A 110,265-nucleotide genomic window follows, 5' to 3' on the forward strand; every position below is an offset into this window, starting at 1 on the left:
CCCATGGAATACGTTCGCGTTTGCGACGCTTTCGGCACTGGCTACTTCTACATCCCGGGCACCGAAACCTGCCTCAAGATCGGCGGCTTCATCCGCTTCCAGACCGACTTCGGTCGTGACGCCGTTAACAAGCGTCAGGGTTGGGGCGATGCTGGCACGTCCGACTGGGATGCCTTCTCGCGCGCTTACATCTCGTTCGACGCCAAGAGCGACACCGAGTACGGCACGCTCACCGGCTTCTTCGCTGCTGAATTCAACGCTGACAACGACTCTGACGAAGGCGACAGCCTGATCGACGTCGATGAAGCCTACATCCAGCTCGGCGGCCTCAAGGCAGGCTTCTTCTACAACTGGTGGGATAAGGGCCTGAACGGCGAAACCGACTCGCTCGGCAACAACACCGAGTTCAACTCGATCGCCTACCTCTATGACGGCGGTTCGTTCCAGGCTGGTATCTCGATCGACGAACTCGAAGGCACCGAAACCACGAAGAAGAACGGCGTCGGTGTTTCCGGTATCGTTTCGGCTTCGCTCGGCGGCGTTTCCTTCGACCTGCTCGGCGGCTACGACTCTGAGTTCGAAGAAGGCGCAATCCGCGCTCTGCTCTCGGCTGACCTCGGCCCGGGCGTCTTCCAGCTCGCTGGTATCTGGGCTTCGAACCCGAACGCTTACTGGGCAAAGTCTGAGTGGACCGTTGCAGCTTCGTACCGCTTCAACGCCACCGATAAGCTCGCCATCACCCCCGGCGTTCAGTACTTCGACAACCTGAGCCGCGGTTCGCTTACCGACTTCGGCGGCGACGATGCATGGCGCGCTGGCGTCACGCTCGACTACAAGATCACCGAAGGTCTCGCGACCCGCGTCTCGGTTCAGTACGAAGACGAAGACAACGGCGACGATCAGGTATTCGGCTTCGTCCGCCTGCAGCGCGACTTCTAATATCGTCTGACCTTGGTCAGAAGAGAGAAACCCGGCTTTCGAGCCGGGTTTTTTCGTTTTGGTATAATGCCAGGAATTTGGCCTGCACTTACACATCATGCTTGAGGGATCAGGGAATAAGGACAGCGTCGGGCGCGGCTTCCATGGGTCAGCGCGAGCGCGCGATGTCGTTTAGAAATGCGGTGATCGCCTCGCGCGGGCCGTCGAGATGAAGCAGTGGTGCATGTCCCTGGCCGGGAGCAGTGAAGTCCGCCATCCGGGCGTGCCTCCGGCGCATTTCGCGTACCGTCTTTTCCGAGAGAAGCCGCGAATGCTCTCCCCTGATGGCCATCAAAGGGACCTGACTCATGGCATCAAAGGGGATCCAGAGGTCGGGCAATGGTGTTTCGGGTGCCAATCCGCGTAGGGACAGCGCGATGGCCGGATCGAAATCGGGAACCGGCATGCCGTCTTCGTCGCGATAAATCGCTTTGGCCATGTCCGACCAGTCGCCGTCGCCTAAGGCAGGAAAGTCGGCTCCGTGCAACGTCCTTAGATAGGGGGCTGCTGTCGCCCAGTTCGTCGGAGCATCGCTCGAGTTGAGATAATCCCGGATCGCAAGCAATCCACCAATTTCGATCACAGGCCCGATGTCGTTGAGCACTGCGGCTGCAATCAACGAAGGGGCACGATCGATGAGGTTGTGGAGGATCAGGCCACCACGCGATGTGCAGATAAAGATTGCCCGTTCGACAGCGAAGTGCGCGCAGGCCGTTATCACATCGCCCGTTTCGACGGCCACCGTGTAGTGGCTCTTGTCGCTGTCGCGTTCCGAGTTGCCGCGACCTCGGTAGTCCAGTGCGATGACGGGAAAGTCGCCTGACGTCGAAAGAAAGCTTGCGAGTTGGTGAAAGTCCCGGCTGTTGCGGGTAAGGCCCGGCAGGCAGATGATCGGTATTGCCGCGGATGGCGAGGGGGGAGGGCCGTAGCTTCGCGCGTAAAGGAGAAGCCCGTCGGAACTGCGGAAGAAATGCTCCTGGAATACACCTTGACCCATGCTGCTCCCTCTCGGCCAGGCGAAATCCTATCCGTTTGAAGGGGAAGGGCAAGTTGCTCGGGCCGACATAACTCTTCGGCGGCCCGAGCTTGGCTGGCGAGGACCAACTTTGCGTCTTTCTGTTGCGGCTCTTCTGTGCGCTTCGGTCGTCTGCTCGGTTACTCCCTAGGTCAATAGGGTGAGCTGCATTGGCGCCGAGGGCCACCATAGGGCTGATAGCTGTTGTCCGAGGCTCTATAGGAGCGGTAGCGGGCATAGCACCAGCGCTGATGCGCGTTGCCGCTGACGGCTCTTGGTCCGTTGTAGTATCTCGGGCTGTTGTAATATCGCGGTTGGCTCAGTAATCCGCCGATGATCGCGCCTGCGGCCAGGCCGCCGATCACCGCCCCGACGTCGTTGTCGTCATGGTCATAGTGGCGGCGATATCGATCCCGGTAATATCTGTCGCGGTAATACCCGCTGCGATTATAGTCGCGGTAGTCGCGATCCCGATCGCGATAGCCATGTCGGGCGCGAAGTTCGCAATAGGGAACGGCGCAACTGGATCGGCTCTTGCGTTCTTCGCCGCGCTCGTAAGAGAACTGAACCTGTTGAACGTTGGACGTTCCGGCGACGATCGGCGGAGCGCTTGGGAACGCGCCGGCGGTCGGCACACTGCTCAAGGTGGTCGCCAGCGAAAGGGCGACGATTGTCAAGGTCTTCATAACGTTCACCATTTCCTTCGGAATAGACTGGCCTTAGGAAGGAAATGGTTGAGCGCACGGTTTGTGCCGCCGGCGCTCATCACAATTACTTGATCGCTGCTAGACCGGCTATTGCCGGCCCATTCGCAGGTCTTCGACGATATCTGCCGTTTGCCCGAGCCTCGATTTGTAGACCTGATAGTTCTCCATCACCCGCTGGACGTAGTTGCGGGTTTCCTGGAACGGAATGCGTTCGATCCAATCGACGACTTCATCGATCGGTTTTCCGCGCGGGTCGCCGTAGCGGTCGAGCCATTCCGGGACGCGGCGCGGGCCGGCATTGTAGGCGATGAAAGTGAGGATGTAGGAGCCGCCAAAACTGCTGATCTGTTCGCCGAGATAATGCGCGCCAAGCGTGGCGTTGTAGCCCGCGTCGCTCGTCAGGCGATCCTGCGAGTAGGCAAGGCCGTATCGGCTGGCAACGCCCTTGGCCGTTCCCGGCATCAGCTGCAGCAGGCCGCGAGCGTTTGCGGTGGATATGGCGCCCGGGTTGAAGGCGCTTTCCTGACGCGCAATCGCATAGGCGAGCGCCTTGCCGGAGCCGTCGATATCGGCGCTCGATGGGATCACGCCGACGGGAAACGCGAGCGCTGCGACATCGATCCCGCGCCCAAAGGCGATCTTGCCGACTTGGAGCGACAGCTGGTGATTGCCGGTTTTTTCCGCGCGGGCCGAAAGCAGTGCCAGCTCGCCTGGGCTCGTCAATTCGTCGGCAAGCGCCCGGTAGATGCTGTCGGCGCGCCAGGTGTGGCCAGTGCCTTCGAGCCGCGTGATGGCGCGCACCGCCTCGCGGTTTTCGAACCGTGATCGGTCCTCTGCCGTCGGGGCCGGATAGGCGACGTTCAGCGTCTTGCGACCCAGCCGGGCGGCTGCGAGTTGCCCGTAGAACGTCCCGGGATAGCGGGCCGCATTTGCAAAATATTCGTTGGCGTCACCCGGTCCGCCCGCCTCGGCCGAGCGCCCAAGCCAGTACCATGCGCGCGAAGCGGAGAGGGGCCGGCTCGACACATCGAGAATGCGGCGGAAGTGACGTGCAGCGGTCGCCGGGTCCTCCATGCCGCGCAGGGCATACCATCCGGCATGAAACTCGGCGTCGATGATATCGGTCGCCTCGGTCGTGAGATGGCTGGCGGCGATCCGGTAGGCGCCTCGAAAGTCGCCATTGTCGAGCAGCCCTCGGCTGACGACACGTTGCTCGACCCACCATTCGCCGGGGTTCACCAAAGCGCCCTTGTCCTTGGGCATTCGCGCAAGGAGCTTCGCCGCTTCTTCGTATTTCTTCTGTTTGCGCAGGTACTCGACCTGAATGAAGAGATAGGCCGGGTCCTTGCGCCAGGCGGGGTCGACCGCTGCAATGAGGGCCGTCGCCTTGTCGCTGCCGCGGCTGACTGCCGCCCAGGCGCGATATAGCGATTGTGCCTTTCCAAGGTCGCCGAACCGTTCGGCCTGCTCGACGCGGTTGCGATAGAGAAGCATCACCATGCGGCGCTGATGATTGTCCGCGGTCAGGAGGCCGGAGAACTCGTTGAGAATATTAGTTTCGATGTCCTTGTCGAGCGTGTCGCGCTGCCAGATTGCACGCAGGTTCTTGGCTGCCGTATCGGCTTTTCCGGTGGCGACGAGCGCGCGGGCAAGAATGAGGGAGCCTTCGGTCGTTTCCGGCTGCGTGTTGCCGAAGGCTGCGAGCACGTCGGCCGCTGGCGGGTTCTCTCGATAAAGCGCTCGTTCGGAGTTGGCGCGCAGGGATTTCAGCCCTGGCCATCCCTGCAGTTCCCGTTGGGCGTCGGCAATTTCGAAGGAAGGCACGCCTCGCTGGCCGGAAACCGCGATCGCCCAAGTCAAGATGTGCCGATCGAGCGTGCCTTCGGCCATGGCGTCGCGCACGGCAATCGCCGCGGCCGGCTGCTTGTTGGAAAGAGCATCGAGCCCTGCCTTGAGATCGCTGCTGACCGATCCGGCCGTTGTCGCGACGGCATTCGTGGTTTCGTTGGTGGCAATGGGGATCGCCTTGTCCGAAAGCACGGGCTTGCGTGTCGGAACCGGTACGCGATCGAGGGTTTCTGCGCTGCCTGCCGACGCTGCCAGAAGCGCCGCGCCGATGATGGCGGCGGCAGGCAGATATATTGACCCGCGCATCAAGAACCCCGTGTTCCCCGTGTCCAACTTCGTCCGCCGCCAAATTGCCCGATGAAAAGGCGGGCGGCCAGTGTCGATCACAACAATCGCGCCAAACCCGCTCTCGCCCTGGTTGGGCGGTCGTGATTATGCGTGCCAAACATCAAGCTTTTGCATGAAAACCGGCGTGAAATGCCGTGTTACAACGCTTGCCGCAGCCACGTCACATGATTATGGTGCGGCAGTTTTTTAACCGTCGATTACGGCCAAAGCATGAGTGCAGACTTCGCTTTTACGCCGTCAGGAGTTGTGCATGTTCAAGGGTTCCATTCCCGCTCTCGTAACACCGTTCACCGCCACCGGCGCGGTGGATGCGGATGGTTTCGTCGCGCATGTGGAATGGCAGATAAAAGAAGGCAGCCACGGCCTGGTGCCGGTCGGCACCACCGGCGAGTCTCCGACCCTTTCGCATGACGAGCACAAGAAGGTCGTCGAACTCTGCATCGAGGCCGCCGCCAAGCGCGTGCCGGTTATTGCCGGTGCAGGCTCCAACAACACGACGGAAGCGATCGAGCTTGCGCAGCACGCTGAAAAGGCCGGTGCCGATGCGATCCTCGTCGTCACGCCCTACTACAACAAGCCGACGCAAAAGGGTCTCTTCGCGCACTATGCGGCAATCGCCGAAAGCGTGAAGGTGCCGATCGTCATCTACAACATCCCTGGCCGCTCGGTCGTGGATATGAGCGTCGAGACAATGGCGGCGCTCAGCAAGGCTTACGCCAACATCATCGGCGTCAAGGATGCCACCGGCAAGATCGAGCGTGTCTCCGAGCAGCGCATGGCCTGCGGTCCGGAGTTCGTCCAGCTTTCGGGCGAAGATGCAACCGCGCTCGGCTTCAACGCCCATGGCGGCGTCGGCTGCATTTCGGTTACGGCAAACGTCGCGCCGCGTCTTTGCGCCGAGTTCCAGCAGGCGACGCTCGCCGGCGATTATGCCAAGGCGCTCGCCTATCAGGACAAGCTGATGCCGCTGCACAAGGCGATCTTCATGGAGCCGGGCCTCTGCGGCGCCAAGTATGCGCTGAACCGCCTCGGCCGCATGAGCCGCGCCGTGCGCTCGCCGCTGTTGCCGACGCTCGAGCCGGCAACCGAGGCTGCGATCGATGCAGCGCTCAGACACGCAGGATTGATGAACTGATGGCACCCAAAGGAAGCCAGCGCACGGTCAACAAGGTTGTGGCGGAAAACCGCAAGGCCCGCTTCAACTACGAGATCGTCGACACCTACGAGGCCGGTCTGGTTTTGACCGGCACCGAGGTCAAGTCGTTGCGCGAAGGCAAGGCCAACATTGCCGAGTCCTATGCGACGGACGAGGGTGGCGAGATCTGGCTGATCAATTCCTATCTGCCGGAATATCTGCAGGCGAACCGCTTCAACCATGAAACGCGGCGGCGGCGGAAACTGCTTCTGTCGAAGCGCGAGGTCAACCGGTTACAGGGTGCTGTCAACCGCGAAGGCATGTCGCTGATCCCGTTGAAGATCTACTTCAACGATCGCGGCCGCGCCAAGCTGGAACTGGCGCTGGGCAAGGGCAAGAAGCTGCACGACAAGCGCGAGACGTCGAAGGAACGCGACTGGAACCGCCAGAAGAACCGCCTTCTGAAGGACCGCGGCTAAGAGAAATCCCTTTGCGTTGCATCCGCCAAAGACGGCCGGTGCAACGCGACAGGTCGCCCACCGCGCGCTGAAAAACCTGCCGGCAATTTTTGAGATTTTTGAGAGAACTTCAACGATCGACGTCGTTGATGCGGGGCGTTTCGAATGGCGCTCGCGCAATCGCACGCCTTGCGTTCGGATGAACGCTTCAGATCTCGACCGGATCGGCCACCGGCTCGGTGTTGTGGCGCGGGGTGCGCTCGGACGGTTCGCGGCCGATTTCGGCACGCAGCGTTGCAAGATCGATAAAGTGGTCGGCCTGACGGCGCAGGTCGTCGGCGATCATCGGCGGCTGCGTCGACATCGTCGAAACGACGGAAACCTTGCGCCCCTTGCGTTGAAGCGCTTCCACCAGCGTGGTGAAATCGCCGTCGCCGGAGAAGATGACGAGGTGATCGACGGTTTCGGACTGCTCCATGGCATCGATCGCCAGCTCGATATCCATATTGCCCTTGATCTTGCGGCGGCCGAGCGAGTCGGTGAACTCCTTGGCCGGCTTCGTCACGACCTTGTAACCGTTATAGTCTAGCCAATCGATGAGCGGGCGGATTGAAGAGTATTCCTGATCCTCGATGAGGGCCGTGTAGTAGTAGGCGCGCAACAGATAGCCGCGCTTCTGAAATGCTTTCAGGAGCTTACGGTAGTCGATGTCGAAGCCGAGGCTTTTCGATGCCGCGTAAAGATTCGCGCCGTCGATAAAGAGTGCGATTTTTTCGCGGGGGTCGAACATCGTCTTTCCTTTTTCAATAGCGGCGCATCAAAGGCCGCCTGCCGGCGGGTGCGCAAAAGTAAGTCGATTACATTAATAATTGCTGATATGGCAAATAATGTAGCTTATGTATTGCATTATTCCAGCCGCGCGCTCGCGAATATAGCTAGTTTTAGCAGTTGCTATAGATCGTCCACATCTCTGGGTCGCCTTTTCCATCAGGGGCTTCATTCCTGACCCGGCGATGCAACCTAAATGTGTGAGCGACGTTTCCAGCTCATTCGCATCGCATTTTATCACGAAGTGTGACGTTACGTGAGCGTCCCTTGAAGGAAAAACTTGAACTTGCCTTGTTTTGATAGTATCCGGGCGCTTAATTCCAGAAATCGGACCCGATGAGGCGCCGTCAGGCGACTGCTCCGGTTTCGTGTTGTCAATCCGTGCAGCGGCGATGCCGCCGCGCTTCGAGCCCAAAAGGACAGGCAATGGCCCGCGTCACCGTCGAAGATTGCATCGACAAGGTCGATAACCGTTTCGAACTCGTTCTGCTTGCCAGCCACCGCGCGCGCCTGATTTCTCAGGGCGCCGCCATCACCATCGACCGCGACAACGACAAGAACCCCGTCGTCGCGCTCCGCGAGATCGCAGATGAGACCCTGTCTCCTGGCGACCTCAAGGAAGACCTGATCCATTCGCTGCAGAAGCACGTTGAAGTGGACGAGCCCGAGCCCGATCCGGCTTCGCTGCTTCAGACCGATGCCGAGACGACCTTTACCGAAGTCGCCGAGGACGAAGATCAGCCGGAAGCCATTACCTTCGACCGCATGTCGGAAGAAGAACTGCTTGCCGGCATCGAAGGTCTCGTGCCGCCGGAAAAGAGCGACGACTACTGAGATCCGTCGCGGAACGCCCGTTCCCACGTGTTTTCAAAGCAGTGCGCCACTCGTATGATTGGCGCACTTTTTTATTGATTTCTTCTAGAGCGGGAAATGGAAAGTGATTGCGGTTTTCCGCCTGCACCCCGCTCTAAATTAGGAGAACGATCACGTTTATGATTTTAGGTCGGTGGGACCTGAAATCATCATGATCTAGAGGATCGCCAGCGAATGATGCGCCAATACGAGCTCGTTGAGCGCGTGCAGAAATACAAGCCCGACGTCAATGAGGCCTTGCTCAACAAGGCCTACGTCTATGCGATGCAGAAGCATGGCCAGCAGAAGCGGGCAAGCGGCGATCCCTATATATCCCACCCCCTGGAGGTGGCGGCGATCTTGACGGAGATGCGTCTCGACGAGTCGACCATTGCCGTTGCTCTTCTGCACGACACGATCGAGGACACGACGGCCACGCGGCAGGAGATCGACGATCTCTTCGGCGAGGATATCGGCGCGCTCGTCGAGGGGCTGACGAAGATCAAGAAGCTCGATCTCGTTACCAAGAAGGCCAAGCAGGCGGAAAACCTGCGCAAGCTGTTGCTCGCCATTTCGGACGATGTGCGGGTTTTGCTCGTCAAGCTCGCCGACCGGCTGCACAACATGCGCACGCTCGACCACATGTCGGCGGAAAAGCGCGCCCGCATCTCCGAAGAGACCATGGATATCTACGCGCCGCTCGCCGGCCGCATGGGTATGCAGGACATGCGCGAGGAACTCGAAAACCTTTCGTTCCGCCATATCAACCCCGAGGCGTTCGAAACGGTCACCCGGCGGCTGGAGGAATTGTCCGAGCGCAACGAGGGCCTGATCAAGAAGATCGAAGACGAGCTCCGCGAACTGCTTCAGGCGGAGGGCCTGAAAGCGGCACAGGTCAAGGGCCGGCAGAAGAAGCCCTATTCGGTCTTCCGCAAGATGCAGTCGAAGTCTCTGTCCTTCGAACAACTGTCCGACGTCTGGGGCTTCCGCATTATCGTCGATGATATCCCGGCCTGTTACCGCGCGCTCGGCATCGTCCATACGCGCTGGCGCGTCGTTCCCGGCCGCTTCAAGGACTACATCTCCACCCCGAAACAGAACGATTACCAGTCGATCCACACGACCATCGTCGGCCCGTCCCGCCAGCGCATCGAGCTGCAGATCCGCACGCGCCGCATGAACGACATCGCCGAATACGGTATCGCGGCCCATTCGCTCTACAAGGACGGGGAGGGGAAAGAGGGTGCGTCGGCAGATGCGGCCCTGTCGCCGACGTCGAATGCCTACTCCTGGCTCCGGCGCACGATCGAATCGCTCGCGGAGGGCGACAATCCGGAAGAGTTCCTGGAGCACACCAAGCTCGAACTGTTCCAGGACCAGGTGTTCTGCTTCACGCCCAAGGGCCAGTTGATCGCGCTGCCGCGCGGCGCGACGCCGATCGACTTTGCCTATGCCGTCCACACCAATATCGGCGATACCTGCGTCGGCGCCAAGATCAACGGCCGTATCATGCCGCTGGTCACCCGCCTCAACAATGGCGACGAAGTGGAGATCATCCGCTCGGGCATCCAGGTGCCGCCGCCCGCCTGGGAAGAAATCGTCGTTACCGGCAAGGCCCGCTCGGCGATCCGCCGCGCGACGCGTGCGGCCATCCGCAAGCAATATGCCGGCCTCGGCTATCGCATTCTGGAGCGCACCTTCGAGCGCGCCGGCAAGACCTTTTCGCGCGAGGCGCTGAAGCCGGCGCTGCATCGGCTCGGCCAGAAGGAGGTCGAGGACGCCATCGCCTCCGTCGGTCGCGGCGAGCTTTCTTCGCTCGACGTGCTGCGCGCAGTGTTCCCGGATCATCAGGACGAGCGGGTCACGGTGAAGCCCAGCGCCGACGACGGCTGGTTCAACATGCGCAGTGCCGCCGGCATGGTGTTCAAGTTGCCGGGCCGTGGCAAGGATGCGAACGGCGTTGCCCAGGCCGAAGGGCCGGAGGCTCTGCCGATCCGTGGTCTCTCCGGCAATGCCGAAGTGCATTTCAGCCCGGCCGGGGCCATTCCCGGGGACCGCATCGTCGGTATCATGGAGAAGGACAAGGGTATCACCATCTACCCGATCCAGTCGCCGATCCTGCAGAAGTTCGATGACGAACCGGAGCGCTGGATCGATGTGCGCTGGGATCTGGACGAGGCCAACAGCAGCCGCTTTATCGCCCGCATCGCGATCAGCGCCCTGAACGAGCCGGGGACGCTTGCCGAGGTGGCCCAGGCGATCGCCACCAGCGACGTCAATATCCGGACTTTGTCGATGGGGCGCGTGGCTGCCGACTTCAGCGAACTGCAGTTCGACCTTGAAGTCTGGGACCTGCGTCAGCTCAATCACCTGATCACGCAGCTCAAGGAATTGCCGAGCGTGTCCATGGTGAAGCGCCTGTTTGAATAAGGTGACTGGCTGCGCCCTGCGCAATTGCCTGCAAAACAGGCAGGCTGCGCATGACGAAACGGCAAGCCATGCTATTGGCGCATGGCTGCCGCCATTTCCTGTATCTGGTGGAACAGGGACCTCTAAACTATCTTCTCGGTCGGGAGGTAAACAAAGAGGTTTGCCATGTTTAATCAGTTGAAGAAGATCACCCGCGCTCTGCGCGTCCCCACTCAGGAAGAGCGCGAGCTCGCCTATCTCAATAGCTCGGTCGACCGTATCGACCTCGAGTACCGCCAGCGCCAGATCGATCGCGGCCTGTTCCGTAACTACTAAGCCCGCTGCGTCCCGTCTTCTGGCGGGATGCTGAGCCATGCGTTCGCCGGATGGCTCGCCTGCGACATGCGCGCGGCGCCTGGGCGGGTTGCAAGCGACAGGCAGGACGCCTATCTTGCGGCCAGCAAACAGGCGGACGCGCGGTCTTGTGCCGGCTGACGGCTTAAAGACGCGGTCATGACGGCATAATGTTATTCAGGCGCAGAAAACCGGTTACGATTTCCGAAAGGCTGCGGTCCATTCTTTGGCCGCGCAAAGGGTTTGCGCGCGGCCTGCGTTATGTGACGCTGCGCGTGTTGCGCCTTTCATCGACACCGCATTCGATCGCAGTCGGCGTGGCGGCGGGTGCCGCTTCGTCCTTCACGCCATTTTTCGGCCTGCACATCATTATCGCCGTTGCGCTCGCTTTCCTGTTCTCGGGTAATCTCGTCGCAGCGGCGATCACGACAGCGCTCGCCAATCCCGTGACGATCCCGATGATCCTGACGGCGTCCTACGAACTTGGGACGGCGATCCTCGGTGTCGAGAGCGCTCACGCCGCAAGCTCGGCCGACGTCATGCGCATGGTCGAGCACCTCGACCTTCCGGCTCTTTGGGGTCCGGTGTTCAAGCCGATGCTGGTGGGCTCGTTGCCGCTCGCGGCAGGCGGCGCCCTTCTTTCCTACATTGCGGCTTACCAGGCGGCCCGGCTCTTTCAGAAGCGCCGCCGGGCACGCACCAAAGAGCTTGGATCCTCTTCATGATCATAGGCATAGGCAGCGATCTGATCGATATCAGACGGATCGAAAACTCGCTTTCCCGCTTCGGCGAACGCTTCGTTCAGCGCTGTTTCACCGAGATCGAGATCGCCAAGTCCGAAGGGCGGAAGAACCGCGCGGCATCTTACGCCAAGCGCTTCGCCGCCAAGGAAGCCTGTTCGAAGGCGCTCGGCACGGGCCTCGCGCAAGGCGTCTTCTGGAAAGACATGGGCGTCATCAATTTGCCGGGCGGCAAGCCGACGATGAACCTGACCGGAGGTGCCGCAGCGCGTCTGGAGCAGATGCTGCCGCCGCATCATCGCGCGGCCATCCATCTGACGATTACCGACGATTTCCCCCTGGCCCAGGCCTTCGTGATTATCGAGGCGCTGCCCGTTGCCCCGATTGAGGGAACGGTTTAGAGCATTCCGCTGGAAAAACCGGCCCTGACCAATTGAAGGGGCGGCGGTTTGCAGCATATGAGACCGGGATTGCGCGCAGTCCAAAGCCGGACCGAGAGTCCGGGCAAAAGTTGAGAGCAGGCCCCGCGCGGGCGTTGCGATGATAAAGGAACACAGTAGCGTGGCAGAAAAGACAGAAGCGAAGCAGAGCGGCCTCTGGGAGAACGTGAAGGTCGTCATCCAGGCGTTGCTCCTGGCTTTGGTCATCCGTACGGTTCTCTTTCAGCCCTTCACCATTCCGTCCGGCTCGATGATGCCGACGCTGCTGGTTGGCGACTACATCTTCGTCAACAAGTTCGCCTACGGCTTCTCCAAGTATTCGCTGCCGCTTTCGCCCGACCTGTTCTCCGGCCGCATCTTCGCAAGTGAGCCGAAGCGTGGCGATATCGTCGTCTTCCGCTTCCCGCCGAACCCGGATATCGACTACATCAAGCGCCTCGTCGGCCTTCCGGGCGACCGCATCCAGGTGCGCAACAGCATTCTCTACATCAATGACAAGCCGGTCGAGCGCACGCCGGATGGCGGTTTCCGCGCCGACGACCAATACGACACCGGCGCCGACGTTCCGGTTTTCCGCGAAACGATGGACAATGGCGTCTCCTATGACACGCTTGACCAGTTCCCGGATGCACGCGGCGACAACACCCGCGAGTTCATCGTGCCCGCCGGCCATTACTTCATGATGGGCGACAACCGCGACAACTCGGCCGACAGCCGCTTCGACGTCGGCTTCGTGCCTGCCGAAAACCTCGTCGGCCGCGCCAGTATGATCTTCTTCTCGCTGGGTCACGACACGTCGTTCCGCGAAGTGTGGAAGTGGCCGACGAACCTGCGCTACGACCGTCTGTTCAAGGCGGTCGAATGATGAAGTCGCGGTCGCTGGGCGCGGAGGATCGGGTAAAGCTTGAGGCCGTGATCGGTTATCAGTTCGCGGAGAAGGAGCGCCTTGACCGGGCGCTCACCCATTCCAGCGCGCGAAGCGCCAAGGGTTCGAACTATCAGCGCCTCGAATTCCTGGGCGACCGGGTACTCGGGCTTTGCGTGGCGGAGCTTCTGTTCCAGACCTTTCGCGATGCCAATGAGGGCGAGCTTTCGGTCCGGCTGAACCAGCTCGTCAGCGCCGAAAGCTGCGCCAAGGTCGCTGACGACCTGGAACTGCACCAATTCATCCGCACCGGCTCGGACGTCAAGAAGATAACCGGCAAGGCGATGATGAATGTGCGGGCGGATGTGGTAGAGTCGCTGATCGCTGCCATCTATCTCGATGGCGGTCTTGAAGCTGCCCGCGGCTTCGTGCTGCGCCACTGGAAGGATCGCGCAGTGCGCGCCGATGGGGCTCGCCGCGATGCAAAGACCGAATTGCAGGAATGGGCGCATGCCAAGTTCGGCATCGCGCCAGCCTACCGGACGGATGAGCGTTCCGGCCCTGACCACGACCCCCGCTTCACGGTAACCGTCGAAGTCACGGGTGTCGCGCCGGAGACCGGAACGGACAGATCCAAGCGCGGAGCCGAACAGGTAGCCGCGACGAAATTGTTGGAACGCGAAGGCGTGTGGCGGAAGAGTTCTGCCGGAAATTGACGGAAAACATGACGGACATGGAAAAAGATACGGCCGCCGAAGGCGCGCCGACCCACTCGGGCTTCGTGGCGATGATCGGCGCGACCAACGCCGGCAAATCGACCCTGGTCAACCGCCTCGTCGGCGCCAAGGTTTCGATCGTCAGCCACAAGGTGCAGACGACGCGCGCGATCGTGCGTGGCATCGCCATTCATGACAACGCCCAGATCGTTTTCATGGACACGCCCGGCATCTTCAAGCCACGCCGCCGGCTCGACCGCGCCATGGTCACGACCGCCTGGGGCGGCGCCAAGGATGCGGACGTGATCATGTTCCTGATCGACAGCGAACGCGGCCTGAAGGGCGATGCGGAAGCGATCCTCGAGGGCCTCAAGGAAGTGCACCAGCCCAAGATCCTGGTGCTGAACAAGATCGACCAGGTGCGTCCCGAAGACCTCTTGAAGCTGGCGGCTGCCGCCAACGAGACGATCAAGTTCGAGCGCACCTTCATGATCTCGGCGCTGAACGGCTCGGGCTGCAAGGATCTGATGGATTACCTGGCCGAGACGCTGCCGGAAGGCCCATGGTACTATCCGGAAGACCAGATCTCCGATCTGCCGATGCGTCAGCTCGCCGCTGAAATCACCCGCGAAAAGCTCTTTCTGCGTCTGCACCAGGAGCTTCCCTACGCCTCGCATGTCGAGACCGAGAAGTGGGAAGAGCGCAAGGACGGCTCGGTGCGCATCGAGCAGGTGATCTATGTCGAGCGCGAGAGCCAGAAGAAGATTGCGCTTGGCAAGGGCGGTGACGCGATCAAGGCGATCTCGACCGCATCGCGCAAGGAGATCTCCGAGATCCTCGAGCAGCCGGTGCACCTGTTCCTGTTCGTCAAGGTGCGCGAGAACTGGGGCGACGACCCCGAGCGCTTCCGCGAAATGGGCCTGGAATTCCCGCGATAAGGCCGCGCGCACACCGTCTGGTGTGATGTTTTTCGGCACCCGTTGAAACGGGTGCCGTGCCGCTCACCGCCCAGGTGGGCTCAAGCGCCTGAAATGCGCTTTCCATTCGCATCGAGAACCGGTTCGCCGTCCTCCTTCGAGAGCGGGCCCTTGTGCGTGTCGGGCAGAATGTCGAGCACCCGTTCGGACGGGCGGCAGAGCCGCGTGCCGATCGGGGTGACGACGAAGGGGCGGTTGATAAGGATCGGGTGCGCCATCATCGCTTCGAGCAGCCGTTCGTCGCTGACCGTGGGGTCGCCGAGCCCAAGCTCCGCATAGGGAGTGCCTTTCTCGCGAAGAGCGTCACGCACCGTCAGGCCGGCATCGGCAATCATCTTTTCCAGCGCCTGCCGAGACGGCGGCGCCTGCAGATACTCGATCACCGTCGGCTCGATACCGGCGTTTCGGATCATCGCCAGCGTGTTGCGCGAGGTGCCGCAGGTGGGGTTGTGATAGATCGTGACGTTCATGTGCTTGCCTTCCGCGGGATTGAGACCGCCGTTGCGGCCAGCGTCGACGGTTGCTCAAAGCCATAGGGTCGAAGCTCGCCGCAGGCAAGCCGGCCGCCCGTGTCAGTTCGTACCGGCGTCGGCGACCTGCCGCTTTGCAAGTGCCGGGCCGATCATCTCGATCCGGTTGGTCCAGATGTAGCCGGAGAACCCTGGCGGTACCATTTCCAGATCCTGCATCGTGTCGATGCCGGTGGTGGAGTCGTCACCGTCAAAGGGGCCGAGCAGGATGATCTCGCTTCCGGCCGCCTTCATCCGTGCGGCGAAGCGGTCAGGCCAGCCCCAGAGAAACGGCGCATAGTTTCCCGGTACGGCGACGAGGGTGTTCTTGCACGCGTCCGGGACGATGCCGGCCCAACCGTAGCCGAAGTAGTGCATCAGGCATGCCTTCGTCGACGTCCGGTCGTAACCGCGCATGCCCTCCAGGCGTTTCAGCGTCTCGCGGGTCGGCTCTTCGCCGCCATAGACGCCGAAAACGGCCTCCCGCCATTGCGGTTGCGCCTCGACGCGCGTTGCGAGTTCTGCGCCTTCTTCGGCGCGCCGGCTCTTGAAGTTGATCAGGAACTTGCGGTCGGGCAGGGCGGCCAGCACCTCCTCGAGCGTCGGCATCTGGCCGACGCCCTTGCCGCGGAAAGGGAAGGTCTTGCCGCCATCGGCCGTATAGCCGTAGCCGATGTCGAGGGACTTCAGCGTCGCCATCAGCGTTTCCTCGGTCACGCCCTTTGCCTCTGTCCGGCAATCGAGCGTCCAGTCGTGGAAGACGGCGAACTGTCTGTCGGGCGTCAGATGCACGTCGAGTTCGACGACATCGGCGCCGGCCTCGAAGGCCGCCTGCATCGAGGCAATCGTGTTTTCGAGATAGGGATGCTCCGGCGTCCTGATGATCGTTGCCGTACACGTGTCCCTGCCGACATTCTCCTTCGGATAGGTTTGATGCATGCCCCGGTGGGCAAGCAGCTTTGCGGCACCCGCCGGCGGCGCGATGAACAACGATGTGTTCATCAACCACACGACCGCGACAAACAGCACGAAAATGGCAAGCGCTTTCTTCATCCTGATTCTCCTCTGGGAATCGGGATTGCCCGACATTGTGGCGCGACGATGTTGCTTTGCACGTATCGCGTGCGTGCATGTCGCGGATTGCGAACAATGTGTCACCCGTGCGCGCGATTGACCGTGAGCCGGGCCCCGTGAGAGGTAGCCGTCACTGACGTGCGATCCAGGAGAAGTGAGATGCCGCAACTCGTCGAAGGAAAATGGGTCAAGGGCGACGTTGCGGCGAGCGAGATGAAGGGCGGCGCGTTCCACCGCGAGCCGACGCGGTTTCACCGCTGGATCACGCCCGATGGCAGGCCGGGCCCGCAGGGCCAGGAAGCCTTGCCGGCCGAGGCCGGGCGCTACCGCCTGTTTGTTTCCTATCTTTGCCCCTGGGCCTCGCGCACGATCGCCTTCCGCAATCTCAAGGGCTTGCAGGACATTGTCGGCCTGACGGTTTCCAATCCGGAACTCGGCGAAGACGGCTGGGTCTATGACGAACCGGTCGATGCCGGTGCACGCGTCGGCAAGATCCGCTTCCATCACGAACTCTATGTGGCGAGCGACCCGACCTACACCGGGAAGGTCTCTGTTCCCGTGCTCTGGGACATGCGCGAAGGGCGGATCGTCAACAACGAGTCCGCCGATATCATCCGCATCCTGAATTCCGCCTTCGACGGGCTCACCGGCAACCGGCTCGACTTCTACCCCGAGGCCCTGCGCGCCGAGATCGAGCGCTGGAACGGCCCGATCTACGAGCGTGTCAACAATGGCGTCTATCGCTCCGGCTTCGCCAAAACACAAGGCGCCTATGACGAGGCGGTGGCAAGCCTGTTCGGCATGCTCGACGAACTGGAGGCTCACCTTGCGGACAACCGCTATCTTGCCGGCGAGCACCTGACCGAGGCCGACATCCGCCTCTTCGTCACCCTGGTTCGCTTCGACGCGGCCTATCACGGGGCGTTCAAATGCAACATCCGCCGGATCGAGGACTATCCGGCGCTGTCGAACTATCTGCGCGAAATCTACCAGTGGCCAGGCATCCGCGAGAGCGTGCGCATCGACCACATCAAGCGCGGCTACTACGGCATCGCCCACATCAACCCGACGCGCATCGTGCCTGCAGGCCCGCTGCTCGACTTCGACCGACCCCATGACCGCGCGCGTCTGCCCGGTCTAGGCGTCGCTGAAATCTAGGTTTGTTTCTCAGCATTTGCTAAGGAAACAAATTTATGAGGGGCCATAAAGAACCCATTGCCAATCGATCGAAGCTTCCTACCTTAATTTGAGTTCTGATGGATAAGAGCCCGATGGCGGCGGCCTGACGAATTCTCGGCGCGGCACCCAAGAGGAGCCAGATGTGTCCCGCCGGATACCCGTGAGGCCACGCCCGTGCCGGTTCTCGCCGCTTCCGGACGCGCTGGCGCCTGAAGCCCCGAAAGAGCCGACCCTTCGCATCTCTCATGCACCAGGACACGTTCGGTAGGTCTGGTAGGGGTGGGATATGAATGCAGCATTGTTGACATTGCTTCGCCGTCTGGTGCGCAACGGTAACCTGACGGTCGTATTTTCTTCCGGTGAAGAAGTGATCCTGGGTGACGGCAGTGGAAAGCCGGCATCAATCCGCATCATCGATGCGGAGGCGGAGGCAGCGATCGTTCGCGATCCCGCTCTTCGCTTCGGTGAAATGTACATGGACGGGCGTGTCGTCATTGAGAAGGGCGATATCTTTGACGTGCTCTCGATCGTGAAGAGGAACGGGCTCGAGAACGCCGCAACGGCGACCAATACGTTGGCTGCCCTCTGGCATGTGTTGCGCCAGCAGATGCTTAGCCGCATGCCGGTCAACCGCAACCGGCACAACGTCGCCCATCACTACGATCTCGATCGCAAGCTCTTCAACCTGTTCCTCGACGAGGACTGGCAATATTCCTGCGCCTATTTTCAACCGCGCGGAATATCGCTCGATGCGGCTCAACTCGCCAAGAAACGGCACATCGCGGCAAAGCTCCTGCTGGAGCCCGGCCAGAAGGTGCTGGAGGTCGGCTCCGGCTGGGGCGGCATGGCCATGTATCTGGCCGAATCCTCGGGCGTTGAGGTTACCGGCATCACGCTCAGCGAAGAGCAGCTGAAGGTCTCGCGCGACCGCGCCGCCAGGCGCGGGCTCTCCGATCGGGTCCGCTTCGAACTGCAGGACTATCGCACCCTGCAAGGGCGGCAGTTCGACCGCATTGTGTCCGTCGGGATGTTCGAGCATGTCGGCATCGGCAACTACGGCAACTTCTTCGAGAAGATGAACGCGCTGTTGAAGCCTGACGGCGTCATGCTGCTGCATTCGATCGGCCAGATCTACAAGCCTTGGGCCACCAATCCGTGGATCGAGAAGTACATCTTTCCCGGCGGCTATATCCCGGCGATTTCGGAGGTTTTGCCTTCCGTCGAGCGCACGCGGCTCTTGGTGAAGGATGTCGAAATCCTGCCGATGCACTACGCCTGGACATTGAAAGCCTGGCGCGAGCGCTTCGTCGCCCGGCGCGAGGAGGCGATCAAGCTCTACGACGAGCGGTTCTTCCGCATGTGGGAGTTCTATCTGGCTGCGTCGGAGACGGCCTTCCTCTACGACAAGCACTTCATCTTCCAGCTGCAGATCTCGCCGTCTCTCAGTGCGGTTCCGGCCTCGCGCGGCTATATCGAGGAGAGGGAGCGGCAACTGATCGAGTTCGAAAAGCGCCGCCCACCGCTCGAACCTGTCAACACCTGGGATGCCGTGCCTGAGCAGGAGCATGTCGAGCCTGCCGCTATGGCGTGCTGAACCATCGGCCGTCCCGCCTGAAAGCGGGGCGGCCGGTCCATCTTCTGTGGAGTTCCGGTTTTCCGCCGAAGGCCTTCACTTGGCCTTCAAGGTCTGCGCCTTTATGGTCGCCGACCAAACAGCAAAGACGGAATTTCCATATGGCCAGCCCTGCAAAACCCATCGCCGCCATTATCGCCAGCGAAATCAAGGCAACACCGTCGCAGGTCGTTGCAGCGGTCGAGCTGCTCGACGAGGGCGCCACGGTGCCGTTCATCGCACGTTACCGCAAGGAAGTGACGGGCGGGCTCGACGATACGCAGTTGCGTACGCTTGCGGAACGGCTGACCTATCTGCGCGAACTCGAGGCGCGTCGGGCATCGATCCTCGAATCGATCCGCGGCCAGGACAAGCTGACCGCCGAACTCGAAGCCAAGATCGCCGCCGTCGAAACCAAGGCCGAACTCGAAGACATTTATCTGCCCTATAAGCCGAAGCGCCGGACCAAGGCCGAGATCGCCCGCGAGCGTGGCCTCGGGCCTCTGGCAGAGGCGATCCTTGCCGATCGCTCGGTGGCACCTGCCGACCGCGCCGCGACCTTCCTGACTGCCGAGGTGGCCGACGTGAAGACGGCGCTCGACGGTGCGCGCGACATCATCGCCGAAGGCATGACGGAGAATGCCGATCTGCTCGGCCGCCTGCGCAACCACATGAAGGGCGCCGCCTTCCTGCGCGCCAAGGTCGTCGACGGCAAGCAGGAGGCGGGCGCCAAGTTCTCCGACTATTTCGATCATTCCGAGCGCTGGGCGACGACGCCGGGCCACCGGGCGCTGGCCATGCTGCGCGGCTGGAACGAAGAGGTGCTGTCCGTCGACATCGTCGTCGACCAGGACGACACCTCGCCGGTCAAGCCGGTCGAGCGCATGATCGCCGCCGCCTACAATGTTGGCGGTCACCTGCCGGGCGACAAGTGGCTTGCCGAGATGATCGGCTGGACCTGGCGCGTGAAGCTTTCCATGTCGCTGTCGCTCGACCTCATGCGCGAACTGCGCGAGCGGGCCGAGGAAGAAGCGATCCACGTTTTTGCCCGCAACCTCAAGGATCTGCTGCTGGCAGCACCTGCGGGATCGCGGGCGACGATGGGGCTCGACCCGGGCATCCGCACTGGCGTCAAGGTCGCCATCGTCGATGGCACCGGCAAGTTGCTGGAAACGACGACCGTCTACCCGTTCCCACCGAAGAACGACGTCCGCGGCACCCAGGCCGAACTCGCTTCGCTGATCCGCAAGCACAAGGTGGAGCTGATCGCCATCGGCAACGGCACCGGCAGCCGCGAAACCGAAAAGCTCGTGGCCGATATGCTCTCGCAGCTTCCGGCGCCGAAGCCGACAAAGGTCATCGTCTCCGAGGCAGGCGCCTCGGTTTATTCGGCGTCCGAAACCGCCGCCCTGGAATTCCCCGGCCTCGACGTTTCGCTGCGCGGTGCCGTCTCGATCGCCCGTCGCCTGCAGGATCCGCTGGCCGAACTCGTGAAGATCGAGCCGAAGTCGATCGGTGTTGGCCAGTACCAGCACGACGTCGACCAGTCGAAGCTCAGCCGCTCGCTGGATGCGGTGGTGGAAGATGCTGTGAATGCCGTCGGCGTCGACGTCAACACCGCTTCTGCGCCGCTGCTGGCACGCGTTTCGGGCCTCGGCAAATCCTCGGCCGAGGCGATTGTCGCCCATCGCGACGCGACCGGCCCCTTTGCGAGCCGCAAGGAACTGTTGAACGTGCCGCGTCTTGGCGCCCGCACCTTCGAACAGTGCGCGGGCTTCCTGCGCATTCCGAACGGCAAGGAGCCGCTCGACGCCTCCTCGGTCCATCCGGAGGCCTATGGTGTCGCCAAGAAGATCGTTGCGGCCTGTGGTCGCGACGTTCGGGCGCTGATGGGCGACAGCGCCGCGCTGAAGAGTCTCGATCCGAAGGTCTTCGTCGACGAGCGCTTCGGCTTGCCGACGGTCAAGGACATCCTTGCGGAACTGGAAAAGCCCGGCCGCGACCCGCGCCCGAGCTTCAAGACCGCGACCTTCGCCGACGGTATCGACGACATCAAGGATTTGAAGGTCGGCATGCAGCTCGAGGGCACCGTGACCAATGTCGCCGCCTTCGGCGCCTTCGTCGATATCGGCGTGCACCAGGACGGTCTCGTGCACGTGTCTCAACTCGCGGATCGCTTCGTCAAGGATCCGCATGAGGTGGTAAAGGCCGGGGATGTCGTGACCGTTCGTGTCACTGAGGTCGATGTTCCGCGCAAGCGGATCGGTCTCACCATGCGCAAGGATGGTGGCGCCGAGACGGGCCGCGAGCCGCGGTCAGGCGCACCGGGCGGCAACAAAAATCGTGGCCCGGCCCCGCGCCAGCAGAAGCCGCAGCAACCGGCTCAGGGCGCCTTCGGTGCGGCGCTGATGGAAGCGATGAAGCGCAAATAGGGCAGGCCTTCGCCGCGGGCGCATCCGGCGCCCCCCGGCTGCTTGCTCTATAAATTAGCTAATTGTAATAATCCGGCCTTTCCACCATACTGGCTGCAGGGCGGCGCGGGCCTACCGTGCCCATGCCGCAGCCGGCCGGCGACGGAAAGGTCAACGCAAACTCCTTCGCCGCGCGTCCGGTGAAAGGAGTTCGGTGATGGTGGGCAGTGCGATCCGCGGCCTGGCATTGGCCGCCCTCTTGGCGGCGGGCGTGGTGGCGCGTCCGGTTCCCGCGATCTCCCAGGCTCCGGTCAATTGTGCCGACCGGTCCGAAGTGATCGGGTTTCTGACGCGACAATATCAGGAGAAGCCGGCGGCAACCGCGCTGATCAACCAGCAGGCGATCATGGAAATATACGCTGCCGACAATGGCAGCTGGACGCTGATCGTCACCGACGTCAACGGGCGCAGCTGCGTCATCCTCGCCGGCAAGAGCTGGGAAACCCTGCCGCCCTTGCCGATACCGAAGGCCTAGCCTCTGGGGGAGTGGGCTCAGCCGCTCCCGTCAGAGCGACCGGCCGACGCTCGAATAGCTGAAGCCGTGCTTCACCACCTCGTCCTGGCGGTAGATGTTCCTGAGGTCGACGAGAATGGGCGTCTTCATCACTGTCTTGAGCCGGCGGAAGTCGAGTGCCCGGAACTCGTTCCATTCGGTAACGATCACCAGTGCATCGGCTTCGTTGGCGGCCTCGTAGGGGTCGCTGGCATAGTCGATCCCGTCGATCAGCTTCTTCGCGTTTTCCATGCCTTCCGGATCATAGCCAATGACATGGGCGCCGGCATCCTGCAGCGTCTGCACGACCACGATCGCCGGGCTGTCGCGCATGTCGTCCGTGTTCGGCTTGAAGGTGAGGCCGAGGATTGCGATCTTGCGGCCGCGCACGTCGCCACCGGCGGCAGCGATGACCTTGCGGCCCATGGCCCGCTTGCGGTTGTCGTTGACGGCCACCGTCGTCTCGACCAGCCGTACCGGGCTGTCATAGTCCTGCGCGGTCTTGACCAGCGCCAGGGTGTCCTTCGGGAAGCACGATCCGCCGTAACCGGGGCCGGCATGCAGGAATTTCGAGCCGATACGGCCATCGAGGCCGATGCCGCGGGCAACGTCCTGAACATTGGCGCCGACCCGCTCGCAGAGATCCGCCATCTCGTTGATGAAGGTGATCTTCATCGCGAGGAAGGCATTGCCTGCGTATTTGATCAGCTCGGACGTGCGGCGCGAGGTGAAGACCAGCGGCGACTGGTTGAGATAGAGCGGACGGTAGACTTCGGTCATCACATCCCGTGCTCGCACATCGTCGCCTGAAAGGCCGATGACGATGCGGTCCGGCCGCTTGAAGTCTTCGATCGCTGCACCCTCGCGCAGGAATTCCGGGTTGGAAACGACGGCGAAATCGGCGTCCGGATTGGTTTCGCGGATGATGCGCTCGACCTCGTCACCGGTGCCGACCGGAACGGTCGATTTCGTCACGATCACGGTGAACCCCTTGAGGTTCTGGGCAATCTCGCGGGCAGCGGCATGCACATAGGAAAGGTCGGCGTGGCCGTCACCGCGCCGCGACGGGGTGCCGACCGCAATGAAGATGACGTCACTGTCGGCGACGGCGGCAACGAGATCGGTCGTGAAGGTGAGGCGGCCCGAAGCGACGTTGCTTGCCACCAGCTGGTCGAGACCGGGTTCGAAGATCGGAATGCGCCCCTGCATCAAGGCGTCGATCTTGCTCTCATCCTTGTCGAGACAAACGACGTCGTGACCGAAGTCCGCAAAACACACGCCGGAAACAAGGCCAACATAGCCGGCGCCGATCATCGTGATTTTCATAGGCTCTTTCCCTTGTTGTGTTCCACAGCGAGCTCAGTTCATAGAACGTGCAATTGCGTATTTTTGCAATTGCTTATGCGCTCAGGTTCACACCCATTTATGCTCGATTGCGCGTAAAGCAAGCCGTCCCGCCAACAGAATAATCCGCGGGGATTAGCTGGCGAGCGGCTTACCGGTTCGCGTTGTAGTAATCCTTGTACCAGGCAGCGAAGCGCGCCACGCCCTCTTCGACAGGGAGCGAGGGCTTGAAATCGGTCAGCGCTTCGAGAAGGTCGGGGGAGGCGTAGGTGCGCGGCACGTCGCCCTGCTGCATCGGCAGCATGTTGCGCACCGCCGGCTTGCCGACCGCCTTTTCGACCGTTTCGACGAAGGTCATCAGTTCGACCGGCTGGCCGCCGCCGATATTGACCACGCGGAAGGGCCCCTGGCGCGACAGCGTGTCCTCGGCCTTTTCCTCAGGCACGCGGTTTTCTTCCGCCGGCGCCACATGGGAAAGCCGGAGAATGCCTTCGACGAGATCGTCGATATAGGTGAAGTCGCGGCTCATGCGGCCTTCGCCGTAGATGTCGATCGGCTGCCCCTTGTGGATGGCATCGACGAACTTGAACAGCGCCATATCGGGCCGCCCCCAAGGGCCGTAGACCGTGAAGAAGCGGAAGGCCGTGGTCGGCACCTTGTAGAGATGGGCGTAGCTGTGCGCCATCAGCTCCATCGACTTCTTGGTGGCAGCATAGAGCGTCATCGGCTCGTCGGCCCGGTCGGTTTCGGCAAACGGGATTTTCTCGTTGGCGCCGTAGATCGAGGACGTCGACGCCAGCATCAGGTGCTTCGGGTTAAGCTCCCGCGCCAGTTCCAGAATGTTCCAGGAGCCGACCAGGTTGGAATCCACATATGCCTTCGGATTTTCGAGGCTGTAGCGCACGCCCGCCTGGGCGGCGAGGTGGATGATGACCTCGGGTTCGGCAAGCTCAGCGGCCCGGCGCAGCGCGTCCCTGTCCTCAAGCATGCCGACGACGGGCTTGAAGCCGTTCGAACGGGCGAGGATCGCATGCCGGTTCTCTTTCAGCGTCACGTCGTAATAGGGGGTCATGCCATCGAAGCCGACCACGAAATGCCCTTCGTCGATCAGCCGCTTGGCGAGGTGAAAGCCGATGAAGCCTGCGGTGCCGGTGATGAGGTAGCGCACGACGATGTCCCCAATTTACGTATCGGCCGTTCATACGAAGAAAGGCGATCGATTGAAAGCCGAAACCATCGGTCTGGTTACCGGTCGAGATCCTGCTGCAGGGCAGACAGCACCGACATCGCATGGCCGGCATACTGGCTGATCCAGCGATCATGGATCGCCTGGATCGGCAATGCGTTCAAATGGTTCCAGCGTTCACGCCCCTCGCGACGAACGAGCACGAGCTCGGCCTGCTCAAGGACTTTGAGGTGTTGCATGACCGTGCAGCGGTCGAGATTGCTGAAGCGCTCGCACAGCATGCCGGTGGTCTGCGGCTCCTGCCGCATGGCGTCGAGCATCTGCCGGCGCAGCCCGTTGGCGAGCGCCTTGAACACCAGGTCGTCTTTCGAATCGGTTGACATGTTGTATTTCTATAACATAATCTCGTTGGTATCGACAGGAGGAATACGCCATGCCCTTTGAATTTCGCGTGAACGGACGGATCGGCCGCCCTGTCGCCCAGGTTTTCGACGCGGTCGTCAATCCGGACCAGCTCAGTCGCTACTTCGTGACGCTCGGTGGTATCAGCGGGCCGCTGGTCGCCGGTGCAACCGTGACCTGGTGGGGCGAAGTGCCGGTCCAGGTGGAGGTGGTCGAGCCTAACGAGCGAATCGTCTTTTGCTGGGGTGCCATGGTCGCCGCAGGCGAGGATGCCTACCAGACCCGTGTGGAGATGCGCTTCCAGTCGCTGGAGGATGGCGCAACGATGGTGACCATCGCCGAAACGGGCTGGCGCGAGAACGGGCAGGGGCAGAAGAGCTCCTACGTCAACTGCGAGGGCTGGTCGCAGATGCTCGCCTGCATGAAAGCCTGGCTCGAATACGGCATCAATCTGCGCGACGGCTATTACCTCAGCGAACTCTCAGGCAAGCCGGCGCTCGAGCCGCAGGCCTAGAAACCCGCCTGGAGCGGTAACGCCGCGAGCGGAAGGACATCTCGAGGCAGCACCGGGAGCGCCCGTCGCACGTTCGTGCAAGCGGGCGGCGCTTTCGCTCGCTTGCGGCAATTCTTCGTGGGCTTTGACAGATCAACATCGCAGCCGCGCCCAGACGGGTCGGCGGCCAACAGGAGCGTGCGTCATGACGAAAATTACCGGTGGTATCAACATCGCAATGAAGGTCCCCTCGCATCAATATGAAGCGGTGGTCGCCTTCTATCGCGACAAAGTTGGCCTCGAACCCATCCCGGAAAAGTTGCCTGCCGTCGGCTTCAAGCTTGGGCCGAACCAGCTGTGGATCGACGAGGCTGCGAATTTCAGCCAGGCGGAAGTCTGGCTCGAACTCTTCACCGATGACCATGCTGGTGCCCTTGGGCAGCTCGCCGCCAAGGGGGTCGTACGCTGCGACGCGGTCGAGGATCTGGGCGAGGGCTTTCGTGGCGGCTGGATCATGAACCCGGCCAATATCGTACACATGGTCAGGGCGCCGGACGCCTGGTAAAGCACCCGGCCGCCGCTTTCACCTGTCCTCAGTACATCGGAGGGAGGCCGCCATTGTTGGCGCTCGCCATCGGGATGCCGCCGGTCGGCTCGGTCATCGGCGGTTCGGCCTGCAGCACGACGACGCGTGAATCGAGCGGCACGCGGCTGTAGAGGTCGATGATATCGGGGTTGAAGAGGCGGATGCAGCCGCTCGAAACGGCCTTGCCGATCGACCAGGCCTCGGTCGTGCCGTGGATGCGGAACAGCGTGTCGCGGTTGCCCTGGAAGAGATAGAGCGCGCGCGGTCCGAGAGGATTGCGCACGCCCGGCTCCATGCCGCCAGCAAGCGGGCCGTAGCGTTCCGGCTCGCGCTCGACCATGCTTTGCGTCGGCGTCCAGCGCGGCCATTCGGCCTTGCGCGCGATGCGTGCTTCGCCTTCGAATTCGAGACCGGCCTTGCCGACGCCGATGCCGTAGCGCATCGCCATGCCGCCATCTTGCACAAGGTACAGGAAGCGGTTCTGGGTATCGATGACAATCGTGCCCGGCGGCTCATGCGTCTGATAGGCGACCTGCTGGCGCAGGTAGCGCTTATCGACCTTGCTGATGTCGATGGCATCCAGCGGGAACTTTTCGTTCGGCAGCGGGCCGTACATCGCCACGTAGTATGGATCCGGTCCCTTCGGCTTGGCAGGCCCCGACGTGGTGACGCAGCTTGCGAGCGTCGAGGTGGCGAGAAGAAGGGCGAAGAGCTGCGCCAGGCGGCCGGCGCTGTTCCGGGACACACACATAATTTGAATATTGATCCTGCTGATTGTCATTTTCGGGCGGGAGGCACGGCTTTTGCCGCTCTTCCGTTCTAATGTCAAAGACGGCGTCGGGGCGGCGACAGCATGTCGCAAATGAGGCAACCGATGAGTGTGGCCGAATGGCGACAGTCGGCAATGGTGCTTTGCGCTCGCAACATAGCTTGATCCCCTTTCGACCACGGGTGTATGCCATAGCCATGCAATGGAGCGATCAGGCCATCATTCTCGGGATCCGGCGGCACGGCGAAAGCTCTGCTATCGTCGAGGTCATGAGCGCCATCCACGGCCGGCATCTCGGCATGGTGCGCTCCGGCCGCTCGCGCTCGATGCAGCCGGTGCTGCAGCCGGGCAACTCGGTGGAGGTCACCTGGCGCGCCCGGCTCGACGAGCATATGGGCGAGTTCCGGATCGAGCCGGTTGAGTTGCGCGCCGCCCGGCTAATGGAGACGGCGACCTCGGTCTACGGCATCCAGGCGCTGGGCGCGCTTCTGCGCCTGCTTCCCGAGCGTGACCCGCATCCGCATCTCTACGAGGCGCTGACCGTCATCGTCGATCATCTGGCCGATCCCGCCGATGCCGGAGAATTGTTCGTGCGCTTCGAACTCGCAGTCCTCAACGACCTCGGCTTCGGCCTCGATCTGACCGAATGCGTCGCAACCGGTACCCGCACCGAACTCGTCTACGTCTCGCCGAAATCGGGCAGGGCGGTTTGCCGGGAGGCGGGAGAGCGTTATGCCGATCGCATGCTGGCGCTGCCGGATTTCCTTTCTGCCGAAGCGCGAAGGGCTGCGGACCACGACAGCCTTGCCGCCGCCTTCCGGCTGACGGCCTTCTTCCTTCACCGCCATGTCTATGAACCACGCGGCCTCGATGTTTCTTCCGCCCGCGACGGCTTCGTCCATGCGGCGCTGAAGGCGCTGAAAGCGCAATCCTCGGCCGCCTGACCCCAGGAGTTATCGATGCACCAGGAACTTTACCCCGGCATGGCCGTGTCCGGCATCGGCGTGTTGTCGCTTGACCGTGTCGCCCGCGACGGCGGCCTGAAGGCAATGCGGGACCTTTTGAGCGGCGACCTGCCGGCCCCGCCGATGTCGAAGACGCTGAAGTTCGGGCTAAGCGAAGTGGAAGAGGGGCGGGTGGTCTTCAGGGGATTGCCGACCGAAGAACACCTCAATCCGCTCGGCACGGTTCACGGCGGATGGACCGCAACGATCATGGATTCGGCCCTCGGCTGCGCGGTCTTCACCACCGTCAAACCGGGGGAGGCCTATACGACGGTCGAGTTCAAGGTGAACCTCGTGCGCCCGCTGCTGCCCGATATGGGCGAGGTTTTCTGCGAGGGACGCATCGTACATCGCGGCCGCACCATCGCGACCTCCGAGGCGTGGCTTCGCGACCGCAACGGCAAGCTGCTCGCCCACGGCACCGAAACCTGCGCCATCTTCCCGATCGACAATCTCAGGCGTTAAGCAATTCCAGGAAAAGTGCGCAGCGGTTTTCCGTCCGGAATTGCGAAGCGGGAAAGCCAATTCCAGGAAAAGTGCGCAGCGGTTTTCCGTCCGGAATTGCGAAGCGGGAAAGCCAATTCCAGCAAAAGTGCGCAGCGGTTTTCGGTCCGGAATTCCGTCGCTGCAAACGACCTTGGAAACAAGAAACGCCGCACAGAACTGCGCGGCGTCCCTACTTGCAATCGCAGTCCTGATCAGCCGATGCGGCCGCCGCCCTGCTTGGTCACGGCAACGACGGCCGGGCGTACCGGCATGTCGTCCTTGAAGTCCGGCCAACGGGTGGCCGGGGTCTCGTAGGTGGCAAGGCCGGCGTCGCCCGGATGCTGGACCGCCAGGAAGAAGGTGTCCGACGTCGGGTTGAAGCAGGGGCCGCACATTTCGGCGCCGACCGGCACGCGGAAGAAGAGCTTCGACGTGCCGCGGGCGGTACCGTCCGTGTCGATTGCCCAGATACCGTCGGTACGGCCGGTGTCCTTCTCGTTGTTGCCGTCGGTCGAAACCCAGAGGCGGCCATCGGTGTCGATGGCGCAATTATCGGGCATGCCGAACCAGCCGTTCTTGGTGGTCGCGGTCGAGAACGAAGCGCCGACATCGGCCACGCTCGGATCGCCACACTTCAGGAGCACGTCCCAGCGGCTCTTCAGTGAGGCGAAGTCGCCATCGGTCTCGGTGATTTCGACGATATGACCGAAGGCGTTCTTGGCGCGCGGGTTGGCGGCGTCGACTTCGTCGGCCTTGCGCTTGGTGTTGTTGGTCAGCATCACGTAGACCTTGCCCGTCTTCGGGTTCGGCTGAACGTCTTCCGGACGGTCCATCTTGGTGGCGCCGAGCGCGTCGGAGGCAAGGCGGGTGTTGATCAGTACGTCAGCCTGCGAGGCAAAACCATTGGCTTCGGTCAGCGGGCCTTCGCCGTGCGTCAGCGGCATCCAGGTGACGGTGCCGTCTTCGTCGAACTTGGCGACGTAGAGCGTGCCCTCGTCGAAGAGATCCATGTTGGCGGCGCGGTCGTCAGGGTTGAAGACGCCCTTGGTCACGAACTTGTAGACATAGTCGTAGCGTTCGTCGTCGCCGGAATAGAGCACGACGCGGCCGTCCTTGTTGACGATCGATTCGCAGCCTTCGTGCTTGAAGCGGCCGAGAGCCGTGCGCTTCTTCGGCACCGAGGTCGGGTCCAGCGCATCGACCTCGACGATCCAGCCGAAGCGATTGGCTTCGTTCGGCTCCTTGGAGACGTCGAAACGGTCGTAGAAGGACGCCCATTCATACTGGCCGCCCGGCGCGCCGAGCCGCTTCAGCTGCTTGTATTCCGGATGGTCCTCGGCGATCTCGCCGCCGAAATAGCCGTTGAAGTTTTCTTCGGCCATCATATAGGTGCCCCAGGCGGTGACGCCGCCGGCGCAGTTGTTGAGCGTGCCGAACACCTTTTTACCGGTCGGGTCGGATGGCGTCTTCAGGCGGTCGTGGCCGGCGGCAGGACCGGTGATCTGCATCTCGGTGTTGACGGTGATGCGACGGTTGTTCTTGCCATCGAGAACCGGTTGCCACTTACCGTCGACCTTGCGGATCTCGATGATCGTGCCGCCATGGGCAGCCATCTCGATGTCGACCAGTTCCTTGGTGTACTCGCCGAGAACGACCTTCTCTTCCTCGACTTCCTTCCCGTCCTTCGTCACCTTTTCCTTCACGATGCTGGCGAAGGCCGGGAACATCAACTCGGCGTTGGTGTATTCGTGGTTGACGACGAGCAGGCCGTGGTCGGCGCTGCCGTCGAGCGGGATGAAGCCGACATAGTCGTTGTTGTAGCCGAACAACCTTTCCTGGGCGGCGGCCGTCTGGTTCTTCGGGTCGAACTCCGGGCTGTCGGCGAAGATCTTGTCGCCCCAGCGCAGCAGGATATCGGCATCATAGCCTTCGGCGACATGGTGCTTCTCGTCGACGCCGGCTTCGATCTCGGTGAAGTCGAACAGCGAGCCGTCCTCGGCGCGTGCCTCTTCAGCGGTCAGGAGAGCGAGCGGGCTGACGGTGGTCGAGATCGCGGCGACGGCCAGCGAGCCGCCGATGAACGAGCGGCGCGAGAAGCGGCGATGGATGATGTCGCCCATCGTCGGATTGGCGGAACAGTTGTGGCCGACATCTTCCAGCTCTTCCCTGCGTTCCGTCAGCGTCTTGAATTCGGTCTCTTCCGTCTGGGCGAGATGCTTGTCCATGATCGGGTCTCCTGGTTGAACGATGGAAACCACCGCGCGAGAGGCAGCGGTGTTCATCCGCCTGTACCAGCTGCCCAATGACAGTTCTGCGACATTTCCGTGAAGAGATTACAGCGCTCGGCCGTCTATAGATTTGGCGCTTGCACAAAAGTCTGTATGGTTGCGCGCGCCGGCGATTGCGACTGCCAGGGGAAAGTATGTTCGAACTTATTGCTTTAGCTGCCTTTATTCTGGCCCTGTCCGCCTATCTCGGCAACCGCAGGACGACCGAGCGCCTTGGTGCCGAACTGGCCGCCCTTAAGGCGGAGGTTGTGGCGCTGAAGGCTGCGCCGGGCGATCGCGCTCCGGCCGAAGGAGCGACCGAGGCGCTTACTGCTGCGGACGAATTGCCGGCTGCGCCGGAGACGCTGGGGCCAGAGACGCTGGAGCCGGAGACGCTGGACGATGCTGCTGCCGCCATGTCGGCCAGTGCGCGCGAAGGCGCCCGGATTTTTGGCGATGCAGGAGGAGCCGCGGCCGAAATCGAGGGCGAGGAGACGATCGCTGCCAGCACGGAAGCACCGCAGCTGGTCGCAACGGCACCCCGTCAGACCGAGAGCCTCGAGAGCCGCCTCGGCGCCCGGTGGGCCGTCTGGGTTGGCGGCATCGCGCTGGCGCTCGGTGGCGTCTTCATGGTCAAGTACTCGATCGACGCCGGCCTACTGAGCCCGGCGGTTCGCCTGACGCTTGCCGCTTTGTTCGGCCTCCTGCTGATGGCGGCTGGCGAGGTCATCCGTCGGCGCGCCGTACCCGTGATCGCCAACGAATTCCAGAATGCCATGATCCCCGGCATCCTGACGGCCGCCGGTGCCGTCACCCTCTTCGGGGTCGCCTATGCCGCCTATGGCATCTACGACTATATCGGCACGGGCACGGCCTTCGTTCTCTTGGCGGCGATTTCGCTTGCGACCGTCGGCCTATCGCTGCTGCACGGGCAGGCGCTCGCTGGCCTCGGCCTGCTTGCCTCGCTCGCAACGCCGCTGCTCGTCTCGAGCAATGAACCGCGCCCCTGGGTGCTCTTCAGCTTCCTCTCGATCGTGTGGCTCGCGACCTTGCTTGCGTCGCGCCTGCGCAACTGGACCGTCGTTCCGACCTTGGCCAATGCGGGCGTCGGGCTTTGGGGCCTGGCCTACATCACCGCTGTCGCGCCATTCGAACCGCGGCCGGTCGCCTTTGCGCTGCTGGTGATGATCGTTGGCGTCGGCCTCATCTGGCCGGGCGCCACGGAAGCGGCGCCTGCGCCCGAAGCGCCAGAAGGGGCCGAGCGACGCGGCGCCGTTGCCGGTCCCTGGGAGCGGCTGTTCATCCCGCCGCATGCGGCCATCTCCATTTCGGCTGCCGTCGCCGCCACCGTGCTTGCGCTCCTTCTCATCAGCCCGGCGGTGGCCGCGGTCAAATATCCGGTGACGGAGTTTGCCGTCGTCATTGCGGCGCTGGCAGCCCTGGGGGCCTGGCGGCCGACGGCCGTGTACCCCGCCGCGCTTTCGGCGGTCGGCGCTGTCGCTGGCGTCTGGAGCCTGACGGCGCTGAGCGGCGTGCTCGCCTATCTCGATCCTTCGCTGGCCGATGCCCTTCCGGCTGTCGTGCTGCCCGGGCGCACCGCCATGTTCACCGCTATGCTGCTTGCTGCGCTGTTTATCGGCCTCGGTGGTTTCGTGTTGTCACGCCGGCTCCTCGCCCATCCGCAATATTCGACGCTCTGGGCGGGCATTGCCGCGGTCGTTCCGATCGCGCTTGTCGCCATGTCGTTCCTGATGACCGGCAGCTATTCCTTCGACCTGCCGCACGGCCTGTTCTCGTTCGTCGCTGGGGCGACGCTGCTGGCGCTTGCGGACTGGCTCTACCGTCGTGACGGCGCGGCAGAGGCGCGTGATACGGCGGCCGGCTTGCTGGTGGCCGGCTCCTTCGCCCTCTTCGTGCTTGCCCTCCACGCCTGGACGGACGGGCTGGTCACGACGCTTGCGATCGCCGTGCTCGGCACCGCCTACACACTCGCGACCCGCGTCCGCACCTGGCCGATCCTGCCGTGGATGACCGGCGCGGCGGCCATCGTCGTTCTGGGGCGCATCGCCTGGGAACCGACGATCGTCGGTGCCGGCAATCTTGGCACGACGCCTGTCTTCAATGCCTTGCTGCCGGGTTATGGCATTCCCGCCGTGCTGCTTGCAGGCTCCGCCTATTTCCTGAGATCCTGGCCCGGCATCCGCGTGCGCAACCTTTTACAGGCGCTCGCCAGCCTCTTCGTGTTGCTGACGCTCGCGATCCTGGTACGCCATGCGATGAACGGCGGCGTGCTCGACAGCGCTGTGCCGACGCTCGGCGAGCAGTCGATCTACACGCTGTTGGCAATCGGCGCCTCGGCGATCTTCATGAGCCTCGACATGAAGTCGCCGAGCCCGGTCTTCCGCTATGGCGGTATGGGCCTCGGCGTGCTTTCGATGCTGTCGGTGCTTTCGGCGCATCTCCTCGGCCTTAACCCCTATTTCAGCGGCGAACTGCTGGGACGTATTCCGTTCTTCGATCTGCTGTTGATCGGCTATCTGCTGCCGGGGCTCGGCTATGCCGGCCTTGCCTGGTATGCGCGCGACAAGCGGCCTCTGCCCTATGTCATGGCGCTTGCCGTCAGCGGCGCGGTGCTTGCCTTTGCCTGGGCGAGCCTCACGGTCCGCCGTGTCTGGCAGGGGGAAAACATCGCCGAATGGAAGGGCTTCCTGCAGGGCGAGACCTACACCTACTCGGTCGTCTGGCTGCTGCTCGGCGTGCTGCTGCTGGTGCTGGGCTCGCGCTTCAATGCCAAGAGCATCCGCATTGCCTCGGCCGTTCTGGTCTTCGTTGCTGTGCTGAAGGTGTTCCTGATCGACATGTCCAACCTCGAAGGTTTCCTCAGGGCTCTGTCCTTCATCGGCCTTGGCGGGGTATTGATCGGAATAGGGCTCTTCTACCAGAAGATCCTGTCCGGCGTTGTCGCTGCACCGACGGCGCCGGCAAAGCCTGCCGAACAGCAATAGGACAGCATGACAGAGATTTCGAAACTCGCGGCCGCCTTCGCGCCGCACGAGGAGCTTGCTGTAGCGCTGCTGCCGCATGCCTTTGCCGCCGATGACGGCTCGCACGATGCCGCTCATCTGATCCGGGTCTGGAAGAATGCCGCCCGCATCCAGGCGGAGGAGGGCGGCAACGCGCGTTTGCTCGCCGCCGCGGTGCTGCTGCATGATTGCGTCTCGGTCGAGAAGAATTCGCCCTTGCGCACCCAGGCATCGCGACTGGCGGCTGAGAAGGCGGCGGGCATTCTGAAAGATCTCGGTTGGGGCGCGGATGAGATTGCCGCGGTGGCGCATGCCATCCTGACGCACAGCTTCTCGGCCAACATCCCGCCGGAAACGCTGGAGGCGGAGATCCTTCAGGATGCCGATCGGCTGGATGCGATCGGTATGGTCGGCGCTGCGCGCAGTTTCTATATCGCAGGACGCATGGGCAGCGGCCTCTACGACCCGCTCGATCCATTGGCCGAGGCCAGGGCGCTCGACGACAAGGCCTTCGCCATCGATCATTTCGAGACCAAGCTCTTCCGGCTGGCCGACGGCTTCAAGACCAAGGCCGGGCGCGGGCTCGCCACGGAACGCGAGCAGCGGCTGCGTGACGTGCTTGCCATGATGCTCGATGAAATCTAGTTGCCCGGAAGGGCGCGTCGCGCTTCTTTGTGCGGGTGTGTAGATTGCACCGGAACATTTCTCCGTTTCCATCAATCCGAGAAATGATCTAGTCCTTTCAAGACATTGTGCGGCGCTGATGAATCAGATCGTCAGGCACGTGAATCAGTTTCTGAAGACGAGGGAAGTGCCCATGAAGGTGACCGGTCTCAACATTCATCCGCTAAAGAGCGGTCGCGCGATTGTCCGCGAGTCGGTCTCGGTCAATCTCGACGGCGTCGAGGGCGATCGGCGCTTCATGTTGGTGGAGCCGGACGGGCGCTTTATCACCCAGCGCGAATTGCAACTGCTGGCGCAGGTCGAGGCCAGCCACATCGATGGCGGCGTGTACCTGAAGATGGGCGAGCGGGAGATCTCGGTTCGCTTCGATCCCGACCGCCGGCTGAACGTCGTCGTCTGGGGCAGCGAAGTCGATGCCGCCGTGTCGGACGAAACGACGGACGAGGTCCTCTCCTCATGGTTCGGTCGCCCGGTCAGGCTCGCCCATATGGATGCCTCGGCCGAGCGCCATGTCGGCGCCGAATGGGCGGGTACCGCCGCGCCCGTCGGCTTTGCCGATGGCTTTCCGGTGCTGATTACGACGACAGGCTCGCTCGCCGATCTCAACCGGACGCTTGCCGAAAAGGGACAGGAGCCCGTCGGCATGGATCGTTTCCGCACCAATATCCTCGTCGATTGCGATGACGCCTGGGATGAAGACTTCTGGGAAAGCGTCGAGATCGGTGGCATCCGCTTCGATCTCGTCAAACCCTGCGCCCGTTGCATCATGACCACGCAGGACCAGGTGACCGGCGAGCGCATCGGCGGCAACCCGATCCAGGGGCTCGCGGAAAAGCGCATGTCCTCTGACCGGCGTGTGCCCGGCGTGCTCTTCGGCTGGAACGCGGTGCCGCGCAGCGAAGGCACCGTGAAGGTCGGCGACGCGGTCAAGATCATCGGCCGACGCGGCGAGCGCTGGCCGATGAAGGTGCGCGCTTCGGCTTAGTTCAGAAGCATTCAGAACGGAAAACCGCTACACACTTTTCCCGGATGGGCTTGGCTCTCACGCCCAGGGCGTGATGCCGAGAAGTTTGGCGCCGAGATCTGAGAGGCTGGCGGGGGAAGCGTTGTGCTTTTCCCATTCGCGCGGATCGCCGGGGAAGGCGTCGCGCTTCGGATGATCGAGTTCGCGCCACAGCCGCACCCGCTCCTCGCGCTCGGCGACATTCTCCCATTCCGCCGGGTGCATCGAGATATATTGCGCCATGCGCACGCGGCCGTCGGAGTGGTTGGGCCGCACGCCATGGGCGAGCAGGCTGTTGAAGATCATCAGGTCGCCGGCCTCCATCTCGATGTTGACCGTTGAAAGACCGGTCATGTCGGGGTGCATCGGGTCGCGGTCGGTGCTTTGTGTCTTTTCCCAGCTTTCGAAGTTTTCGAACAGTTCCGGCACGCACTGGAAGCCGCCGACGTCGCCGTCCTGCTTTTTCAGGCTGAGCACGCCCTGGACGCCGATCGGCAGCGGCCGGATCGACGTGTCGACGTCCCAGTGAATGAAGCCGTTGGGATTGCCCTTCACCTTCTTCGGCGGGTTGAGGTTGGCGCGGTCGATCGTCACCCACAGGTCTTCGCGGTCCCATATGTCGACGAAGGAGCCGTAGATGCGCGGCTCCTGGCGATTATCCCAGAGATACTGGTGATTGTAGATCTCCAGCATGCCGGTGTTGTTGAGTTCCTTCATCTTGTGCTCGCGTCGCTGCGGCGCGTACCAGGTCGAGGGATCGTTCGGATCCTTCTCGTCGAAGCGCCAGAGCAGATCGACGAGGCGCTCGACATTGGCCGGCGCTACCGCCTGGCGGACGATGACATAGCCCTTGGTGACCCAGTGCTGCCAGTCCGCTTCCGACAACACGCGCAAAGGCAGCCGCTTCTTGATGTCCTTCAGTTGAATGTCGAGATGGGCCGCGGTCGGGTGGCTGTCTCTGAGTGGCTGCATGGGTATCTCCTCGCCTCAAAATGCCGTGTTGGTGATGGAGAAAACCTAGACCTTTCAAGGATACCGCTGTTGCACGCAGCCTGCCAAAATTGATACTATTCTGGCTTCCAGGGGGGGAGTGGCGCAACATGAAGGCTGTTTTGCAGAAGATATCGAGGCCGACCAATGCCTCATCCATCCTGCTCGACCGTCGGCTCGACGATGCCATCCCGTTCCAATGGCACCATCATCCCGAGTTCGAACTGACACTGACGCTCAACTCGCGTGGCCAGCGCTTCATCGGCGACCATATCGGCGCCTATGACGACGGCGACCTCGTGCTCGTCGGCTCAAACCTGCCGCACACCTGGCATTCCGCCGGCAAGGTCGAGGAGGCGGAGCCGCACGTGGCGCTGGTGCTCTGGTTTCATCCGGAATGGGTGGAGCGCCTGGAGGAGGGCTTCGTCGAACTCGCCGGCGTCAAGGCGATGTTCGAGCGTTCGGCCCCGGGGCTGCAATTCTCAGCGGACGTGGCCGCCCGTGTCAGGCCGCTGTTTGAAGGCTTGCGCCGGTTGGCGCCCGAGGAGCGGCTGCCGGACGTCCTGTCGATGCTGACGATCCTGGCGCGCGAGCAGGTGGTCACGCCGCTGTCGAGCCGGGTCGTCACGCCGTCGGGCCGATCGGTCGACCGCGGCCGCCTTGACCGGGTGCTCGACCATATTCACCTGCATTACGCTGAAAACCCGTCGATGGACGAACTCGCCGATCTGGCAGCACTCAGCCTCTCCGGCCTGCACCGGCTGTTCCTGCGCCACCTCAACATGCCGGTCTCGGAATATCTGATGCGGCTTAGGATCGGCGAGGCCTGCGCGCTGCTCAGTGGTTCGACGCGCTCGATCGCCCATATCGCCGATGCCGTCGGCTATCGTTCGCTTGCCAACTTCAATCGTCAGTTCAAGGCGGCCAAGGGCATGACGCCGAGAGCGTTTCGCGACCGGTTTCGCAGTGCCGCTTGATCAAGGCATCAATTCCGGTGATTGCGGCGTCAATTTAATTGGCTTTTATCTGTTTTAGCAGCCGCCTAGGATCGCGCTCCATCAATCGGAGAGATTCCATGTCCGCTGTTTCCGGAGCATCCGCGCCGTCCAGTGCCCGTCAGGAGATGCCCTGGCTGATCATTGCGGCCGGCTCGGTCGTCGCGATGCTCACCTTCGGCCCGCGCTCGGCGATGGGCTTTTTCCAGCTGCCGATGCTCGCAGATACCGGCTGGGACCGGACGACCTTCGGCCTTGCCATGGCGCTGCAGAACCTCTGCTGGGGCCTGAGCCAGCCGTTTTTCGGTGCGATCGCGGACAAGTTCGGTACGTGGCGGGTGCTTGCCATGTCGGGCCTTCTCTACGCAGCAGGCCTGTTCATCATGGCCTTCGCCGATGCGCCGATCTGGCTGCACATCGGCGGCGGCGTGCTCGTCGGCATGGCGGTGGGCTCCGGCTCCTTCGGCATTCTGCTTTCTGCCTTTGCCCGCAACGTCACGCCGCATCAGCGCTCGCTTGCCTTCGGCATCTGCACGGCGGCGGGTTCGGCCGGCATGTTCCTGTTCGCGCCTCTCAGCCAGGGCCTGATCTCGGCCTATGGCTGGTCGGACAGCCTGGTTTATCTCGGCGTCCTGATGCTGCTGGTGCCGTTCTTCGCGATCCCGCTGCGCGGCAACGCGTCCTCCGGCCGCCAGAGCGAGGCTCAGTACAAGCAGTCGATCGGCGAGGCGCTGAAGGAAGCGCTTGGCCACAAGAGCTACCTGCTGCTCGTCTCCGGCTTCTTCGTCTGCGGTTACCAGGTTGCCTTCATCACCGCGCACTTCCCGGCCTATATCGGCGATATCGGCATCGACGCGCGTTATGCGGTGATCGCGCTGGCGCTGATCGGTTTCTTCAACATCATCGGCTCGCTGTCGGCAGGCTTCATCGCCCAGCGCTACTCGAAGCCCTATTTCCTGGCGCTGATCTATATCGCACGCTCGGTGGCGGTGACGGCCTTCCTGCTTTTGCCGCAGACGCCGACCTCGGTGATCGTCTTTGCCATCGTCATGGGCTTGCTCTGGCTTTCGACGGTGCCGCCGACCAATGCGCTGGTCGCGATCATGTTCGGCACCCGGCACCTCGGCCTGCTCGGCGGCATCGTCTTCCTGTCGCACCAGGTCGGCTCGTTCCTGGGCGTGTGGATGGGTGGCTACCTCTACGACCACTTCGGGTCCTACGATCCGGTGTGGTGGCTCGGCGTGGCGCTCGGCATCTTCGCGGCAATCGTCCATTGGCCGATCGAGGAGAAGGGCGTGGCACGCCCCGCCATGGCCTGAACGAAAACGAAAATCAGAGGCGCTGCGAAAAGCGGCGCTTCTATTCTTGAATTCTGTCACAAAACTTTCTAAATCAACCCATGCGGCCTTGCCGCTTTTGTTTTGGTTCAATTATGCTCAGATTGAGCATAATTGAAGAGCCGCCCAGGAAGAGGGGCGGAGAGGAGATGTCGATGACGCGCCTTGCACCCCGCACCGCGACCGTGGCGAAACCGGTTTTTGTCAGCGCCGCCGAGCGCTTCGGTATCATCGAAAGACCCGAGCTTGCCTTTACGCCGGCGATCGCGCGCGAAACCGAGCATCTCTACGAGAAGGTCAAGGATTTCATTCCGGCGATCGAGTGGCCGGTCTATGCGCCCTATGTGCACGCTATCAACCGGCTGAAGAAGGAGCGCAACGCCGTCATCCTCGCGCATAATTACCAGACGCCGGATATCTTCCACTGCGTCGCCGATATCGTCGGCGACTCGCTCCAGCTGGCGCGCGATGCCGCCAAGGTCGATGCCGAGATCATCATCCAGTGCGGCGTGCACTTCATGGCCGAAACGTCGAAACTGCTGAGCCCGGAAAAGACGGTGCTGATTCCCGACGCCAAGGCTGGTTGCTCGCTATCGGAATCGATCACCGGCGCCGATGTCCGCCTGTTGAAGCAGCGCTACCCCGGCGTTCCCGTCGTCACCTATGTCAACACGTCTGCCGACGTGAAGGCCGAGACCGACATCTGCTGCACCTCGTCGAACGTGCTGGATGTCGTCGAGAGCCTGGAATCCGACACGGTGCTCTGCATTCCCGACGAATACCTGGCGATGAACGTGGCCCGCCAGACCAACAAGAAGATCCTGACGTGGAAGGGCCACTGCGAGGTGCACGAGCGCTTCACCGCCGCCGAACTGCTCGCCTACAAGGAAGCCAATCCGGGCATCGAGATCATCGGCCATCCGGAATGCCACCCGGATGTAATCGCTGTCTGCGACTTCGCCGGCTCGACGTCGGGCATGATCAACTACGTTAAGGACAACCGCCCGTCGAAGGTGCTGCTCGTCACCGAATGCTCGATGGCGTCGAACATCCAGGCGGAGATCGAAGGCGTCGAGTTCGTCAAGCCGTGCAATCTCTGTCCGCATATGAAGCGCATCACGCTGCCGAAGATCCTCGACAGCCTGCTGACCATGACGGAAGAGGTTCTCGTCGATCCCGCGATTGCCGATCGCGCCCGCCTTGCGGTCGAGCGCATGGTGAACCTCAAGCAGTAACAATTTCAACCGGCTTACACCGGATGCAGGCATGCGCATTGGAGGAGAATGAATCATGCTGACCGACCATTTCCGCCCGCAATCCTTCAACGGGATTGACGACATCGTCATCGTCGGCGGCGGCCTGGCCGGCCTCTTCTGCGCGCTGAAGCTGAGCCCGAGGCCGGTGACGATCCTTGCCGCAGCCCCGATCGGCCATGGCGCCTCGTCGGCCTGGGCGCAAGGGGGGATTGCCGCCGCCATGAGCCCCGGCGACACCTTCGAAAAACACGTCGCCGATACGCTTGCCGCCGGTGCCGGCATCGTCGACGAGAAGATGACGCGCATGATGGTGGCCGAAGGCCCGGCGCGCATCCATGACCTGCTCGACTATGGCGTGCCCTTCGATCGCGACCTCGAAGGCAAGCTGCTCTTGTCGCGCGAGGCGGCGCATTCCGAGCGCCGCATCGTCCGCGTTAAGGGCGACATGGCCGGCAAGGCGATCATGGAAGCGCTGATTGCCGCCGTCCGCCGGACGCCGTCGATCCGCGTGATCGAAGGCTATGTGGTCGAGGAGTTGGTGCGCGAAGGCCGCTTCATCTCGGGCGTCATCGCGCGCCCGGATGCCGGACAGTCGAAGAAGCGCGTGGCTTTTCCGGCCCGCGCCGTTGTGCTCTGCTCCGGTGGCGTTGGCCACCTCTATGCGGTCACCACCAACCCGTGGGAAGCCTGCGGGCAGGGGCTCGGCATGGCCGCCCGCGCCGGCGCGATCATCGCCGATCCGGAATTCGTGCAGTTCCACCCGACCGCCATCAACATCGGCAAGGACCCGGCGCCACTCGCGACCGAGGCGCTGCGCGGTGACGGCGCCCAGCTTCTGAACGCTGCCGGCCATCGGTTCATGCTCGATATCCACCCGGATGGCGAGCTTGCGCCGCGCGATATCGTTTCGCGCGGGGTCTTCGCCGAAGTCCAGGCGGGACGCGGCGCTTTCCTCGATTGCACCAAGGCGGTCGGCAAGCATTTCCCCGAGATGTTCCCGACCGTTTATGCCTCCTGCATAGCGGCCGGCATCGATCCGGTGACGCAGCCGATCCCGGTCGTGCCGGCGGTTCACTATCACATGGGCGGCGTGCTCACCGATGCCGAAGGTCGCACCTCGATCGATGGCCTCTGGGCAGCCGGCGAGGTGACCTCGACCGGCGTGCACGGCGCAAACCGTCTTGCCTCCAACTCGCTTCTCGAAGCCGTGGTCTTTGCCGCGCGCATTGCCGAAAACATCAAGGGCACGCTGCCGACGCCGCAGTTGACCGAATGGGGCGACAATGCCGGCGAGAACGACGATCCGGTGACGGTCGAAGACAGCCCGCAGCTGACGATCCTGCGCAAGGTCATGAGCGACTGCGTCGGTGTGATCCGCACGCGCGAAAGCCTGGTGCGGGCGATCCGCGAGATCGAGCAGCTCGAGCGCGACAACACTCGAATGCGCTTCACCAACATCATCACGACCGCCAAGCTGATCGCCGTCGGCGCGCTGCGGCGCACCGAAAGCCGCGGCGGTCACTTCCGCGCGGACTGCCCGCAGGAACGCCCGGAATGGCGTCGCCGCACCTATCTGACGCTCGCTGAGGCCAATCGCCTGGCGCGTGAACTGGCAGAGACGGAAGCAGCATGAGGGCAGCCTGGTCGGCCGCTTTCGAATTGAACCTTTGGAATGAGTGACACGATGACAGCAGCCCTCCGCCCCGAACTGCCCGCACTGATGATCGAGGATCAGGTGCGCGCGGCACTGCTTGAGGATCTCGGCCGCGCCGGCGATATCACGACGCTTTCGACGATCGGGCCGGACCTGACGGCAACGGCCGGTATGAATGTGCGGGATGCCGGCGTCATTGCAGGGCTGGAGCTCGCGCGTGCAGCCTTCCGTCTGGTCGACCCGTCGATCCGCTTCGAAGCCCTGGTGGCGGACGGCGACCGGGTCGAACCGGGCACGGCGATCGCCCGGATCTCCGGCCGCGCTCGCGGCCTGCTGTCGGCCGAACGCGTCGGCTTGAACTTCCTCATGCATCTCTCGGGCATCGCCACCTACACGGCGAAATTCGCCGACGAGATCGCCCACACGCGTGCGAAGGTCTGCTGCACCCGCAAGACCATTCCGGGCCTGCGGGCGCTGGAGAAATACGCTGTGCGTCTGGGTGGCGGCTCCAATCACCGCTACGGGCTGGATGACGCGGTGCTGATCAAGGACAACCACATCGCCGTTTCCGGCGGCGTCGCCAGCGCCGTCGACGCGGCGCGCGCCTATTGTGGCCATCTCGTCAAGATCGAGATCGAGGTCGATGGCCTCGACCAGATGCGCGAGGCGCTGACGGCCCAACCCGACGTCATCCTGCTCGACAACATGGGGCCTGATTTGCTCCGTGAGGCCGTTGCGATCAACCGGGCGCACTGGCAGCTCTCCACCGACGCCTATGCGGTCGATGCCCGCCGGACGCGGTTAGAGGCTTCAGGCAACGTCAATATCGATACGGTGCGGGCAATCGCCGAGAGCGGCATCGACTATATCTCGACCTCGAAGATCACGATGGCCGCCCCGACGCTCGACATCGGTCTCGACATCGCCATCAAGAAATAGTCGAAGACACGATCAACGCTGCATGATGAAGGGGCAGGAGAAGCGCTCGCCGACGGTGATCTGCGTGCCGCAATCATAACGGCAGGTCTTGAACTGTCCGTTCGTGTCCTGACTGTTGAGATTGCAGATGGTCGTCTGCGGTTGCATGCCGCCGCCCTGCTGGTTCTTGAAGTAGTCGGGCATCTTCGGCTTCTCGTCGGTTCCCGATTGCGGCGAGGTGCCGAGCAGCGACGTCAAAAAGGCCAGTGCGAGCAGCATGGTTGTCACCTCGGTCGTAGATATCGGGTCGCTCGGCGGCAGGTGGCGACTCTTCGGCCTCGTCCCGCAGCACCGATCATAGCATCATCCCTCCTATGTAGGGCGTGCCGCCGGATGTTTTTAGGTGCCGGTCCCGCTCAGGGATTGGTGGCTGCGGTCATCGCCCGCCGACTTTGAGCCCTGGGGCAGGACGCTCGTCGAGGATCTGGCGACGGAAGCGGAAGAGGGCAGCCGGCCGTCCTCCGGTGGAAGAGAGCGTCATGCCCGTCGGCTCGACCAACTCGGCCCCTTCGACCAGGCGCCGGAAATTTTGCTTGTGCAGGTGGCGCCCGGAGATCGCCTCGACGGTTGCCTGCAGATCGGTCAGGGTGAATTCCGGCGGCATCAGCTCGAAGACGACCGGCCGATACTTGATCTTGCCGCGCAGCCTCGCCATTGCGGTGGCGACGATGCGGCGATGGTCGTGGCGCATCGCCAGCCCGACGGTCAGAATGTCGCTGCCGTTGCCGCGGCCGTCGATGGCCGCCTCGGGAACGAGCCCCGCCTCGTAGAGCAGCTCATAGCGTTCCAGCACGCGCTCTTCGTCCCAGGGGAAATCGCCGAGGCCGAAGGCCAGGCGAATGCGCGCCCGGCGCCCGGCAATCCGTGCGGCCTGCTCCTCGCCGGACACGCCGGTCTCCCAGCGGGCAAGCGCCGGCAGGATGGCCTGGTCGAGCACCGCCGGGCGTCCCTGCCGCCAGTCTTCCCAGGGCAGGTAACCGTACCAGTCACGCCAGTGCGCGCCGGCTTCGGCCAGCCGTTCGGTATTCTCGGCATCGGTTCTGGTCAGCGCCAGATAACCGACAGAGACCATGTGCTTGCCTTCTTCACCCGGCAGCCGCTGGCGGCCACGATCGCCGAAGGTGTAGAGCTGCTCGATATAGCCGAGCTTCAACGCCGTGCGTTTTTCGACGCGATCGCGCAGGCTCGTCTCAAAGGTCCGGTGGAGCGCCGGATCGAAGGGGCCGAAGGGCAGGCTGTCGCGCGCGTCGCCGTCGCTTTCGCTGACTGCGAGGATGCGCGGGCTGCGGTTGACCACGGCGACGATCGCAGCGTTGAGGCCGATCTCGACCGTTGTCGGCTGTGTCTCAATCGGCAACGGCTGCTCCTTCGGAAGCAAGCGGCAGAAGGAACGGTGCGTTGCCGTCGGCATCCGCACCGCGACCGATCGCGCGAACGGCTGCGATGAGCCGGCCGTTGCGCTCGAGTACGGCGTCACCGATCTCGACAAGCCGGCTGTTGGGGGTCGCAAAGGGCGAGGCTCGACGCAGCCCTAGCACCAGTTGCGTGTCGTCCTGGTTCGGCTCGGCCGCAAGCGCGGCGATGAGGGCGGCTGCGGGCGAGCGGGAGACGCCCATCCAGCAATGAACGAGGAGCGGCCGTGCGCGGTCCCATTCGCGCGCAAAGGCGACGATCTGCCGGACATGGTCTTCCTGCGGCGCGATGAGGTCGCCGGTGCCGGCAAAGGTGATGTCGTTCATGCCGAGCGTGAGATGCCGCGCCTTGGCGATGACGCCGGGGCGATGAAAGTCCTGGCCCTTGGCAACGAGGCTGATCATCTCTGTGCAGCCATGGCGGACGGCCATTTCGGCGATGCGGGAAAGCGGTGAAACGATGATGTCCGGCATGTCAGATTTCCGCGCGTGCAGGCAGGCGCTGCGCTTCCAGCGCCAGGAACCGCTCGGTGAACAACCGCTGCGCCTCGACCGCCGGCACGGGATCGATCAGCAGCGTCTCGCGGGTGATGCCGCGTGGCAGGCCGAAGAATTTTCGCGCCTCTTCGACCGAGAAGCCGGCAAGCACGGTCGCTTCGAAATAGGCGGCGACATGGTCGGCCTTCTTGATCTTGTCCTTCAATTCCTTGGAGCAATGCGGCGGCAGGCCGAAACGGAGATGGATGGCGCTTTCCAGCCGCTTCTCGACCGATTTGTAGCCACCGCCGACCACCGCCTTGAACGGCGAGATCATGTCGCCGATCACGTATTCCGGCGCGTCGTGCAAAAGCGCCAACAGGCAATCGTCGGTGCTGCATTTGTTGCTGCGGCGAAAAATGTCCTCGACCATCAGGCTGTGCTGGGCGACCGAGAAGGCATGGTCGCCGGCGGTCTGGCCGTTCCAGCGGGCGACCCGCGCGAGACCGTGGGCGATATCGCCGATCTCGACGTCGAGCGGCGACGGGTCGAGCAGGTCCAGTCTTCGGCCGGAGAGCATGCGCTGCCAGGCGCGGGCCGTCGTCACGCGCTCGCCTCGTCGGCAGAGGTCGGGAAGGTGAGCCCGGCCCATTCGGGCAGGACCAATGTCACCGGAACGTCGCCGGCCAGCAGCGGGATGCCGTTCGCCATCGCTTCGCCGGCCTTGTCGATGCGCACTATCGCGAGTGCCGACTTGCCCTGTACCGTGCCGAGCGTGCCGATCGACTTGTCGCTCGCGGTGATCGTCGTTCCCGTCGGGGGAAGGGCGGCGTCGGCAGAAACGATCACCACCCGGCGGCGCGGCGTGCTGCGGTGCTGCATGCGCGACACCACTTCCTGGCCGACATAACAGCCCTTCTTGAAGGAAAGGCCGCCGTTCCTGTCCATGAGCACATCATGGGGGAAGGCGTCCTGCACCGCATAATCGGCGCCGGCATTGGCAATGCCCGCCGCGATCCGCAGCCGTTCGAGGTCCTCTGCGCCGGCCGTGTCGCCGGTGGCTTCCCCATAGGCGCGAAAGAGCGCAATGCCCGCCTTCTCGAAACGGTGGTCGCGATAGGCACCCGTGGGTGCTGCTTCGTCGAATATCACGGTGACGGCGTCGGATGTCTTGATCGAAAGCTCGACTGCCGAGCGAAGCTTGTACATCGTCAGGCGCTTCAGCAGCGCTTCGGCCTGGTCATGTGCCGTTTCCAGTCGTAGGCCGTCGCCGTCGCGGGAGATCAGGAACTCGAACAGGATCTTGCCCTGTGGCGTCAACAGAGCGCCGGGACGCGCCTCGTCGGGCGCAAGCGCGTCGAGATCGGTGGTGATCAGTCCCTGGAGAAGATCTTCGGCGTCCTTGCCGGAAATGGCGACGATCGCGCGATCGTCGAGGCGAACTCTGGGCATCGTTCGAATCCTGTTCGACGGGAGGGGAGAATCCCGCGCTAACCTAGCAAACGATCACCTGGATGGCCGCGGCCGACTCGGGCCCCGGTCCCACCGGCGATCTCTTGGCGAAGAGGTAGGATGTTCGGCTGTCATCGGCAAGCAGGTCGCCGGCGCTCAGTCGCCGGCGATGAAGAATTTCCACTTGCCATCCGGCATGATGCCGACCCGATAGAAGTTGTAGCTGCCGAATTCTTCCATGTCGGCAAAGTCGCCGGCGGTGACCAGGCGGAACAGGTCGACCTTTTCCGGTGCGGTCAGCGTCGAAAGCTTCTTTTCCGCGAAATAGGGCCAGACATAGGCCTCTTGCGGCGTACCCTTGTCCACCAGCACGAAGCCGGTTGACAGCACGTCGAGCAGGATCGCGAGGATTTCGACGCCTTCCTGGTCGCCCGAAAGGCTCTTCAGGATCGAGACCGGGTCTTCGTCGCCGGTGACGCCGGTGACCTGGGTCTGGTTCGGGCCCTTGCCGAGCAGCGAGCGCAGCCGCTCGATATCGCCGGAAGCTGCTGCCTCGACGATCAGCTCACGCATGCGGGCGACCGGCGCTGGGATCTTGGAGACATCAGTCAGCACTTCGACAGGCCCGGTCGGCTCCGGCTCTTCGGCTTCGGGAGCGTCTTCCTTGGTGGCTGTCGCCGACTTGTTGATCAGCGGATCGGGCATCGGGATTTCGAGCGGAAGCTTCTCTTCCTCATCCGGCTCTTCGGCAACGGGTTCGGCTACGGGCGGCGTCGCCTTCTGGTCACCCGCGGCAGGCTGTTGCTCGGCCGGGACGGGTTGCGGCGCGCCCTGCAATTCGCTGAGAGCGAAGGCGGGAGAAACCGCTGCCGGGGTGGTCAAGGCGACACCGGCCAACAGCAGTGTAGCGAGGCGAACCGGAAGGGTCCGGTTTGCGAGATTCCGATGCATCGGGCAGTCCTGATATTACTGAATCGTGCGCTGGGGCGAGAACTCGCCAGCGAGCACGCGCTCGCGAAGCGAATTGAGCATTGCTTCGGCGCCGTCTTCGCCATGAAGCCGAACGGTTTCCCGCATGGCAAGGGCAATGGCTGCATCGGCGATGATTTCCGGCTCGATACCGTCGGCCATTCCGTCCGCCCAGGCCTCGCTCTGGTGTTCCAGCGCGGCCTGCATTTTCTCGTGGACGATCATGTCATCGATGTCGGTCAGGCTTGGTTCCATCATTCGTTCCATGCGACTTCCATTGTGCAAGCGGTTCATTTTATGGCCGTTCGGCTGAACTCCGACTGAACGGCCGTGACGGACTCGCCACTTCTTACCACTCTCTTAACGAACTTAGCAGCCTTTTCCCGAAACGACACGGGGTCGTGAGAAAAGAGGTTAATTTATTGCTAATTTCCAAAGCGGGCGACGATTTCTGACGCAAGTGTTGCCCCTTCGGCACGATATCGCTGTTCGGCGACGATCGCGGGCCCCGTGCAGCTCGTATAGACGGACGCGAAGGTGCGATACCCGCGGTTGAAGGCGGCTGTCATCCGCTCGCGCCGTTTGACTTCGGTGGCGGTTTCCTTGTCGATCAGTTCCTGCATCGAGCGGCGCCAGACATCTTCCGGTTCCTTGACGCAGAGATTGCGGAGGTAGTGCACGGAGCCGAGGATCTCGGAGAGCCGAACCAGCCGCTGGTCATAGGGCGTCGGCTTTTCCTCCACGGCGGCCGGGGCAGGGGCTGCGGTCTCGGTCTTGGCCGGCTCTTTCGTCGGTGACTTTTGCGCTGCCGCGCCAGTGGCGACTGTCAAGGCGATGCCGGCGAGCGTAAGTCTTGCGAGGATCGGGACAGGGATCATGATTTCACCAAGCCCGAATTGGCGGCGGTTTCAAGGCCGTCGCCTGATGTCGCGGCGTTCGCTCCGGCGCCGGAGAGCCTTTCCACACATTCGCGCACGCTGTCCGGAATCGGCAGGGCGAAGATCTCTTCAGCTGTGAACCAGCCGAGCCCTGCGGCGTCGTCGCTGGCGACGGCAACTGCGTCGGCATCGGCCTCAGCCCTGAAGACCGACAGCAGGAAGTGTCGCCCCTCGGACTCCTTGCCCGGCAGATCGTAGACTTCGAACAGCACCGGATCGCGCGCCTTGATGCCGGTTTCCTCGAGCAATTCGCGAAGTGCTGTCTCCGCCGGCGTCTCGCCGGCTTCCGCCCGGCCGCCCGGAAAGGCGTACATGTCGGCCGACGGCGGGTTGGCCCGGCGGACGAGCAGATAGCGGCCGTCGCGTTCGAGAATGACGGAGGAGGCAAGTTCGGGCTTGGTCGGCATCGGGAATCAAATCGTCTCGGTAGCGTTGACCCATCCTACGTGAAGTGCCACATCGATGTCATGTGCGGACGTTTTGCGCTGACGGCGACCCCCGACGAAATGATGGAATTGTTCAGCCTGCTGGAAAGCGACGACTTTCCGGCGCGCTTCAATATAGCGCCAACCCAGCCGATCATGGTTGTCGTGGCCGGCGAGCGTGCGGCACCAGGCAGCAACCTGCCGGAGCGCCAGGCGCTGCTCGTGCGCTGGGGCTTCATGCCGGGCTGGGTCAAGGACCCACGCGACTTTCCACTGTTGATCAATGCGCGGGTCGAATCGGCAATCGAAAAGGCGTCGTTCCGTGCGGCCATGCGGCACCGGCGGGTCCTTGTGCCGGCCTCCGGCTTCTACGAATGGCGCCGGCCGCCGAAGGGCAGCCGCGAGCCGTCGCAGGCCTATTGGGTGCGCCCGAGGAAGGGCGGCATCGTCGCGTTCGCCGGTTTGATGGAAACCTGGTCCTCAGCCGACGGCTCCGAGGTCGACACCGCGGCCATCCTGACGACGGCCGCCAACGCCTCGATCCGGCAGATCCATGACCGCATGCCGGTCGTCATCCAGCCCGAGGATTTCGCCCGCTGGCTGGACTGCAAGACGCAGGAGCCGCGTGAGGTTGCCGATCTTTTCGGCCCGGTCGCGGAGGACTACTTCGAGGCAATCCCGGTTTCGGACAAGGTCAACAAGGTCGTCAACACCGGGCCCGAAATCCAGGACGCCGTCACACCCAGGCCGGTCGCAGATGCCCAGCTAAAAGGCAAGAGCAAACCGGCCGAGCCCGATGGCGGGCAGATGTCTCTCTTTTAAGGAAAAGAGCGTTGGAAGCGTCAGGCCGGCCGCTTTGTCAGCTTGCCAGCCGGCTTCGCCTTCACCTGCAGCGCTGCGGCAAGTACGGCCTTCAGGCCGAGCGGGCGATACTGTTCGACGAGATTGGCGGATTTGGCGATGTCTTTGGTCTTTGCGGCTTTCACTTGCACTCACTCCTTGATGCTTTCCCGAACCGGATACACTGCCGCTTTCGCACGTCTTCACGAAAGCGACGCTCCTCCTTGCTCTCCGGAGACAGGATTTCGTGGTGCGTTACCAACTACACCGCGAATCTGTTTTCCGCATGGCGATCTCAGATAAGCCTAATCATGACAAATCCATGACCGCGGAATCCTTTCGATAGTCGGCTGTGCTTGCATGCGGCTGACCTCTTGACCGAAATCGGGTGACGCGCGATAAGTGAGGCCATGAAAACGGTTATCTGCATTATCTGCCGGAACATTATTCGCTAGCGCTCCGCTGGCCTGGCCGTTTTCGTCTCCTAAAATCCAAGATGACAAACGCGCGGGCCTCCCGGGCGCGGTATTTTACGGTCGTATGCATCTTGGAGAATGGCAATGGGCGGAACGCCGACACTGAAGCTGTACAACACGCTGACGCGGGAGAAGGTCGAGTTCAAGCCGATCGACCCCGACAACGTTCGCATGTATGTCTGCGGCCCGACGGTCTATGACTATGCCCATATCGGCAATGCCCGGCCGGTCATCGTCTTCGACGTCCTGTTCCGGCTGCTGCGTCATGTCTATGGCGCGGATCACGTCACCTATGCGCGCAACATCACCGACGTCGACGACAAGATCAACGCGCGGGCGCTGCGGGACTATCCGACCCTGCCGCTCAACGACGCGATCCGGCGGGTGACGGAGAAGACCGAAACCCAGTTTCTCGACGATGCCAAGGCGCTCGGCTGCCTTGACCCCGATGTCCAACCGCGGGCCACCGACAACATCGCGCAGATGATCGACATCATCGAAAAGCTCATTGCCAAGGGCCACGCCTACCAGGCAGGTGGCGAGGTGCTGTTCGATACCAAGTCGATGGCCGATTACGGTCAGCTCTCGAAGCGCAATCTCGACGAACAGCAGGCCGGCGCCCGTGTCGCCGTCGAGGCGCATAAGAAGAGCCCGGGCGATTTCGTGTTGTGGAAGCTTTCTGGCGAAAACGAACCGGGCTGGGAAAGCCCGTGGGGCAGGGGCCGTCCCGGCTGGCACATCGAATGCTCGGCCATGAGCAGCCGCTACCTCGGCGAAGTCTTCGACATTCACGGCGGCGGGCTGGATCTCATCTTCCCGCACCATGAAAACGAGATTGCCCAGTCCCGTTGCGCTCACGGCACCGAGGTGATGGCCAATGTCTGGATGCACAACGGCTTCCTGCAGGTCGAAGGCCGCAAGATGTCGAAGTCTGAGGGCAACTTCGTCACCATCTACGAACTGCTGCACACGGAAAAATTCGCCGGCCGCCAGTGGCCGGGCGATGTGCTGAGGCTCGCCATGCTGATGACGCACTATCGCGAGCCGATCGATTTTTCGGTGAAGCGGTTGGAAGAAGCAGAGCATCTGCTCTCCAAGTGGCCGGTGCCGGGTGACGCCAAGGGTGAGGCCGATCCGGCCGTGGTCGCCGCACTTGCCGATGACCTCAACACGGTCGCGGCGGTCCAGGCGGTCCATGCGCTCGCCCAGAAGGCGGCAGCTGATCCGAAGCTGCTTGGGACCTTTGCCGCAAGTGCCGCGTTGATCGGCGTGGTGCCGCAGGCGGTCGAACTCGACGAGGGGCTGGTCCGCGACATCGACAGCCGCGTGCGGGCTCGTCTGGAACTGCTGAAGGCGAAGAACTTCGCGGAGGCCGACAAGATCCGCGACGATCTGCTGGCGCGCGGCGTTCAGCTCAAGGACGGCAAGGATCCGGCAACCGGCGAGCGGGTGACGACCTGGGATATCAAACGGTGACGGCTGCCTAGCTATCGAGCCCTGTCCGATCCTTCTGATCGGTTCGGACAGGGTATCTGAAAGGGCGGCGAAAAGTGGAGCGCATGCATGAAAGAGGAGTTCGTGCGATGATCGACCATACGGGCATTCCCGTCTCGGATTTCGAGCGGGCGCAGTCGTTCTACGACAAGGCCTTTGCTCCGCTTGGCGCCTCCTTGCTGATGATGGTGCCGCTCGAACACACCGGTGGTCTCAAGGTGGGTGGTTATGGCCGCGAGCGGCCGGTCTTCTGGCTGCATGAGACGGCTGCGACGGGGCCGGGCCGGCACTACGCCTTTTCGGCGCGCAGCCGCGTCGAGGTCGATGCCTTCCATCAAGCGGCACTGGCCGCCGGCGGGCGTGACAACGGCAAGCCGGGGCTGAGACCGCACTACCACCCGGACTATTACGGGGCCTTCGTGTTCGATCCCGACGGCAACAATATCGAAGCCGTCTGCCACGCGCCGGGCTGAGGAGAAATCGCGATGAGTCTGGACAACAGGCCCTATTATACAGGCGGTTGCCAGTGTGGCGCAGTGCGTTTTCGCATTGAGGGCAGGCTCGGCGATGCGTCGATCTGTCATTGTCGCATGTGCCAGAAGGCGAGCGGCAATTTCTACCTGCCGCTGGTTTCCGTCGGCGGCGCGCATGTCACCTGGACGCGCGGCGAGCGCAAGCGCTACCAGTCGTCCAATTTCGGCTGGCGTGGTTTTTGCGGCGATTGCGGCACGCCGCTGACCTATGAGGCGCCCGACGGCATGGCATTGGCGATTGCCGCCTTCGACGAACCGCAGGGCATCACGCCAACGGTGCAATGGGGCATCGAAAGCAAGTTGCCCTATACCGATCACGTGGCCGCGCTGCCCGGTGTTCACACGATGGAAGACCCGGACGCCGTGGAATTCCTGGAGAAACTCGTTTCCTATCAGCATCCCGACCATGACACCGAGACCTGGCCCCCGGAGGAGAAGCGATGACCGAAAACGTTCGAACAGGTGGATGCCAATGCGGCGCAGTCCGCTTCCGGATCAAGGGTGAACTCGGGCGCGCGTCGATCTGCCATTGCCGCATGTGCCAGAAACAATTCGGTTCGTTCTTCTCGGCGCTGGTGACGGCGCCGAAGGATGGTGTCGAATGGGTACGGGACGAGCCGAGCTACTTCCAGTCCTCGGTCAACATCGACCGCGGCTTTTGCCCGAAATGCGGAACGCCGATGACCTACCGGCATCCGGGCGGCCTCGAGATCGCCATCGGCACCTTCGACGATCGTTCCGATCTTGCGCCGAAAATTCAGGTCAACCACGCCTCGCGTCTGCCCTGGGTCGAGACGATCTTCGAACAGCCGGTGCTTGAGGATCAGGATTTCTACGCCAGGCAGGAAAGCATCATCTCGTTCCAGCACCCGGACCACGAGACCGACCAATGGCATCCTTCGGGAGCATTCCGGTGACCATCGCGCGCATCTATACGGGCGGATGCCAATGTGGCGCCGTGCGCTACCGCGCCGAGGGCGTGCTTTCGGACCCGCATATCTGTCATTGCCGCATGTGCCAGAAGGCGACCGGCAACTATTTCATGCCGCTCGCCAATGCGTCCCGCGACACGTTCGACATCACCCGTGGCCAGCCGTCCTGGTTCCGCTCGTCGCATCTGGTGCGCCGAGGCTTCTGCAGCGATTGCGGCACGCCGCTGTTCTACGATATGCCCGACGAGAACTTCATCAACATCGCGCTCGGCTCGCTCGACGACCCTGATGACGTGCAGCCCGTTTACCAGTCCGGCGTCGAATCCCGCGTCATATGGTTCTCGCGGCTCGCGGGCCTGCCGCCGAGGGAGACGGATGACGGCACCGAGGTCTCGGCGACCCGCCATCTGATCGTCCTCGAAACAAACCGCCAGCATCCCGACTACGACACCGTGCACTGGCCGCTCACGAAAGACTGAAAATGACGACTGTTTTGCGTACGCTGTATCCGGAAATCGAGCCCTATGCGTCGGGCCATCTCGACGTCGGCGACGGCCACACGATTTATTGGGAGAAGGCCGGCACACCGGGCGCGAAGCCCGCCGTCTTCCTGCATGGCGGACCCGGCGGCACGATCTCGCCGAGCCACCGCCGTCTGTTCGATCCGGCGCTCTACGACGTAACGCTGTTCGACGAGCGCGGCTGCGGCAAGTCGACGCCGAATGCCAGGATCGAAGCCAACACCACCTGGCATCTCGTCGCCGATATCGAGCGGCTGCGCGAGATGGCCGGCGCCGACAGGTGGCTGGTCTTCGGCGGTTCCTGGGGATCGACGCTGGCGCTCGCCTATGCCGAGAAGCACCCGGAACGGATTTCCGAACTGGTGCTGCGCGGCATCTACACGCTGACCAAGGCCGAGCTCGACTGGTACTACCAGTTCGGCGTCTCGGAAATGTTCCCGGACAAATGGGAGCGTTTCATCGCGCCCATTCCGGAGAACGAGCGCCACGAGATGATGCAGGCCTATCACCGCCGCCTGATGAGCGACGACAAGGCGACGCGCCTTGAGGCCGCCAAGGCCTGGAGCATTTGGGAGGGCGAGACGATCACGTTGTTGCCGGAACTCGCAACCAGCGCGCCCTTCGCCGAGGACGATTACGCCGACGCCTTCGCGCGGATCGAGAACCACTTCTTCGTTAATGCCGGGTGGATGGAGGATGGCCAATTGCTGCGCGACGCCCACCGGCTGCACGGCATTCCAGGTGTCATCATCCATGGGCGCTACGACATGCCGTGCCCGGCGAAATACGCTTGGCAACTGCACAAGGCCTGGCCGGGATCGGAGCTTCATCTGATCGAAGGCGCAGGCCACGCCTATTCCGAGCCCGGCATCCTCGATCGGCTGATCCGCACCACGGACCAGTTCGCAGGCAAGACCGAGCAAAACTAAACAGAGCATTTTTGGACGAGAGCCATGACCAGGGAACGCATCTACCTCTTCGACACGACGCTGAGAGACGGGCAACAGACGCCCGGCATCGATTTTTCCGTCGAGGACAAGATTGCGATTGCCGGCCTGCTCGATCAGTTCGGCATGGACTACATCGAAGGCGGCTATCCCGGCGCGAACCCGACCGACACGGAGTTCTTCGGGCGCAAGCGAACCCAGAAGGCCTCCTTCGTCGCCTTCGGCATGACCAAGCGCGCCGGGGTTTCCGCGTCGAACGACCCAGGCCTCGCGGCACTGCTCGCGGCGAAAAGCGACGCTATCTGTCTTGTCGCCAAGAGCTGGGACTATCACGTCGAAGTGGCGCTCGGCTGCACCAACGAGGAGAACCTCGACAACATCAGCGCCTCGGTCGAGGCGGTGGTCGCCTCGGGCCGCGAGGCGATGGTCGATTGCGAGCATTTCTTCGACGGCTACAAGGCCAATCCCGCCTATGCGCTTGCCTGCGCGAAGGCGGCCTTTGACGCCGGCGCGCGCTGGGTGGTGCTCTGCGACACCAATGGCGGCACGCAGCCGCCGGAGGTGCGCGAGATCGTCGCCGCCGTGATCGCTGCCGGTGTGCCCGGTGCCAATCTCGGCATCCATGCGCATAACGATACGGGCCAGGCGGTCGCCAATTCGCTGGCGGCGGTCGAGGCAGGCGTGCGCCAGATCCAGGGAACGCTGAACGGCATTGGCGAGCGTTGCGGCAACGCCAATCTCGTCACGCTGATCCCGACGCTGGCGCTGAAGGAGACCTACTCCAGCCGCTTCGAAACGGCGATCGACGCCGACCGCTTGCTGGAGCTGACGAAGCTCGCCCATTCCTTCGACGAACTCTTGAACCGCTCGCCCGACCAGCAGGCCCCTTACGTCGGTGCGTCGGCCTTTGCCACCAAGGCCGGTATCCACGCCTCGGCGCTGCTCAAGGATCCGCGCACCTACGAGCATGTGGCGCCCGAAAGCATCGGCAACCTGCGCAAGGTCATGGTGTCCGACCAGGGCGGCAAGGCCAATTTCATCAACGCCTTGAAGCGACGCGGCATTGTCGTCAGCAAGGACGATCCGAAGCTCGACAAGCTGATCGCCATCGTCAAGGAACGCGAAGCGACCGGCTATGCCTATGAAGGCGCGGATGCGAGTTTTGCGCTGCTCGCCAGCCGCATCCTCGGCACGGTGCCGGATTTCTTCCACGTCGAAAGCTTCCGGGTGATGGTCGAGCGTCGCTTCGATGCCAACGGTCATCTGAAGACCGTGTCGGAAGCGGTGGTGAAGGTGGTTGTCGACGGCGAGACGATGATGTCGGTTGCCGAAGGCCACGGCCCGGTCAACGCTCTCGACCTCGCGCTGCGCAAGGATCTCGGCAAATACCAGTCGGAAATCGAAGACCTGGAGCTTGCGGACTACAAGGTCCGTATCCTCAATGGCGGGACCGAGGCGATCACCCGCGTTCTGATCGAATCGACCGATGGAACGGGCGCGCGCTGGTGGACCGTGGGGGTCTCCGACAACATCATCGATGCGTCTTTCCAGGCACTGATGGACAGTATCGTCTTCAAGCTGCTGAAGAACCGCGACCACGTCGGACTGATCGCCGCCGAGTAATCTCGGCGATCGGTCCAGAAAACGTTGATGGACTGGGCCTCGGGGAGGGTGAGCAAAACTCATTCTCCCTTCACGGAAATGAATTGGTGCATCACCGGCCATTGGGGTAGGACGCACCAATGGGAGATCGTGCCGGCCGACAGGCTGTGCCCTCCCTTCTGACCGGAGAGCGGCCATTGCCGCCAGGGCTCTCCGGCAAAACACCAGGAAAAGATGATATGGCCGAGCCGAAAGCACCCGCCGAAAATACCGATTCCGCGAAAGGCTTTGCCTTCGCGCTGACTGCCTATCTGCTTTGGGGCTTCCTGCCCTTCTTCATGAAGGCGGTTGCCCATATCCCGGCGCCGGAAGTGGTGGCGCACCGGATCGTGTGGTCGGTGCCGCTCGCGGGTCTCGTGCTGCTCTGGCTCGGACGCACCGACGACATCAAAGCGGCACTGCGCTCGCCGCGCATGCTGTGCATGGCCGCCCTGACCGCCGTGCTCATCACCATCAACTGGGGCATTTATGTCTGGGCAATCGGTGCGGGCCGCGCCATCGAAACCGCGCTCGGCTACTACATCAATCCGCTCTTCTCGATCTTTCTCGGCGCCGTGCTTTTGAAGGAGAGGCCGAACCCGGCGCAGATGGTTGCCATCGCGCTCGCTGCCTCCGCCGTTGCCGTGCTTGCCTTCGACGCCGGCGGTCTGCCGTGGGTGTCGATCGGTCTCTGCCTGTCCTGGGGGTTCTACGCGTTCTTCCGCAAGACCCTGCCGGTTGGCCCCAACCAGGGCTTCTTCCTGGAAGTCCTGCTGTTGAGCGTACCGGCCATCGGCTACATCATCTGGCTGGAGACGACGGGGCAGGGCCATTTCGGCGACACCGGCATGGCCGACGTCCTGTGGCTGCTGTCCTGCGGTATCGTGACGGCCGTGCCGCTGATGATCTATGCCAACGGCGCCAAGCTCCTGCGCCTGTCGACCATCGGCATCATGCAGTACATCGCGCCGACGATGATCTTCGTGATCGCCGTCTTCGTCTTCCACGAGCCCTTCGGCACGGCAAAGCTGATTGCCTTCGGCCTGATCTGGGCGGCGCTGGTGATCTATACCGGCGCAATGCTGGCGGAAAGCAGGGCGCGCCGCGCCCTGCAGGCAAGCCCGGCCGAATAAGGCCAATCGATAGAATCAAAAAAGGCGCGCCGGGTGGCGCGCCTTTTTTTTGGCCGCATGCGTTACTTAAAGCTTGGAGATGATCTCGGTTTCGCCCTCACGGTCGTTGCCGCCGTTGGCGGCCGCCAGGATGGTCGGCACGATGTCGGCCGCGTCATTGACGACAAGCGGCTGCACGAGATGCGCCGTGTGGACGAAGCCTTCCTCGCGCATGTGCTGCAGGAGGTCCATCATCGGCCTCCAGAAATTGTTGATGTTGCCGAAGACCATCGGCTTGCGGTGACGCCCGAGCTGCGCCCAGGTCATGATCTCGACGATCTCTTCCAGCGTGCCGATGCCGCCGGGCAGCGCCACGAAAGCGTCGGCGCGTTCGAACATCGTGTGCTTGCGCTCGTGCATGTCGGCCGTCACGATCAGCTCGTTCAGCTGGCCGAGCGAATGGCGGGTCGCTTCCTTGTCCATCAGGAATTCGGGGATGATCCCGGTGACTTCGCCGCCATTGGAAAGCACGCCGCTGGCGACCGCTCCCATGATGCCGCGGGTGCCGCCGCCATAGACCAGGCGAAGCCCGTGATCGGCGATGGATCGGCCAAGCGCGCGCCCGGCTTCCATGTAGGCATTGTCACGTCCCGGCTGTGAACCACAGTAGACGCAGATGGATCGAATCGTGCTGTTCTCGGTGCTCATGCCCTCAAAAAACATTGCAGCGCAGCATGGGTCAAGAAAAATGAGGGGAAACCCGGCTTTCTGTGGGTTGCCGCCCCTTCGGCTGCTTGTATGCCGAATCGCGAATCGCTAGCAATTTCAGTGATTGATTGAAGAAATCGGACGAGTTGCTTGCTGTTGCGCTATAATGACGGCGCAAGCCCGCACCGCAGGCCGATGAGAGGGCATGCGCGGAGCGTTGCTCCGCTCCGTGTGGAGAGTGGCATGATCAAAAATAAGGCCGGCTGGGTGGCCATTTCTGTCCTCGTGGCAGCAACAGCGTTGATGGTATTCGTAATTCAACCGAACTTGCGCGGCGACGGCAAGAAGCCGGCGGCCGATCAGGCAGCAGGCACCGCGACGCAGTCGACCGAGGCTACGCCTGCGACCGGTGGACCGCAGGCGACCGGCGCCTCTGCCGAGACCGCCAAGGCGGATGCTGCGCCGCAGCAGGAGCAGCCGAAGGCCGAAGCGGCGACCGCCGCCAACGCGCCTGCGACCGATCCGGCCGTTCCCGGTTTCGACGTGCTGCGTGTTGAGCCCGATGGCTCGACGGTGATCGCCGGCCACGCCCAGCCGAACTCGAAGCTTGAGATCCTGAGCGGCGACACCGTGGTCGGCACCGCCGATGTCGGCGCGACCGGCGACTTTGCCGCGGTCTTCGACAATCCCCTTCCGGCGGGTGACCATCAGCTCACGCTGCGTGCCACCGGTGAAAACGGTGCGGTGAAGAGCTCCGAGGAAGTTGCGACCGTTTCCGTTCCCAAGGACCCGTCCGGTCAATTGCTTGCCATGGTCTCGAAGCCGGGTACGGCGAGCCGTCTGATCACGACGCCGGGTGCGGCGGAGGAAGTCGCGGCTGCGGACCTCAAGCCGGCCGAGGTTGCCTCCGCAACGCCGCAGGCGGTCGATGCCGCCACGGCGCCCGCGCAGCTTTCCGGCGTTCCGGGCCTGCAGGTGAGTGCGGTCGAGATCGAAGGCAGCAAGATGTTCGTCGCCGGCAGCGCCAAGGCCGGTGCCTTGGTGCGCGTCTATGCCGACGACAGGCTCGTCGGCGAAATGAAGGCCGACGACAAGGGCCACTTCGTCGTCGACGGTGAGATCGAGTTGACGGTGGGCAGCCACATCATCCGGGCGGACATGCTGAACGAGGACGGCACCAAGGTCGTGATGCGCGCCTCGGTTCCCTTCGACCGGCCCGCAGGATCGCAGGTCGCGGCCGTTGCGCCTTCGGGCACGCCGTCGGCAACCGCGGGTCTCGATGGCCTGCGTGCGGAAGCTGGAAAGGCGCTGGCGCTCTTGAAGGGGCTCTATGCCAATGGCAAGGTCCCGAACGGTGAGCAGCTGGCTGCCGCCCGTTCGGCGACCGAGATCGCGTTGAAGTCGCTCGCGGATTTCCGTCTTGCCGACAATTCCGACCAGACGCTCGTCGCCTCGGCGACGCGGGCAGCAAAGGCCGCGGCCAGCGCGCTCGCGGCGCTGAAGGCAGCGCCTCAGGACCCGTCGAGCGTGGCGACGGCCCTTACCAAGGTTGATGCGACCGTCGGTGCGGTCCTGGCCGAGCAGGGCAGCGCCACGCCGGCGTCGCCCGAGAAGGCTCAGCCGAAGGACAATGCCCCGGCGCCGGGTGAACTGGCAAAAGCGATGGGTGCCGGAAGCGCGGTAGTAAACGATGCCGCACCGGCACAGCCGGCGACCGAAACCGCAGCCGTTGCAGCCTCGCCCGACCAGCCCCAGACGCTCGAGCAGGCTCCGCTCAAGGAGAGCAAGAGTTCGGTGATCATCCGCCGCGGCGACACGCTGTGGCAGATCTCGCGCCGCGTCTATGGCGCGGGCCTGCGCTACACCACGATCTATCTCGCCAACCAGGACCAGATCGAGGACCCGGACCGCATTCGTCCGGGCCAGGTCTTCGGCGTGCCGGACAAGGCGCTGCCGGATGAAGAATCGCGGGAAATTCACAAGAAGCACATGAAACAAGAGCAATAAGCATCCGATCTGCGGCCGCCGACATTGCGGCGGCTGCGGCGGATGCCTATCTCCCGACCAAGGGCGGCGCCTTCGACAGGGCGCCGCTTTTCATTGAACGGTGATGACGGCGCCTGAGGTCTTCGTTTACAGGGAGGGCTCGGCGCAGAGCTTGGATGCGCGACAATCTGCCTCCAAGCGCGCAAACGTAAGAGCGGATCAGAACGTGGCACCCCAGAAGAAAACCGTTTCGGCCGATACCAGCAATCCCCTGCAGACGATCGCCAATCTGTGGCCCTACATGTGGCCGTCGGACAGGGCCGATCTCAAGCTCCGGGTGATCTGGGCAACGGTCATTCTGATCATCGCCAAGGTCGTCCTGATCCTCGTTCCCTATTCCTTCAAATGGGCAACCGATGCGCTGAACGGCAAGCCGGATGTCCTGGGCTTTCTGCCCGTGTTCATGACCGGCGCGGTCATGCTGGTGCTTGCCTATAACCTTGCCCGTCTTTTGCAGGCCGGTTTGAACCAGTTGCGCGACGCACTGTTTGCAAGCGTCGGCCAGCATGCCGTCCGGCAACTCGCCTACAAGACCTTCATACACATGCACCAGTTGTCGCTCCGTTTCCATCTGGAGCGGCGCACCGGCGGGCTTTCGCGCGTCATCGAGCGCGGTACCAAGGGCATCGAAACGATCGTCCGCTTCACGATCCTCAACAGCGTGCCGACGCTGATCGAGTTCCTGCTGACGGCGGTGATCTTCTGGTGGGGCTACGGCTTCAGCTATCTCCTCGTCACTGCCGTCACCGTCTGGCTCTACATCTGGTTCACCGTGCGCGCGAGCGACTGGCGCATCGCCATCCGCCGTTCGATGAACGACAGCGACACCGACGCCAACACCAAGGCGATCGACTCGCTGCTGAACTTCGAGACGGTCAAGTATTTCGGCAACGAGGAGATGGAAGCCCGTCGTTTCGACAAGTCGATGGAACGCTACGAGGCGGCGGCGACCCAGGTCTGGACGTCGCTCGGCTGGCTCAACTTCGGCCAGGCGCTGATCTTCGGCGCCGGTACGGCCGTCATGATGATCATGTCGGCGCTGGCCGTTCAGCGCGGCGAACAGACGCTGGGTGACTTCGTCTTCATCAACGCCATGTTGATCCAGCTTGCGATCCCGCTCAATTTCATCGGCTTCGTCTACCGCGAAATCCGTCAGGGGCTCACCGATATCGAGCATATGTTCGATCTGCTCGACGTGCGTGCCGAAGTGGTGGATCGGCCCGATGCGAGCGAACTTGTCATCGGCAAGGGCGCCATCGCCTTCAAGGACGTGCATTTCGCCTATGATGCGGCGCGCCCGATCCTGAAGGGCATCACCTTCGAGGTGCCCGCCGGCAAGACGGTTGCCGTGGTCGGCCCGTCCGGTGCCGGCAAGTCGACGCTCTCGCGGCTGCTCTATCGCTTCTACGACGTGCAGGAAGGGGCGATCACCATCGATGGCCAGGACGTGCGCACAGTGACGCAGAAGAGCCTGCGCTCGGTGATCGGCATGGTGCCTCAGGACACGGTGCTCTTCAACGACACCATCGCCTACAACATTCGTTATGGCCGCGTTTCGGCGAGCGAAGCCGAAGTCGAGGCGGCGGCCGAAGCCGCGCAGATCGCCGAGTTCATCCGCACGCTGCCGGAGGGCTTCCAGGCCATGGTCGGCGAGCGGGGCCTGAAGCTTTCGGGCGGCGAGAAGCAGCGCGTCGCGATCGCCCGCACGATCCTGAAGGCCCCGCCGATCCTGATCCTCGACGAGGCGACTTCGGCGCTGGATACCCGCACGGAGCAGGAGATCCAGTCGGCCCTCGACGTCGTGTCGCGCAACCGCACGACGCTGGTCATCGCGCACCGGCTTTCGACCGTCATCAACGCCGACGAGATCATCGTGCTGAAGGACGGCGTCATTACCGAACGCGGCACCCATGGCGAACTGATCGACCGCGACGGGCTCTATGCCTCGATGTGGAGCCGCCAGCGCGAAGCGACCCAGGCCGAAGAGCAACTGAAGCGCGTGCGCGAAAGCGACGATCTCGGCATCGTCACGCGTGGCGAGCCGGCGGTTTGATGGCGTCTTTTTCTTTGCTGAGCGCGACGCGTTTTGTCGCTACCGGGCGGGCGGCGTTGCCCGCCGGGACATTTCGCGCTAGAGCGGGGGCAGGAAATGCGTTTGCGGTTTTCCGTCCGCATCCCGCGCTAACTTATAGAAAACGATCACGTTCCACGGAAAATCTGGAGTAGAGTTCATGAGCCTGGTCAATACGATCCGCAACACGCTCGTCCCGGTGCACAAGGAAGGCTATCGCTTCGTCGCGATCTTCTTCGTCGTGTCGCTGGTGCTTGGCTTCCTGTGGGAGCCGTTGATGTGGATCGGCTTCGTGCTGACCGCGTGGTGCGCTTACTTCTTCCGCGATCCCGAGCGCATGACGCCGCTTGACGACGATCTGGTGATCAGCCCGGCTGACGGCCGCGTCTCGTCGATCGCGACGGTCCTGCCACCGGAAGAACTGAACCTCGGCTCGGAACCGATGCTGCGCATCTCCGTTTTCATGAATGTGTTCAACTGCCACGTGAACCGCGCGCCGATGGCCGGTACCATCACCCGCGTCGCCTATCGCGCCGGCAAGTTCGTCAATGCCGAGCTCGACAAGGCCAGCCAGGAGAACGAGCGCAATGGTCTGGTGATCGACACCAAGCACGGCGCCATCGGCGTCGTTCAGATCGCCGGCCTCGTTGCCCGCCGCATCCTGTGCTGGAAGTATGAGAACGGCTCGCTGGAGGCCGGTGAACGTTTCGGCCTGATCCGCTTCGGCTCGCGCCTCGACGTGTTCCTGCCGGCCGGCGCCGAGCCGCGCGTCAGCGTCGGGCAGACCGCCGTTGCCGGTGAAACGGTGCTTGCCGAGTTTGGCTCGGCCAAGGGCCCGGTCATCAGCCGCCGCGCATAAGGAGTGTCCATGGAAGGCTCTGAACAGCAAAAACCGATCGAAGCGCCGCAGGTGTCCGAGGACACCAACGGCTCGAGCGATACCGCGCGCGGCCCACGGCTGCGCGAGATCCCGCTGCGGCTGATGATCCCCAATCTCATTACGGTGCTCGCGATCTGCGCCGGTCTTTCGGGCATCCGGCTCGCCTTTGAAAACCGCATCGAGCTTGCCGTTGCGATGGTGCTGCTCGCCGCCTTTCTCGATGGCATCGACGGTCGCGTCGCGCGCGCCCTGAAGGCGACGTCGAACTTCGGCGGCCAGATGGATTCGCTTGCCGACATCATCAACTTCGGCGTCGCGCCGGCCCTCGTGCTCTATGTCTTCATCCTCGATCAGGCGCGCTCGATCGGCTGGATCGCGGCTCTGGTCTACGCGATCGCGATGGGTCTGAGGCTCGCGCGCTTCAACGTGATGGCGGAGCGCCAGGTCAAGGCGTCCTGGCAGTCTGAATACTTCGTCGGCGTGCCGGCGCCCGCAGGCGCCATGCTCGTGCTGTTGCCGGTTTACCTGGGTCTCCTGGGCCTTGCCCCGGAGCGCACCTTCGCGCTGATCGCGTCGGCCTATACGGTACTGATCGCCTTCCTGCTCGTCAGCCGCCTGCCGGTCTGGTCCGGCAAGTCGGAGAATAGCCGCGTTCGCCGCGACCTCGTCCTGCCGGCCATCCTCGGCGTCGTCTTCTACGTTGCGACGCTGATGACCTATACCTGGGAAACGATGGCGGTAACGGCGCTCGGCTATCTGATCACGCTGCCCTTCGGCGCGCGCTCCTGGCAGCGCAAGTATGGCGGCGACTGGCCGGTCCATCCTTCGACCGGCGGCGACGGCCTGCCCGGCGACAAGGACTGACCGAGACCAAAACGACACGCAAAAAGAAAAGGCCACCGTGACGAGACGGTGGCCTTTCTCATTTGAGCGGTGTGCCGAAGCTTATTCGGGCATCCGGTAATCGACGATCTTGTCTTCGCGCACGATGTAGAGCTTGCCGGTTTCGGTCTGGTTGGGGCCAACCAGCGGCAGCAGCTTGGCTGCGACTTCCGACGGATGCGGCACGGTCTCCGGATCCTCGCCGGGCATCGCCTGGGCGCGCATCGCGGTGCGGGTGGCGCCGGGATCGACCGAGAGGATGCGCAGCGGCAGGCGCTGCGTCTCGCCGGCCCAGGTGCGGGCCAGAGCCTCGACGGCGGCCTTCGACGCGGAGTAGGGGCCCCAGAAGGGCTTGCACTTCTGTGCGGCGCTCGACGACAGGATCAGCGCACGACCGGCGTCCGACTTAATCAGCAGCGGCTCGAGCGAACGGATCAGCCGCCAGGTGGCGTTGACGTTGATCATCATCACCTTGTCGAACACCTTCGCCTCGACATGGCCGATCGGCGAGATCGTGCCGAGCACGCCGGCATTGGCAACCAGGATGTCGAGCTTGCCCCAGCGCTCGTTGATCGCGCCGCCAAGCTTGTCGATCGCCGGCATGTCGGCGAGGTCGAAGGGCACCAGCGTCGCAGAACCGCCCGCCGCCTTGATCGCGTCGTCGAGTTCTTCGAGACCGCCGACGGTGCGCGCGCAGGCGACGACATGGGCACCGGCCTTGGCCAGTTCGAGAGCGGTGAAATAGCCGATACCGCGCGATGCGCCGGTGACCACGGCCACCCGGCCTTTGAGATCGATCGTCATTTTGTTGTCTGATTATCCGTTGCTGGCGAGAACCGAGAGTTTGCGGACATTGCTGGCGCCTTCCTGGTCGAGGAGGCGGGTCGGATAGTCCCCGGTGAAATAGTGGTCGGTGAACTGCGGTGCCTTCGGATCGCGCTTCTCGCCACCGACCGCCTCATAGAGGCCGTCGATCGACAGGAACTCGAGCGAGTCCGCGCCGATGTAGCGGCACATGGAGGCGAGGTCGGCATGCTGGTTGGCGAGCAGCTTGTCGCGATCCGGCGTATCGATGCCGTAGAAATCCGGATGGAAAATCATCGGGCTGGCGACGCGTACATGCACTTCGCGTGCGCCCGCGTCGCGCATCATCTGTACGATCTTCACCGACGTCGTGCCGCGCACGATCGAATCGTCGACGAGGATGATGCGCTTGCCCTCGATCATCGCGCGGTTGGCCGAATGCTTCAGCTTGACGCCGAAGGCGCGGATCTGCTGCGTCGGCTCGATGAAGGTGCGGCCGACATAGTGGTTGCGGATGATGCCGTATTCGAAGGGAATTCCGCTCTGCTGGGCATAGCCGAGCGCGGCCGGCGTGCCGCCGTCCGGAACCGGAACGACCACGTCGGCCTCAACAGGCGCTTCCTTGGCGAGATTGACGCCCATGTTCTTGCGCGAGACGTAGATGCTGCGGCCGCCGACGACCGAATCCGGCCGGGCGAAATAAACATATTCGAACAGGCAGAGCCGCTCGGGCTGCGATACCTCGGGCTTGCGCGCATCGATCGTGACCGAGCCGTCGGGCTGGATTTCGCAGATGATGACTTCGCCATTCTCGACGTCGCGCACATAGGTGGCGCCGATGATGTCGAGCGCGCAGGTCTCGGAGCAGAAGATCGGCTTGCCGTCGAGTTCGCCCATGACCAGCGGGCGGATGCCGATCGGGTCGCGCGCGGCAATCAGCTTCGTGCGGGTCATCGCCAGCATCGAATAGCCGCCTTCCATCTGGCGGATGGCGTCGATGAAGCGGTCGGAGGAGGAGGTCTGCTTCGAGCGCGCGATCAGGTGCAGAACGACTTCGGTATCCGACGTCGACTGACAGATGGCGCCGTCGGCGATCAGCTGCCGGCGAAGCGTGAGGCCGTTGGTGAAGTTGCCGTTGTGGGCGACGGCGATGCCGCCGACTTCGAGCTCGGCAAAGAGCGGCTGCACGTTGCGCAGCGCCACTTCGCCCGTCGTCGAATAGCGGGTGTGGCCGATCGACATGAAGCCGGGCAGTTTCGCGAGCGTCGCCGGATCCGTGTAGTGGTCGCCGACGAGGCCCATGCGCTTTTCGGTGCAGAACTGCTTGCCGTCGAAGGTGACGATGCCGGCCGCCTCCTGACCGCGATGCTGGAGCGCGTGCAGGCCGAGCGCTGTCAGCGCCGCCGCATCCGAGTGCCCCAGTATGCCGAAGACGCCGCACTCTTCGTGCAGCTCGTCGCCTTCGAGTTCATCGTGGATTTCGATGGATCTATCGGTCATCACAGTCGCCTTTGCTCCGTACCGGTGCGCATATCGTGATCAGGCCCGCCGTCTTCAAGCAATCTTAGCTGAAAACGGCTGCAAGCGTTATTCCCCAAAAGGACAAAGCCCGCGGGGCGGGCTTTGTCGGCAAATCGTTCCTGTCTCAGCCGTTGGTGGCCGGGGCGTCGTCGGCGGGCGCCTGGTCCGGCGTCGTCGCAGGTGCCTGGCCAGGCGTCGTTGCCGGCGCTTCGCCTTCGCCTTCGCCGGTCGTGTCCTTGCCGCGCAGGCGATCGAGAATGGTGGCGTCGGCTTCCTCAGGCAGCAGAGCGATCAGCTTGTTGCCGAGATTGTCGAGCAGCGGCTTCGATTTCGCCTGGGTGACCCAGGCCGGCTGCTGCTGCGGAGCGACGAGCCAGTTGAAGAACAGCATGGCGACGACGACCAGCAGGATGCCGCGGGCGGCGCCGAACAGGAAACCGAGCGTGCGGTCGAGCGCGCCGATGCGGCTGTCGATGATGAAATCGGCGATCCGCATGGTGATGAAGGAGATGATGATCAGCGCGATCAGGAAGATCACCGCTGCCGATCCGATCATCGCGACCGTGTCGCTGTTGGTATACTGCTTCGCATAGGGCAGGAGATGCGGGTAGAGGAAGTAGGCGGCAGCTGCCGCACCCACCCAGCTCGCGACCGAGAGCACCTCGCGCGAGAAGCCTCGAACCATGGCCAGGATTGCGGAAAACAGGGCGACGCCGAGAACGATACCGTCGAGAATTGTAATGGGCATTTTGTCCTTACTCCGGACCCGGTTCGTCCGGGTCTCCTCAAGCCTATCCGCCATCGGCCCTGAGTTCAGGGCATTTTCAGCCTGTTTGCGGCCCTTAAAGGGCGGCCTGCGACATCCGCATCTTCAGTCTTCGTCCTCCGCCGGTCTCAGTGCGTTTCGCGACCCCGCGATGCGCGCCACCAGATCGGGCAGGCTTTCCATCTCGCTCCAGCGGCCATTGCCGTTTTTCGGCAGTTCGGTCGAAGCGGACGGCAGGACCGCCTGCGAGAACCCGAGCTTCTCGGCTTCCTTAAGGCGTTGTGCGGTATGCGCAACCGGCCGGATGGCACCCGACAAGCTGACTTCGCCGAAATAGACGCAATCCGCCGGAAGGGCAAGCCCGGCAAGCGATGAAACCAGTGCGGAAGCCACAGCCAGGTCGGCAGCCGGCTCGGAAATGCGGTAACCGCCGGCAATGTTGAGATAGACGTCGTGCTGGCCGAGCCGCACGCCGCAATGGGCTTCGAGCACGGCGAGGATCATCGAGAGCCGTGCGGAATCCCAGCCGACGATCGCGCGTCTCGGCGTGCCGAGCGAGGTCGGCGCGACCAGCGCCTGCACTTCGACGAGGACGGGGCGGGTGCCTTCCATGCCGGCAAAGACGGCGGCGCCCGGCGATTTCTCGTTGCGTTCGCCGAGGAAGAGTTCCGACGGGTTGGCAACCTCGCGCAGGCCCTTGTCCGACATCTCGAACACACCGATCTCGTCGGTCGGGCCGAAGCGGTTCTTGACGGTGCGCAGGATGCGGTAGTGATGGCCGCGGTCGCCTTCGAAATAGAGCACGGCGTCGACCATGTGCTCGACGACGCGCGGGCCGGCGATCTGGCCTTCCTTGGTGACGTGGCCGACGAGCACGACGGCGGTTCCCGTCTGCTTGGCAAAGCGGATCATTGCCTGAACGCCTGTGCGAACCTGGGTGACGGTGCCCGGCGCCGAATCGACGATGTCGCTCCAGAGCGTCTGGATCGAATCGATGATCACCAGATCCGGGCGCTTGCCTTCAGAGAGCGTCGCCAGAATGTCCTCGACATTGGTCTCGGCGGCGAGCAGCACGTCGCTGTCGGCAGCGCCGAGGCGCTGGGCGCGAAGGCGCACCTGCGCGACGGCCTCTTCGCCCGAGACATAGATGACGCGATGATTGCGGCGCGAGAGCGCGGCCGCCGCCTGCATCAGCACGGTCGACTTGCCGATGCCGGGATCGCCGCCGACGAGCAGCGCCGAGCCGCGCACGAAGCCGCCGCCGGTTACCCGGTCGAGCTCCGAGATGCCTGTCTGAATCCGTGGCGCGTCTTCGATCTCGCCCGAGAGGGTGGTGAGCGCCACCGGGCGTCCCTTCTTCGGCGCCCGCGACGGACCGCCACCGATGCCTGCCGTCGGATTGTCCTCGATGATCGTGTTCCACTCGCCGCAGCCTTCGCACTTGCCCACCCAGCGGGTGTGGACCGTGCCGCAGTTCTGGCAGATGAATTGGGTACGCGCTTTCGCCATCGGCATCGACTTTCGGAATGTGAGACCGCCGACGTCGCGATCGGACGTCGGCGGAAAAGAATCACTTGTATCGTCACATAATGCCGCGAAACGCGGAACAAAAGGTGAATTTCAGTGAGAATGACCGAAAAATGATATGAAGGACGGCGTCACGCGCCGCCGACATAGTGCCTGGCATAGCGATGTCCGAGGCTGGTCAGCATCTCGTAGCCGATCGTGCCACCGGCGCGCGCGACATCGTCGATGGCGATGTGCCGGCCGAAGAGCTCAATGTAATCGCCCGGCCGCACAGTACCCGTGGGAAGGTCGGTGACGTCGAAAAGGCTGAGATCCATGGTGACGCGGCCGACATGCGGCACTTTCCGGCCATGCAGGAAGCCGAAGGCGCCCGACGGGGTCGCCTGCCTGAGGGTGACGCCGCCGCCGGAGACCGAGCGGTGGTAGCCATCGGCATAGCCGACTGCGACGGTCGCGATACGGCTGTCGCGGTCGAAGCGGGCGGATGCGCCATAGCTCGCGGTGCCGCCGGCGGCCACATCGCGAACCTGGATGATCCGTGCCTCGGCGGTCACCACCGGTTTCATCGGGTTCGGAACGTCGTTCACCGCCTCGCCGCCGTAGACGGCGATGCCCGGCCGGGTCAGGTCGAAATGATAGTCGGAACCGAGGAAGACGCCGCCGGAATTGGCAAGGCTCGCATCGACGCCTTCATAGGCGGCGGTCGCCTCGTGGAAGCGCCGGAGTTGAAGGCCGTTCAGCCGGTGTTCGGGATCGTCGGCGCAGACGAGGTGGCTCATGATCAGCACGGGCGAAAAGCTCGCCGGCCGCGCTGGGTCTGTCGCAAGCGCAACGGCCTGCTCGACCGTGAGGCCGAGCCGGTTCATGCCGGTATCGACATGCAGCACGCAAGGGTGGTCGCCCCGTTCGGAGAGTGCGGCCATGAACACGGCCAGTTGCTCGTCCGAATTGATGACCGGCACCAGGTCATTGTCGAAGAAAAGCGCCTCGTTGCCCGGCCACATGCCGGCGAGAATGTAGATCCGGCCGTCCGGAACCAGGGGGCGGAGATCGGCACCTTCCTCGGCATTGGCGACGAAGAAGTCGCGCGCGCCGGCGGCATAGAGGGCAGGGGCCGCCTGATCGATCCCGAGTCCATAGGCGTCCGCTTTGAGCACTGCCGCCGCCCGCGCCTTGCCCGAGCGGGCATTCATCGCGCGCCAGTTGTCGGTGAGGGCGCCGAGGTCGATGGTGAGCCGGTTGGAGGCGGCGAGAAATTCTGGAGGGAGCATGCCGGGTACTCTGCCGTGGACGATCCAAGAGCAATACAGCCTAGCGCTCATCGCCGCAAATGCCGGCCTGTCGCATCGGCCGAAAGGAGGGGCGGCTTCGAGCGAGCACTTTTGTGCAAGACGCGGGGACGCCAATTCCCTATGGTTTGCGTATGCAGACGATTTCGCAGCAGCAGGCCATCGATGACACGCCGATTGAGGGCGCCGAGCGCACGCGCTTCTGGCGGGATCCCCGTTTCATGGGCATGGAATGTCTGACGGCGACCTTCATCACCCACGAATTCGCGCCGCATGCGCACGAGACTTTCAGCATCGGCGCCATCGAGGCCGGTTCGCAGATCAGCAAGATCAAGGGCGAGCGCTCGGAAGCGGGCCCGGGCTTTTTCTATCTCATCAACCCCGACGAGATCCATGACGGCCATCCCGGTGGCAGCGGTTACCGTTATCGCATGGTCTACCCGAGCGCCGAGCTTCTGGTGAACATCATCGAGGACGTGACCGGCCGCGCCTTCAAGGGCACGCCGTCCTTCTCCAGGCGCGTACTGCAGGCGCCGGACCTGGCGATAGCCTTTCATCACGCGCACCGCATGCTCGAGCTGAACGGCAGCACCCTCGAGGCGGAAGAGAGCATGTTCAGCGTTCTCGCGACGATGTTCGAGCGCCACGGCAGCACGATCATCACGCCGATCGAAACGCGGGAGCAATCGGCGGTGCACCGGGCGCGCGACTTCTTGGCCGAAAACTATGCCGAGGACGTCGGGCTCGAGGAACTGGCGAAGGTTGCAGGCCTCAGCCGTGCCCACCTCATCCGCGCTTTCCGCAAGGAGTTCCATATCACGCCGCACGCGTACCTGACCGACAAGCGTGTGCGGGCGGCAAAGACGCTGCTGCGGCACGGCTGGTCGGCGGTGGACGCGGCCTATCAATGCGGCTTTGCCGACCAGGCGCATTTCAGCCGTCATTTCAAGGCGCGCACCGGCGTTACCCCCGGGGCCTTCCGCGCCGGCTGATCACTTTCGTTCAAGACGATCCTCAACCCGAGACCTAGAACACGCGGGTGATTGCGATGGCGCGCCTGCGTGGAAAGGCGGTGCATCGCGCGAATGGAGACGTGGACGTTGCAGGAAAGAAGTGCGTTTCAGGAATTTCGGGCCGCGGCAGTCGCCATGACGCCGCTGATCGTTGCGGTCATGCCGGTTGGCCTCGTGTTCGGCGCGGTGGCTGCGAGCAAGGGGCTCACGCCGGCCGAGGTGGCGCTGATGAGCGCGCTGGTCTTTGCCGGCGGATCGCAGTTCGTCGCCATGGATATCTGGACGCATCCGGCGTCCTGGGCAGCACTTGGCTTTTCGGCCCTGCTCGTCAACATTCGCCATGTGCTGATGAGCGCTTCGATCGGCGGCAAGCTCGACAGTTTCTCCGGGCCGGCGCGCTATGCGTCGATGCTGCTTCTGGCCGACGAGATCTGGGCCATGGCCGAGATGCGCGCGAGCAACGGCAAGCTGACGCCTGCCTGGTATGCGGGCCTTGCGGTACCGTTCTATTGCCTTTGGGTGCTGACGAGCCTTGCCGGCGCGCTGCTCGGGGCCTTCCTGGGCGATCCGAAGGTTACGGGCCTCGATTTTGCGTTCCCCGCTGTCTTCATCGTGCTGGTCATGGGCTTCTGGAAGGGGCGCGAGACCGGGGCCGTTCTGGCTGCAAGCGCGCTCGCGGCGGTCATTACGCACCAATTGCTGCCGGGCGTCTGGTACATCGCTGCCGGGGCTGCGGCCGGCGTCGTGGTGGCGCTTCTCTCCGGCGCTCGCAAGGAGGCCCATGCATGACCGTCGATCTCAACACGCTTCTCGCAATTCTTGCCATGGCGGTTGCGACGATCGCGACCCGTATCGGCGGCCTCGTGCTGATCCGCTATGTAACGATCGGGGAAAATCAGAAGCGCGCGCTGGAGGCGATCCCGCCGGCTGTGCTGATGGCGGTCATCGCGCCGACGGCCTTCGTGACCGGCCCGGCGGAAACGATCGCCGCTGCCGCGACGGCGGTGGCCGCCATGCGACTGCCGCTCCTGGTGTCGGTCGGCGTCGGCGTCGTCTCGGTGGCGCTGCTGCGCCTCGTGTTCTGAAAGTTCGTGCCGGAGTGCGAGGCGCGCTTCAGCGAGAAAGGCACATGCCTTTTGAAATTGAGAGCGGGCTGGGAAACCGCAAACATTTTTCCCAGCCCGCTCCGGCCGCCCCCACGGAACTCTGAGCAATCCCAGGAAACGTGTGAAACGGTTTTCCGTCCGGAATTGCGTTCTTTCATAAGTGATGGGCTGTTTCACTGTTTCGAAGAAACAAGGAAGCAGTCTAGTGTTCCTCGTACTGAGTGAAGGATGGATCGGCGAGGTCGGTGAAGCGCGTGAATTCCGACTGGAAGGCGAGCTTCACGGTACCGGTCGGTCCGTGACGCTGCTTGGCGATGATCACGTCGGCCGTGCCCTTCACCTGCTCCATCTTCATCTTCCACTCTTCGTACTTCGGATCGAACTCGTCGCGTGGCTCCAGGTTCTTCACGTAGTATTCCTCACGGAACACGAAGAGCACGACGTCGGCGTCCTGCTCGATCGAGCCCGATTCACGAAGGTCGGAGAGCTGCGGACGCTTGTCTTCGCGGCTTTCGACGCCACGGGAGAGCTGCGAGAGCGCGATGATCGGAACGTTCAGCTCCTTGCCGAGCGCCTTGAGGCCGGTGGTGATCTGGGTGATTTCCTGCACGCGGTTGTCGCTGGACTTGCCCGAGCCGGTCATGAGCTGGATGTAGTCCACCACCAGGCAGTCGAGGCCGCGCTGACGCTTCAGGCGGCGCGCGCGGGCGGAAAGCTGGGCGATCGAGATACCACCGGTCTGGTCGATATAAAGCGGCACCTTCTGCATCATCTGCGAGCAGGCGACGAGCTTTTCGAAATCGGCCTCGGAGATGTCACCGCGGCGGATCTTCGACGAGGAGACTTCGGTCTGCTCGGAGATGATACGGGTGGCGAGCTGTTCAGACGACATTTCGAGCGAGTAGAAGCCGACGACGCCGCCGTTCTTCGCCTTGAACGAGCCGTCCGCCTGGATTTCCGGCTCGTAGGCCGCGGCAATGTTGTAGGCGATGTTGGTGGCAAGCGAGGTCTTGCCCATGCCCGGACGTCCGGCAAGCACGATCAAGTCGGAACGCTGCAGGCCACCCATCCGGCCATCCAGCGACAGGATGCCGGTTGAAATGCCCGAAAGGCTGCCGTCGCGCTCGAAGGCCTGGCCGGCCATGTCGATGGCGAGCGCCACGGCGTCGTTGAACGACTGGAAGCCGCCGTCGTAGCGGCCGGTCTCGGCCAGTTCGAACAGACGGCGTTCGGCATCTTCGATCTGGCCCTGCGGCGGCATGTCGAGCGGCGCGTCATAGGCGATGTTGACCATGTCCTCGCCGATGGTGATCAGCGAACGGCGCAGCGCCAGGTCATAGATCGCGCGGCCATAGTCTTCTGCGTTGATGATCGACACGGCGGCGCCGGCAAGGCGCGCAAGATAGGTCGCGACGGTGACGTCGCCGACCTTCTCGTCGGCCTTGAGGAAGGTCTTGATTGTGACCGGGTTCGCCATCTTGCCCATGCGGATGATGTCGCCGGCGACTTCGTAGATCTTGCGGTGCAGCGGCTCGTGCAGATGCACGGGCTTCAGGAAGTCCGAGACGCGGTAGTAGGCGTCGTTGTTGACGAGGATCGCGCCAAGCAGCGCCTGCTCGGCCTCGAGGTTGTTCGGGGCCTCGCGGTAGTGCTGGTCCGCCTGATCCTTGCCGATAGGGGATAGCTTTCGCGACGCTTCGTTCATTCGATTATCTCTGCCTCTGTCTGGTGTGGCACCGGTTTGCGTCTAAGCGCGGACCGGGTCAAGTGCACGAGGGACACAGTCGCAGAGCGACGTCACCGCACTCGGCGCTGTTCCCGTTGTTCGACTGATCCACAGGCGGGGGTTCGCAAATGTGCGGATTATGCCGTCGTCACAAATTTGGTCGTTGACGCCGCGAATCACCCGAACCTTCCCGACAAGCCGAAGTGTAACGCCGTCCTCCTCTGCCTCAAATCCGCATCTTGAAAATCCACCGCATTTGGATTAGATAGAGGCAATATAATTAGCATGCTAGTAATATGGAAAAGATACCAATGTATCAGCCAACCGTGAACCGCGAACTGTTCGATGCCTTGTCGCTGGTCAATCGCAAGCTGCGCGCCGTGTTCGATGCGCGGGTGAAGGAGAGGGGGCTGACGCTGTCGCGCGCCCGCGCGCTCTTCGCCCTGACGAAGAAGGACGGCCTCAACCAGCGGGAGCTCGCCGACGAGCTCGACATCGAGACCCCGACCCTGGTGCGCCTGCTCGACGGCATGGAGAAGCAGGGCTTCATCGAGCGGCGGGTGGAGGTCTCCGACCGACGCGCCAAGCAGATCCATATGACCGAACTCGGCCGCACGGTCGCCGACGAGATCCTCAGGCTTGCCGACGAGATCCGGGCCGAAGTGCTGCAAGGCATCGACGCAGCCGAGCTTGCGGTGACGAAGCGGGTGATCCGGGCGATCGCCGACAATGTCCAGTCGCTGGCGCGGGAGTGACGGCGATGGGTGCAGGCGCGACGGCCGCCGCAAACGACAATCGCCTCGCCATCGAGCTTGAGGCTGCGGAGACCATCGACGAGGATCAACGCGGGGAAGCCGCGATTGCACCGGAACCAGTGCCAGCGCCAGCGCCCGTACCGGCCCCGGTCGATAAAGGCCTGTTGCTTTCGGCGGTCTATGTCCTGGGCTCCGTGCTTTTGTTCCTGACGCAGGGGCTCGGCATGAACCTGGCGCTCGCCAACCTCACGCAGGTCCAGGGCTCGCTTTCGGCGACCGCCATCGAGGCCGGCTGGCTTTCGGCGGCCTACATGGCGCCGAATGTCAGCCTGTCGATTGCGCTGGTGAAGATCCGCGCCCAGTACGGGCTGCGCCGTTTTGCCGAAATCAGCATCGCCGGCTTCGTCGTCGTCTCGCTGATGAACGTCTTCGTTTCCGATCTGCATTCGGCGATCGTCGTGCGCTTCATCAGCGGCATTGCCGCCGCACCGATGTCGACGCTCGGTTTTCTCTACATGCTCGAAGCCTTTCCGCCGGCGCGCAAGCTGACCGTCGGTCTGGCGTTGGCGCTCACCTGCACGACGATTTCCGCGCCGGTCACCCGCCTGATCTCGCCGACCTTGATCGAATACGGCCAGTGGCACGCGCTCTACACGCTGGAAATGGCACTGGCGCTGATCGCGCTGCCGATCATCTACCTCTTGCCGCTGACGCCGGTCCCGCATGCGAAGGTCATCCAGCGCATGGATATCCTGAGCTACCTGCTCGTCGCCGTCGCCTTCGGCTGCCTCGCCGTGGTCCTGACCATGGGGCGCCTCTACTGGTGGTTCGAGGCGCCATGGCTCGGCGTCCTGCTGGTCGTCTCGATCACGACGCTGACGACTGCGGTGCTGATCGAACTCCATCGCCCGGTACCCTTGATCGACGTGCGCTGGATCGCCTCCAAGGAGATCGTGCACTTTGCCGCCGTTCTCCTCATTTTCCGCCTGGTGGCCTCCGAACAATCCACGGTCGCGGCGAACTTCTACCAGCAGCTCGGTCTCCAGTTCGAGCAGGTCGCGACCCTCTATTGGATCATTCTTGCCGCGGCGATCGGTGGCGGCCTGCTTTGCGCCGCGCTGATGAATCCTCAGCATGCGGAGCGCGTGCATATCCTGGCGCTCGGCCTTCTGGCGACCGGCGCCTACATGGATAGCCAGGCGACCAGCCTCACGCGGCCGGAGCAGATGTATCTGAGCCAGGCGATGATAGCGTCTGGCACGGCGCTCTTCCTGCCGCCGGCCATGGCACGCGGCTTCAAGGCGGCGCTCGCCAAGGGGCCGAGCTATATCCTGAGCTTCATCGTGATCTTCCTCTTTACCCAGAGCATCGGCAGCCTGATCGGTTCTGCCGCCTTCGGCACCTTCGTCACGATCCGCGAAAAGTTTCACTCCAACATTCTCGCCGAACAGATGGTGCTCTCGAACCCGCTGGTTGCCCAGCGCGTCAACCAGCTTTCCGCCGCCTACGCCAAGGTGATGGGCGACAAGATCCTGCTCGGCGGCGAAGGCACCGTGCTGCTGTCACAGCAGGTAACCCGCGAAGCTTACATCCTCGCCTACAACGACGCCTTCCTGCTGGCTTCGGCGGTCGCGCTCTTCGCGCTCGCCGGGCTGCTGCTGCACATCTTCTACAACTGGCTCAGGCAGAGATTGTCCGCGCCTGCGCCGATGCCTGCCACCTGATTGACAGAGTTGACGACCATGTTGAAATCCCTACGCTCGCCCACGAGCATCATCGTTCTTCTCGCCGGCATCGCCGGCATCGCCCTTGTGCTCTACGCTTGGCGGCTGCCGCCGTTCCACAGTTCGGTCGAATCGACCGAGAACGCCTATGTGCGTGGCTTTGTCACGATCATGAGCCCACAGCTTGCGGGCTATGTCGCCGACGTTCCGGTGCACGACTACGAGACGGTCAAGGCCGGGCAACTGCTGGTGAAGATCGACGACCGCATCTATGCGCAGAAGGTGGCGCAGGCGGAAGCCACGCTTGCCGGTCAGAAGGCAGCCCTTGCCAATTCCTTCCAGCAGGAGCTTTCGGCCAAGGCCGGTATCGCCGCAAGCCAGGCGCAGATCGACAGCGCCAAGGCCGCCTTCAACCGGGCGCGTGCGACCTGGGACCGCATTCGCCCGCTTGCGGAAATGGGTGTTTCGACCCGCAGCGACGCCGATCAAGCGCGTGCGGGCTTCGAGCAGGCCGACGCTGCCGTGAGCCAGGCAGAAGCCGGGCTGGAAGTCTCGAAGCAGGCACTGGCGACGACGCTCGGCGCGCGTTCCGGACTGCGGGCCGCGGTGAGCGGGGCGGAAGCGGCCGTCGAACTCGCGCGTATCGATCTCGACAACACGCGCATCGTCGCGCCGCGTGACGGCCGGCTCGGCGAGATCGGCGCGCGCATCGGTCAATATGTGACAGCCGGCTCGCAACTCCTGGCGCTGGTTCCGAACGACGTCTGGGTGGTCGCCAATTTCAAGGAGACGCAGCTCGATGGCATGAAGGCGGGCCAACCCGTCACCATCGCGGTCGACGCCCTGCAGAGGAACGAGCTGACGGGGCATATCGAGCGGTTCTCGCCCGCCGCCGGTTCGGAGTTCAGCATCATCCGTCCGGACAACGCCACCGGCAACTTCACCAAGGTGGCCCAGCGCGTCGGCGTGCGCATCGCCGTCGATCCCGGCCAGCCGCTGGCGGAAATGCTCTCACCCGGTCTCTCGGTCGTCGTGCGCGTCGACAAGGATGCGCCGGTGCGTGTTGCGCCGGACCAGGCCAACAAGGGCGGCTCGCCCCTTGCCGCTCACGGATAAGGCGGCCGACTTCCTGGACGTCATTGCCAGAGCGGGCCGTGCAGCGGCCAAGAAAAAAGCCCGGATCGATGATCCGGGCTTTCGCATGTCGAATGGCCTTTAAGGCTTATTCTTCTTCGCCTTCGGCTTCCGGGTTGAAGAAGTCTTCCGGCTTCAGGGCGTCTTCGTCAACGCCGTAGATGGCGTCGGCCGAGGTCAGGCTTTCGCCCTTGGCCTGGCGACCGGCTTCTTCGGCCGAACGGGCAACGTTGACTTCAACCGAGATCTCGACTTCCGAGTGCAGGTGCAGCGTGACCTTGTGCAGGCCGATCGACTTGATCGGCTGGTTGAGGTCGACCTGGTTGCGGCCGACGTTGAAGCCTTCGGCAGCGAGCACTTCGATGATGTCGCGGGCAGCAACCGAACCGTAGAGCTGGCCGGTTTCGCCAGCCGAGCGAACGATGATGAACGACTTGCCGTCGAGCTTCTCGGCAACAGCCTGGGCTTCCGACTTGCGCTCGAGGTTACGAGCTTCGAGCGTCGAACGCTCAGCTTCGAAACGGGCCTTGTTGGCAGCGTTGGCGCGCAGCGCCTTGCCGAGCGGCAGGAGGTAGTTACGGGCAAAGCCGTCGCGAACCTTTACGGTTTCGCCCATCTGGCCGAGCTTGGCGATACGTTCGAGAAGAATGACTTCCATGTTGGTTTCCTTTCAGAGTTCCAGTTCGTTGGTCAGTTTTTTCCAACCGGCGTGACCGCGATGGTGCGTCGCGTATCGATCAGGCCGGACAGGAGGAAGAAGAATGCCGGGATCGTGAACACGAGCACCGACAGGTATGCGATCCACAGCACGGGAAGCCGCCAGGACTTGCCGCGCGTGCGGAAATGGAAGGAGGCGAAACCGGCAAGCAGGAAGCCCGCGCCGAAGGTTCCGCAGATCAGCGCGCCGATCGTTGCGGGTGCGCCGCCGAGGAAGGTGAGGACCAGGCCGCCGAGGAAGATGAAGATCGCGTTGCGGTGCATGCGCAGCGTCGAAGGAATGTCCTCGCGCGGGCGCAACGACCGGCCGGACATCTGCACGATGCGGGTGGCAAGGTAGTAGGCGGTAAACAGCATCAGCACCCAGATCGCGCCCTGGACGAGCGGCAAGGCGAGGGTGAAGAGCGACTTGATCTGGGCGATGGCGGCCGCATCGGGGTTGTAGGCGCTGTCCTGCGCCTTCACCGCCTGAATGACGATATCGACCATGCGATCGGAGATATCGGCGCCATAGCCGACGATGATGCCGACGATGATCATGCCGACGGTCACCAGACCAGCGAGATGGCTGAGGATATCGGAAAGCGGATACCAGGCGAGCGCCTCGTCCGGGCCGCCGAGTTCGGACGCCGGGCGGGCGAGATTGGCGAGATGGCTCAGCCAACCGGCGGGGATCAGCGTGACAACGAGGATCAGCAGCGAGAAATAGGGCGAAACGAGAACGGCACCGGTGGCGCCGGCCGTGACGATTGCGGTGATCGCGGCGGCATTGCCCCAGCCGAGGCCGGCAATCAGGATCGGAAGGGCCGAAGCGGCATAAAGGACGATCGCAAGAGACGACTGCGTATTCGCGCCCATCGACAAGAGGGCGGCGGTAACGCCGGCGAGAACGCCGGTCAGCAGCGATGTCCTGTTCACATTCGTCACGTTCGCTGTCCTGCTTCGTGCAGTTAGGGGATGGCCGAAGCCTTTTCCCCAGCATGGGATTTTGGCGCATCGCGCCGGTTCCGATCCGCGCCCATCGCGGAAGGGAGTGAAAGAGGCGCTCACCTTAGGGGAGCGCCTCTCCCAACACGTCGGGTTCCGTCGAGTCAGAAGACTGACGGACGGTCAGCCGTTCTTAGGAAACGACGTAGGGCAGCAGGCCGAGGAAGCGTGCACGCTTGATCGCCTGGGCGAGTTCGCGCTGCTTCTTCTGGGAAACGGCCGTGATGCGGGAAGGAACGATCTTGCCGCGCTCGGAAATGTAGCGCTGCAGAAGACGGATGTCCTTGTAGTCGATCCGCGGAGCGTTTGCGCCCGAGAAGGGGCAGGTCTTGCGGCGACGGTGGAACGGGCGACGAACCGGAGCGGAAGAAACTTCAGCCATTGTCTTAATCTCCTAAAGTTTCTTGATTACACGCGGTCTTCGCGCGGACGGCGCGGGCGGTCTTCGCGGTCGCCACGGTCCGGACGCGGACCACGGTCGCCGAAGCCACGCTCCGGACGGTCGCCATCGCGGCGCGGACGGTCGTCACGGTCGCGCTTCTGCATCATGGCCGACGCGCCTTCCTCGTGCTTCTCGACGGCGATCGTCATGTAGCGCAGGACGTCTTCGTTGATGCGCATCTGGCGCTCGATTTCGTGAACAGCCGCTGCCGGAGCGTCGATGTCCATGAGAACGTAGTGAGCCTTGCGGTTCTTCTTGATGCGGTAGGTGAGGGACTTCAGGCCCCAGTTCTCGACGCGACCGACCTTACCGCCGTTTGCTTCGAGCACGCCCTTGTACTGCTCGACGAGACCGTCGACCTGCTGCGGCGTGATGTCCTGGCGGGCCAGGAATACGTGTTCATAAAGAGCCATTGTGGCTTGCCTTTCTTGCGTTAATCAGCCCGGACCTCGGCGGCTAAGCCTCAACGACTGTTCTTAGTGGCTGACAGGCAGCCGGCAAGAAAGTGTTGTATCGAGACGGTCGAGAGCGGAGACACGGGAGGCCGGAAAGACGTGCAATCCTAACGGCTCCCCTAACGGGAAACCGGCCCTCCGTTCAGCCACCAGCCAGAAGACCGGGCATTTCGAACAGCGCGCTTATACGCATTTTTCCGCGGAAGGCAAGGCTTGCCGCATCTTTTCCGCTTTTTACGTCGGCCCGTTCGCCTTCTTCCATTTGCGCAGGCGGACGTGGGCATTGGCATAAGGAGAGGACGTGTTGAACTGGATCATGCGTCCGAGCGTGAATTTTCCGTACCATGGCCGCCCGTAGAGCGCCTGCTCGTCGCGATCCCTGATCCGTGCTTCGATCGCCTCCTTGCTTTGCTTCAGCCTGGCGACAAGCTCGCCCGGCGAAAGGGCCTGGAAGTCCGCATAGAATTTCTGCGCCAGCCGTCCGAGTTCATTCCATTTATAGCCCGTCTCGGGGAAGTCGACCGGCTCGCCGCGCTGATCGCGATCGATCCATTTGATCACCAGTTCGCCCCAGCCGATGAGGTAGGCGACGAGATCGCCGACACTCATCATGGTGCCCTTGGCGTGGCCTTCGAGCGAAGGTTCGCGGTAGCGCTGGTCAGGAACCCGTTCCAACTCGCGCATCAGCCTGGCGAACGGGACGGCGATCGCCTCAAGCAGTTCCGCTTTCGTCTGGGGCACCGGCATCGGCGATCTGCTCTCACACTCAGATCGGCATCGGATAGATCCGGTGCAGCCGCCGGATCCCGTTCACGACGTCCTGCGACAGCGTGAGATCGATGGCGCCGAGGTTGGTCTTCAACTGCTCCATCGACGTCGCGCCGATGATGACGGACGCCATGAACGGCCGCGCCAGGCAGAAGGCGATCGCCATCTGCGCCGGATCGAGGCCGTGCTCGCGCGCCAGTTTGACATAGCCTTCGACGGCCGGCTCCTGGTGCGGCGTGAAGCGGCCGCCGAGATCGCCGTTGATCGAAAGACGCGAGCCCTTCGGCTTCGCGCCGTCGAGATACTTGCCGCTCAAAAGGCCGGCGGCGAGCGGCGAATAGGCGAGCAGGCCTACATCCTCATGGTGCGACAGTTCCGCAAGGTCGAGGTCGTAGGTGCGGTAAAGCAGGTTGTACTCGTTCTGGATCGAAGCGACGCGCGGCAGGCCATGACGCTCAGCCATGTCGATGAACTTCATCGTGCCCCAGGCCGTCTCGTTGGACAGGCCAATGGCGCGCACCTTGCCGGCCTTAACGAGGTCGCCGAGCTTGTCGAGAATCGCCCGAAGGTCGCTCGCGACGTGGTCCTTGTCCTGCTTGGACGGGTCGTAGGACCAGGCATTGCGGAAATGATAGTGGCCGCGGTTCGGCCAATGAAGCTGATAGAGATCCACGTAGTCGGTCTTCAGCCGCTTGAGGCTGGCATCGATCGCCTGGTCGATGCCTTCGGGTGTCGTCGGGTTGCCGTTACGGATATAGGGACGGCCGGGACCGGCAACCTTGGTCGCGACAACGACGTCATCCCGCCGGCCGCGCTTGGCCAGCCATTCGCCGATGAAGCGTTCCGTGTCGCCGTAGGTCTCCGGCGACAGCGGGGTGGTCGGGTAGAGTTCGGCGGTGTCGATGAAGTTGACGCCCTTGTCGAAGGCGTAATCCAGTTGCTCATGCGCCTCGGCGATGGAGTTCTGCGAGCCCCAGGTCATGGTGCCCAGGCAGATTTCCGAAACCTTGATGCCGGTGCGGCCAAGCGTGTTGTAGCGCATCTAGATAAGTATCCTTGTGAAGGGCGAGCGCCGACCTGGGGAGGGAAGGGGCGCCGGCACCGGGAATGGAGCGGTCACCTCAGCCCCGGTGGTTGGGGAAAGGGCAGAGCGACATCGGGCGGCAAACTTACGCCTTGATTGTTGAAGATCAAGGGCAAAAGGGCCTGTCGGTCGCGTCCCTGCCGGCCTCCAAGCTTGACTCGTCGGTAAGGAATGTGAATGGAGAGGAAACCGGAGATGTATGGTTTCTGCCTGCATCCCGCTCTAACTCATAAGAACCGATCACTAGGATTTCGTGTCGCGCCGACCCGAAATCCTAGTGATCTAGGGAAGGGACGATCCCATGAGCATTGCATTCACGTTTCCAGGCCAGGGCAGCCAGGCTGTCGGCATGGGCAAGGATCTGGCCGACGCTTTTCCGGAAGCGGCAGCCGTCTTTGCCGAAGTCGATGAAGCACTCGGCCAGAAGCTGTCCGAGATCATGTGGAACGGCCCTGACGAAACGCTGACGCTGACGGCAAACGCCCAGCCGGCGCTGATGGCGGTATCGATGGCCGTCATTCGCGTGCTTGAAGCCAACGGCCTCGACATCAAGTCCAAGGTCTCGTTCGTCGCCGGCCATTCTCTCGGCGAATACTCGGCTCTCTGCGCCGCCGGCACCTTCTCGATCGCCGACACCGCACGCCTCCTGCGCATCCGCGGTAACGCCATGCAGGCGGCCGTTCCGGTCGGCAAGGGCGCAATGGCGGCGATCATCGGTCTGGAGCACGCCGACGTCGAGGCCGTCTGCCGCGAAGCGTCGGCCCTCGGTTCCTGCCAGATCGCCAACGACAATGGCGGTGGCCAGCTGGTGATCTCCGGCGAGAAAGCCGCCGTCGAGAAGGCCGCGACGCTCGCTTCCGAAAAGGGCGCCAAGCGCGCGCTGATGCTGCCAGTTTCGGCACCCTTCCATTCCGCGCTGATGGCGCCGGCTGCCGACGCTATGCGCGAGGCATTGGCCAAGGTCGAAAAGCGCAATCCGGTGGTGCCCGTCATCGCCAACGTGCTCGCCGCCCCCGTCAGCGATGCCGACGAGATCGCCCGGCTGCTGGTCGAGCAGGTCACCGGCCAGGTCCGCTGGCGCGAGACGGTCGAGTGGTTTGCCGCCAACAACGTCACGACGCTTTATGAACTCGGTTCCGGCAAGGTCCTGACCGGGCTTGCCCGCCGTATCGACAAGACCGTCAACGGTATCGCCGTCAATACGCCCGCCGATATCGACGCAGCACTCGCCGCCTTGCTCGCCTGAGCGAGCGCCTAGGCGTTCCAGTTATAAGGAATCAAAGAGATGTTTGATCTTTCCGGCCGCAAGGCTCTCGTTACCGGCGCATCCGGTGGTATCGGCGAAGAAATCGCCCGCATGCTGCACGCTCAAGGCGCCATCGTCGGCCTGCACGGCACCCGCGTAGAAAAGCTCGAAGCGCTTGCCAACGAACTTGGCGATCGCGTGCAGCTCTTCCCGGCAAACCTTTCCGACCGCGCCGAAGTCAAGGCGCTCGGCGAAAAGGCTGAAGCCGAACTCGGTGGCGTCGATATCCTCGTCAACAACGCCGGCATCACCAAGGACGGCCTCTTCGTGCGCATGAGCGACGAGGACTGGGATGCCGTTCTCGAAGTGAACCTCACGGCCGTGTTCCGCCTGACGCGCGAACTCACCCATCCGATGATGCGCCGCCGTTTCGGCCGCATCGTCAACATCACCTCCATCGTCGGCGTCACCGGCAACCCCGGCCAGGCGAACTACTGCGCCTCCAAGGCCGGCATGATCGGCTTCTCCAAGTCGCTTGCCCAGGAAATCGCGACGCGCAACGTCACGGTCAACTGCGTGGCTCCGGGCTTCATCGAAAGCGCGATGACCGGCAAGCTCAATGACAAGCAGAAGGACGCGATCATGGGCGCGATCCCGATGAAGCGCATGGGCACCGGCGCCGAAATCGCTTCGGCGGTCGCTTACCTCGCTTCGAATGAAGCCGGTTACGTCACCGGCCAGACGATTCACGTCAACGGCGGCATGGCCATGATCTGATCCGGTTTCCGGGATGGGCCGCCCGCCGAGATTGTGCGGCGGGCGATCTTCAACGTCCCGGGATGCCGCCTGCCAAATGCCTGAAATTCAATGTTGAGCAAGCGAATGACAGGCATTTTCGGACTTTGCGACAGCGTTAAACCGTGTTAATCGGGCCATGACTGTTAGCAGTCGACCGGTCCCGCCAGGCGTCCGGCAGCCTTGGCTGCCTTGGGTTTGCCGCAGTTCCGGTTGGATGGATTGCCGGGTGGGCCGTCTTGGTCTATCAGGCTTACAGAAGAGTACCGGTGCCGGAATAGGCGCCTACAGAAACGAAGGTCGAGGAACTCCGACATGAGCGATATCGCAGAACGCGTAAAGAAAATTGTTATTGATCATCTTGGCGTCGACGCCGAAAAGGTCAGCGAAGGCGCAAGCTTCATCGACGACCTCGGCGCGGACTCGCTCGACACCGTCGAACTGGTCATGGCTTTCGAAGAAGAATTCGGCGTTGAAATCCCGGACGACGCTGCTGACTCGATCCTGACTGTCGGCGACGCCGTCAAGTTCATCGAAAAGGCCCAGGCCTAATATATTGAAGCGGCTTCGGCCGTGGACGGGCCGCCTAAAGCGGCCCGTTTCAGCCCAGGGAAGTGGGCTATCCCGCGCTGAGCGGGGATTTCGATCAGCAAGCGTTTTCCGCATTTCCCTCTGATCGTGAATAAGAACCTTAAAATGGATGCCCGGATCGGGTTCGTTACACGTGGTCCGATCCGGCTCTGAAATGGAAAAGTCAGGGTGGGTCGCGGACTATGAGACGTGTCGTTATCACCGGTACCGGCATGGTATCTCCCTTGGGTTGCGGAACTGAGGCGACGTGGGCGCGCCTGCTTGCCGGGCACAATGCCGCGCGCAAGGTGACCGAATTCGAGGTCGAGGACCTTCCTGCCAAGATTGCCTGCCGCATTCCTTTCGGCGACGGCACCGATGCTACCTTCAATGCCGACGACTGGATGGAGCCGAAGGAGCAGCGCAAGGTCGATCCGTTCATCGTCTACGCGATGGCTGCGGCCGACATGGCGCTTTCCGATGCCGGCTGGAAGCCGGAGAGCGATGAAGACCAGATCGCAACCGGCGTGCTTATCGGTTCAGGCATCGGCGGTCTCGAGGGCATCGTCGAAGGCGGCTACACGCTGCGCGACAAGGGCCCCCGCCGCATCTCGCCGTTCTTCATTCCTGGTCGCCTCATCAACCTTGCCTCTGGCCAGGTGTCGATCCGCCACAAGCTGCGCGGTCCCAACCACTCTGTTGTCACCGCCTGTTCGACCGGCGCCCATGCGATCGGCGACGCGAGCCGACTGATCGCGCTCGGTGATGCCGACGTCATGGTGGCCGGCGGCGCGGAATCGCCGATCTGCCGGATCTCGCTCGCCGGCTTTGCCGCCTGCAAGGCGCTGTCGACCCAGCACAACGACGATCCGCAGAAGGCCTCGCGCCCCTACGATATCGACCGCGACGGCTTCGTCATGGGCGAGGGCGCCGGCGTCGTCATCCTCGAAGAGCTCGAGCATGCCAAGGCGCGCGGCGCCAAGATCTATGCGGAAGTCGTCGGTTACGGCCTTTCGGGCGATGCCTTCCACATCACTGCTCCGTCGGAAGATGGCGACGGTGCCTATCGCTGCATGCAGATGGCGCTGAAGCGCGCCGGTCTGACCGCTTCCGATATCGACTACATCAACGCCCACGGCACCTCCACCATGGCCGACACGATCGAGCTTGGCGCCGTCGAGCGTCTGGTTGGCGAACACGCGTCGAAGATCTCGATGTCCTCGACCAAGTCGGCCATTGGCCACCTGCTAGGCGCTGCCGGCGCGGTGGAAGCAATCTTCTCGGCGCTGGCGATCCGCGACAACATCGCGCCGCCGACGCTGAACCTCGACAACCCATCGGTCGAGACGAAGATCGACCTCGTGCCGCATGTCGCGCGCAAGCGTGAAATCAACGTGGCGCTCTCGAATTCCTTCGGTTTCGGCGGCACCAACGCTTCGTTGGTCCTGCGCCGCTACACCGGCGCCTGACCGCGCGTCCGGAGCGTCGCCTGAGCCAATCATTGCGCCGACCGCAGAAGGCGGCGCAATGATCCAGCTTTTGCCGTATTGCTCGCTACAAGCATGTGTTGGGAGGAGGCGCCGTCATGGAAGATGGCGCTCGCCGACCGCGATGTTCGCGCAAGGCATATCTGTCAGATTGCCATTCAACCATTGCCTGGAACGACGGTTTGCCCGGTTATTACCGCGGGCCGAGGTTCCGGATTAAAGTGTCGGTCGTCCGCCGCGTTCTCTTGAACGGACGGTGATTCGACACATTTCTGTGGTTCTTCGGTGAGATTGCACCGGCCGCGGATTTTTGAGTAACTGCGGACGCCGGCCTTCTGGGCGGCACCGTTTTATAAATTTGACCTATGCCTGCCACGGTCCAGTCCGAAATTCGCACCGGAAGCAGGAAGAGAATGAGGCCGCGAATTTCGGGTTCGGGATAATCGTGAGCGACTCAAACGATAACGGCGCGGCGCAATTCGGCCGCAGTGAAAACGCGAGCAACGGACCGATCATTCCGAAATCGGCAAACGAAGCGCTGCGTCCGGAAAAGGTGCCGCAGCCGCCGAAACGATCGCGCAAGGCACGCAGCCAGGTCGTGATCTTCCTGAACTTCGTCATGACCGTCATCGTGTTTGCGGCGCTCGCCGCCGCCGGCACGGTCTATTACGCGATGCACCAGTACGAGAAGCCGGGTCCGCTGCAGGCGAACCAGAACTTCATCGTCCGCGGCGGCGCCGGCATGAGCGAGATCGCAAGCGGCCTTGAGCGCGGCAACATCATCACCGATGCGCGTGTCTTCCGTTTCGTCTCCGAGGCCTATCTCGACAACGAGACTCTGAAGGCCGGCGAATACGAGATCAAGGCGGGCTCGTCGATGCAGGAGGTCATGCAGCTCCTGAAGTCGGGCAAGTCGATCCTCTATTCCGTTTCCCTGCCCGAAGGCCTGACGGTCAAGCAGATGTTCCACAGGCTCGCCGATGATCCGGTGCTCGTCGGCGATCTGCCGTCGGAACTGCCGGCCGAAGGCTCACTGATGCCTGACACCTACAAGTTCACGCGCGGCACCAAGCGCGGCGAGATCGTGCAGCAGATGGCTGCTGCCCAGAAGGTCCTCGTCGGCCAGATCTGGGAGAAGCGCGATCCCGATCTGCCGGTTTCGACGGTGGAGGAACTGGTGACGCTTGCCTCGATCGTGGAGAAGGAAACCGGCCGCGCCGACGAGCGCCCGCGCGTCGCTTCGGTCTTCATCAACCGGCTCGACAAGGGCATGCGGCTGCAGTCCGACCCGACGATCATCTATGGCATTTTCGGCGGTGACGGAAAGCCGGCGGATCGGCCGATCCTGAAGTCGGACATCGACAAGCAGACGCCGTACAACACCTATATCATCAAGGGCCTGCCGCCGACGCCGATCGCAAATCCCGGCCGTGCAGCCCTGGAAGCGGTCGCCAATCCGTCGCGCACGCCGGAGCTTTACTTCGTTGCCGACGGCACGGGCGGCCACGTCTTTGCCGAGACGCTCGACGAACACAATGCCAATGTCCGCCGCTGGCGCAAGGTTGAGGCGGAGCGGGCAGCCGAAGCGGCGAAGGCTGCGTCTGACGGTGGCTCTGCTGAACCGGCAGCTACGCAGCCGCAATAGGCCGGCGCTCGCGGGCGGCAGAGCCGCCTAGCGATGCTTGCACTGTGGACGGACGAATCACGGCGCGGATATCCCTTGCGGGATGCCGCGCCGTCGCCTTATTGCTTCTGCTGAAACCGCAACGGAGGTGATGATGCCGCTCCAATCGATGACCGGCTTTGCCCGGAGAGAAGGCAGCAGCGGCCGCCGTCGTTGGGCCTGGGAGCTGCGCTCCGTCAACGGCAAGGGCCTGGACCTCCGGCTGCGCCTGCCGCAGGGGCTCGAGCGCTTCGAACCCGAGGTTCGCAAGCTTGCAGCAGAGTATTTTTCCCGCGGCAATCTTCAGATCGGCCTCTCCGTCAGCGGCGGCGAGGCGGCCGTCGAGGCCGTGGTCAACCAGGCAGCCTTGACGGCGGTGCTAAACCTGCGCGGTCAACTCGGGGACCTCGTCGATCCCGCACCGCTCCGGTTCGACACGCTTCTCTCGATCCGCGGCATCGTCGACTTCCGCGAGCCGGAGGAGAGCGAAGAAGAGCGCGCGGCGCTCGACGCAGATATCCTGGCCGGGCTGGCGGGCGCGCTCGCCGATCTGCGCAAAATGCGCGCGGACGAGGGCGCGGCGCTCTGTCAGATCCTGCTGGCGCAGGTCGAGACGATCGAGCGGCTAACGGCGACGGTCGAGGCCGACCCGTCACGTAGTACCGCGGCGATTGCCGACCGGCTGGCGCAGCAGGTCGCTCTGGTCATTGACAACGGTTCATCGCTGGAGCGGGACCGTCTCTATGCCGAAGTCGCTTTGCTCGCCACCAAGGCGGATCTTCGCGAGGAGATCGACCGGCTTGGCTCCCATATCGTTGCCGCCCGCGAGCTTCTGTCGAAGGGCGGTCCCGTCGGGCGCAAGCTCGATTTCCTCGCACAGGAATTTAACCGAGAATCGAATACGATCTGTTCCAAGTCGAACGCAGCCGCAGTGTCTGCCGCCGGCATCGAGTTGAAGGTCGTCATCGACCAGTTCCGCGAACAGGTCCAGAATCTGGAGTAAGGTATGAACCCGGCGACCCCTTCGCCCATCAAGATCGCCCGTCGTGGGCTGATGCTCGTCATTTCCTCGCCGTCTGGCGCTGGCAAGTCGACCATTGCGCGCAATCTCCTGGAAGCCGATCCGGAGATGAGCATTTCGGTCAGCGTGACGACGCGTCAGCGGCGCCCGAGCGAGATTGACGGACGGCACTATCATTTCAAGTCCATCCGCGAATTCGAGGCGCTGAGGTCCACCGACTCGCTGCTCGAATGGGCGGAGGTGCACGGCAATTTCTACGGCACGCCGCGCGACGCGGTGGAGGCGGCCATGGCCGCCGGCCGGGACATGCTGTTCGATATCGACTGGCAGGGCGCTCAGCAACTTCAGGAGAAGATGGCTGGCGACGTCGTCTCGATCTTCATCCTGCCGCCGTCGATGGCCGAGTTGCAGTCGCGCCTGCATCGCCGCGCCGAAGACAGCGAAGAGGTGATCGCCACGCGCCTTGCCAATTCGCGCGCCGAGATCGAGCACTGGCGGGAGTATGATTACATCGTGCTCAACGACGACCTCGACCGCGCCTTTGCGTCCGTGCGGGCGATCGTCGAGGCCGAGCGCCTGCGCCGCGACCGGCGCCCTGGGCTGTTCGATTTCGTCAACGGGCTGCTGACCGAAAACCCGTTCTAAGGCTTCAAAAAAGAAATGGCTCCGTGAGGAGCCATTTTTGATTCATGCCATTTGCAACGCGCGCCTTGCGACCCACATGCCCACTCAGAGGCAGTTTGCCAGCCGGCAGAACTCTTCCACCGAAAGTGTTTCGGCGCGTCGCTGCGGGTCGATGTCGGCCTTGGCAAGCAGCGCCTCGCCACCGAGCGGCTTCAGGCTCTGGCGCAGCATCTTGCGGCGTTGGCCGAAGGCTGCATGCGTCACCTTCTCGAGGGCTGCGACCGAGCAGGGGATCGGGTTTTCGACCGGCTCCAGATGGACTACGGAGGACGTCACCTTGGGCGGTGGCGTAAAGGCCTGCGGCGGCACGTCGAACGCCATCCGTGCGTTCGTACGCCAACTGCAGAGCACACCGAGGCGGCCATAGTGGTCGTCATCCGCGTCGGCGACGATCCTCAGGCCCACTTCACGCTGGAACATCAGCGTCAGCGATTGCCAGAAGGGCGGCCAGCGCTGGGGCAGCAGCCAGTTGACGAGCAATTGCGTGCCGACGTTGTAGGGCAGGTTGGCGATGATCTTGACCGGCCCTTCGTCGGCAAGCGTCTCGAAGGGCGTCTTCAGTGCGTCACCTTCGATCACCTGCAGCCGATCGGGATAATGCGCGCCGATCTCCGCAAGCGCCGGCAGGCAACGCGAGTCACGCTCGATCGCAATGACCTTCTTGGCGCCGAGCGCGAGGATGGCGCGAGTGAGGCCGCCCGGTCCGGGGCCGACCTCGATGACCGTCACGCCTTCGAGCGAACCGGCGGTCCGCGCGATCTTCTGCGTCAGGTTGAGGTCGAGCAGGAAGTTCTGGCCGAGCGCCTTCTTGGCATCGAGGCCGTGACGCTGGATGACGTCGCGTAGCGGAGGAAGACCGTCAAGGGCGGCCATCAGCGAATATCTCCTGGCATATTGGCCGCAAGCGATGCGGCAAGGTCGAGGGCTGCCCGAAGGCTGTCGTTGCGGGCGACGCCCTTGCCGGCAAGGCTGAAGGCCGTGCCGTGGTCGGGCGAGGTGCGGATGAAGGGAAGACCGAGCGTGACGTTGACGCTGTCGTCGAAGCCAAGAGCCTTGGCCGGGATCAGCGCCTGGTCGTGATACATGCAGATGGCCACGTCATAGGTGGCGCGTGCGCGATCGTGGAACATCGTATCGGCCGGCAGCGGTCCAATGGCATCGATGCCTTCAGCGCGCAGCCGGTCGACGACCGGTCGGATCACGGCGTCGTCCTCGAGCCCAAGCGCACCGTTTTCGCCGGCATGCGGGTTCAGGCCGGCGATTGCGAGCCGCGGCTGTTGAAGTCCGAAGCGATTGCGAAGGTCGGCCGCAGTGATCGTGCAGGTGCGGTAGATGAGGTCCGGCGTCAGTTGCTCCGGCACGTCCTTCAAGGGGATGTGGATGGTGACGGGCACGGCACGCAGCTTCGGTCCGGCCAGCATCATCACCGGCAGAACCGGTTCGCCTGTCCCCTTTTCGGCAAGATCGGCGAGATATTCGGTATGGCCTGGAAAGCGGAAGCCGGCGTCATAAAGAACCGCCTTGGCGATCGGGTTCGTGACCACGGCCGACGCCTGACCGGCGCTCACCAGTCGCACGGCCGTGTCGATCGCACCGATGACGGCGCTGGCATTGGCCGTGTCAGGATGGCCTGCGTTGACCGGGGCAGGGCAGGTAAGCGGCAGCACCGGCAACGCCGTATCGAAGAGGGAGAGCGCGCCGGCGCAATCGGTCTCGCGGATGGGCACTGTGTAGCCGAGCATCGATGCGCGTGCGGCAAGCACCGCGGGGTCGCCGATGAAGAGGAAGGGGGCCGTCGCGTGGTCGTGGCGGCCGAGCCAGGCCGAAAGACTGATGTCCGGTCCGATACCGGCCGGGTCGCCCATGGTCAGGGCGAGGGGCCCGCCGGTTGTTTCGCGCATGGTTCCGTCGTGATTACTTGTTGACGATTTGCGCCTTCTTGCGCAGCTCCTCGAGGTACTTCTCGCTGTTCGGGTCCTCGCCGCCTTCCTTCTTCTTGCCGATATCCTCGGCGCGGAAGACGATTTCGGCGGCGGTGTCGTCGTTGACCTCACGCTTCTTGCAGATCGCCAGGTACTCGACGCCCTTTTCCGTCACGCGGGTGCCGGTGGTGCCGTTCTCGCCGGCTTTCTCGATCAGCGGCTTCCATTCGTCGGGCAACTGCTGGGCCAGCATGCGGCCGAGGCTGCGGATCGACACGTCGCGATAGTTGGCGGCAAACACCTTGGAGGTTTCGCAGCCCGGGAACTGGGCGCGCGAGGCGTTGGCTTCGGCCTGCCGCTTCGCGGTGATCGCGCCGCGCTTCTTCTCGGGAATGACGAAGATCACCTGCTGCAGGAAGTACTCGGTGGTGACGGGCTTCTGTCCGCCGCCTGCCATCATGCGCTTGACGAGGTCGGCGCCCTGGAGGCGGTTGGAGCTGCCGTAGCGGAAGTTAACAGCGCGCGGCCAGCTCATCTGCACGGCGATGAACTGCTTGAAATGTTCGGCGCCTACGCCGGCCTGATCGAGAATCTTGCCGAGCTGCTCGGTCGAAAGCTTATTGCCCGAGGCGAAACGCGCATAGGCGGCATCGACTTCCTGGGTGCTGACGGACTGGCCGATGCGTGCGATCTCGGCCCGCTTGAGAACTTCGTCGACGAGCTGCTTCTTGGCTTCGTCGTTGCCGCCCTTCTGGCGCTGCAGGCGAAGGAAGGCCACGCGCTTGGCGATGTCGCCGGATGTGATCACCGTGTTGTTGACCGTTACCTTGACCGTGCTCGCTGCTGCCTGAGCTCCGGAGCATACGGCAACGCTCAAGGTGCCGGCCAAAGCCAGTACCGACAGTGTCCTCAAGATCGACATTTTCCCGCCCATTATCTTTTCCTATATCCCGGACTATCACCGTCGACAGGCTTTGTCCGCCTGTCGGCCTTGCGCCGTTGCCTTATCTTGTCGGAGGGAATGCATAATACATGCGGCCAAACGATGACAAGACCGTTTGACCGTGCCGATATCGACGAATGGGCGAACTTTTGGTCCGCCCACTCGCTTGACGATATCAATAATAGTCCAGTTCTTCGAACTTGGTGTCGCCAACGTTCACGTCGCCGAGCGTACGGAAGCTGATTCTCGCGCCGATCGACCAGTCGTTCGCCACATTGGCGTCGGTATCGCGTTCCTGTTTGTAGACAATCGAGAACAGCGTGTCCTGATCGTCGTAGGTGATGCCGAAACCGTTGCGCGAGATGACATCCTTGTTGATGTCATAGGTGATCGCGCCGAACACCGACCAGTAATCATGGAACCGGTAGGCGGCAGCCGTCTGGATTTCGTCCTGGTTGGACAGAGATCCGTAGAGCGGCTGCGCTTCGATGCGCGTATAGGTCATCGCCGCCTGCCACGTCGTGCCGAGATAGCCGACGGTGGTGTCGGCGCGGCGCAGCGACAGGTCCTTTTCGTCGAGGCGACCGGAAATGCTCGCCATCAGGCCGGACGGTGCATCGATGCCGAACATGGCAACGTAGTCGGAACTCCTGGTCTCGAGACCGGAATTCGCCCCGGCCTTGACCAGATCGTCCGTCGCAAACGAGTTCAGGCCGCCCAGATGGAACGACTGACCGACGATGCCGCGCAGGCCGTAGCCGCTGTCGAAGGTTCCGGTATAGCGGAAACCGACATTGGCGCGCGTGCCGCCCTCGATCCGGTCGAAACCGGAGAACTTGTCGCGGTCGAAGAGGTTCGTCGCATCGAACACGAAGCTCTGCGCGTCTTCGTTCGGCAGACCGCCCGCATATTGCTCGTTGGGACGCGCATAGAGCTGCGCAATCGGTTCGACCACATGGCTGCTGTCTTCACCGACGAACAGGATCGGGTAGCGGGCTTCAAGGCCCGCGGTCAGCATGCGCCGTGTCACCGCGTCGCTCGTGTTGTAGTCGCCCGTGTAGGCCGGGCCCGGGTTGTCCATGTTCAGCCCGATAGCGTCGCCACGCGCAGCCAGCAGCGGCGTGATGACCAGGCCACCCGGAGCAATGAAGGTGCGCTTCCACTCCAGTTCGCCCGTCAGGCGGTGCGATGTGCCCTCAAGGCCACGGAAACGGGTCACGCCCGGTTGCGTAAACGCGTCGAGCCGGTTGCGCTTCACGTTGGTGAAGTTCAGCGTACCGGAAAGCTCACCGCCCAGGACGGATTCAGGCGCCTTGTAGGAATAATCGAGAACCTGCGCCGCAGGCTGCTGGTTTTCCGCGATGCTGTTGGCATCGGCATCCTGGATGTCGAAGTAGAAAGCACGCAGATCGAAGTAGTTCCGCTTGCCGAGCCCACTCAGATACGCCTGGTTGATGTAGGTCGTTCCGTCGAAATTCGACAGTTCGTAGGTTTTGGCGAAGTTGGCATCCGACTGAACGAGCACGTTCCAGCCGAAGGTCCAGCGCGGGTTGATCTCGAACTCCGCCTTCGAGGCGATCATGCCACGGTTGGTGTGCATCGCGTCGACGGTGCCGGGCGTGAACTTGCCCTTGTCGAGCTGGCTGATGCCGGCGAAGTTCAGCGTATGGTAGCCGTTGTGGAACCGCTGGCGGAATTCGCCCTCCAGCAGGAAGCCCTGACGCGACAGGCCCGTAACGGTCGCCGTCGCATCCATATAGGGCGAGATCGCCCAGTAGTAGGGTACGCCGACGCCGACGCCGAGCTTCTGGGCCGAGCGGAACGTCGGGAACAGGAAGCCGCTCTTGCGCTTGACCGTATGGTCGGGCAGCTCCATGACCGGAATATAGGCGATCGGCTTGCCGAACAGCTCGAAGCGGGCGTTCTCGAGGCGAATGGTCCGCGTGCGGCCATTCTGGATGACGCGTTGCGCCTTGATGTGCCACAGCGAGCGATGGTCGGGCTTGGTCGAGCAGGGCGTGCAGGCCGTGTAGACGGCCTCGTTCAGGATGAATTCCTCACCGTTCCGGCGCTCGCCGCTCGTGGCAGCAAGCCGCGTCAGATCGGTGGTTTCAATGCGCATCTGATCGAGGAAGCCGTCCCCGAAATCGTCGGTGATATCCATCTTGTCGGCGTAGACGACATTGCCGCCCGGCTCGACGAACTGGATTTCCCCGGATGCATAGATGCGGCCCTTCTTCTGGTCGTACTCGACCTGGCGGGCCACCATCTTGTAGCCGCCGTAATCGATCTGCACGTTGCCGCGCACGATCACTTTTTCGGCGTCCTTGTTGTAGACGAGCTCATTGGCGGACAGAAGCAGCTTGGCGTCTTCCGGCATGTTCGGGCGCAACGAATCGAGGCGCTCCGAAGCCTGCTGCGCCATCGCTGGCGCACTCATTCCCATGGCAAGTGTCTGCAGCGCCACGCCTGCAAGCAGGGCGGCGTTGATCAGCCTTATACGTTTGCGGTTCACTACCGCCACTAGCCATCCTCCTGATTTAAAAGAATCGTCGAGCCCAGCGCCATCGCTACAACAACTGGCAACCAGGCTGCAACGAAAGGAGGCACAATGCCGCTGCTCCCGAATGCTTTGACAAGCACGGTGACGACATAAAGCACGAAGCCTGAAAGGATGCCACCGAGAATTACGGAGCGCGATTGGTTAAACCGGCTAAATTTCAGCGACACGCAAGCGGCGATCAGCGTCATGGCGACGAGCAGCAGCGGCAACGACAACATTGAGTGGAATTGGGTTTCCATGCCGTTGGTCGAAAAACCGAAGGAGCGGGCCACTTCGATCTTGCGCGGCAGGTCGAAAAACTGAATGGAATCAGCCTTTGCAAGACGTTCCTGAACAAACTCCGGCTTAAGATTGGTGGCCAGCTGTGCTGTTTTCAAACGTTGCGGAAGCTGTCCGTTGCGCGTTTCCGTGACGTCGTTAAGAAGCCAGTAACCATCTTCGAGTTTCGCCGACGCCGCATCCTGTCTCCGAATGATCGTGCCCTGTGGATCAAAGTGGATGACGGTGACGTTGAGAAGCGTCGTCCCGTTGTCCTGAACCGAGCGTGCCCCGATGATCGTGTCCGTGCCGTTATAGATCTGCCTGAGCCACGGGATCGAGCCGGCATCGGCGTTCCGCGTGGAGCCCCATTCGGCCAAAAGCGCCTCGCCGCGCTTCGTTCCCCAGGCCGCAAGCGGGTTGAGCGCCACGACCGCCAGCACGCCGAAGAGGAAGGAGCCGAGGATGAACGGCCGCAGGAACTGCCAGACGGAAATGCCGGCCGCGCGGGTCACGACCAGCTCGTAGCGGCGGTTGAGCGAGATCAGCGCCGCCATGGCCGAAAACAGCGCGACGAAGGGTATCGTCTGCTGAAGGATCAGTGGGATCCGCAGCGCGGTCATCAAAAGGGCGCCGGAGATGCTGTAGCGCGGCAGGTTCGCCAACCGGCTCGCCTGTTCGCTGAAGTCGATGATGAAGACCAGCGAGAAGATCCCGACGAGGAACCAGAACGTCGTGATCACGTAGCGCATGAAGAAGTAGCGGCCGAGCGTGCCCATCATGATGGCTGACCTTTCTCGGCATCGGGCCGCATCAGGCGCAGGCGAACCAGGAGTTCCTGCAGCTTTTCCTGCCCGGTCATCGGAATGTCCAGTCGCCTGTTGCTGACGAGCTGGTGGATGCAGAGCGCGCCCGCAATCAGCGGCACGGCATACATTAACGGCACAAACCAGATGGAGTCCTCGGCGCTGTTGCCGGCATAGAACGTCATCCAGCGGATGAGCAGGGCCGCGCCGAGGGCGCTGACCATCGGATGAAGCCGCGCTTCGCGATGGGAGCGCGCGTCACTGCTGAAGACCAGCGCGATCAGGCCGAAGAGCAGGGGGAAGGTCCATTCGGTGAAGCGACGGTTGAGCTCGGCGGTAAAGGCGAGCGGATTGTTCTTGTAGACGTGATCTTCCGGGTCCGGATTGAGCAGGCCGGGAAGATCGCGGTCCTTCGCCCGGATGGTCGCCTCGCGCGTCGTCTTTGTCATGTCGGCGAGATCGAAGGCGTAGGAGTCGAACTTGATGATCGATACGCTGCCGTCGGGGAGCTTGCGCTGCACTTCCCCGTCTTTCATCACCAGCGCCGAGCTCTTGTCGTCGATGGCGCCTTCGCGCGCATAGTAGACGAGCTCGAAGCTCGGATTGCGCGAATCGGCGACGAAGATGCCCTGCAGCACGCCGCCGCCCCGCCGCGCGCCGACCTGGACATAGAGATTGTCTGCGACCTTGCGGAAGGTGTTCTCCTGTACGACCGACGACAGCAGGTCGGCGTTGGCGGTTGCCAGCATCTTGCGCAAGGCGACGCGCGAATAGGGCTCGACGAAATTGTCGACTACGAAGGAAAGCACGCTGAGGCCCAAGGCCAGGTAGATCACCGGCCGGATGATCGCCATGCGCGAGCTGCCGGCGGCATTGAGCACCGTCAGCTCCGAATCCGTGTTCATCGTCGACAGCGTCTGCGTGACGCCGATCACCAGCGCAAAGGGCAGGATGATCGTGATGACGGAGGGCAGGATGAGGGTCGCTACCTTGGCGAAGGCGAACACGGACTGGCCGTTGTCGGTGACGAGGTTGACGTTGGTCAGCGCCTGAGTCGTCCAGACGATGCCGAGCAACGGCAGGAGCGTTGCGAGGAACATGATCACGGCACGCCGGAATATGTAGCGTTCGATCAGCTTCATGCCCGTGTCCGGTCCAAAATCCTGCTCATGTTTCTGTTCCGGCGGCGGTTGTCGAACCGGGTCTCGCCCATGTCCGTAAACCGAAGCCCAGTCCTTTGCCAGCCATCCTTGCTGCTCGAATTGTGTAGCAACAGGGATAATTTAAGGCGAAGAACCTCGGTTAACCGCATGTAAACATCTGCGGGCATCTTGCCAAGCGGTTGAAAAGCGAGAAGGGTGCCGGCCACAGCTTTGACGGTGGCGAACGATGCGAATCTTTGCCACTGTAACCGCCCGGTAACAGGCCGGCTTGCCATGAGCCCTGCCGTGTCGCCCGGATGCGTTGTGCGGCCTCGATCCCCTTGGGCTGGCGTCCGATCCCTCGGAAAGATCCATTCGATCCAAAGGGTTGCGTCCAGACAGGAAATACCCGGAGTTTTCAATGTCGATGAAGTTTGAGTTCACCTTTGCCAAGTCCCACAAGCCGAGCGGCGGCGTCGCCGTTCTGCTGAAGACCGCGGGCGCGTCGGCGGCTGCCGGCGCCGATGTCGCCGACCCCGAGAACGTGGTGGCGAAGGCGGCGAAGATCAAGAAGTTTACCGGCAAGGCGTTCTCCACCCTCGACATCGTCGCGCCGCATGGCTCGCCCGCCGATCGAATCGTCGTGCTCGGTCTTGGAGACGCGGATGCGCTAACCGACCATGACTGGCTGAAGGCCGGCGGTAGCGTTGCAGCGAAGCTCGGTTCGGTCGACAGGGTGACGGTCTTCATCGACGCGGACGAGGCCAACGTGACCGGCAAGGCGGCCGCCGACTTCGCGCTCGGCATGGAAATGAATGCCTACGCCTTCGACAGCTATAAGACCAAGAAGGCCGACGACGACGCGAAGTCGTCCGGAAAGCCGACCAAGGTGACAATCGTCACCGGCACGGTCATTGCGGCGAAAAAGGCGTTCACGGCGGCGCAGGCCGTTGCCGAAGGCGTGTTTATCGCCCGCGACCTGGTGAACGAACCGGCAAACGTGCTTGGCCCGGTCGAGTTTGCCGCCAAGGCCAAGGAGCTGGAAAAGCTCGGCGTCGAGGTGGAGATCCTCACCGAAAAGGAAATGAAGAAGCTCGGCATGGGCGCGCTGCTCGGCGTCGCACAAGGGTCGAGCCGCCCGCCGCGCCTCGTCATCATGCAATGGAAGGGCGGAAAGTCGAAGGATCGTCCGCTCGCCTTCGTCGGCAAGGGCGTCGTCTTCGACAGCGGCGGCATCTCGATCAAGCCGGCAGCCGGCATGGAGGAGATGAAGGGCGACATGGGTGGTGCGGCCGCCGTCACCGGCCTCATGCATGTGCTCGCCGCCCGTGAAGCCAAGGTCAACGCCATCGGAATCATCGGCCTTGTGGAAAACATGCCCGACGGCAGCGCCCAGCGCCCGGGTGATATCGTGACCTCCATGTCCGGCCAGACGATCGAGGTGATCAATACCGACGCCGAGGGCCGTCTCGTGCTTTGCGATGCGCTCTGGTACTGCAACGATCGCTTCAAGCCGCAAGCGATCATCGACCTTGCAACGCTGACCGGCGCCATCATGGTGGCGCTCGCGACGCATCATGCCGGCCTGTTCTCCAACGACGACCGCCTGGCGGGCCAGCTTCTTGCCGCCGGCATCGCGACGCATGAGCCCCTGTGGCGCATGCCGCTCGGCCGGGAATACGACAAGATGATCGACAGCAAGTTCGCCGACATGAAGAACACCGGCGGCCGCCACGGCGGCGCGGTGACGGCGGCGCAGTTCCTCAAGCGCTTCGTCAAGGACACCCCCTGGGCGCATCTCGACATCGCCGGTACCGCCATGGGCGCGCCGACCGACGAGGTCAACCAGTCCTGGGGCTCGGGCTTCGGCGTGCGGCTGCTCGATGAACTGGTGCGGGCGAGCTACGAGGCCTGATCGCCAATGCCGGACGTGACACAAGGCGGGAAGAAGTCGGCATGACCGAGATCCTGTTCTATCACCTGACGGAATCGAAGCTGGAAGACGCGCTGCCGCCATTGCTCGACAAGAGTGTCGAGCGTGGCTGGCGGGTCGTCGTACAGACGGTCGATGCCGAGCGGCGCGACTCGCTCGACACGCATCTCTGGGTTTATCGTGACGAAAGCTTCCTGCCGCATGGCACCGACGCCGGGGATTTTGCGGCGGACCAGCCGGTGTTGCTCGTCGCCGACGACGGCAATGCCAATGCGGCGACGGTGCGTTTCGTCATCGATGGCGCGAGCCCGCCTGACGTTTCGACCTATGAGCGCATCGTCTTCATGTTCGACGGCTATGATCAGGAACAGCTCGAAGGCGCCCGCGGTCATTGGAAGCGGCTGAAGGGCGAGGGGCACACCTTGACCTACTGGCAGCAGAACCGCGACGGCCGCTGGGAAAAGAAGGCCTGAGTTTACAAGCGTTTCGACAAAAAAGCCCGCGGCCGAGACCGCGGGCTTTTTGTTTCCGGCCTGTCCGGAAGATCAGTCGTGGAAAGCCTCGACGAACTTGCGCTTGCCGAGCATGAAGGCATCGGCGACATGACGCAGCGGCGCCAGGTCGACGTCGGATTTCCCGGCTTTGACGATCTCGGCGAAGCGCCGGTAGAGCATCGGATATTCCTGCTCCGGCTCCTCGTGCACGAGCTTGCCGTCGATGGAGAGCTTGGCGCCGCCCTCCGACAGCACCATCTCGCCAGCCGCCGTGCGGGCCACAATGTCCCAGCTCTGCTTGCCGGTCTGGCGCCAGTCGAATTCCGCCGCGACCGGCAGCTTCTGTCCGTCGGTGAAGGTGATGCTGGCGGCAATCGGCGCGTCGCGATTCTCGGGGAATTCGAGCACTGCCGAGGTTACGAACAGCGGGCGCGGCAGGATGTGGGTGACGATCGACAACGCGTTGATGCCCGGATCGAAGATCCCGAGGCCGCCGGCCGCCCAGATCCATTCCTGGTTTGGATGCCAGTGGCGCACGTCTTCCTTCCAGATGACCTGGACATCCTTGATGGTCGTGCTTGCCAGGAAGGACTTTGCCGCTTCCACCGCCGGCGCGTAGCGGGAGTGCCAGCTTGCAAATAGCGACAACCCCTTCGATGCGGCCAGCGCCTCGAGGTCCGCCACTTCGCTGAGTGTGGCGCCCGGGGGCTTTTCCAGGAACACGTGCTTGCCGGCGTCGAGTGCGACGCGCGCCGCTTCGTAGCGGTATTGCGGCGGCATGCAGAGCGACACGGCTTCGATCGCAGGCACGGCTTCGAGCATCGCCTCGATCGACTTGAAATTGTCGATGCCATCGACTGTCCCATGCCGGCTCGCGGCGGCAATCAGTTGATAGTCGCCGTTCTTGGCGATCGCGGGCAGGTGCTGGTCGCGAACGATCTTGCCGATGCCGACAAGCGCTATTTTGATGGGGGCCATGGTGTTCCGCTCAATTTGTATGACTTATTGTCGGTTCTTGTAGCAGATTGCGCACCGGGAGCAAGCGGCCGCCCAGCGGCCAGACCAAGACATCTATGTCGACGAAATCGACAGATTGTCATTCCCTCTCAACGCCGCCGCACTAACTTTACCGGCGGACGTGCGGTGCCCTCCCGTCAGCCGAACGGACGATGGGGCGGTCTCGCCGCTTGAAAGGGGAGTGAACGATGCAGCAGCAGATCCGTCGGGCAAGCCGAGCCGACCTCGACGTCATGATCGAGTGGGCCGCGGAGGAGGGGTGGAACCCCGGTCTCGGCGACGCAGGGCCTTTTTGGGCGGCCGACCCGGAGGGGTATTGGGTAGCGGATGGAGAGGAGGGGCCGGTCGCAGCGATCTCGCTGGTGCGATACAACGAAAATTACGGCTTTCTCGGCTTCTACATCACCCGGCCGGATCACCGTGGCAGGGGCATCGGCCAGCAGCTGTGGCAACAGGCGATCTCGGCTGCCGATCGGCGCATCGTCGGCCTGGACGGTGTGGTCGCGCAGCAGGAGAACTATGGCCGGTCAGGCTTCGCCTACGCCCACGCGAATATCCGCTACGGCGGCATCATCGACGTGGTCGAGCCGCCGGGCGCAGATCTCCTGGAGGTCGCGCCGGTGCACATGCCGCTCCTCGTCGACTATGATCGACGCTTCGTCCCGGCGCGTCGCGAGGTATTTCTACGCGAGTGGCTGAAGTCGAGCGACGGGCGGCGCAGCGTCTTGTTGCTGCGCGACGGCGCGGTTGCGGCTTACGGGACGATCCGGGCCTGCCGCAACGGCTTCAAGATCGGGCCACTATTTTCCGATACCGAGACCGGTGCCGACCTGGTCTTTCGCAAGCTTGCCGCCGGCGTCAACGGCAGCGACGTCTATCTCGACATCCCCGAACCGAACGCCTCGGCCAAGGCACTTTGCGATCGCTACAATCTGAAGCCCGTGTTTGAAACCGCGCGCATGTATCGTGGACCGGATCCCGGTTTACCGCTGGCGCGGATCTACGGAATCACCACCTTCGAGCTGGGTTGACGGAACGTGGCGACCGCCGGGCCGGCTAATCAGCCGGCCATCGCGTCTTCATATTCTGCGGAAAGCTCGAGCCATTGCTCTTCGGCGTGGGCGAGTTTTGCTGCCGCGTCGGAGCGTTCCTTGGCCTTCTGCGCAGCCTTGGCCGGCGACTTTTCGTAGAGCGCCGGATCGGCAAGTTCCACATCAAGTGCCTGAATCAGTTTCTCCAGCTTTCCGGTCAAGGATTCGATTTCATTGATCTTCTTGCGGAGCGGCGCCAGCGAGGCACGCTTGTCGGCATTGACCTTGCGCTGGTCCGCCTTCGAAAGACTGTCATCGACGCCCGTCGGCCTCGGCTTCTCGTCCTTCGCCTTGGCGCCGCCGACGATCAGGCTGCGGTAATCCTCGAGGTCGCCGTCATAGCTCGTCACGGTCCCGTCGCGCACCAGCCACAGCCGGTCGGCCGTCGCCTCGATCAGGTGCCGGTCGTGCGAGATCAGGATCACGGCACCGGAATAGTCGTTGAGCGCGGTGATCAGCGCGTTGCGGCTGTCGATGTCGAGGTGGTTGGTCGGCTCGTCGAGGATCAGCAGGTTCGGCGCGTCGAAGGCGGCAAGCCCCATCAGCAACCGCGCCTTTTCGCCGCCGGAGAGATCCTTGGCCGGCGTTTCCATCTTTTCCGTCGCAAGCCCCATCTGCGCCACGCGCGAGCGCACCTTTGCTTCCGGTGCTTCCGGCATGCGTCGGCGCACATGCTCGACAGCACTTTGCGTCGGGATCAGGTCGTCGAGCTGATGCTGGGCAAAGAAGCCGACCTTGAGGTTGGGTGCGATCTTCAGTTCGCCGGATTCCGGCGCCAGGCGACCGGAGATGAACTTGGCGAAAGTGGACTTGCCGTTGCCGTTCGAGCCGAGCAGGGCGATGCGGTCGTCCGTATCGATCCGGAGGTTCAAACGCTTGAGGATTGGCTTGCCGGGCTCGTAGCCGACGGTGCCGCCGGTGACGGCAATGATCGGTGAAGCGGCTTCCTTCTCGGGGTCAGGGAAGGAGAAGCCCTGGACATGGTCTTCGATCACGGCCGCAATCGTGCCCATGCGCTCCAGTGCCTTGACGCGGCTTTGCGCCTGGCGTGCCTTGGTGGCCTTGGCCTTGAAGCGGTCGATGAAGCTCTGCAGGTGCTTCCGGGCCGCGTCGTTCTTGGCTTTTGCCTTCATCTGCAGTTCGTCGGCTTCCGCCTTCTGCCGCTCGAACTGGTCGTAGGGGCCGCGATAGAAGGTGAGCTTCTTCTGGTCGAGATGCACGATGGCATTGACCGCGGTGTTCAAGAGGTCGCGGTCGTGGCTGATGATGATGACCGTGTGCGGATAGCGGCGGATGTAGTCCTCCAGCCACAGCGTGCCTTCGAGGTCGAGATAGTTGGTCGGCTCGTCGAGCAGCAGCAAATCCGGCTCGGAAAAGAGCACGCCCGCAAGCGCCACCCGCATCCGCCAGCCACCGGAAAACGACGAGGCGGGACGCAGCTGTGCTTCGTGGTCGAAGCCGAGGCCGGCGAGAATGCTCGCAGCGCGCGCTTCGGCCGAGTGGGCGCCGATGTCGGCAAGCCGGGTTTGGATCTCGGCAATCCGGTGCGGATCGGTCGCGGTCTCGGCTTCGGCGACCAGCGCAGTGCGCTCCTTATCCGCCTTGAGCACGATCTCGATCAGCGGTTCTTCAGTGCCGGGCGCTTCCTGCGCGACCTGGCCGATGCGCGCGTTCTTGGGTAGTGCGATCGTGCCCGCTTCCGACGCGAATTCGCCGGTTATGATGCGAAACAGCGTGGACTTGCCAGCGCCGTTTCGGCCCACGAGCCCCGCCTTCGTGCCCGCCGGAAGCGTCACGGATGCGTTTTCGATGAGGAGACGTCCCGCGATGCGGGCGGAAAGGCCGGAAATCTGGATCATTGCGGCCTTTTGCCCGGACTTGGCCTTGAAGGCAAGAGGCGTCGGCGTGCTGCTGCCACCGCTGTGGCGGTCCGGGAATTCAAGAGGCCATTGTTATCGATTTTTGAACAAGGCGTTCCGACTATCGATACTACACATCCTCATCGTGAGGGACCATTTCAATAACGGAAGGGCGGGGAACGCTCTTCTGACCGCCTCGATCGACCGAACGCCAGTGGCAGAGGCCCGCGTTCTGAGGGACGACCGATCCGGCCAAGGACATTTTGATGAAACCTCGTTCAGCCGAACGAGCCTCCCAGGAGTGAAGACCATGAAAACCGCAATCCAGACCGCTCTTTCCGCCGCTCTCGTTGCAACCGCTATCCTCGGTGGCGCTTCCGCTGCCTTCGCCGGCGGCAGCTACTATGAAGGTGTCAGCCCGACGCCGCTCTACACCGAGCGCACGCCTGCCGTTACCGGCAAGTCGTCCTTCACCATCGGCAGCTCTGAAGCCGGCTATGTCGATCGCACCAACACCGGCTCGGTCGCAAACTTCAGCGTCGCGCCGAAGAGCGTGATCGGCGGCGAAGGCGAATACTACCAGGGCATTTCGCGCTAACCGCGATGAATAAGGGGGCGCGGGCTTTCGCTCGCACCCCATTTCAAGGGATTTGATGGATCACCATGATGATCCTATGAGGCGATCCCAAGCGCCTAGAGGGGCTGAGCCCCAATCTTACATCTCCACCAAGGAACAGATCGATGAAGAAGTCCTTTGCCGCAGTTCTCGTTGCGGTCGCCATGCTCGGCGGCGCGTCTGCGGCCGTTGCCGGCGGCAGCTACTATGAGGGTGTGAGCTCCACGCCGCTCTTTACCGGTCGCGCCGAGGCTTCCGCCGGCGCCGGTGTGTCCGCGACCGCAAGCCGCGGCGACTATTATGCCGGCATTGAAGACAAAACCGTCGACACGACGGCAACCGGCGCGATCGCCAATGGCGGCGCCAAGGCTTTCGGCCAGGCCGACCAAAACAAGCAGTAAGTCACGCCAAACGGTTGACCGAACAACCCGGTCCCGCCACGCGGGGCTGGGTTGTTTCGTTTTGGCGTTGCCATATGAGGTACATTGCCATGACAGAAAAAGTCGAAGTCGCCGAGCGGCTCTTCGAGCTCTACCACTGCGTTCATCGCCTGGTGAACGCGTCGATGTCGGAGGAAGGCGTTTCGCTCGCGCGCAGCAAATTCCTGTTTTACCTGAACACGCTCGGCCCCTGTCGCTGTGCGGATATCGCCGCGGCGCTCGGCTTTGCGGCCAGAACCGTCACCGAAGCGATCGACGGCCTGGAGCGGGACGGCATGGTCCTGCGTGAACCAGATCCGGAAGACCGCCGCGCGAAGATCATCTCGATCACGGACCGCGGCCGGCTGGCGCTGGAGGCGGCACTGCAGCCGCGCCATCGCACGATCGATGAGCTGTTCTCGGCGCTCGACGATTGCGAACGCACAGAACTCTTTCGCCTGCTCGGCTGTCTGCGCGAGAAGGCGTCGGAAATCGACGACAGCCGTCAACCGGTCGCCGCCTGAAGCAAGATCGTCAGGCGGCGCTCTGCCCGAAGGTCCTGCCGCGGCCGAGGGCCGCCGAATAGCAGAGGATGCCGGCGCCATCGCGTGCGCCGGTGAGGGCTTGTTCCGCCTGGGACAGCAGATCGGCGCTCGTCGATGCCGGTTGCGCAAGTGTGATACCGGCCGCAAGCGAAAGCGTCTCGGAGGTGTGCGCCCGTCCGGGGAGGGTGACTGTCAGCTCCTGCACGGACTGCCGCAGACGCCGGGCAATGGCCTCGGCATTTTCGGCGCTGACATCGCGGCACAGGAAGGCAAACTCCTGCTGGCCAACGCGAGCGACGAAATCGTCCTTCTTGATCGACTTGCGAAACAGCGCCGAGAGCTTGGCAAGGGCCTTGGCGGCAGCCGCGCCGCCGTGGTGCTCCGCCACCTCGCGCAGCCCCTCCACCGAGACAAAAAGCAGGGCAACCGGCTGGTCCGTCCGCTCCGTTTCGAGGATCGAGTCGAGCCTGGTCGTCAGCGCCAGGCGGTTCGGCAGGCCTGTGGCCGGGTCGCGGGTCAGGGATCGCCGGCTTTCGGCAAGCTCGCCTTCGAGTTCGGCGAGATGTGTCATGCTGGTTTCCAGCGCCTGCTGGAGAGCGCCTTCTTCATTGGTCAGACGGCCGGCCGCTTCCCGCAGTCGCGCGGCATCGTCGGCGAATTCGGACATGCCAGCAACGGGGTCCGTGGCCAGGCGCCCGGTGAAATGATCGAGTTCATCCTTGAAGCTCTGCTTCTGCAACAGGGAGAGCCTGAGCTTTTCGGCGATCTCGGCTAGTGCTTGCTGGCCGGCGGCTCTCGCCCGGTCTGCGGCAAGTGCTGCATGGGAGACGAGGTGGTGTCTCAGGCCCACGGCATCCAGCGCATCCTGCTGCGGATTGTTTCCGAGCGCGCCGAGTTCCCGGGAAAGCTGCGGCAGGCGGCCGGACAGTGCCTCGTAGAAAAGCTCGTAGTTGCGGGGCAGGGCCGCGATGCCGTGCGCCGACATCGCATGCGCCACCTTCAGAATGATCGCCGCCTGCCTCGCCTGCGTTCGGCTGGCATCCGCTGGAACTTGCCTGTTCATTCTGTCTTGGCCCCCGCTGCCGTCTCGCTCTCTCGCTCGATAAGCCGCCACTATGAGAAGGCCGCATTTAAGGGAGTCTGAAGATTTGGGACCGCGGGCGATTCCCGCCCGGTATGGTTGCTAAATTCCATCCGCCCGCGGTTGGTTCGCAACCGCATGTCGCAGCGCAATGGATGGTCGCCAACCGTCGCCATCTTTATACTTGACGCCTTTAGTCACCAATTATATTCGGCGCTGCTAAATCGGGCATCGAGCCCGGGCAAACAGCGACGGTCAAGCATGTCCCTCTCGTTCATTGCGGATCTGGCAAAATGGGGCGATCGGCCGGCGCTGGTCCTTTCCGCGCAACGGATCGTCACCTATCGCGAACTCCTCGAGCGGGTGACCCGTCAGGCGCTTGCCTTTCGCGGCCCGCGCGGGCTGGTAACGATCGAGGCCGAGCTTTGCGAACATGCGATCGTCGCCTATTTGGCGGCGCTCGCGGCCGGGCATGCCGTCGCCATGCAGGCCCCGAAGAAAGGCGCAGCCGGGTCCTGGGTCGATGCCTTCGAGCCAGACTTCGGCTTCCGTCGCATCGATGGTCGCTGGCGCACGGAGCATCTGCGACAAGGCGACCGGGCGCCCCATGACGAACTCGCCGTCATGCTCTCGACCTCGGGCAGCACCGGTTGCGGCAAGGCCGTCCGCCTCTCGCGGGAAAACGTTTCGGCCAACGCGGTGGCGATCGCGGACTATCTGGGCCTGACGGCGCAAGATCGCGGTTGCCTGATCCTGCCCCTCCATTATTCCTACGGCCTGTCGGTGCTGAATTCTCACCTCGCCGTTGGCGCCAGCCTCTATATTCCCGGCGGCTCCATCCTCGATGCCGGTTTTCTCGACGGCCTTGCGGAAAGCGGCAGCACGAACCTTTCGGGCGTACCCTATTCCTACGAGCTGCTGGAAAAGGTGGGCTTCCGCGATCGGCGGTTCCCGCACCTGCGTTTCATGACCGTTGCCGGTGGTCGTTTGAGCCCAGACATCATCCGTCTCTACAACGAGCACCTCGGCACCCAGGGGGCGGCTTTCTTCGCCATGTATGGCCAGACCGAAGCCACCGCTCGCATCGCCTATGTGCCGCCGGCTGAGCTTGCCGGCAACGAGGACAGGATCGGCGTCGCCATTCCCGGTGGACGCCTTCTTATCGAAAACGAGAGCGGCACGCCGATCGAAATCAACGGCGTGGCCGGCGAGCTCGTCTATTGTGGCCCGAACGTCATGATGGGCTATGCCACGTCTCGGAACGATCTTAGCCGCGGTGCCGATCTTGCCGAACTGCGCACCGGCGATCTCGCGATGCGCCATGCCGACGGCCTGTTCCAGATCGTTGGCCGGATGAAGTGCATCTCCAAGATCGCCGGGCTCAGGATTGCGCATGACGTTCTGGAAGCGGGGCTCGAAGCGCGCGGCATCACCGCTGCCGTCGTCGGCGACGATGCCGGCCTTCACGCCTTTTACGCCGGCAGCCGCGATGCCGAAGAGATCAGACGGTACCTGGCGCAGGCCAGCGGGCTGACCTTGGCACACCTGAAGGCGACGCCCCTTGCCGAGATGCCGCGGCTTGCCAGCGGCAAGATTGACTACAACGCGCTGAACATGGCGGCCCGCCAGGCGGCTGCCAGCAGCGACGACGACAGCGGCGGGATCGAAGGGCTCTTTGTCCAGGTCTTCTATCCGAAGCAAGTGAAACGCTCCGACAGCTTTGTCTCGCTCGGTGGTGATTCCCTGCGCTTCGTTCAGCTGTCGATCGGCCTGGAAAAGGCGCTCGGACAAGTTCCGGATGCCTGGGAGACCTTGCCGATCGGCACGCTATCGCTCCAGGAACGGCGCGAGACCGCCACGCGCCGGATCGGCACGGACCTCTTGGTCCGCGCGCTTGCCATTCTTCTGGTCGTCCTGCACCACGAGCTCCTGTGGCCGATCCCCGGCGGGTCGGCGGCCATGGTCGTCCTGGCCGGCTTCAGCCTCGCACGCTTCCAGATGGGACCGCTGCTTGCTGGCGACGGCTGGGCGATCCTGCGGCCGCTCGCGCAGGTGCTGATCCCCTATTACCTGATCGTTGCGGCCTATGCGGTCGCCTGGGGAGAGGTGCCCTGGGCCTCGGTCTTCCTCGTCGGCAATTTCGGCCTGGCCCTGCCGGAGACGCACGGCATGGTGCCCTACCTCTACTGGTTCATCGAAGCTTATTGCCAGATGATGCTCGTCTTCGTCGGGCTCTTTGCCATCCCGCAGTTCCGGCGGTTCGTGTCGGCAAAACCTTTCGCTGCCGGCATGGCCCTGCTGCTGGCCGCGCTTGTCGCCCGGCTGGCGCTGCCGCTCGTCTGGCCGATCGGCAACCGCCAGATCTTCACGCTGCCATGGATTTTCTATCTCGCCGTCATTGGCTGGTGCACTGCCGTTGCCGAAACGGCCAGGCAGCGGCTGCTGCTGATGCTGACTGGTACCGGCGCCTTCCTGTTCTTCGGTCTCTACGAAGGGGTCTGGATCGGCACGAAGATCAAGTATCTCCTGCAGATCTGCGTCCTGGCAGCGCTGCTTTACCTTCCACGCGTCAGTCTGCCGCGCTGGTCGGCCCAGCTCATCTTGCCCCTGTCGGCGGCGGGGTTCCACATCTACATCCTGCACCGCTTCGTGCCGGAATTGCTGATCTTGCCACTGCAGCCGGCCTTGCCGCCGGCTGCTTTTTCGCTGTTGTCGATTGTTGGCGGCGTCGCGCTCGGCCTTGCCGCGTGGTTCGGCCAGCGCCAGCTCCTGAAGGCGCTCGCCGCGTGGCGAGGGCGTGAGATCCGGCCACTGCGGCTGTTCGGCATCGAGGCGTTGCGTTCGCCGCTACGCCCACTGTGACCTTTGTGTCCTTAGAAACTGGGCGAGGTCCAGTATCAGCGACGGGCGCCCGAGCGCGGTAAGCGTCGCGTGCGCCTGACCGCGATGGTGGGTCTGGTGGTTGAAAAAGTGCCCGAGCGTCGGCGCCAGCTTCTGCGTGACGGCCGTCGGATTGGTGAGCGTCTTGTAGCTGAGCACAGCGCCAAGGCGCGCGTCGCTGAGGCTATCGATGCAGGCAATGATGCGTTCGTCCTCGACCGCCCGCGCGGCGGTGAGGGCGGCGAGGTCGTCGTGCAGGGTCGTATCGAGCGAAGCCGGGGTATCACCTTCGCCGGTGAAGCGCTTCATCCAGATGCGGTCGGCAACGAGGATATGATTGAGGGTGGAAAGCAGCGAGCCGAAAAAGGCGCCGCGGTTTTCCCGCAGTTCGGCATCGGTCAACTCCGCAGCGGCGGTATAGACGAGGCGGTTCGCCCAGCGGTTATAGTCGGCGAACATGCGAAAGTGATCGAGCATCGGCTACCTTTCTGGTGGATGCGGTTTGCGGGTGGTTACGCTAACCCGGAACCGCATTCCTGTGGCTGATATCATTCATGAAATTTACTGATTTGATGACGCGGCGGATATGTCGTTCAAGGGGATGACAATCGTCCCGGAGGGTTCGCATGACAAGAAAGCTCTATTCGCTGTGTGGGTCCGACAGGGCGCGTCCCTTCTCGCCGCATGTGTGGAAGATCGCGATGTCGCTGGCCCACAAGGGGCTCGACTTCGACACTGTACCGATCGGGTTCACCGAAATCCGTGCGGTCGAGGACGGGGCGACGAACCTGGTGCCGTTGCTGCGGGACGGCGAAACGCTGGTGAAGGACAGCTTCGAGATCGCCCTCTATCTCGAACGGACCTATGCGGACCGGCCGGCGCTCTTCGCCGGCGAGGGGGCGAAGGCGATCTCGCGCTTCGTCGAGGGCTGGTCGCAGACGACCCTGCACCCGGCCATCACCCGCATCATCATAAGGGATATTCACGACCGGCTGGATCCCGTCGATCAGGCCTATTTCCGCGAGAGCCGGGAAAAGCGCTTCGGCACGTCGCTCGAAGCGGTGGCCGAAAGCGGCGGACCCTCGCTCGCAACCTTCTCGGAAAAGCTCGAGCCTTTGCGCCATCTGCTGAAGTTTCAGGATTTTCTGGGTGGTGCAACGCCGCTTTTCGCCGACTACATCGTCTTCGGGGCGTTTCAGTGGGCGCGCATCGTTTCGCCGCAACGCCTGCTTCAGCCGGGTGACACCGTCACCGCCTGGTTCGAACGCTGCCTCGATCTCCATGGCGGGCTCGGGCGCAGTGTGACGGCTGCGTGAAACCCGCCTGGCCCAAGCCGAATCATCGGTGAACCCCCTTGTTTTGCGCGGAATTGGCGGCTAATGAACCGCCACTTCTCAAGAAACAAGGGATTTGAGCCAATGGCTATTGAACGTACCTTCTCGATGATCAAGCCGGACGCGACCAAGCGCAACCTGACCGGCGCCATCACCAAGATGCTCGAAGATGCCGGCCTGCGCGTCGTCGCTTCCAAGCGCGTCTGGATGAGCCGTCGCGAAGCCGAAGGCTTCTACGCCGTTCACAAGGAACGTCCGTTCTTCGGCGAACTGGTTGAGTTCATGTCCTCCGGCCCGACGATCGTTCAGGTTCTCGAAGGCGAAAACGCAATCGCCAAGAACCGCGAAGTCATGGGCGCCACCAACCCGGCAAACGCTCACGAAGGCACGATCCGCAAGGTTCACGCTCTCTCCATCGGCGAAAACTCGGTTCACGGTTCGGACGCTCCGGAAACCGCTGCTGAAGAAATCGCTTATTGGTTCTCGGGCACCGAGATCGTCGGCTGATTCAAAATCTTCGGTTCAAGCCGTAGCGGCTTGAATTGACTCGAGATTTGAACCGGAGCGGAAACGCTCCGGTTTTTTGTTGCCCGGTCTCTCACACGGGGCATTTTGCGGTCTCGAAGTGCGCCGGTGCCTTGTCGCCGCTGAAGACCGCCGGGTTCTTGTCGTAGGCCGGGCCCTCGACCAGCGGCTTGGCCGGCATGATGTCCTGGTCGACATCGGAGACCACGGTCGTTTCCAGTTTCTGCAGCGACTGGCCTTCGGGCCCCTTGACCTCGATCGAGACCGTGTAGGGGCGGTCCTTCTTCACGCACGTGACATCGGGGCTTTCCAGCACCACCTTGTCCAGCTTG

The 110,265-nt window shown here is 63.0% G+C and carries 108 protein-coding genes (1 of these 108 only partly in view); 62 read left to right on the forward strand and 46 right to left on the reverse strand.

Annotated elements, in window-relative coordinates:
* Positions 1-939: porin (locus ACIQUG_RS00005; RefSeq protein ID WP_402316107.1), on the forward strand; the 939-nt coding region annotated here is incomplete at its 5' end.
* 148 nt (positions 940-1,087) lie between these two features.
* Here the strand turns inward: ACIQUG_RS00005 and ACIQUG_RS00010 are convergent.
* From ACIQUG_RS00010 to ACIQUG_RS00020, 3 genes are all read right to left on the reverse strand, one after another.
* Entirely contained in the window at positions 1,088-1,975 is an 888-nt protein-coding gene (locus ACIQUG_RS00010) for an alpha/beta fold hydrolase (RefSeq protein WP_402316110.1), read from the reverse strand.
* A gap of 170 nt (positions 1,976-2,145) precedes the next feature.
* The gene (locus tag ACIQUG_RS00015; RefSeq protein ID WP_402316113.1) at positions 2,146-2,679 is read right to left on the reverse strand and encodes a BA14K family protein; all 534 of its coding nucleotides are present in this window, start codon (positions 2,677-2,679) and stop codon (positions 2,146-2,148) included.
* A gap of 108 nt (positions 2,680-2,787) precedes the next feature.
* Positions 2,788-4,854, reverse strand: coding sequence for a transglycosylase SLT domain-containing protein (locus tag ACIQUG_RS00020; protein WP_402316116.1), 2,067 nt, complete (start codon positions 4,852-4,854; stop codon positions 2,788-2,790).
* Positions 4,855-5,146: 292 nt separating this feature from the next.
* On the opposite strand from ACIQUG_RS00020, the gene dapA reads away from it, so the two are divergent.
* Positions 5,147-6,031, forward strand: coding sequence for a 4-hydroxy-tetrahydrodipicolinate synthase (gene dapA / locus ACIQUG_RS00025; protein WP_043616670.1), 885 nt, complete (start codon positions 5,147-5,149; stop codon positions 6,029-6,031).
* On the forward strand, positions 6,031-6,510 hold the full coding sequence (gene smpB / locus ACIQUG_RS00030; protein ID WP_043616668.1) for an SsrA-binding protein SmpB: 480 nt from the start codon (positions 6,031-6,033) through the stop codon (positions 6,508-6,510). Before dapA ends, smpB begins: the two co-directional genes overlap by 1 nt.
* 187 nt (positions 6,511-6,697) lie before the next feature.
* On the opposite strand, the gene ACIQUG_RS00035 is transcribed toward smpB, so the two are convergent.
* Positions 6,698-7,279, reverse strand: a complete 582-nt coding sequence (locus ACIQUG_RS00035) for an NYN domain-containing protein (RefSeq protein ID WP_043616666.1) — start codon at positions 7,277-7,279, stop codon at positions 6,698-6,700.
* Between the two features lie 464 nt (positions 7,280-7,743).
* Here ACIQUG_RS00035 and rpoZ point away from each other — a divergent pair, with 464 nt between their 5' ends.
* The 8 genes from rpoZ to era all read left to right on the forward strand — a co-directional run bounded on the left by rpoZ (position 7,744) and on the right by era (position 14,631).
* On the forward strand, positions 7,744-8,151 hold the full coding sequence (rpoZ, locus tag ACIQUG_RS00040) for a DNA-directed RNA polymerase subunit omega (RefSeq protein ID WP_034804144.1): 408 nt from the start codon (positions 7,744-7,746) through the stop codon (positions 8,149-8,151).
* Positions 8,152-8,364: 213 nt separating this feature from the next.
* Positions 8,365-10,599: a RelA/SpoT family protein gene (locus tag ACIQUG_RS00045; protein ID WP_402316122.1), complete on the forward strand. Its 2,235-nt coding sequence runs from the start codon at positions 8,365-8,367 to the stop codon at positions 10,597-10,599.
* A 165-nt stretch (positions 10,600-10,764) separates the two neighbouring features.
* Positions 10,765-10,914 (forward strand): DUF3563 family protein, encoded by a 150-nt coding sequence (locus ACIQUG_RS00050; protein WP_065377015.1) that lies wholly within the window; start codon positions 10,765-10,767, stop codon positions 10,912-10,914.
* A 188-nt stretch (positions 10,915-11,102) separates the two neighbouring features.
* Positions 11,103-11,657, forward strand: coding sequence for a DUF2062 domain-containing protein (locus ACIQUG_RS00055; protein WP_192447420.1), 555 nt, complete (start codon positions 11,103-11,105; stop codon positions 11,655-11,657).
* Positions 11,654-12,073: a holo-ACP synthase gene (gene acpS, locus ACIQUG_RS00060; RefSeq protein WP_034804122.1), complete on the forward strand. Its 420-nt coding sequence runs from the start codon at positions 11,654-11,656 to the stop codon at positions 12,071-12,073. The genes ACIQUG_RS00055 and acpS overlap by 4 nt, the downstream gene beginning before the upstream one ends.
* A gap of 160 nt (positions 12,074-12,233) precedes the next feature.
* The gene (gene lepB / locus ACIQUG_RS00065) at positions 12,234-12,977 is read left to right on the forward strand and encodes a signal peptidase I (RefSeq protein ID WP_192447418.1); all 744 of its coding nucleotides are present in this window, start codon (positions 12,234-12,236) and stop codon (positions 12,975-12,977) included.
* Positions 12,977-13,693 carry a ribonuclease III gene (gene rnc / locus ACIQUG_RS00070; protein ID WP_156134075.1) on the forward strand — a complete coding sequence of 239 codons (717 nt, stop codon included), beginning with the start codon at positions 12,977-12,979 and terminating at the stop codon, positions 13,691-13,693. The genes lepB and rnc overlap by 1 nt, the downstream gene beginning before the upstream one ends.
* Before the next feature lie 8 nt (positions 13,694-13,701).
* Positions 13,702-14,631, forward strand: coding sequence for a GTPase Era (gene era / locus ACIQUG_RS00075; RefSeq protein WP_043616701.1), 930 nt, complete (start codon positions 13,702-13,704; stop codon positions 14,629-14,631).
* An 80-nt stretch (positions 14,632-14,711) separates the two neighbouring features.
* On the opposite strand, the gene arsC is transcribed toward era, so the two are convergent.
* Positions 14,712-15,140 carry an arsenate reductase (glutaredoxin) gene (arsC, locus tag ACIQUG_RS00080; protein WP_402316128.1) on the reverse strand — a complete coding sequence of 143 codons (429 nt, stop codon included), beginning with the start codon at positions 15,138-15,140 and terminating at the stop codon, positions 14,712-14,714.
* Between the two features lie 102 nt (positions 15,141-15,242).
* Positions 15,243-16,232 carry a glycerophosphodiester phosphodiesterase family protein gene (locus ACIQUG_RS00085; protein WP_402316131.1) on the reverse strand — a complete coding sequence of 330 codons (990 nt, stop codon included), beginning with the start codon at positions 16,230-16,232 and terminating at the stop codon, positions 15,243-15,245.
* 180 nt (positions 16,233-16,412) lie between these two features.
* Here ACIQUG_RS00085 and ACIQUG_RS00090 point away from each other — a divergent pair, with 180 nt between their 5' ends.
* The 4 genes from ACIQUG_RS00090 (at position 16,413) to ACIQUG_RS00105 (ending at position 21,990) form a co-directional block, all read left to right on the forward strand.
* Positions 16,413-17,411 carry a glutathione S-transferase family protein gene (locus ACIQUG_RS00090; protein ID WP_402316134.1) on the forward strand — a complete coding sequence of 333 codons (999 nt, stop codon included), beginning with the start codon at positions 16,413-16,415 and terminating at the stop codon, positions 17,409-17,411.
* A 307-nt stretch (positions 17,412-17,718) separates the two neighbouring features.
* Positions 17,719-19,026, forward strand: coding sequence for a class I SAM-dependent methyltransferase (locus ACIQUG_RS00095; protein ID WP_402316137.1), 1,308 nt, complete (start codon positions 17,719-17,721; stop codon positions 19,024-19,026).
* Positions 19,027-19,166: 140 nt separating this feature from the next.
* On the forward strand, positions 19,167-21,476 hold the full coding sequence (locus ACIQUG_RS00100) for a Tex family protein (protein WP_402316140.1): 2,310 nt from the start codon (positions 19,167-19,169) through the stop codon (positions 21,474-21,476).
* Positions 21,477-21,672: 196 nt separating this feature from the next.
* Positions 21,673-21,990 carry a hypothetical protein gene (locus ACIQUG_RS00105; protein WP_043616646.1) on the forward strand — a complete coding sequence of 106 codons (318 nt, stop codon included), beginning with the start codon at positions 21,673-21,675 and terminating at the stop codon, positions 21,988-21,990.
* Between the two features lie 30 nt (positions 21,991-22,020).
* Here the strand turns inward: ACIQUG_RS00105 and rkpK are convergent, their stop codons facing one another.
* From rkpK to ACIQUG_RS00120, 3 genes are all read right to left on the reverse strand, one after another.
* Positions 22,021-23,334 (reverse strand): UDP-glucose 6-dehydrogenase, encoded by a 1,314-nt coding sequence (rkpK, locus tag ACIQUG_RS00110; protein WP_402316143.1) that lies wholly within the window; start codon positions 23,332-23,334, stop codon positions 22,021-22,023.
* A 169-nt stretch (positions 23,335-23,503) separates the two neighbouring features.
* Entirely contained in the window at positions 23,504-24,520 is a 1,017-nt protein-coding gene (locus ACIQUG_RS00115; RefSeq protein ID WP_402316146.1) for an NAD-dependent epimerase, read from the reverse strand.
* Positions 24,521-24,597: 77 nt separating this feature from the next.
* A complete protein-coding gene (locus tag ACIQUG_RS00120; protein ID WP_034804089.1) occupies positions 24,598-24,921 on the reverse strand; it encodes a helix-turn-helix transcriptional regulator in 324 nt (107 codons plus the stop codon).
* Between the two features lie 50 nt (positions 24,922-24,971).
* Between ACIQUG_RS00120 and ACIQUG_RS00125 the strand changes: the two genes are divergently transcribed.
* Both ACIQUG_RS00125 and ACIQUG_RS00130 read left to right on the forward strand, forming a co-directional pair.
* A complete protein-coding gene (locus tag ACIQUG_RS00125) occupies positions 24,972-25,454 on the forward strand; it encodes an SRPBCC domain-containing protein (protein ID WP_402316150.1) in 483 nt (160 codons plus the stop codon).
* A gap of 184 nt (positions 25,455-25,638) precedes the next feature.
* Complete coding sequence (locus ACIQUG_RS00130) at positions 25,639-25,998, forward strand: hypothetical protein (RefSeq protein ID WP_402316153.1); 360 nt, start codon at positions 25,639-25,641, stop codon at positions 25,996-25,998.
* A gap of 28 nt (positions 25,999-26,026) precedes the next feature.
* Here ACIQUG_RS00130 and ACIQUG_RS00135 read toward each other — a convergent pair whose 3' ends face one another.
* A complete protein-coding gene (locus tag ACIQUG_RS00135) occupies positions 26,027-26,770 on the reverse strand; it encodes a L,D-transpeptidase (RefSeq protein WP_402316154.1) in 744 nt (247 codons plus the stop codon).
* Positions 26,771-26,985: 215 nt separating this feature from the next.
* Here ACIQUG_RS00135 and recO point away from each other — a divergent pair, with 215 nt between their 5' ends.
* A complete protein-coding gene (gene recO, locus ACIQUG_RS00140) occupies positions 26,986-27,732 on the forward strand; it encodes a DNA repair protein RecO (RefSeq protein WP_192447407.1) in 747 nt (248 codons plus the stop codon).
* Positions 27,733-27,747: 15 nt separating this feature from the next.
* On the forward strand, positions 27,748-28,257 hold the full coding sequence (locus ACIQUG_RS00145; RefSeq protein WP_402316157.1) for a PaaI family thioesterase: 510 nt from the start codon (positions 27,748-27,750) through the stop codon (positions 28,255-28,257).
* 233 nt (positions 28,258-28,490) lie between these two features.
* Here ACIQUG_RS00145 and ACIQUG_RS00150 read toward each other — a convergent pair whose 3' ends face one another.
* Complete coding sequence (locus ACIQUG_RS00150) at positions 28,491-30,503, reverse strand: PhoX family protein (protein WP_402316159.1); 2,013 nt, start codon at positions 30,501-30,503, stop codon at positions 28,491-28,493.
* 197 nt (positions 30,504-30,700) lie between these two features.
* Here ACIQUG_RS00150 and ACIQUG_RS00155 point away from each other — a divergent pair, with 197 nt between their 5' ends.
* The 3 genes from ACIQUG_RS00155 to ACIQUG_RS00165 all read left to right on the forward strand — a co-directional run bounded on the left by ACIQUG_RS00155 (position 30,701) and on the right by ACIQUG_RS00165 (position 35,237).
* Positions 30,701-33,550 (forward strand): DUF2339 domain-containing protein, encoded by a 2,850-nt coding sequence (locus tag ACIQUG_RS00155; protein WP_402316162.1) that lies wholly within the window; start codon positions 30,701-30,703, stop codon positions 33,548-33,550.
* Between the two features lie 6 nt (positions 33,551-33,556).
* Entirely contained in the window at positions 33,557-34,213 is a 657-nt protein-coding gene (locus ACIQUG_RS00160; RefSeq protein WP_402316165.1) for an HD domain-containing protein, read from the forward strand.
* A gap of 172 nt (positions 34,214-34,385) precedes the next feature.
* Positions 34,386-35,237, forward strand: a complete 852-nt coding sequence (locus ACIQUG_RS00165; protein ID WP_402316168.1) for an MOSC domain-containing protein — start codon at positions 34,386-34,388, stop codon at positions 35,235-35,237.
* A 57-nt stretch (positions 35,238-35,294) separates the two neighbouring features.
* Here the strand turns inward: ACIQUG_RS00165 and ACIQUG_RS00170 are convergent, their stop codons facing one another.
* Positions 35,295-36,227 carry a phytanoyl-CoA dioxygenase family protein gene (locus ACIQUG_RS00170; RefSeq protein WP_402316171.1) on the reverse strand — a complete coding sequence of 311 codons (933 nt, stop codon included), beginning with the start codon at positions 36,225-36,227 and terminating at the stop codon, positions 35,295-35,297.
* Positions 36,228-36,355: 128 nt separating this feature from the next.
* Between ACIQUG_RS00170 and ACIQUG_RS00175 the strand changes: the two genes are divergently transcribed.
* The 5 genes from ACIQUG_RS00175 (at position 36,356) to nadC (ending at position 42,426) form a co-directional block, all read left to right on the forward strand.
* The gene (locus tag ACIQUG_RS00175) at positions 36,356-37,222 is read left to right on the forward strand and encodes a helix-turn-helix domain-containing protein (RefSeq protein WP_402316174.1); all 867 of its coding nucleotides are present in this window, start codon (positions 36,356-36,358) and stop codon (positions 37,220-37,222) included.
* Between the two features lie 98 nt (positions 37,223-37,320).
* Positions 37,321-38,559, forward strand: a complete 1,239-nt coding sequence (locus ACIQUG_RS00180; RefSeq protein WP_043616608.1) for an MFS transporter — start codon at positions 37,321-37,323, stop codon at positions 38,557-38,559.
* A gap of 173 nt (positions 38,560-38,732) precedes the next feature.
* The gene (gene nadA / locus ACIQUG_RS00185) at positions 38,733-39,812 is read left to right on the forward strand and encodes a quinolinate synthase NadA (protein WP_402316177.1); all 1,080 of its coding nucleotides are present in this window, start codon (positions 38,733-38,735) and stop codon (positions 39,810-39,812) included.
* Between the two features lie 55 nt (positions 39,813-39,867).
* Positions 39,868-41,466 carry an L-aspartate oxidase gene (locus ACIQUG_RS00190; RefSeq protein WP_402316180.1) on the forward strand — a complete coding sequence of 533 codons (1,599 nt, stop codon included), beginning with the start codon at positions 39,868-39,870 and terminating at the stop codon, positions 41,464-41,466.
* 51 nt (positions 41,467-41,517) lie between these two features.
* Positions 41,518-42,426 carry a carboxylating nicotinate-nucleotide diphosphorylase gene (gene nadC, locus ACIQUG_RS00195; protein ID WP_402316183.1) on the forward strand — a complete coding sequence of 303 codons (909 nt, stop codon included), beginning with the start codon at positions 41,518-41,520 and terminating at the stop codon, positions 42,424-42,426.
* Between the two features lie 12 nt (positions 42,427-42,438).
* Here nadC and ACIQUG_RS00200 read toward each other — a convergent pair whose 3' ends face one another.
* From ACIQUG_RS00200 to ACIQUG_RS00240, 9 genes are all read right to left on the reverse strand, one after another.
* The gene (locus ACIQUG_RS00200) at positions 42,439-42,684 is read right to left on the reverse strand and encodes a hypothetical protein (protein ID WP_043616603.1); all 246 of its coding nucleotides are present in this window, start codon (positions 42,682-42,684) and stop codon (positions 42,439-42,441) included.
* 157 nt (positions 42,685-42,841) lie between these two features.
* Entirely contained in the window at positions 42,842-43,876 is a 1,035-nt protein-coding gene (locus ACIQUG_RS00205) for an NrtR DNA-binding winged helix domain-containing protein (protein WP_402316186.1), read from the reverse strand.
* Positions 43,812-44,351, reverse strand: a complete 540-nt coding sequence (locus ACIQUG_RS00210) for a tyrosine phosphatase family protein (RefSeq protein ID WP_402316189.1) — start codon at positions 44,349-44,351, stop codon at positions 43,812-43,814. The genes ACIQUG_RS00205 and ACIQUG_RS00210 overlap by 65 nt, the downstream gene beginning before the upstream one ends.
* A 1-nt stretch (position 44,352) precedes the next feature.
* Complete coding sequence (locus ACIQUG_RS00215) at positions 44,353-44,961, reverse strand: YfbR-like 5'-deoxynucleotidase (RefSeq protein WP_402316192.1); 609 nt, start codon at positions 44,959-44,961, stop codon at positions 44,353-44,355.
* Positions 44,958-45,806, reverse strand: a complete 849-nt coding sequence (locus ACIQUG_RS00220) for a YgfZ/GcvT domain-containing protein (RefSeq protein WP_402316195.1) — start codon at positions 45,804-45,806, stop codon at positions 44,958-44,960. Before ACIQUG_RS00220 ends, ACIQUG_RS00215 begins: the two co-directional genes overlap by 4 nt.
* Positions 45,807-45,962: 156 nt before the next feature.
* Entirely contained in the window at positions 45,963-46,757 is a 795-nt protein-coding gene (locus ACIQUG_RS00225; protein WP_402316198.1) for a hypothetical protein, read from the reverse strand.
* Between the two features lie 15 nt (positions 46,758-46,772).
* Positions 46,773-47,042 carry a hypothetical protein gene (locus ACIQUG_RS00230; protein WP_089043914.1) on the reverse strand — a complete coding sequence of 90 codons (270 nt, stop codon included), beginning with the start codon at positions 47,040-47,042 and terminating at the stop codon, positions 46,773-46,775.
* Positions 47,043-47,200: 158 nt separating this feature from the next.
* A complete protein-coding gene (locus ACIQUG_RS00235; RefSeq protein ID WP_402316202.1) occupies positions 47,201-47,653 on the reverse strand; it encodes a TIGR02301 family protein in 453 nt (150 codons plus the stop codon).
* A complete protein-coding gene (locus ACIQUG_RS00240; protein WP_402316205.1) occupies positions 47,650-48,120 on the reverse strand; it encodes an NUDIX hydrolase in 471 nt (156 codons plus the stop codon). The genes ACIQUG_RS00235 and ACIQUG_RS00240 overlap by 4 nt, the downstream gene beginning before the upstream one ends.
* Positions 48,121-48,180: 60 nt before the next feature.
* Between ACIQUG_RS00240 and ACIQUG_RS00245 the strand changes: the two genes are divergently transcribed.
* On the forward strand, positions 48,181-48,960 hold the full coding sequence (locus tag ACIQUG_RS00245) for an SOS response-associated peptidase (RefSeq protein WP_402320488.1): 780 nt from the start codon (positions 48,181-48,183) through the stop codon (positions 48,958-48,960).
* A gap of 20 nt (positions 48,961-48,980) precedes the next feature.
* Here ACIQUG_RS00245 and ACIQUG_RS00250 read toward each other — a convergent pair whose 3' ends face one another.
* Entirely contained in the window at positions 48,981-49,124 is a 144-nt protein-coding gene (locus ACIQUG_RS00250; RefSeq protein ID WP_197067130.1) for a hypothetical protein, read from the reverse strand.
* Between the two features lie 414 nt (positions 49,125-49,538).
* Between ACIQUG_RS00250 and cysS the strand changes: the two genes are divergently transcribed.
* From cysS to rarD, 8 genes are all read left to right on the forward strand, one after another.
* Positions 49,539-50,930 carry a cysteine--tRNA ligase gene (gene cysS, locus ACIQUG_RS00255; protein WP_402316208.1) on the forward strand — a complete coding sequence of 464 codons (1,392 nt, stop codon included), beginning with the start codon at positions 49,539-49,541 and terminating at the stop codon, positions 50,928-50,930.
* A gap of 107 nt (positions 50,931-51,037) precedes the next feature.
* The gene (locus ACIQUG_RS00260; protein WP_402316211.1) at positions 51,038-51,421 is read left to right on the forward strand and encodes a VOC family protein; all 384 of its coding nucleotides are present in this window, start codon (positions 51,038-51,040) and stop codon (positions 51,419-51,421) included.
* A 12-nt stretch (positions 51,422-51,433) separates the two neighbouring features.
* On the forward strand, positions 51,434-51,925 hold the full coding sequence (locus ACIQUG_RS00265) for a GFA family protein (protein ID WP_402316214.1): 492 nt from the start codon (positions 51,434-51,436) through the stop codon (positions 51,923-51,925).
* Positions 51,922-52,398, forward strand: a complete 477-nt coding sequence (locus tag ACIQUG_RS00270) for a GFA family protein (protein WP_192447384.1) — start codon at positions 51,922-51,924, stop codon at positions 52,396-52,398. The genes ACIQUG_RS00265 and ACIQUG_RS00270 overlap by 4 nt, the downstream gene beginning before the upstream one ends.
* On the forward strand, positions 52,371-52,892 hold the full coding sequence (locus ACIQUG_RS00275) for a GFA family protein (RefSeq protein WP_402316218.1): 522 nt from the start codon (positions 52,371-52,373) through the stop codon (positions 52,890-52,892). Before ACIQUG_RS00270 ends, ACIQUG_RS00275 begins: the two co-directional genes overlap by 28 nt.
* A gap of 2 nt (positions 52,893-52,894) precedes the next feature.
* Complete coding sequence (pip, locus tag ACIQUG_RS00280; RefSeq protein ID WP_402316221.1) at positions 52,895-53,863, forward strand: prolyl aminopeptidase; 969 nt, start codon at positions 52,895-52,897, stop codon at positions 53,861-53,863.
* A gap of 24 nt (positions 53,864-53,887) precedes the next feature.
* Positions 53,888-55,504, forward strand: a complete 1,617-nt coding sequence (gene cimA / locus ACIQUG_RS00285) for a citramalate synthase (protein WP_402316224.1) — start codon at positions 53,888-53,890, stop codon at positions 55,502-55,504.
* A 218-nt stretch (positions 55,505-55,722) separates the two neighbouring features.
* The gene (rarD, locus tag ACIQUG_RS00290; RefSeq protein ID WP_043616557.1) at positions 55,723-56,655 is read left to right on the forward strand and encodes an EamA family transporter RarD; all 933 of its coding nucleotides are present in this window, start codon (positions 55,723-55,725) and stop codon (positions 56,653-56,655) included.
* A gap of 66 nt (positions 56,656-56,721) precedes the next feature.
* Here the strand turns inward: rarD and ACIQUG_RS00295 are convergent, their stop codons facing one another.
* On the reverse strand, positions 56,722-57,342 hold the full coding sequence (locus tag ACIQUG_RS00295) for a TIGR00730 family Rossman fold protein (RefSeq protein WP_402316227.1): 621 nt from the start codon (positions 57,340-57,342) through the stop codon (positions 56,722-56,724).
* A 243-nt stretch (positions 57,343-57,585) separates the two neighbouring features.
* Here ACIQUG_RS00295 and ACIQUG_RS00300 point away from each other — a divergent pair, with 243 nt between their 5' ends.
* The 4 genes from ACIQUG_RS00300 (at position 57,586) to pssA (ending at position 63,203) form a co-directional block, all read left to right on the forward strand.
* Positions 57,586-59,349 carry a LysM peptidoglycan-binding domain-containing protein gene (locus tag ACIQUG_RS00300; RefSeq protein WP_402316230.1) on the forward strand — a complete coding sequence of 588 codons (1,764 nt, stop codon included), beginning with the start codon at positions 57,586-57,588 and terminating at the stop codon, positions 59,347-59,349.
* Positions 59,350-59,554: 205 nt separating this feature from the next.
* The gene (locus ACIQUG_RS00305; RefSeq protein ID WP_402316232.1) at positions 59,555-61,441 is read left to right on the forward strand and encodes an ABCB family ABC transporter ATP-binding protein/permease; all 1,887 of its coding nucleotides are present in this window, start codon (positions 59,555-59,557) and stop codon (positions 61,439-61,441) included.
* A 178-nt stretch (positions 61,442-61,619) separates the two neighbouring features.
* Positions 61,620-62,318, forward strand: coding sequence for a phosphatidylserine decarboxylase (locus ACIQUG_RS00310; protein ID WP_192447378.1), 699 nt, complete (start codon positions 61,620-61,622; stop codon positions 62,316-62,318).
* A gap of 9 nt (positions 62,319-62,327) precedes the next feature.
* A complete protein-coding gene (pssA, locus tag ACIQUG_RS00315) occupies positions 62,328-63,203 on the forward strand; it encodes a CDP-diacylglycerol--serine O-phosphatidyltransferase (protein WP_052202086.1) in 876 nt (291 codons plus the stop codon).
* Between the two features lie 81 nt (positions 63,204-63,284).
* Here pssA and ACIQUG_RS00320 read toward each other — a convergent pair whose 3' ends face one another.
* The 5 genes from ACIQUG_RS00320 to alr form a co-directional block, all read right to left on the reverse strand.
* Positions 63,285-64,025, reverse strand: coding sequence for an SDR family NAD(P)-dependent oxidoreductase (locus ACIQUG_RS00320; RefSeq protein WP_402316236.1), 741 nt, complete (start codon positions 64,023-64,025; stop codon positions 63,285-63,287).
* 12 nt (positions 64,026-64,037) lie between these two features.
* Positions 64,038-65,525 (reverse strand): amidophosphoribosyltransferase, encoded by a 1,488-nt coding sequence (gene purF, locus ACIQUG_RS00325; RefSeq protein ID WP_402316238.1) that lies wholly within the window; start codon positions 65,523-65,525, stop codon positions 64,038-64,040.
* A 145-nt stretch (positions 65,526-65,670) separates the two neighbouring features.
* On the reverse strand, positions 65,671-66,294 hold the full coding sequence (locus ACIQUG_RS00330) for a CvpA family protein (RefSeq protein ID WP_402316241.1): 624 nt from the start codon (positions 66,292-66,294) through the stop codon (positions 65,671-65,673).
* A 123-nt stretch (positions 66,295-66,417) separates the two neighbouring features.
* Positions 66,418-67,821 carry a DNA repair protein RadA gene (radA, locus tag ACIQUG_RS00335; RefSeq protein ID WP_043611486.1) on the reverse strand — a complete coding sequence of 468 codons (1,404 nt, stop codon included), beginning with the start codon at positions 67,819-67,821 and terminating at the stop codon, positions 66,418-66,420.
* A 149-nt stretch (positions 67,822-67,970) separates the two neighbouring features.
* Positions 67,971-69,110: an alanine racemase gene (alr, locus tag ACIQUG_RS00340; protein ID WP_402316245.1), complete on the reverse strand. Its 1,140-nt coding sequence runs from the start codon at positions 69,108-69,110 to the stop codon at positions 67,971-67,973.
* Positions 69,111-69,262: 152 nt separating this feature from the next.
* On the opposite strand from alr, the gene ACIQUG_RS00345 reads away from it, so the two are divergent.
* From ACIQUG_RS00345 to ACIQUG_RS00355, 3 genes are all read left to right on the forward strand, one after another.
* Complete coding sequence (locus ACIQUG_RS00345; RefSeq protein ID WP_402316248.1) at positions 69,263-70,120, forward strand: AraC family ligand binding domain-containing protein; 858 nt, start codon at positions 69,263-69,265, stop codon at positions 70,118-70,120.
* 156 nt (positions 70,121-70,276) lie between these two features.
* Positions 70,277-70,930 carry an AzlC family ABC transporter permease gene (locus ACIQUG_RS00350; protein ID WP_402320491.1) on the forward strand — a complete coding sequence of 218 codons (654 nt, stop codon included), beginning with the start codon at positions 70,277-70,279 and terminating at the stop codon, positions 70,928-70,930.
* On the forward strand, positions 70,927-71,226 hold the full coding sequence (locus ACIQUG_RS00355) for an AzlD family protein (RefSeq protein ID WP_402316250.1): 300 nt from the start codon (positions 70,927-70,929) through the stop codon (positions 71,224-71,226). The genes ACIQUG_RS00350 and ACIQUG_RS00355 overlap by 4 nt, the downstream gene beginning before the upstream one ends.
* Positions 71,227-71,449: 223 nt before the next feature.
* On the opposite strand, the gene ACIQUG_RS00360 is transcribed toward ACIQUG_RS00355, so the two are convergent.
* The gene (locus tag ACIQUG_RS00360) at positions 71,450-72,952 is read right to left on the reverse strand and encodes a replicative DNA helicase (RefSeq protein ID WP_402316253.1); all 1,503 of its coding nucleotides are present in this window, start codon (positions 72,950-72,952) and stop codon (positions 71,450-71,452) included.
* A 332-nt stretch (positions 72,953-73,284) separates the two neighbouring features.
* On the opposite strand from ACIQUG_RS00360, the gene ACIQUG_RS00365 reads away from it, so the two are divergent.
* From ACIQUG_RS00365 to ACIQUG_RS00375, 3 genes are read left to right on the forward strand one after another with little or no spacing between them, the layout of a single operon-like run.
* Positions 73,285-73,728, forward strand: a complete 444-nt coding sequence (locus ACIQUG_RS00365) for a MarR family winged helix-turn-helix transcriptional regulator (protein ID WP_043611356.1) — start codon at positions 73,285-73,287, stop codon at positions 73,726-73,728.
* A 5-nt stretch (positions 73,729-73,733) separates the two neighbouring features.
* A complete protein-coding gene (locus tag ACIQUG_RS00370) occupies positions 73,734-75,452 on the forward strand; it encodes an MFS transporter (protein ID WP_402316256.1) in 1,719 nt (572 codons plus the stop codon).
* An 18-nt stretch (positions 75,453-75,470) separates the two neighbouring features.
* A complete protein-coding gene (locus ACIQUG_RS00375; protein ID WP_402316259.1) occupies positions 75,471-76,568 on the forward strand; it encodes an HlyD family secretion protein in 1,098 nt (365 codons plus the stop codon).
* 106 nt (positions 76,569-76,674) lie between these two features.
* On the opposite strand, the gene rplI is transcribed toward ACIQUG_RS00375, so the two are convergent.
* The 6 genes from rplI to ACIQUG_RS00405 all read right to left on the reverse strand — a co-directional run bounded on the left by rplI (position 76,675) and on the right by ACIQUG_RS00405 (position 80,997).
* The gene (gene rplI, locus ACIQUG_RS00380; protein ID WP_402316262.1) at positions 76,675-77,244 is read right to left on the reverse strand and encodes a 50S ribosomal protein L9; all 570 of its coding nucleotides are present in this window, start codon (positions 77,242-77,244) and stop codon (positions 76,675-76,677) included.
* Positions 77,245-77,276: 32 nt separating this feature from the next.
* Positions 77,277-78,230 carry a DUF2232 domain-containing protein gene (locus tag ACIQUG_RS00385; protein ID WP_402316265.1) on the reverse strand — a complete coding sequence of 318 codons (954 nt, stop codon included), beginning with the start codon at positions 78,228-78,230 and terminating at the stop codon, positions 77,277-77,279.
* 193 nt (positions 78,231-78,423) lie between these two features.
* Positions 78,424-78,672: a 30S ribosomal protein S18 gene (gene rpsR / locus ACIQUG_RS00390; protein WP_025426448.1), complete on the reverse strand. Its 249-nt coding sequence runs from the start codon at positions 78,670-78,672 to the stop codon at positions 78,424-78,426.
* Between the two features lie 26 nt (positions 78,673-78,698).
* Positions 78,699-79,145: a 30S ribosomal protein S6 gene (rpsF, locus tag ACIQUG_RS00395; RefSeq protein ID WP_402316270.1), complete on the reverse strand. Its 447-nt coding sequence runs from the start codon at positions 79,143-79,145 to the stop codon at positions 78,699-78,701.
* A 276-nt stretch (positions 79,146-79,421) separates the two neighbouring features.
* Positions 79,422-79,934: a ClbS/DfsB family four-helix bundle protein gene (locus ACIQUG_RS00400; RefSeq protein WP_402316273.1), complete on the reverse strand. Its 513-nt coding sequence runs from the start codon at positions 79,932-79,934 to the stop codon at positions 79,422-79,424.
* Between the two features lie 19 nt (positions 79,935-79,953).
* Positions 79,954-80,997, reverse strand: a complete 1,044-nt coding sequence (locus ACIQUG_RS00405; RefSeq protein WP_402316276.1) for an aldo/keto reductase — start codon at positions 80,995-80,997, stop codon at positions 79,954-79,956.
* 343 nt (positions 80,998-81,340) lie between these two features.
* On the opposite strand from ACIQUG_RS00405, the gene fabD reads away from it, so the two are divergent.
* The 7 genes from fabD to gmk all read left to right on the forward strand — a co-directional run bounded on the left by fabD (position 81,341) and on the right by gmk (position 88,466).
* A complete protein-coding gene (fabD, locus tag ACIQUG_RS00410) occupies positions 81,341-82,285 on the forward strand; it encodes an ACP S-malonyltransferase (protein ID WP_402316279.1) in 945 nt (314 codons plus the stop codon).
* 39 nt (positions 82,286-82,324) lie between these two features.
* Complete coding sequence (gene fabG / locus ACIQUG_RS00415; protein ID WP_043611367.1) at positions 82,325-83,062, forward strand: 3-oxoacyl-[acyl-carrier-protein] reductase; 738 nt, start codon at positions 82,325-82,327, stop codon at positions 83,060-83,062.
* 333 nt (positions 83,063-83,395) lie between these two features.
* Positions 83,396-83,632 (forward strand): acyl carrier protein, encoded by a 237-nt coding sequence (locus ACIQUG_RS00420; RefSeq protein ID WP_003531676.1) that lies wholly within the window; start codon positions 83,396-83,398, stop codon positions 83,630-83,632.
* 221 nt (positions 83,633-83,853) lie between these two features.
* Positions 83,854-85,119, forward strand: coding sequence for a beta-ketoacyl-ACP synthase II (gene fabF, locus ACIQUG_RS00425; RefSeq protein ID WP_402316292.1), 1,266 nt, complete (start codon positions 83,854-83,856; stop codon positions 85,117-85,119).
* A 463-nt stretch (positions 85,120-85,582) separates the two neighbouring features.
* Positions 85,583-86,782, forward strand: coding sequence for an endolytic transglycosylase MltG (mltG, locus tag ACIQUG_RS00430; RefSeq protein WP_402316295.1), 1,200 nt, complete (start codon positions 85,583-85,585; stop codon positions 86,780-86,782).
* A 133-nt stretch (positions 86,783-86,915) separates the two neighbouring features.
* On the forward strand, positions 86,916-87,803 hold the full coding sequence (locus tag ACIQUG_RS00435) for a YicC/YloC family endoribonuclease (RefSeq protein WP_402316298.1): 888 nt from the start codon (positions 86,916-86,918) through the stop codon (positions 87,801-87,803).
* Between the two features lie 3 nt (positions 87,804-87,806).
* Positions 87,807-88,466 carry a guanylate kinase gene (gmk, locus tag ACIQUG_RS00440; protein ID WP_034803935.1) on the forward strand — a complete coding sequence of 220 codons (660 nt, stop codon included), beginning with the start codon at positions 87,807-87,809 and terminating at the stop codon, positions 88,464-88,466.
* Between the two features lie 84 nt (positions 88,467-88,550).
* Here the strand turns inward: gmk and rsmA are convergent, their stop codons facing one another.
* The 6 genes from rsmA to lptF all read right to left on the reverse strand — a co-directional run bounded on the left by rsmA (position 88,551) and on the right by lptF (position 96,139).
* Positions 88,551-89,378: a 16S rRNA (adenine(1518)-N(6)/adenine(1519)-N(6))-dimethyltransferase RsmA gene (rsmA, locus tag ACIQUG_RS00445; protein ID WP_402316301.1), complete on the reverse strand. Its 828-nt coding sequence runs from the start codon at positions 89,376-89,378 to the stop codon at positions 88,551-88,553.
* The gene (pdxA, locus tag ACIQUG_RS00450; RefSeq protein ID WP_402316304.1) at positions 89,378-90,406 is read right to left on the reverse strand and encodes a 4-hydroxythreonine-4-phosphate dehydrogenase PdxA; all 1,029 of its coding nucleotides are present in this window, start codon (positions 90,404-90,406) and stop codon (positions 89,378-89,380) included. The genes rsmA and pdxA overlap by 1 nt, the downstream gene beginning before the upstream one ends.
* A 13-nt stretch (positions 90,407-90,419) precedes the next feature.
* Positions 90,420-91,361, reverse strand: coding sequence for a peptidylprolyl isomerase (locus ACIQUG_RS00455; RefSeq protein ID WP_043611377.1), 942 nt, complete (start codon positions 91,359-91,361; stop codon positions 90,420-90,422).
* A 184-nt stretch (positions 91,362-91,545) separates the two neighbouring features.
* Positions 91,546-93,894 (reverse strand): LPS-assembly protein LptD, encoded by a 2,349-nt coding sequence (locus tag ACIQUG_RS00460; protein ID WP_402316307.1) that lies wholly within the window; start codon positions 93,892-93,894, stop codon positions 91,546-91,548.
* Entirely contained in the window at positions 93,894-94,976 is a 1,083-nt protein-coding gene (gene lptG / locus ACIQUG_RS00465; RefSeq protein WP_402320494.1) for an LPS export ABC transporter permease LptG, read from the reverse strand. Before lptG ends, ACIQUG_RS00460 begins: the two co-directional genes overlap by 1 nt.
* Positions 94,970-96,139 carry an LPS export ABC transporter permease LptF gene (lptF, locus tag ACIQUG_RS00470; protein WP_402316310.1) on the reverse strand — a complete coding sequence of 390 codons (1,170 nt, stop codon included), beginning with the start codon at positions 96,137-96,139 and terminating at the stop codon, positions 94,970-94,972. Before lptF ends, lptG begins: the two co-directional genes overlap by 7 nt.
* A 421-nt stretch (positions 96,140-96,560) precedes the next feature.
* Between lptF and ACIQUG_RS00475 the strand changes: the two genes are divergently transcribed.
* Both ACIQUG_RS00475 and ACIQUG_RS00480 read left to right on the forward strand, forming a co-directional pair.
* Complete coding sequence (locus tag ACIQUG_RS00475; RefSeq protein ID WP_402316312.1) at positions 96,561-98,054, forward strand: leucyl aminopeptidase; 1,494 nt, start codon at positions 96,561-96,563, stop codon at positions 98,052-98,054.
* Between the two features lie 41 nt (positions 98,055-98,095).
* Positions 98,096-98,545 (forward strand): DNA polymerase III subunit chi, encoded by a 450-nt coding sequence (locus ACIQUG_RS00480; protein WP_402316315.1) that lies wholly within the window; start codon positions 98,096-98,098, stop codon positions 98,543-98,545.
* A gap of 72 nt (positions 98,546-98,617) precedes the next feature.
* Here the strand turns inward: ACIQUG_RS00480 and ACIQUG_RS00485 are convergent, their stop codons facing one another.
* On the reverse strand, positions 98,618-99,544 hold the full coding sequence (locus tag ACIQUG_RS00485) for a Gfo/Idh/MocA family protein (RefSeq protein ID WP_402316318.1): 927 nt from the start codon (positions 99,542-99,544) through the stop codon (positions 98,618-98,620).
* A gap of 227 nt (positions 99,545-99,771) precedes the next feature.
* Here ACIQUG_RS00485 and ACIQUG_RS00490 point away from each other — a divergent pair, with 227 nt between their 5' ends.
* On the forward strand, positions 99,772-100,614 hold the full coding sequence (locus ACIQUG_RS00490; RefSeq protein WP_402316322.1) for a GNAT family N-acetyltransferase: 843 nt from the start codon (positions 99,772-99,774) through the stop codon (positions 100,612-100,614).
* 29 nt (positions 100,615-100,643) lie between these two features.
* Here ACIQUG_RS00490 and ACIQUG_RS00495 read toward each other — a convergent pair whose 3' ends face one another.
* Positions 100,644-102,533 carry an ABC-F family ATP-binding cassette domain-containing protein gene (locus ACIQUG_RS00495; RefSeq protein WP_402316324.1) on the reverse strand — a complete coding sequence of 630 codons (1,890 nt, stop codon included), beginning with the start codon at positions 102,531-102,533 and terminating at the stop codon, positions 100,644-100,646.
* A 310-nt stretch (positions 102,534-102,843) separates the two neighbouring features.
* Between ACIQUG_RS00495 and ACIQUG_RS00500 the strand changes: the two genes are divergently transcribed.
* The 3 genes from ACIQUG_RS00500 (at position 102,844) to ACIQUG_RS00510 (ending at position 104,092) form a co-directional block, all read left to right on the forward strand.
* Positions 102,844-103,131: a hypothetical protein gene (locus ACIQUG_RS00500; RefSeq protein ID WP_034803904.1), complete on the forward strand. Its 288-nt coding sequence runs from the start codon at positions 102,844-102,846 to the stop codon at positions 103,129-103,131.
* 143 nt (positions 103,132-103,274) lie between these two features.
* On the forward strand, positions 103,275-103,550 hold the full coding sequence (locus ACIQUG_RS00505) for a hypothetical protein (protein ID WP_402316327.1): 276 nt from the start codon (positions 103,275-103,277) through the stop codon (positions 103,548-103,550).
* 89 nt (positions 103,551-103,639) lie between these two features.
* The gene (locus tag ACIQUG_RS00510; protein ID WP_192447355.1) at positions 103,640-104,092 is read left to right on the forward strand and encodes a MarR family winged helix-turn-helix transcriptional regulator; all 453 of its coding nucleotides are present in this window, start codon (positions 103,640-103,642) and stop codon (positions 104,090-104,092) included.
* Between the two features lie 10 nt (positions 104,093-104,102).
* On the opposite strand, the gene ACIQUG_RS00515 is transcribed toward ACIQUG_RS00510, so the two are convergent.
* Complete coding sequence (locus ACIQUG_RS00515; protein WP_402316330.1) at positions 104,103-105,176, reverse strand: GGDEF domain-containing protein; 1,074 nt, start codon at positions 105,174-105,176, stop codon at positions 104,103-104,105.
* A 279-nt stretch (positions 105,177-105,455) separates the two neighbouring features.
* Between ACIQUG_RS00515 and ACIQUG_RS00520 the strand changes: the two genes are divergently transcribed.
* Complete coding sequence (locus ACIQUG_RS00520; protein WP_402316333.1) at positions 105,456-108,056, forward strand: AMP-binding protein; 2,601 nt, start codon at positions 105,456-105,458, stop codon at positions 108,054-108,056.
* On the opposite strand, the gene ACIQUG_RS00525 is transcribed toward ACIQUG_RS00520, so the two are convergent.
* Positions 108,042-108,551 carry a DinB family protein gene (locus tag ACIQUG_RS00525; RefSeq protein WP_402316336.1) on the reverse strand — a complete coding sequence of 170 codons (510 nt, stop codon included), beginning with the start codon at positions 108,549-108,551 and terminating at the stop codon, positions 108,042-108,044. The two genes, ACIQUG_RS00520 and ACIQUG_RS00525, sit on opposite strands and share 15 nt — an antisense overlap.
* A 149-nt stretch (positions 108,552-108,700) precedes the next feature.
* On the opposite strand from ACIQUG_RS00525, the gene ACIQUG_RS00530 reads away from it, so the two are divergent.
* Together ACIQUG_RS00530 and ndk are read left to right on the forward strand one after the other, a co-directional pair.
* On the forward strand, positions 108,701-109,390 hold the full coding sequence (locus ACIQUG_RS00530; RefSeq protein WP_402316339.1) for a glutathione S-transferase family protein: 690 nt from the start codon (positions 108,701-108,703) through the stop codon (positions 109,388-109,390).
* A 102-nt stretch (positions 109,391-109,492) separates the two neighbouring features.
* Positions 109,493-109,915: a nucleoside-diphosphate kinase gene (gene ndk / locus ACIQUG_RS00535; protein ID WP_402316342.1), complete on the forward strand. Its 423-nt coding sequence runs from the start codon at positions 109,493-109,495 to the stop codon at positions 109,913-109,915.
* A gap of 91 nt (positions 109,916-110,006) precedes the next feature.
* On the opposite strand, the gene ACIQUG_RS00540 is transcribed toward ndk, so the two are convergent.
* Positions 110,007-110,265, reverse strand: the 3' portion of a protein-coding gene (locus tag ACIQUG_RS00540; protein ID WP_402316344.1) for a hypothetical protein. 251 nt of this gene lie beyond the right edge of the window; only the last 259 of its 510 coding nucleotides appear in the window; the start codon falls outside the window, past its right edge; the stop codon is at positions 110,007-110,009.

The sequence above is a fragment of the Ensifer sp. NPDC090286 genome (assembly GCF_044769565.1).
Classification (GTDB): Bacteria; Pseudomonadota; Alphaproteobacteria; order Rhizobiales; family Rhizobiaceae; genus Ensifer.

What these genes read in the sequence shown, in the direction of transcription:
- ACIQUG_RS00010 (WP_402316110.1), bottom strand. Translation starts at nt 1,975, where the DNA reads ATGGGTCAAGGTGTATTCCAGGAGCATTTCTTCCGCAGTTCCGACGGG.
- ACIQUG_RS00015 (WP_402316113.1), bottom strand. Translation starts at nt 2,679, where the DNA reads ATGAAGACCTTGACAATCGTCGCCCTTTCGCTGGCGACCACCTTGAGC.
- ACIQUG_RS00020 (WP_402316116.1), bottom strand. Translation starts at nt 4,854, where the DNA reads ATGCGCGGGTCAATATATCTGCCTGCCGCCGCCATCATCGGCGCGGCG.
- dapA (WP_043616670.1), top strand. Translation starts at nt 5,147, where the DNA reads ATGTTCAAGGGTTCCATTCCCGCTCTCGTAACACCGTTCACCGCCACC.
- smpB (WP_043616668.1), top strand. Translation starts at nt 6,031, where the DNA reads ATGGCACCCAAAGGAAGCCAGCGCACGGTCAACAAGGTTGTGGCGGAA.
- ACIQUG_RS00035 (WP_043616666.1), bottom strand. Translation starts at nt 7,279, where the DNA reads ATGTTCGACCCCCGCGAAAAAATCGCACTCTTTATCGACGGCGCGAAT.
- rpoZ (WP_034804144.1), top strand. Translation starts at nt 7,744, where the DNA reads ATGGCCCGCGTCACCGTCGAAGATTGCATCGACAAGGTCGATAACCGT.
- ACIQUG_RS00045 (WP_402316122.1), top strand. Translation starts at nt 8,365, where the DNA reads ATGATGCGCCAATACGAGCTCGTTGAGCGCGTGCAGAAATACAAGCCC.
- ACIQUG_RS00050 (WP_065377015.1), top strand. Translation starts at nt 10,765, where the DNA reads ATGTTTAATCAGTTGAAGAAGATCACCCGCGCTCTGCGCGTCCCCACT.
- ACIQUG_RS00055 (WP_192447420.1), top strand. Translation starts at nt 11,103, where the DNA reads ATGTTATTCAGGCGCAGAAAACCGGTTACGATTTCCGAAAGGCTGCGG.
- acpS (WP_034804122.1), top strand. Translation starts at nt 11,654, where the DNA reads ATGATCATAGGCATAGGCAGCGATCTGATCGATATCAGACGGATCGAA.
- rnc (WP_156134075.1), top strand. Translation starts at nt 12,977, where the DNA reads ATGAAGTCGCGGTCGCTGGGCGCGGAGGATCGGGTAAAGCTTGAGGCC.
- era (WP_043616701.1), top strand. Translation starts at nt 13,702, where the DNA reads ATGACGGACATGGAAAAAGATACGGCCGCCGAAGGCGCGCCGACCCAC.
- arsC (WP_402316128.1), bottom strand. Translation starts at nt 15,140, where the DNA reads ATGAACGTCACGATCTATCACAACCCCACCTGCGGCACCTCGCGCAAC.
- ACIQUG_RS00085 (WP_402316131.1), bottom strand. Translation starts at nt 16,232, where the DNA reads ATGAAGAAAGCGCTTGCCATTTTCGTGCTGTTTGTCGCGGTCGTGTGG.
- ACIQUG_RS00090 (WP_402316134.1), top strand. Translation starts at nt 16,413, where the DNA reads ATGCCGCAACTCGTCGAAGGAAAATGGGTCAAGGGCGACGTTGCGGCG.
- ACIQUG_RS00095 (WP_402316137.1), top strand. Translation starts at nt 17,719, where the DNA reads ATGAATGCAGCATTGTTGACATTGCTTCGCCGTCTGGTGCGCAACGGT.
- ACIQUG_RS00100 (WP_402316140.1), top strand. Translation starts at nt 19,167, where the DNA reads ATGGCCAGCCCTGCAAAACCCATCGCCGCCATTATCGCCAGCGAAATC.
- ACIQUG_RS00105 (WP_043616646.1), top strand. Translation starts at nt 21,673, where the DNA reads ATGGTGGGCAGTGCGATCCGCGGCCTGGCATTGGCCGCCCTCTTGGCG.
- rkpK (WP_402316143.1), bottom strand. Translation starts at nt 23,334, where the DNA reads ATGAAAATCACGATGATCGGCGCCGGCTATGTTGGCCTTGTTTCCGGC.
- ACIQUG_RS00120 (WP_034804089.1), bottom strand. Translation starts at nt 24,921, where the DNA reads ATGTCAACCGATTCGAAAGACGACCTGGTGTTCAAGGCGCTCGCCAAC.
- ACIQUG_RS00125 (WP_402316150.1), top strand. Translation starts at nt 24,972, where the DNA reads ATGCCCTTTGAATTTCGCGTGAACGGACGGATCGGCCGCCCTGTCGCC.
- ACIQUG_RS00130 (WP_402316153.1), top strand. Translation starts at nt 25,639, where the DNA reads ATGACGAAAATTACCGGTGGTATCAACATCGCAATGAAGGTCCCCTCG.
- ACIQUG_RS00135 (WP_402316154.1), bottom strand. Translation starts at nt 26,770, where the DNA reads ATGTGTGTGTCCCGGAACAGCGCCGGCCGCCTGGCGCAGCTCTTCGCC.
- recO (WP_192447407.1), top strand. Translation starts at nt 26,986, where the DNA reads ATGCAATGGAGCGATCAGGCCATCATTCTCGGGATCCGGCGGCACGGC.
- ACIQUG_RS00145 (WP_402316157.1), top strand. Translation starts at nt 27,748, where the DNA reads ATGCACCAGGAACTTTACCCCGGCATGGCCGTGTCCGGCATCGGCGTG.
- ACIQUG_RS00150 (WP_402316159.1), bottom strand. Translation starts at nt 30,503, where the DNA reads ATGGACAAGCATCTCGCCCAGACGGAAGAGACCGAATTCAAGACGCTG.
- ACIQUG_RS00155 (WP_402316162.1), top strand. Translation starts at nt 30,701, where the DNA reads ATGTTCGAACTTATTGCTTTAGCTGCCTTTATTCTGGCCCTGTCCGCC.
- ACIQUG_RS00160 (WP_402316165.1), top strand. Translation starts at nt 33,557, where the DNA reads ATGACAGAGATTTCGAAACTCGCGGCCGCCTTCGCGCCGCACGAGGAG.
- ACIQUG_RS00165 (WP_402316168.1), top strand. Translation starts at nt 34,386, where the DNA reads ATGAAGGTGACCGGTCTCAACATTCATCCGCTAAAGAGCGGTCGCGCG.
- ACIQUG_RS00170 (WP_402316171.1), bottom strand. Translation starts at nt 36,227, where the DNA reads ATGCAGCCACTCAGAGACAGCCACCCGACCGCGGCCCATCTCGACATT.
- ACIQUG_RS00175 (WP_402316174.1), top strand. Translation starts at nt 36,356, where the DNA reads ATGAAGGCTGTTTTGCAGAAGATATCGAGGCCGACCAATGCCTCATCC.
- ACIQUG_RS00180 (WP_043616608.1), top strand. Translation starts at nt 37,321, where the DNA reads ATGTCCGCTGTTTCCGGAGCATCCGCGCCGTCCAGTGCCCGTCAGGAG.
- nadA (WP_402316177.1), top strand. Translation starts at nt 38,733, where the DNA reads ATGACGCGCCTTGCACCCCGCACCGCGACCGTGGCGAAACCGGTTTTT.
- ACIQUG_RS00190 (WP_402316180.1), top strand. Translation starts at nt 39,868, where the DNA reads ATGCTGACCGACCATTTCCGCCCGCAATCCTTCAACGGGATTGACGAC.
- nadC (WP_402316183.1), top strand. Translation starts at nt 41,518, where the DNA reads ATGACAGCAGCCCTCCGCCCCGAACTGCCCGCACTGATGATCGAGGAT.
- ACIQUG_RS00200 (WP_043616603.1), bottom strand. Translation starts at nt 42,684, where the DNA reads ATGCTGCTCGCACTGGCCTTTTTGACGTCGCTGCTCGGCACCTCGCCG.
- ACIQUG_RS00205 (WP_402316186.1), bottom strand. Translation starts at nt 43,876, where the DNA reads ATGCCGACGGCAACGCACCGTTCCTTCTGCCGCTTGCTTCCGAAGGAG.
- ACIQUG_RS00210 (WP_402316189.1), bottom strand. Translation starts at nt 44,351, where the DNA reads ATGCCGGACATCATCGTTTCACCGCTTTCCCGCATCGCCGAAATGGCC.
- ACIQUG_RS00220 (WP_402316195.1), bottom strand. Translation starts at nt 45,806, where the DNA reads ATGCCCAGAGTTCGCCTCGACGATCGCGCGATCGTCGCCATTTCCGGC.
- ACIQUG_RS00225 (WP_402316198.1), bottom strand. Translation starts at nt 46,757, where the DNA reads ATGCATCGGAATCTCGCAAACCGGACCCTTCCGGTTCGCCTCGCTACA.
- ACIQUG_RS00230 (WP_089043914.1), bottom strand. Translation starts at nt 47,042, where the DNA reads ATGGAACGAATGATGGAACCAAGCCTGACCGACATCGATGACATGATC.
- ACIQUG_RS00235 (WP_402316202.1), bottom strand. Translation starts at nt 47,653, where the DNA reads ATGATCCCTGTCCCGATCCTCGCAAGACTTACGCTCGCCGGCATCGCC.
- ACIQUG_RS00240 (WP_402316205.1), bottom strand. Translation starts at nt 48,120, where the DNA reads ATGCCGACCAAGCCCGAACTTGCCTCCTCCGTCATTCTCGAACGCGAC.
- ACIQUG_RS00245 (WP_402320488.1), top strand. Translation starts at nt 48,181, where the DNA reads ATGTGCGGACGTTTTGCGCTGACGGCGACCCCCGACGAAATGATGGAA.
- cysS (WP_402316208.1), top strand. Translation starts at nt 49,539, where the DNA reads ATGGGCGGAACGCCGACACTGAAGCTGTACAACACGCTGACGCGGGAG.
- ACIQUG_RS00260 (WP_402316211.1), top strand. Translation starts at nt 51,038, where the DNA reads ATGATCGACCATACGGGCATTCCCGTCTCGGATTTCGAGCGGGCGCAG.
- ACIQUG_RS00265 (WP_402316214.1), top strand. Translation starts at nt 51,434, where the DNA reads ATGAGTCTGGACAACAGGCCCTATTATACAGGCGGTTGCCAGTGTGGC.
- ACIQUG_RS00270 (WP_192447384.1), top strand. Translation starts at nt 51,922, where the DNA reads ATGACCGAAAACGTTCGAACAGGTGGATGCCAATGCGGCGCAGTCCGC.
- ACIQUG_RS00275 (WP_402316218.1), top strand. Translation starts at nt 52,371, where the DNA reads ATGGCATCCTTCGGGAGCATTCCGGTGACCATCGCGCGCATCTATACG.
- pip (WP_402316221.1), top strand. Translation starts at nt 52,895, where the DNA reads ATGACGACTGTTTTGCGTACGCTGTATCCGGAAATCGAGCCCTATGCG.
- cimA (WP_402316224.1), top strand. Translation starts at nt 53,888, where the DNA reads ATGACCAGGGAACGCATCTACCTCTTCGACACGACGCTGAGAGACGGG.
- rarD (WP_043616557.1), top strand. Translation starts at nt 55,723, where the DNA reads ATGGCCGAGCCGAAAGCACCCGCCGAAAATACCGATTCCGCGAAAGGC.
- ACIQUG_RS00295 (WP_402316227.1), bottom strand. Translation starts at nt 57,342, where the DNA reads ATGAGCACCGAGAACAGCACGATTCGATCCATCTGCGTCTACTGTGGT.
- ACIQUG_RS00300 (WP_402316230.1), top strand. Translation starts at nt 57,586, where the DNA reads ATGATCAAAAATAAGGCCGGCTGGGTGGCCATTTCTGTCCTCGTGGCA.
- ACIQUG_RS00310 (WP_192447378.1), top strand. Translation starts at nt 61,620, where the DNA reads ATGAGCCTGGTCAATACGATCCGCAACACGCTCGTCCCGGTGCACAAG.
- pssA (WP_052202086.1), top strand. Translation starts at nt 62,328, where the DNA reads ATGGAAGGCTCTGAACAGCAAAAACCGATCGAAGCGCCGCAGGTGTCC.
- ACIQUG_RS00320 (WP_402316236.1), bottom strand. Translation starts at nt 64,025, where the DNA reads ATGACGATCGATCTCAAAGGCCGGGTGGCCGTGGTCACCGGCGCATCG.
- purF (WP_402316238.1), bottom strand. Translation starts at nt 65,525, where the DNA reads ATGACCGATAGATCCATCGAAATCCACGATGAACTCGAAGGCGACGAG.
- ACIQUG_RS00330 (WP_402316241.1), bottom strand. Translation starts at nt 66,294, where the DNA reads ATGCCCATTACAATTCTCGACGGTATCGTTCTCGGCGTCGCCCTGTTT.
- radA (WP_043611486.1), bottom strand. Translation starts at nt 67,821, where the DNA reads ATGGCGAAAGCGCGTACCCAATTCATCTGCCAGAACTGCGGCACGGTC.
- alr (WP_402316245.1), bottom strand. Translation starts at nt 69,110, where the DNA reads ATGCTCCCTCCAGAATTTCTCGCCGCCTCCAACCGGCTCACCATCGAC.
- ACIQUG_RS00345 (WP_402316248.1), top strand. Translation starts at nt 69,263, where the DNA reads ATGCAGACGATTTCGCAGCAGCAGGCCATCGATGACACGCCGATTGAG.
- ACIQUG_RS00350 (WP_402320491.1), top strand. Translation starts at nt 70,277, where the DNA reads ATGACGCCGCTGATCGTTGCGGTCATGCCGGTTGGCCTCGTGTTCGGC.
- ACIQUG_RS00355 (WP_402316250.1), top strand. Translation starts at nt 70,927, where the DNA reads ATGACCGTCGATCTCAACACGCTTCTCGCAATTCTTGCCATGGCGGTT.
- ACIQUG_RS00360 (WP_402316253.1), bottom strand. Translation starts at nt 72,952, where the DNA reads ATGAACGAAGCGTCGCGAAAGCTATCCCCTATCGGCAAGGATCAGGCG.
- ACIQUG_RS00365 (WP_043611356.1), top strand. Translation starts at nt 73,285, where the DNA reads ATGTATCAGCCAACCGTGAACCGCGAACTGTTCGATGCCTTGTCGCTG.
- ACIQUG_RS00370 (WP_402316256.1), top strand. Translation starts at nt 73,734, where the DNA reads ATGGGTGCAGGCGCGACGGCCGCCGCAAACGACAATCGCCTCGCCATC.
- ACIQUG_RS00375 (WP_402316259.1), top strand. Translation starts at nt 75,471, where the DNA reads ATGTTGAAATCCCTACGCTCGCCCACGAGCATCATCGTTCTTCTCGCC.
- rplI (WP_402316262.1), bottom strand. Translation starts at nt 77,244, where the DNA reads ATGGAAGTCATTCTTCTCGAACGTATCGCCAAGCTCGGCCAGATGGGC.
- rpsR (WP_025426448.1), bottom strand. Translation starts at nt 78,672, where the DNA reads ATGGCTGAAGTTTCTTCCGCTCCGGTTCGTCGCCCGTTCCACCGTCGC.
- rpsF (WP_402316270.1), bottom strand. Translation starts at nt 79,145, where the DNA reads ATGGCTCTTTATGAACACGTATTCCTGGCCCGCCAGGACATCACGCCG.
- ACIQUG_RS00400 (WP_402316273.1), bottom strand. Translation starts at nt 79,934, where the DNA reads ATGCCGGTGCCCCAGACGAAAGCGGAACTGCTTGAGGCGATCGCCGTC.
- ACIQUG_RS00405 (WP_402316276.1), bottom strand. Translation starts at nt 80,997, where the DNA reads ATGCGCTACAACACGCTTGGCCGCACCGGCATCAAGGTTTCGGAAATC.
- fabD (WP_402316279.1), top strand. Translation starts at nt 81,341, where the DNA reads ATGAGCATTGCATTCACGTTTCCAGGCCAGGGCAGCCAGGCTGTCGGC.
- fabG (WP_043611367.1), top strand. Translation starts at nt 82,325, where the DNA reads ATGTTTGATCTTTCCGGCCGCAAGGCTCTCGTTACCGGCGCATCCGGT.
- ACIQUG_RS00420 (WP_003531676.1), top strand. Translation starts at nt 83,396, where the DNA reads ATGAGCGATATCGCAGAACGCGTAAAGAAAATTGTTATTGATCATCTT.
- fabF (WP_402316292.1), top strand. Translation starts at nt 83,854, where the DNA reads ATGAGACGTGTCGTTATCACCGGTACCGGCATGGTATCTCCCTTGGGT.
- ACIQUG_RS00435 (WP_402316298.1), top strand. Translation starts at nt 86,916, where the DNA reads ATGCCGCTCCAATCGATGACCGGCTTTGCCCGGAGAGAAGGCAGCAGC.
- gmk (WP_034803935.1), top strand. Translation starts at nt 87,807, where the DNA reads ATGAACCCGGCGACCCCTTCGCCCATCAAGATCGCCCGTCGTGGGCTG.
- rsmA (WP_402316301.1), bottom strand. Translation starts at nt 89,378, where the DNA reads ATGGCCGCCCTTGACGGTCTTCCTCCGCTACGCGACGTCATCCAGCGT.
- pdxA (WP_402316304.1), bottom strand. Translation starts at nt 90,406, where the DNA reads ATGCGCGAAACAACCGGCGGGCCCCTCGCCCTGACCATGGGCGACCCG.
- ACIQUG_RS00455 (WP_043611377.1), bottom strand. Translation starts at nt 91,361, where the DNA reads ATGGGCGGGAAAATGTCGATCTTGAGGACACTGTCGGTACTGGCTTTG.
- lptF (WP_402316310.1), bottom strand. Translation starts at nt 96,139, where the DNA reads ATGAAGCTGATCGAACGCTACATATTCCGGCGTGCCGTGATCATGTTC.
- ACIQUG_RS00475 (WP_402316312.1), top strand. Translation starts at nt 96,561, where the DNA reads ATGTCGATGAAGTTTGAGTTCACCTTTGCCAAGTCCCACAAGCCGAGC.
- ACIQUG_RS00480 (WP_402316315.1), top strand. Translation starts at nt 98,096, where the DNA reads ATGACCGAGATCCTGTTCTATCACCTGACGGAATCGAAGCTGGAAGAC.
- ACIQUG_RS00485 (WP_402316318.1), bottom strand. Translation starts at nt 99,544, where the DNA reads ATGGCCCCCATCAAAATAGCGCTTGTCGGCATCGGCAAGATCGTTCGC.
- ACIQUG_RS00490 (WP_402316322.1), top strand. Translation starts at nt 99,772, where the DNA reads ATGCAGCAGCAGATCCGTCGGGCAAGCCGAGCCGACCTCGACGTCATG.
- ACIQUG_RS00495 (WP_402316324.1), bottom strand. Translation starts at nt 102,533, where the DNA reads ATGATCCAGATTTCCGGCCTTTCCGCCCGCATCGCGGGACGTCTCCTC.
- ACIQUG_RS00500 (WP_034803904.1), top strand. Translation starts at nt 102,844, where the DNA reads ATGAAAACCGCAATCCAGACCGCTCTTTCCGCCGCTCTCGTTGCAACC.
- ACIQUG_RS00505 (WP_402316327.1), top strand. Translation starts at nt 103,275, where the DNA reads ATGAAGAAGTCCTTTGCCGCAGTTCTCGTTGCGGTCGCCATGCTCGGC.
- ACIQUG_RS00510 (WP_192447355.1), top strand. Translation starts at nt 103,640, where the DNA reads ATGACAGAAAAAGTCGAAGTCGCCGAGCGGCTCTTCGAGCTCTACCAC.
- ACIQUG_RS00515 (WP_402316330.1), bottom strand. Translation starts at nt 105,176, where the DNA reads ATGAACAGGCAAGTTCCAGCGGATGCCAGCCGAACGCAGGCGAGGCAG.
- ACIQUG_RS00520 (WP_402316333.1), top strand. Translation starts at nt 105,456, where the DNA reads ATGTCCCTCTCGTTCATTGCGGATCTGGCAAAATGGGGCGATCGGCCG.
- ACIQUG_RS00525 (WP_402316336.1), bottom strand. Translation starts at nt 108,551, where the DNA reads ATGCTCGATCACTTTCGCATGTTCGCCGACTATAACCGCTGGGCGAAC.
- ACIQUG_RS00530 (WP_402316339.1), top strand. Translation starts at nt 108,701, where the DNA reads ATGACAAGAAAGCTCTATTCGCTGTGTGGGTCCGACAGGGCGCGTCCC.
- ndk (WP_402316342.1), top strand. Translation starts at nt 109,493, where the DNA reads ATGGCTATTGAACGTACCTTCTCGATGATCAAGCCGGACGCGACCAAG.